The sequence below is a fragment of the Pseudoalteromonas galatheae genome (genome assembly GCF_005886105.2).
Classification (GTDB): Bacteria; Pseudomonadota; Gammaproteobacteria; order Enterobacterales; family Alteromonadaceae; genus Pseudoalteromonas; species Pseudoalteromonas galatheae.
The window spans coordinates 288358-403700 of sequence record NZ_PNCO02000001.1; the positions used below are offsets into that span (position 1 = coordinate 288358).

At 43.7% G+C, this 115343-nt stretch carries 102 protein-coding genes, 1 tRNA gene and 2 pseudogenes (2 of these 105 only partly in view); 66 read left to right on the plus strand and 39 right to left on the minus strand.

Annotated elements, in window-relative coordinates; genetic code table 11:
• The 4 genes from CWC29_RS01185 to CWC29_RS01200 form a co-directional block, all read left to right on the plus strand.
• Nucleotides 1-1745 carry the 3' portion of a YjbH domain-containing protein gene (locus CWC29_RS01185; RefSeq protein WP_209319003.1) on the plus strand. It extends 376 nt beyond the left edge of the window, so 1745 of the gene's 2121 nt are visible here — the last part of the coding sequence; its start codon lies beyond the left edge, outside the window; it ends in the stop codon at nucleotides 1743-1745.
• Between the two features lie 543 nt (nucleotides 1746-2288).
• Nucleotides 2289-3899 carry a hypothetical protein gene (locus tag CWC29_RS01190; protein WP_128728721.1) on the plus strand — a complete coding sequence of 537 codons (1611 nt, stop codon included), beginning with the start codon at nucleotides 2289-2291 and terminating at the stop codon, nucleotides 3897-3899.
• A 594-nt stretch (nucleotides 3900-4493) separates the two neighbouring features.
• Entirely contained in the window at nucleotides 4494-6107 is a 1614-nt protein-coding gene (locus tag CWC29_RS01195) for a hypothetical protein (protein ID WP_128728720.1), read from the plus strand.
• A gap of 241 nt (nucleotides 6108-6348) precedes the next feature.
• On the plus strand, nucleotides 6349-7026 hold the full coding sequence (locus CWC29_RS01200; protein ID WP_193554592.1) for a site-specific integrase: 678 nt from the start codon (nucleotides 6349-6351) through the stop codon (nucleotides 7024-7026).
• Between the two features lie 9 nt (nucleotides 7027-7035).
• Here CWC29_RS01200 and CWC29_RS01205 read toward each other — a convergent pair whose 3' ends face one another.
• Nucleotides 7036-7326: a ribbon-helix-helix domain-containing protein gene (locus CWC29_RS01205; protein ID WP_128728719.1), complete on the minus strand. Its 291-nt coding sequence runs from the start codon at nucleotides 7324-7326 to the stop codon at nucleotides 7036-7038.
• 21 nt (nucleotides 7327-7347) lie between these two features.
• Between CWC29_RS01205 and CWC29_RS01210 the strand changes: the two genes are divergently transcribed.
• Nucleotides 7348-7743 (plus strand): VOC family protein, encoded by a 396-nt coding sequence (locus CWC29_RS01210; protein ID WP_128728718.1) that lies wholly within the window; start codon nucleotides 7348-7350, stop codon nucleotides 7741-7743.
• 162 nt (nucleotides 7744-7905) lie between these two features.
• Here CWC29_RS01210 and galU read toward each other — a convergent pair whose 3' ends face one another.
• Both galU and CWC29_RS01220 read right to left on the minus strand, forming a co-directional pair.
• A complete protein-coding gene (gene galU, locus CWC29_RS01215; RefSeq protein ID WP_138522295.1) occupies nucleotides 7906-8787 on the minus strand; it encodes a UTP--glucose-1-phosphate uridylyltransferase GalU in 882 nt (293 codons plus the stop codon).
• 269 nt (nucleotides 8788-9056) lie between these two features.
• The gene (locus CWC29_RS01220; RefSeq protein WP_138522297.1) at nucleotides 9057-11555 is read right to left on the minus strand and encodes a S8 family serine peptidase; all 2499 of its coding nucleotides are present in this window, start codon (nucleotides 11553-11555) and stop codon (nucleotides 9057-9059) included.
• 624 nt (nucleotides 11556-12179) lie between these two features.
• On the opposite strand from CWC29_RS01220, the gene CWC29_RS24050 reads away from it, so the two are divergent.
• The 4 genes from CWC29_RS24050 to CWC29_RS01240 all read left to right on the plus strand — a co-directional run bounded on the left by CWC29_RS24050 (nucleotide 12180) and on the right by CWC29_RS01240 (nucleotide 15413).
• Nucleotides 12180-13703, plus strand: coding sequence for an autotransporter outer membrane beta-barrel domain-containing protein (locus tag CWC29_RS24050; RefSeq protein WP_128728715.1), 1524 nt, complete (start codon nucleotides 12180-12182; stop codon nucleotides 13701-13703).
• A 98-nt stretch (nucleotides 13704-13801) separates the two neighbouring features.
• Nucleotides 13802-14191, plus strand: a complete 390-nt coding sequence (locus CWC29_RS01230) for a CsgE family curli-type amyloid fiber assembly protein (protein ID WP_128728714.1) — start codon at nucleotides 13802-13804, stop codon at nucleotides 14189-14191.
• Between the two features lies 1 nt (nucleotide 14192).
• Complete coding sequence (locus CWC29_RS01235; protein ID WP_128728713.1) at nucleotides 14193-14639, plus strand: curli assembly protein CsgF; 447 nt, start codon at nucleotides 14193-14195, stop codon at nucleotides 14637-14639.
• Nucleotides 14640-15413, plus strand: coding sequence for a CsgG/HfaB family protein (locus CWC29_RS01240; RefSeq protein WP_138522299.1), 774 nt, complete (start codon nucleotides 14640-14642; stop codon nucleotides 15411-15413).
• Between the two features lie 8 nt (nucleotides 15414-15421).
• Here CWC29_RS01240 and CWC29_RS01245 read toward each other — a convergent pair whose 3' ends face one another.
• Nucleotides 15422-15658: a hypothetical protein gene (locus tag CWC29_RS01245; RefSeq protein ID WP_167815407.1), complete on the minus strand. Its 237-nt coding sequence runs from the start codon at nucleotides 15656-15658 to the stop codon at nucleotides 15422-15424.
• A gap of 127 nt (nucleotides 15659-15785) precedes the next feature.
• Here CWC29_RS01245 and mpl point away from each other — a divergent pair, with 127 nt between their 5' ends.
• From mpl to trmB, 5 genes are all read left to right on the plus strand, one after another.
• The gene (gene mpl, locus CWC29_RS01250; protein WP_138524351.1) at nucleotides 15786-17129 is read left to right on the plus strand and encodes a UDP-N-acetylmuramate:L-alanyl-gamma-D-glutamyl-meso-diaminopimelate ligase; all 1344 of its coding nucleotides are present in this window, start codon (nucleotides 15786-15788) and stop codon (nucleotides 17127-17129) included.
• Nucleotides 17130-17134: 5 nt separating this feature from the next.
• Nucleotides 17135-17758, plus strand: a complete 624-nt coding sequence (locus CWC29_RS01255) for a flavin prenyltransferase UbiX (protein ID WP_138524349.1) — start codon at nucleotides 17135-17137, stop codon at nucleotides 17756-17758.
• Nucleotides 17759-17764: 6 nt separating this feature from the next.
• Nucleotides 17765-18685, plus strand: a complete 921-nt coding sequence (locus tag CWC29_RS01260) for an ABC transporter ATP-binding protein (protein ID WP_138524347.1) — start codon at nucleotides 17765-17767, stop codon at nucleotides 18683-18685.
• Nucleotides 18686-18687: 2 nt separating this feature from the next.
• Nucleotides 18688-19455: an ABC transporter permease gene (locus CWC29_RS01265; RefSeq protein WP_138524345.1), complete on the plus strand. Its 768-nt coding sequence runs from the start codon at nucleotides 18688-18690 to the stop codon at nucleotides 19453-19455.
• Nucleotides 19456-19549: 94 nt separating this feature from the next.
• Nucleotides 19550-20215 carry a tRNA (guanine(46)-N(7))-methyltransferase TrmB gene (trmB, locus tag CWC29_RS01270; RefSeq protein WP_138524343.1) on the plus strand — a complete coding sequence of 222 codons (666 nt, stop codon included), beginning with the start codon at nucleotides 19550-19552 and terminating at the stop codon, nucleotides 20213-20215.
• A 32-nt stretch (nucleotides 20216-20247) separates the two neighbouring features.
• On the opposite strand, the gene CWC29_RS01275 is transcribed toward trmB, so the two are convergent.
• The gene (locus tag CWC29_RS01275) at nucleotides 20248-22170 is read right to left on the minus strand and encodes an EAL domain-containing protein (protein WP_128728706.1); all 1923 of its coding nucleotides are present in this window, start codon (nucleotides 22168-22170) and stop codon (nucleotides 20248-20250) included.
• 455 nt (nucleotides 22171-22625) lie between these two features.
• On the opposite strand from CWC29_RS01275, the gene panP reads away from it, so the two are divergent.
• Entirely contained in the window at nucleotides 22626-24254 is a 1629-nt protein-coding gene (gene panP, locus CWC29_RS01280) for a pyridoxal-dependent aspartate 1-decarboxylase PanP (RefSeq protein WP_138524341.1), read from the plus strand.
• A gap of 210 nt (nucleotides 24255-24464) precedes the next feature.
• Complete coding sequence (locus tag CWC29_RS01285) at nucleotides 24465-25508, plus strand: sensor domain-containing diguanylate cyclase (RefSeq protein WP_138524339.1); 1044 nt, start codon at nucleotides 24465-24467, stop codon at nucleotides 25506-25508.
• Nucleotides 25509-25560: 52 nt separating this feature from the next.
• On the opposite strand, the gene CWC29_RS01290 is transcribed toward CWC29_RS01285, so the two are convergent.
• The gene (locus tag CWC29_RS01290; protein WP_138524337.1) at nucleotides 25561-26262 is read right to left on the minus strand and encodes a transglutaminase-like domain-containing protein; all 702 of its coding nucleotides are present in this window, start codon (nucleotides 26260-26262) and stop codon (nucleotides 25561-25563) included.
• Nucleotides 26263-26498: 236 nt separating this feature from the next.
• Between CWC29_RS01290 and CWC29_RS01295 the strand changes: the two genes are divergently transcribed.
• Nucleotides 26499-26897: a hypothetical protein gene (locus CWC29_RS01295; RefSeq protein WP_138524335.1), complete on the plus strand. Its 399-nt coding sequence runs from the start codon at nucleotides 26499-26501 to the stop codon at nucleotides 26895-26897.
• Here the strand turns inward: CWC29_RS01295 and CWC29_RS01300 are convergent.
• Both CWC29_RS01300 and CWC29_RS01305 read right to left on the minus strand, forming a co-directional pair.
• The gene (locus tag CWC29_RS01300) at nucleotides 26894-27583 is read right to left on the minus strand and encodes a helix-turn-helix transcriptional regulator (protein WP_138524333.1); all 690 of its coding nucleotides are present in this window, start codon (nucleotides 27581-27583) and stop codon (nucleotides 26894-26896) included. The two genes, CWC29_RS01295 and CWC29_RS01300, sit on opposite strands and share 4 nt — an antisense overlap.
• 36 nt (nucleotides 27584-27619) lie before the next feature.
• Nucleotides 27620-28543, minus strand: coding sequence for a manganese-dependent inorganic pyrophosphatase (locus CWC29_RS01305; protein WP_128728700.1), 924 nt, complete (start codon nucleotides 28541-28543; stop codon nucleotides 27620-27622).
• Between the two features lie 207 nt (nucleotides 28544-28750).
• Here CWC29_RS01305 and CWC29_RS01310 point away from each other — a divergent pair, with 207 nt between their 5' ends.
• Nucleotides 28751-29236, plus strand: a complete 486-nt coding sequence (locus CWC29_RS01310; RefSeq protein ID WP_138524331.1) for a hypothetical protein — start codon at nucleotides 28751-28753, stop codon at nucleotides 29234-29236.
• 24 nt (nucleotides 29237-29260) lie between these two features.
• Nucleotides 29261-30070 carry a bifunctional DNA-formamidopyrimidine glycosylase/DNA-(apurinic or apyrimidinic site) lyase gene (gene mutM / locus CWC29_RS01315; protein WP_138524329.1) on the plus strand — a complete coding sequence of 270 codons (810 nt, stop codon included), beginning with the start codon at nucleotides 29261-29263 and terminating at the stop codon, nucleotides 30068-30070.
• A gap of 13 nt (nucleotides 30071-30083) precedes the next feature.
• Here the strand turns inward: mutM and CWC29_RS01320 are convergent, their stop codons facing one another.
• Nucleotides 30084-31703, minus strand: coding sequence for a DUF342 domain-containing protein (locus CWC29_RS01320; RefSeq protein ID WP_138524327.1), 1620 nt, complete (start codon nucleotides 31701-31703; stop codon nucleotides 30084-30086).
• 164 nt (nucleotides 31704-31867) lie between these two features.
• The gene (locus CWC29_RS01325; RefSeq protein WP_138524325.1) at nucleotides 31868-32761 is read right to left on the minus strand and encodes a LysR family transcriptional regulator; all 894 of its coding nucleotides are present in this window, start codon (nucleotides 32759-32761) and stop codon (nucleotides 31868-31870) included.
• Nucleotides 32762-32871: 110 nt separating this feature from the next.
• Here CWC29_RS01325 and CWC29_RS01330 point away from each other — a divergent pair, with 110 nt between their 5' ends.
• From CWC29_RS01330 to CWC29_RS01360, 7 genes and pseudogenes are all read left to right on the plus strand, one after another.
• Nucleotides 32872-34440 carry an NADH-quinone oxidoreductase subunit L gene (locus tag CWC29_RS01330; RefSeq protein ID WP_138524323.1) on the plus strand — a complete coding sequence of 523 codons (1569 nt, stop codon included), beginning with the start codon at nucleotides 32872-32874 and terminating at the stop codon, nucleotides 34438-34440.
• Complete coding sequence (locus CWC29_RS01335; RefSeq protein WP_138524321.1) at nucleotides 34440-36872, plus strand: YbcC family protein; 2433 nt, start codon at nucleotides 34440-34442, stop codon at nucleotides 36870-36872. The genes CWC29_RS01330 and CWC29_RS01335 overlap by 1 nt, the downstream gene beginning before the upstream one ends.
• A gap of 137 nt (nucleotides 36873-37009) precedes the next feature.
• Nucleotides 37010-38893, plus strand: coding sequence for a hypothetical protein (locus CWC29_RS01340; protein WP_138524319.1), 1884 nt, complete (start codon nucleotides 37010-37012; stop codon nucleotides 38891-38893).
• Between the two features lie 312 nt (nucleotides 38894-39205).
• Nucleotides 39206-39496, plus strand: a complete 291-nt coding sequence (locus CWC29_RS01345) for a helix-turn-helix domain-containing protein (RefSeq protein WP_128728917.1) — start codon at nucleotides 39206-39208, stop codon at nucleotides 39494-39496.
• Nucleotides 39486-40835 carry a type II toxin-antitoxin system HipA family toxin gene (locus CWC29_RS01350; protein WP_138524317.1) on the plus strand — a complete coding sequence of 450 codons (1350 nt, stop codon included), beginning with the start codon at nucleotides 39486-39488 and terminating at the stop codon, nucleotides 40833-40835. The genes CWC29_RS01345 and CWC29_RS01350 overlap by 11 nt, the downstream gene beginning before the upstream one ends.
• A 48-nt stretch (nucleotides 40836-40883) precedes the next feature.
• A pseudogene (locus CWC29_RS01355) lies at nucleotides 40884-42001 on the plus strand (hypothetical protein).
• A 1164-nt stretch (nucleotides 42002-43165) separates the two neighbouring features.
• Nucleotides 43166-43498, plus strand: a pseudogene (locus CWC29_RS01360) (DUF3427 domain-containing protein); the annotation flags it as partial.
• Nucleotides 43499-43516: 18 nt separating this feature from the next.
• Here the strand turns inward: CWC29_RS01360 and CWC29_RS01365 are convergent.
• On the minus strand, nucleotides 43517-44062 hold the full coding sequence (locus CWC29_RS01365) for a DUF6933 domain-containing protein (protein WP_235956505.1): 546 nt from the start codon (nucleotides 44060-44062) through the stop codon (nucleotides 43517-43519).
• 129 nt (nucleotides 44063-44191) lie between these two features.
• Nucleotides 44192-45052 carry a YicC/YloC family endoribonuclease gene (locus CWC29_RS01370; RefSeq protein ID WP_128728690.1) on the minus strand — a complete coding sequence of 287 codons (861 nt, stop codon included), beginning with the start codon at nucleotides 45050-45052 and terminating at the stop codon, nucleotides 44192-44194.
• 153 nt (nucleotides 45053-45205) lie between these two features.
• Between CWC29_RS01370 and rph the strand changes: the two genes are divergently transcribed.
• Together rph and pyrE are read left to right on the plus strand one after the other, a co-directional pair.
• On the plus strand, nucleotides 45206-45919 hold the full coding sequence (gene rph / locus CWC29_RS01375; protein WP_010377321.1) for a ribonuclease PH: 714 nt from the start codon (nucleotides 45206-45208) through the stop codon (nucleotides 45917-45919).
• 21 nt (nucleotides 45920-45940) lie between these two features.
• On the plus strand, nucleotides 45941-46585 hold the full coding sequence (gene pyrE, locus CWC29_RS01380) for an orotate phosphoribosyltransferase (RefSeq protein WP_128728689.1): 645 nt from the start codon (nucleotides 45941-45943) through the stop codon (nucleotides 46583-46585).
• Nucleotides 46586-46685: 100 nt separating this feature from the next.
• On the opposite strand, the gene CWC29_RS01385 is transcribed toward pyrE, so the two are convergent.
• Together CWC29_RS01385 and CWC29_RS01390 are read right to left on the minus strand one after the other, a co-directional pair.
• Entirely contained in the window at nucleotides 46686-47399 is a 714-nt protein-coding gene (locus CWC29_RS01385) for a response regulator transcription factor (protein WP_138524315.1), read from the minus strand.
• 125 nt (nucleotides 47400-47524) lie between these two features.
• Nucleotides 47525-48685 (minus strand): M23 family metallopeptidase, encoded by a 1161-nt coding sequence (locus CWC29_RS01390; RefSeq protein ID WP_138524313.1) that lies wholly within the window; start codon nucleotides 48683-48685, stop codon nucleotides 47525-47527.
• Between the two features lie 179 nt (nucleotides 48686-48864).
• On the opposite strand from CWC29_RS01390, the gene CWC29_RS01395 reads away from it, so the two are divergent.
• The gene (locus CWC29_RS01395; RefSeq protein WP_162847800.1) at nucleotides 48865-49026 is read left to right on the plus strand and encodes a hypothetical protein; all 162 of its coding nucleotides are present in this window, start codon (nucleotides 48865-48867) and stop codon (nucleotides 49024-49026) included.
• 16 nt (nucleotides 49027-49042) lie between these two features.
• Here the strand turns inward: CWC29_RS01395 and CWC29_RS01400 are convergent, their stop codons facing one another.
• From CWC29_RS01400 to trhP, 5 genes are all read right to left on the minus strand, one after another.
• On the minus strand, nucleotides 49043-49975 hold the full coding sequence (locus tag CWC29_RS01400) for a GGDEF domain-containing response regulator (protein WP_128728686.1): 933 nt from the start codon (nucleotides 49973-49975) through the stop codon (nucleotides 49043-49045).
• Between the two features lie 2 nt (nucleotides 49976-49977).
• The gene (locus CWC29_RS01405; RefSeq protein WP_128728685.1) at nucleotides 49978-50382 is read right to left on the minus strand and encodes a response regulator; all 405 of its coding nucleotides are present in this window, start codon (nucleotides 50380-50382) and stop codon (nucleotides 49978-49980) included.
• Nucleotides 50383-50384: 2 nt separating this feature from the next.
• Nucleotides 50385-53072 carry a PAS domain-containing sensor histidine kinase gene (locus CWC29_RS01410; RefSeq protein WP_138524311.1) on the minus strand — a complete coding sequence of 896 codons (2688 nt, stop codon included), beginning with the start codon at nucleotides 53070-53072 and terminating at the stop codon, nucleotides 50385-50387.
• A gap of 223 nt (nucleotides 53073-53295) precedes the next feature.
• A complete protein-coding gene (locus CWC29_RS01415; RefSeq protein WP_010377334.1) occupies nucleotides 53296-53541 on the minus strand; it encodes a YfhL family 4Fe-4S dicluster ferredoxin in 246 nt (81 codons plus the stop codon).
• A 2-nt stretch (nucleotides 53542-53543) separates the two neighbouring features.
• Nucleotides 53544-54902, minus strand: a complete 1359-nt coding sequence (gene trhP, locus CWC29_RS01420; RefSeq protein ID WP_128728683.1) for a prephenate-dependent tRNA uridine(34) hydroxylase TrhP — start codon at nucleotides 54900-54902, stop codon at nucleotides 53544-53546.
• A 320-nt stretch (nucleotides 54903-55222) separates the two neighbouring features.
• Here trhP and ndk point away from each other — a divergent pair, with 320 nt between their 5' ends.
• The 10 genes from ndk to CWC29_RS01470 all read left to right on the plus strand — a co-directional run bounded on the left by ndk (nucleotide 55223) and on the right by CWC29_RS01470 (nucleotide 66018).
• The gene (ndk, locus tag CWC29_RS01425; RefSeq protein WP_010377338.1) at nucleotides 55223-55654 is read left to right on the plus strand and encodes a nucleoside-diphosphate kinase; all 432 of its coding nucleotides are present in this window, start codon (nucleotides 55223-55225) and stop codon (nucleotides 55652-55654) included.
• 195 nt (nucleotides 55655-55849) lie between these two features.
• A complete protein-coding gene (locus tag CWC29_RS01430; RefSeq protein ID WP_128728682.1) occupies nucleotides 55850-56986 on the plus strand; it encodes a bifunctional tRNA (adenosine(37)-C2)-methyltransferase TrmG/ribosomal RNA large subunit methyltransferase RlmN in 1137 nt (378 codons plus the stop codon).
• Nucleotides 56987-57128: 142 nt separating this feature from the next.
• Nucleotides 57129-58622, plus strand: a complete 1494-nt coding sequence (gene pilW, locus CWC29_RS01435; RefSeq protein WP_138524309.1) for a type IV pilus biogenesis/stability protein PilW — start codon at nucleotides 57129-57131, stop codon at nucleotides 58620-58622.
• An 8-nt stretch (nucleotides 58623-58630) separates the two neighbouring features.
• Nucleotides 58631-59482, plus strand: a complete 852-nt coding sequence (locus CWC29_RS01440) for a RodZ domain-containing protein (protein ID WP_235956506.1) — start codon at nucleotides 58631-58633, stop codon at nucleotides 59480-59482.
• A gap of 5 nt (nucleotides 59483-59487) precedes the next feature.
• A complete protein-coding gene (gene ispG, locus CWC29_RS01445; RefSeq protein ID WP_138524305.1) occupies nucleotides 59488-60606 on the plus strand; it encodes a flavodoxin-dependent (E)-4-hydroxy-3-methylbut-2-enyl-diphosphate synthase in 1119 nt (372 codons plus the stop codon).
• Between the two features lie 179 nt (nucleotides 60607-60785).
• Nucleotides 60786-62063 (plus strand): histidine--tRNA ligase, encoded by a 1278-nt coding sequence (gene hisS, locus CWC29_RS01450; protein ID WP_128728679.1) that lies wholly within the window; start codon nucleotides 60786-60788, stop codon nucleotides 62061-62063.
• A gap of 9 nt (nucleotides 62064-62072) precedes the next feature.
• Nucleotides 62073-62690, plus strand: coding sequence for a YfgM family protein (locus CWC29_RS01455; protein WP_095728661.1), 618 nt, complete (start codon nucleotides 62073-62075; stop codon nucleotides 62688-62690).
• Nucleotides 62691-62699: 9 nt separating this feature from the next.
• A complete protein-coding gene (gene bamB / locus CWC29_RS01460; protein WP_138524303.1) occupies nucleotides 62700-63881 on the plus strand; it encodes an outer membrane protein assembly factor BamB in 1182 nt (393 codons plus the stop codon).
• A gap of 74 nt (nucleotides 63882-63955) precedes the next feature.
• The gene (gene der, locus CWC29_RS01465) at nucleotides 63956-65425 is read left to right on the plus strand and encodes a ribosome biogenesis GTPase Der (protein WP_128728677.1); all 1470 of its coding nucleotides are present in this window, start codon (nucleotides 63956-63958) and stop codon (nucleotides 65423-65425) included.
• A gap of 206 nt (nucleotides 65426-65631) precedes the next feature.
• Nucleotides 65632-66018, plus strand: a complete 387-nt coding sequence (locus CWC29_RS01470) for a VOC family protein (protein WP_128728676.1) — start codon at nucleotides 65632-65634, stop codon at nucleotides 66016-66018.
• A 43-nt stretch (nucleotides 66019-66061) separates the two neighbouring features.
• Here the strand turns inward: CWC29_RS01470 and CWC29_RS01475 are convergent, their stop codons facing one another.
• The 4 genes from CWC29_RS01475 to CWC29_RS01490 all read right to left on the minus strand — a co-directional run bounded on the left by CWC29_RS01475 (nucleotide 66062) and on the right by CWC29_RS01490 (nucleotide 68005).
• Nucleotides 66062-66418 carry a DUF2750 domain-containing protein gene (locus CWC29_RS01475; RefSeq protein ID WP_010605663.1) on the minus strand — a complete coding sequence of 119 codons (357 nt, stop codon included), beginning with the start codon at nucleotides 66416-66418 and terminating at the stop codon, nucleotides 66062-66064.
• An 11-nt stretch (nucleotides 66419-66429) separates the two neighbouring features.
• The gene (locus CWC29_RS01480; RefSeq protein ID WP_128728675.1) at nucleotides 66430-67008 is read right to left on the minus strand and encodes a glutathione S-transferase family protein; all 579 of its coding nucleotides are present in this window, start codon (nucleotides 67006-67008) and stop codon (nucleotides 66430-66432) included.
• Nucleotides 67009-67107: 99 nt separating this feature from the next.
• On the minus strand, nucleotides 67108-67389 hold the full coding sequence (locus tag CWC29_RS01485; protein ID WP_010377362.1) for a peptidylprolyl isomerase: 282 nt from the start codon (nucleotides 67387-67389) through the stop codon (nucleotides 67108-67110).
• A 64-nt stretch (nucleotides 67390-67453) separates the two neighbouring features.
• Nucleotides 67454-68005 (minus strand): glutathione peroxidase, encoded by a 552-nt coding sequence (locus CWC29_RS01490; protein WP_026000907.1) that lies wholly within the window; start codon nucleotides 68003-68005, stop codon nucleotides 67454-67456.
• A gap of 67 nt (nucleotides 68006-68072) precedes the next feature.
• Here CWC29_RS01490 and CWC29_RS01495 point away from each other — a divergent pair, with 67 nt between their 5' ends.
• The 3 genes from CWC29_RS01495 to CWC29_RS01505 all read left to right on the plus strand — a co-directional run bounded on the left by CWC29_RS01495 (nucleotide 68073) and on the right by CWC29_RS01505 (nucleotide 71963).
• A complete protein-coding gene (locus CWC29_RS01495) occupies nucleotides 68073-68561 on the plus strand; it encodes a GNAT family N-acetyltransferase (protein ID WP_128728674.1) in 489 nt (162 codons plus the stop codon).
• Nucleotides 68562-68699: 138 nt separating this feature from the next.
• Nucleotides 68700-70652 carry a hybrid sensor histidine kinase/response regulator gene (locus CWC29_RS01500; RefSeq protein WP_128728673.1) on the plus strand — a complete coding sequence of 651 codons (1953 nt, stop codon included), beginning with the start codon at nucleotides 68700-68702 and terminating at the stop codon, nucleotides 70650-70652.
• Between the two features lie 177 nt (nucleotides 70653-70829).
• Nucleotides 70830-71963 carry a response regulator gene (locus CWC29_RS01505; RefSeq protein WP_128728672.1) on the plus strand — a complete coding sequence of 378 codons (1134 nt, stop codon included), beginning with the start codon at nucleotides 70830-70832 and terminating at the stop codon, nucleotides 71961-71963.
• Between the two features lie 162 nt (nucleotides 71964-72125).
• Here the strand turns inward: CWC29_RS01505 and queG are convergent, their stop codons facing one another.
• Nucleotides 72126-73259: a tRNA epoxyqueuosine(34) reductase QueG gene (gene queG, locus CWC29_RS01510; protein WP_128728671.1), complete on the minus strand. Its 1134-nt coding sequence runs from the start codon at nucleotides 73257-73259 to the stop codon at nucleotides 72126-72128.
• An 11-nt stretch (nucleotides 73260-73270) separates the two neighbouring features.
• Here queG and CWC29_RS01515 point away from each other — a divergent pair, with 11 nt between their 5' ends.
• The 9 genes from CWC29_RS01515 (at nucleotide 73271) to hflC (ending at nucleotide 83233) form a co-directional block, all read left to right on the plus strand.
• Nucleotides 73271-74755: an NAD(P)H-hydrate dehydratase gene (locus CWC29_RS01515; RefSeq protein WP_128728670.1), complete on the plus strand. Its 1485-nt coding sequence runs from the start codon at nucleotides 73271-73273 to the stop codon at nucleotides 74753-74755.
• Nucleotides 74752-75225: a tRNA (adenosine(37)-N6)-threonylcarbamoyltransferase complex ATPase subunit type 1 TsaE gene (tsaE, locus tag CWC29_RS01520; protein ID WP_010605655.1), complete on the plus strand. Its 474-nt coding sequence runs from the start codon at nucleotides 74752-74754 to the stop codon at nucleotides 75223-75225. Before CWC29_RS01515 ends, tsaE begins: the two co-directional genes overlap by 4 nt.
• On the plus strand, nucleotides 75218-76561 hold the full coding sequence (locus tag CWC29_RS01525) for an N-acetylmuramoyl-L-alanine amidase (protein ID WP_138524507.1): 1344 nt from the start codon (nucleotides 75218-75220) through the stop codon (nucleotides 76559-76561). The genes tsaE and CWC29_RS01525 overlap by 8 nt, the downstream gene beginning before the upstream one ends.
• A gap of 3 nt (nucleotides 76562-76564) precedes the next feature.
• Nucleotides 76565-78430: a DNA mismatch repair endonuclease MutL gene (gene mutL, locus CWC29_RS01530; protein WP_235956614.1), complete on the plus strand. Its 1866-nt coding sequence runs from the start codon at nucleotides 76565-76567 to the stop codon at nucleotides 78428-78430.
• 106 nt (nucleotides 78431-78536) lie between these two features.
• Complete coding sequence (gene miaA / locus CWC29_RS01535) at nucleotides 78537-79427, plus strand: tRNA (adenosine(37)-N6)-dimethylallyltransferase MiaA (RefSeq protein WP_209319078.1); 891 nt, start codon at nucleotides 78537-78539, stop codon at nucleotides 79425-79427.
• A gap of 76 nt (nucleotides 79428-79503) precedes the next feature.
• Nucleotides 79504-79767, plus strand: a complete 264-nt coding sequence (gene hfq / locus CWC29_RS01540) for an RNA chaperone Hfq (protein ID WP_128728666.1) — start codon at nucleotides 79504-79506, stop codon at nucleotides 79765-79767.
• Between the two features lie 24 nt (nucleotides 79768-79791).
• Nucleotides 79792-81081, plus strand: a complete 1290-nt coding sequence (gene hflX, locus CWC29_RS01545; RefSeq protein ID WP_010605651.1) for a ribosome rescue GTPase HflX — start codon at nucleotides 79792-79794, stop codon at nucleotides 81079-81081.
• 92 nt (nucleotides 81082-81173) lie between these two features.
• On the plus strand, nucleotides 81174-82349 hold the full coding sequence (gene hflK, locus CWC29_RS01550; protein ID WP_128728665.1) for an FtsH protease activity modulator HflK: 1176 nt from the start codon (nucleotides 81174-81176) through the stop codon (nucleotides 82347-82349).
• 5 nt (nucleotides 82350-82354) lie between these two features.
• A complete protein-coding gene (gene hflC / locus CWC29_RS01555; RefSeq protein WP_026000905.1) occupies nucleotides 82355-83233 on the plus strand; it encodes a protease modulator HflC in 879 nt (292 codons plus the stop codon).
• A 241-nt stretch (nucleotides 83234-83474) separates the two neighbouring features.
• Here hflC and CWC29_RS01560 read toward each other — a convergent pair whose 3' ends face one another.
• Nucleotides 83475-84635, minus strand: a complete 1161-nt coding sequence (locus CWC29_RS01560; protein ID WP_138524503.1) for a DcaP family trimeric outer membrane transporter — start codon at nucleotides 84633-84635, stop codon at nucleotides 83475-83477.
• A 319-nt stretch (nucleotides 84636-84954) separates the two neighbouring features.
• Between CWC29_RS01560 and acs the strand changes: the two genes are divergently transcribed.
• A complete protein-coding gene (acs, locus tag CWC29_RS01565) occupies nucleotides 84955-86895 on the plus strand; it encodes an acetate--CoA ligase (protein ID WP_138524501.1) in 1941 nt (646 codons plus the stop codon).
• Nucleotides 86896-86981: 86 nt separating this feature from the next.
• The gene (locus CWC29_RS01570) at nucleotides 86982-87635 is read left to right on the plus strand and encodes a response regulator transcription factor (RefSeq protein WP_010377395.1); all 654 of its coding nucleotides are present in this window, start codon (nucleotides 86982-86984) and stop codon (nucleotides 87633-87635) included.
• Nucleotides 87636-87682: 47 nt separating this feature from the next.
• Here CWC29_RS01570 and CWC29_RS01575 read toward each other — a convergent pair whose 3' ends face one another.
• The 3 genes from CWC29_RS01575 to CWC29_RS01585 are packed head-to-tail and all read right to left on the minus strand — an operon-like array spanning nucleotide 87683 to nucleotide 89986.
• The gene (locus CWC29_RS01575) at nucleotides 87683-88867 is read right to left on the minus strand and encodes a vWA domain-containing protein (RefSeq protein ID WP_138524499.1); all 1185 of its coding nucleotides are present in this window, start codon (nucleotides 88865-88867) and stop codon (nucleotides 87683-87685) included.
• 2 nt (nucleotides 88868-88869) lie between these two features.
• On the minus strand, nucleotides 88870-89706 hold the full coding sequence (locus CWC29_RS01580) for an AAA family ATPase (RefSeq protein WP_138524497.1): 837 nt from the start codon (nucleotides 89704-89706) through the stop codon (nucleotides 88870-88872).
• A gap of 43 nt (nucleotides 89707-89749) precedes the next feature.
• Entirely contained in the window at nucleotides 89750-89986 is a 237-nt protein-coding gene (locus CWC29_RS01585; protein ID WP_128728915.1) for a DUF1653 domain-containing protein, read from the minus strand.
• 84 nt (nucleotides 89987-90070) lie between these two features.
• On the opposite strand from CWC29_RS01585, the gene CWC29_RS01590 reads away from it, so the two are divergent.
• The 10 genes from CWC29_RS01590 (at nucleotide 90071) to rpoS (ending at nucleotide 97195) form a co-directional block, all read left to right on the plus strand.
• Nucleotides 90071-90541, plus strand: a complete 471-nt coding sequence (locus tag CWC29_RS01590) for a DUF2947 domain-containing protein (protein ID WP_128728660.1) — start codon at nucleotides 90071-90073, stop codon at nucleotides 90539-90541.
• Nucleotides 90542-90625: 84 nt separating this feature from the next.
• Nucleotides 90626-91264: a hypothetical protein gene (locus CWC29_RS01595; RefSeq protein ID WP_193554591.1), complete on the plus strand. Its 639-nt coding sequence runs from the start codon at nucleotides 90626-90628 to the stop codon at nucleotides 91262-91264.
• 38 nt (nucleotides 91265-91302) lie between these two features.
• On the plus strand, nucleotides 91303-91596 hold the full coding sequence (gene ftsB, locus CWC29_RS01600; RefSeq protein ID WP_138524495.1) for a cell division protein FtsB: 294 nt from the start codon (nucleotides 91303-91305) through the stop codon (nucleotides 91594-91596).
• A complete protein-coding gene (gene ispD, locus CWC29_RS01605) occupies nucleotides 91580-92278 on the plus strand; it encodes a 2-C-methyl-D-erythritol 4-phosphate cytidylyltransferase (protein ID WP_138524493.1) in 699 nt (232 codons plus the stop codon). The genes ftsB and ispD overlap by 17 nt, the downstream gene beginning before the upstream one ends.
• Nucleotides 92271-92747, plus strand: a complete 477-nt coding sequence (gene ispF, locus CWC29_RS01610; protein ID WP_128728657.1) for a 2-C-methyl-D-erythritol 2,4-cyclodiphosphate synthase — start codon at nucleotides 92271-92273, stop codon at nucleotides 92745-92747. The genes ispD and ispF overlap by 8 nt, the downstream gene beginning before the upstream one ends.
• Entirely contained in the window at nucleotides 92744-93781 is a 1038-nt protein-coding gene (gene truD, locus CWC29_RS01615; RefSeq protein WP_138524491.1) for a tRNA pseudouridine(13) synthase TruD, read from the plus strand. Before ispF ends, truD begins: the two co-directional genes overlap by 4 nt.
• 35 nt (nucleotides 93782-93816) lie before the next feature.
• On the plus strand, nucleotides 93817-94557 hold the full coding sequence (gene surE / locus CWC29_RS01620; RefSeq protein WP_010377409.1) for a 5'/3'-nucleotidase SurE: 741 nt from the start codon (nucleotides 93817-93819) through the stop codon (nucleotides 94555-94557).
• A 9-nt stretch (nucleotides 94558-94566) separates the two neighbouring features.
• Entirely contained in the window at nucleotides 94567-95205 is a 639-nt protein-coding gene (locus CWC29_RS01625) for a protein-L-isoaspartate(D-aspartate) O-methyltransferase (RefSeq protein WP_138524489.1), read from the plus strand.
• Between the two features lie 124 nt (nucleotides 95206-95329).
• The gene (locus CWC29_RS01630) at nucleotides 95330-96151 is read left to right on the plus strand and encodes a peptidoglycan DD-metalloendopeptidase family protein (protein WP_128728654.1); all 822 of its coding nucleotides are present in this window, start codon (nucleotides 95330-95332) and stop codon (nucleotides 96149-96151) included.
• A 63-nt stretch (nucleotides 96152-96214) separates the two neighbouring features.
• Nucleotides 96215-97195, plus strand: a complete 981-nt coding sequence (rpoS, locus tag CWC29_RS01635; protein WP_128728653.1) for an RNA polymerase sigma factor RpoS — start codon at nucleotides 96215-96217, stop codon at nucleotides 97193-97195.
• Between the two features lie 93 nt (nucleotides 97196-97288).
• On the opposite strand, the gene CWC29_RS01640 is transcribed toward rpoS, so the two are convergent.
• From CWC29_RS01640 to pepA, 3 genes are all read right to left on the minus strand, one after another.
• Nucleotides 97289-100138, minus strand: a complete 2850-nt coding sequence (locus CWC29_RS01640; RefSeq protein WP_138524487.1) for a valine--tRNA ligase — start codon at nucleotides 100136-100138, stop codon at nucleotides 97289-97291.
• Between the two features lie 20 nt (nucleotides 100139-100158).
• Nucleotides 100159-100605 carry a DNA polymerase III subunit chi gene (locus CWC29_RS01645; RefSeq protein ID WP_128728651.1) on the minus strand — a complete coding sequence of 149 codons (447 nt, stop codon included), beginning with the start codon at nucleotides 100603-100605 and terminating at the stop codon, nucleotides 100159-100161.
• Nucleotides 100606-100995: 390 nt separating this feature from the next.
• Entirely contained in the window at nucleotides 100996-102507 is a 1512-nt protein-coding gene (pepA, locus tag CWC29_RS01650; RefSeq protein ID WP_099030590.1) for a leucyl aminopeptidase, read from the minus strand.
• Between the two features lie 196 nt (nucleotides 102508-102703).
• Here pepA and lptF point away from each other — a divergent pair, with 196 nt between their 5' ends.
• Entirely contained in the window at nucleotides 102704-103816 is a 1113-nt protein-coding gene (gene lptF / locus CWC29_RS01655; RefSeq protein WP_102056161.1) for an LPS export ABC transporter permease LptF, read from the plus strand.
• Nucleotides 103813-104880, plus strand: coding sequence for an LPS export ABC transporter permease LptG (lptG, locus tag CWC29_RS01660; protein ID WP_162847799.1), 1068 nt, complete (start codon nucleotides 103813-103815; stop codon nucleotides 104878-104880). The genes lptF and lptG overlap by 4 nt, the downstream gene beginning before the upstream one ends.
• Nucleotides 104881-104970: 90 nt before the next feature.
• Here the strand turns inward: lptG and CWC29_RS01665 are convergent, their stop codons facing one another.
• Nucleotides 104971-105468: an RDD family protein gene (locus CWC29_RS01665; protein ID WP_128728648.1), complete on the minus strand. Its 498-nt coding sequence runs from the start codon at nucleotides 105466-105468 to the stop codon at nucleotides 104971-104973.
• Between the two features lie 317 nt (nucleotides 105469-105785).
• On the opposite strand from CWC29_RS01665, the gene CWC29_RS01670 reads away from it, so the two are divergent.
• A tRNA-Leu gene (locus tag CWC29_RS01670) sits at nucleotides 105786-105870 on the plus strand.
• Between the two features lie 612 nt (nucleotides 105871-106482).
• Here the strand turns inward: CWC29_RS01670 and CWC29_RS01675 are convergent.
• From CWC29_RS01675 to CWC29_RS01705, 7 genes are all read right to left on the minus strand, one after another.
• Nucleotides 106483-107769: an O-antigen ligase family protein gene (locus CWC29_RS01675; protein WP_128728647.1), complete on the minus strand. Its 1287-nt coding sequence runs from the start codon at nucleotides 107767-107769 to the stop codon at nucleotides 106483-106485.
• Nucleotides 107770-107806: 37 nt separating this feature from the next.
• Complete coding sequence (locus CWC29_RS01680) at nucleotides 107807-109198, minus strand: GumC family protein (RefSeq protein ID WP_138522123.1); 1392 nt, start codon at nucleotides 109196-109198, stop codon at nucleotides 107807-107809.
• 11 nt (nucleotides 109199-109209) lie between these two features.
• Complete coding sequence (locus CWC29_RS01685) at nucleotides 109210-110484, minus strand: polysaccharide biosynthesis/export family protein (protein ID WP_209319005.1); 1275 nt, start codon at nucleotides 110482-110484, stop codon at nucleotides 109210-109212.
• Between the two features lie 319 nt (nucleotides 110485-110803).
• Entirely contained in the window at nucleotides 110804-111826 is a 1023-nt protein-coding gene (locus CWC29_RS01690; protein WP_138522120.1) for a glycosyltransferase family 2 protein, read from the minus strand.
• Between the two features lie 19 nt (nucleotides 111827-111845).
• The gene (locus CWC29_RS01695; protein ID WP_138522119.1) at nucleotides 111846-113078 is read right to left on the minus strand and encodes an oligosaccharide flippase family protein; all 1233 of its coding nucleotides are present in this window, start codon (nucleotides 113076-113078) and stop codon (nucleotides 111846-111848) included.
• A gap of 203 nt (nucleotides 113079-113281) precedes the next feature.
• The gene (locus CWC29_RS01700) at nucleotides 113282-114727 is read right to left on the minus strand and encodes a sigma-54-dependent transcriptional regulator (protein WP_235956508.1); all 1446 of its coding nucleotides are present in this window, start codon (nucleotides 114725-114727) and stop codon (nucleotides 113282-113284) included.
• 238 nt (nucleotides 114728-114965) lie between these two features.
• Nucleotides 114966-115343: the 3' portion of a hypothetical protein gene (locus CWC29_RS01705; protein WP_128728643.1), read on the minus strand. The gene runs 135 nt beyond the window's last position; only the last 378 of its 513 coding nucleotides appear in the window; its start codon lies off the right edge, out of view — the gene reads right to left on this strand; it ends in the stop codon at nucleotides 114966-114968.

Sequence of the window (115343 nt, forward strand, 5' to 3'; positions counted from 1 at the left end):
GGTTTAACTTAGCAGTAGGAGGTAAAGACCTCGGCGGTGCGGCTAACAATTATGAAACCTATTATTTGGCAGGGTCTCGTGAGTGGAACGACTTTAGATTCTCTGCAGGTTTTGCGGTAAGCGATCGCGCAACTGGGCAAATGGATGGTGCATTTGCTGGGATTGAGTGGCAGCCACTAGACTGGCTAGCTGTGCAAGTGGAACATGATGCTGATGCGGTTAATGCCGGTTTGCGCCTAACAGTACCAAAAGCATGGATTTATGATGTAGGTACTTTAACGCTTACCAGTAAGTTTTACAGTAATACCGATCACGCTGAAAAAGACACTTTTTGGGGTGTAAACTTCTCTATGCCTTTGTTTGAGCGGGCAACATTAAATGACCCCTTAGAAGCAGCTCCAGCGCCAACGCTTGATGCAGACGCCGAGCGAGAAGCGGCATTTAAAGCTCATTATGAGGAGCAGCGCCGTCTCGCCCGTAAACCTCTTCCTGAAGCGAAAAAAGAAGTCACAGAGCGTGATGAATATAAAAAGTCTCTAACAATGCAAACGCGCGCTTTAAAAGCGGCACTCTTGGAAGATGGCTTTGAGTCGGTGAGTGTTGGCTTTAATCGAGACCCTCATGTTGTCGTGAGTTTTGAAAACTATGTTTTTAATCGCAACGACATAGATGCAATTGGCTTAGTATTAGGTCGTATTGCTGAACATGTGAACGAGCCGAACGCGCAGTTTACTGTTCAATTGCTAAACCGTGGTATTCCAATGTTGGCACTTAGAGGCCACATTAATAACTATAGAGAGTTTGTAAATACTGGCACTACACCTGATATGGATATTCGTCGAGGCGAAATGGACCCAATTGGTAGTGTGTCTTGGGTTGGTATGCCAAAGGCAAATAGCGCGTACTTTAAACCAAGGTTAACCGTTGGTCCTGCACTGGACTCAAGGTTGGCAACGGAGCTGGGAGTTTATGATTTCTCACTCGCTTTAAAAGCTGATGTTGATGTACCAATGTGGTATGGCGGTGGTATTAATTTAAGTGCCGAAACTGAAGTTGCCAATACGAGTGACTACGATGATGGTAAGGCATTTGGCCGTTTGGCTAAACAAAGTGGCTTAACACAAGCGACTATCTATCAAACATTTGCACTGCCTTATGGTATTTATAACCAAACACATATCGGCTTTTTTAAAGAGTTTAATGATTACACAGGTATTAAGAACGAAACAACCTGGTTGAGTGGCAATGGTCGTCATCAATTTTCAGCAGAGCTTGGATACTTTGAGTACGATGATTATGACTTAGATAAGGATTATCAAACCTTGTCTTATCGTTATAACTGGGTTGAGCAAGATGTCAGTTTTCACGCAACTGCAGGTCGATTCTTTTATGAGGATAGTGGTGTTAAATTAGAAACGCGCTTCTGGTTTGGTGATAGCTACGTGTCGATATTTGCGCAAGATACCGATGTGCAAATCGCAGGTATATCTTTTAGCATTCCACTTACACCTAGAAAAGACATGGCACCAACACGTTATGGTCAAATTAAAGGAAATGAGGCGTGGCGTCATGCTGCAAGTACGCGAATTGGTGAATCAACAAATGCCATTGCAATTGGTCGAGGTCATTTAGTTAACACGCCGGTTAATATTGATAAAACATTCTTAAACCAAGGGCGTTTATCGAGCAGCTATGTATATAGTAACTTGGCTCGACTAAGAGAAGTGTATTTGACCTATAAATAAGAGATGGTCACAGGTAAGTCTACAATAACTAGGAATTACCTATTCGTAGCGGTGACTTTGTGTCGCGGGGCGCTTATCGCGGGATAAACCCGCCGCTACGAGAGTGGTGTTTTGGTGTGTTTTTACGGAGTAAACCGTGGTTACGGGTCGCGATTCTCTTTTTAATTTTATCTCGTGACGATAGCTACACATTTACAATTTATGCCTCGTTAATAAATAACCATTATGTTGCGATTATTTACGATAAATTTCACTTCATTCATTGTGTATTTAGTGTACCAACGGTATCCTACTTTTAAACTAAATCAAGCGGTTGGATCTAACGCTTTACTGTGATAGATTAGCAGGGTCATCGTGGGCTGTTTATATCTTGGTCATAGAGTTGACTGCAAAGCTCACGTTGAATCGGGTCAGGGAATGACTTAGTCCCTGTCTACCATACAAATTTTTAATTTAAAGCTTCCGTTCCTAGCAATGGAGCTTTTTTTGTGTGTTAACGCGCTAACGTGGCGTTGTTAATGAAAAAGAAAACAAGGACTAATCATGATTGCAAACAAAAAATCTCTTCTTGCGCTGTCAGTCGCTTCTGCGTTGACGCTTTCTGGCTGTTTCAGTGACGATGACAATAACGTAACTATCCCGCCACCAGAGCCTACAGATCCAGTAGTAGTAGCGCCAGAAGCACCTGATGCACTTTCTCTAGTTGTGAGTGGTAGCGTTGTTGATAAAGATAGCACTAACATTGTTCCAGCTAAAATCGCTTTCCTAGAAAACGGCGAAGCTTCTGAAAATATCGTAAATACCAAAGGCGAAGTAACGGCAACAGTTGAAACTGGTGCAGCAGGTAACTTTGTATTTACTGTTAAAGAAGGTGCAGAGCTTTCTCAAATTACAGCTGTTGTAACCGCTGATGGCTACTTCTCAAAGAGCTTTAATATTGATCTTACTACGGAAGAAGATGTTGCTGAAGTGGCGGTTCAATTAGCGCTTGTTTCTAAAAATACTGATTCAACAGTTGAAGAAGTTGTGGAAACTGAAGTTGAAGGCGGTGTTGTAGATGCTGCAATCACAGCAACTGCTGCAAAAGGTAAAGCTGGTGCTGACGTAGTAATTCCTGCAGGTGTTGTACTTCGTGACGCAAACGGTGAAGCTATCACTGGTACAAAAGTAACACTTAACGTTGGCTCTGCTGATCCTACATCTTCAGCTGCCGGTGCAGTGCTTCCTGAAGGACTGAATGCAGATAGCGCTGCGACTTTAGCAGCTCCAGTCGGTGTTGCTAACGTAACAATGACTGATGAGAATGGCGTTAAGATCAAAAAGTTCAGCAACCCAATCTCTATCTCAATCTCTATTCCAAAAGATACTGTACTAGCATCTGAAGGCCGCGCTGTTGAAACTGGCGATGTTTTAGGCCTTTCATCTCATAACGAAGATACAGGCGTTTGGACTAAAGAGACTAATAATGAAGTTACTGTTGGTGCTTTAAACGACGCTGGCACGGCTTACAAAGCTTCATTTATGACAGATCACCTTACATTCTTCACCGCAACTGATGAAGTTGCCGTATGTAACAATGATGTTTCTGTAAATATTACTGGTGACGTACCTGCAGGCGGCTTATTTGTTGACGTTCAGTCATCTGATATCAATGCAACTAAGTTTATCGCTTCAGGCGCAACGTCTAAAGTGATTTACACTGCAGAGAACGCGGGTAAAAACAATGTAAGCGCTGACGCTACTGCGCGTATTGTACTTCGTGACGCAGAAGGTACAGTGTGGTTTGATTCTGAAAATGAAGTAGCAGTATGTGGTGAAGCTGTTGCAGTAACGTTAGAAGCGCCAGCGGTTGAGTACACAACAGCATCTTTCGACTTGACGGGCGTTTGCTCTAATGACGAGTCGGTCTCTGTTCCAGTACAAAACTCAGTGGTTACTTACCGTCGTGCTGACAAGGCAACATACCTTGCTGCAAATGCTGAAGGTACATACTCATTAAATAACCTAGTTGTTGGTGAGACGTACACAGTGAGCATTGACGTATTGTCACTAGAAACTGCAGAAGATCAGGCGACATCATTCACTTTTGAAGCTGGTACTGAAGTTGCTAACCAAGAGCTAAAAATGGCTTGTGAAGAAGTTACAGGTTCTTAATAGCCTTAGCTTATAAGCTGACTACAAGTTAGATATAATAAGCCCTGCTTTGGTAAGCAGGGCTTATTTTTTTACAGTAGCTCTGCCACTGAGAATTATGCGGGTATTATTTACTCTATTGAAGTACCTCACAATCTACTCGAGCTGTTTAGTCACACTTAAACCCAATTTAATTTAGTGAATTACTGAACGTCTAAACGATCTTGCCACCCTCTATTTTAGTGTTGTTGAATCACAACCAAAGTCATTCATGCAAATACCAAAAAAGCACTAGCTTCAAATTCAACACACCGATATCGCTCTGCCTTATTTCGAGTTGGTAACACTTAAAAGCTTGTTGATGGGCTAGATTAGAAGCCGAATTTAGGCTGAGCTATAGTCATGAAAGCGCTGTGTTAAGGTCAGTCACTTGAGCGCGTATTTCGAATATCTAGAGTGTTATAAAGTCGTTCAAAATTTTAAGTCTTTAGTCAGTTAAAAAATTTTATTTCCAAACTGGACAATCCTTAAACCTTTTCTATATTTAAATTTCGATGTACTAAAACGCGCGTTAGCGCTGCTTGGCGCTTTCAAAAAAGGGAACAAGGACCAATCATGATTTCGAACAAAAAATCTTTACTCGCTTTATCTGTGGCTTCAGCTTTAGCTTTGTCAGGCTGTTTTAGCGATGACGATAATAATGTAGTAGTGACACCGCCCGACCCAACTGATCCGGTGATAGTGGCGCCAGAAACCCCTGCGGCCTTAGCATTTGCTGTAAGTGGCAATGTAGTTGACGTTGATACAGTTGATATAGTTGCACCAGCGACAATTGCCTTTTTTGAGGATGGAGAGCCAGCTTCGAGTTTGGTTAATGTCGACGGTGACGCAATAACTCAAATTACAACAGAAGACGGTAGCTACACATTTACCGTAAAAGAAGGAGCTGATGTCGGGGTTGTAACGGCTGTTGTAACTGCTGACGGTTACTTTTCAAAGAGCTTTGATATTGACTTAAGTAACGAAGACTCAGAGGCTACCCTTGAAGCTGAATTGGCGCTTGTGTCGAAAGGTGGTGATGAAGTTGTTGAAGTAAGTGTTTCTGAAAGTGTTACTAACGCAACAACAGCATCTCCTGTTACTGCTGTGGCTGCAAAAGGTAATGCAAGTTCTGATGTTTCTATTCCTGCGGGCGTGCAGCTAAGAGATGCAAATGGTAATGCTGTCACAGGTACTTCTGTATCATTAACGGTTGGCTCTGCGGATCCCACGTCTAGCAAGATTTCAGCTGTTTTACCAGCAGGCTTGAGTGCTGGTAGTACAACCAGCGTTAAAAAACCTGTTGGTGTAAGCAATGTTACTATGCAAGATAATAACGGAACTAAGATCAAGCAATTTAGTCAAGAGATCGACGTTTCTGTTTCACTTCCCGTCGCAACTTTAGCACCTTCTGGTGATAGAACAATTCAGACGGGAGATATGTTTGATGTCTCTTCAAATAATGAAGATACCGGAAAATGGCAATCAGAAACGAATAAAGCAACCGTTGGTGCGTTAAACGCTGAAGGTACGGCTTACAAAGCCTCTTTTAAAACCGACCACCTTACGTTTTTTACACTGTCTCGTTCAGTTCCAATCTGTACGCAAGGTATTACTGTTAATGTGACTGGCGATACTGTTCCGAGTTCAGGTCTATATGTGAGTATGACCTCTGCTGATGCGAGCGTATCAAGCTATTTACGCGGTGGTGCTACGTCAAAAACCGTTGTTTCAGCTAGTACTTCAGCGCGTTATGGTATTAGCTCAACCGCAACAGCACGTGTAGTTATCCGTGATGCTGCAGGTAACGTGTGGGGGAATGCGTCATCAACAAATGCTGAAGTTCAGGTATGTAATGGCCCAATTGCGATCACGCTAGCAAACCCAATTCAAACTACTGTGAACGAAAATGTAACTGTTAGAGCTGTTTGTTCTAACGATACAACGGTAACAGAAGTTATTCCAGGTGCGATTGTAAAATATAGATCAAGCACTACTAAGCCATTCCGCACAGCTGCGAATAACGGTGACGGTACATTTGCACTGTCAGCACTTAACGGTGATATCGCATCATACGCTGTCAGAGTAGATCCTCGAATTTCAGCACCATTTACAGCGTCTATCACACCCGATGGAACAGATGAAATCATCGATGTTTCAGTAGCTTGTGATACTGTAACAGGCAGTTAAGTAAAGTATGATTAGTCCAATCAGTTAAGCCGCGGAGACGCGGCTTTTTTCACGCTTAATAATTTACTTATCAAGTCATACTCCCAAAATTAACCATTTCTTTGATGGTAACGATTTTATGCTGTGTATCTTTTACTTGCTAAAGCTCACGGGGAAAAAGTACAAGAGCTATCAAACTTCCGAAAAAGACTAAAAACCGTTAAACTTAAATCTGTTTTAAACTCAAGATATTGACCACTGTATGAAAACTCATTTAGGCAGACGAGCATTTTCCTCTATGGAACTTCATACCTTGTTCAATGGCTATATTTACTCTGATGAAAAGCTAAAGCGTGAACAGCCTAAGCATTGGCACTTTTGGTTGCCTTTGCTGAGTTATTACACCGGTGCGTATAGTGATGAAATTGGCTCACTTACCCTGGATGATGTTTATTACGAAGGCCATGTTCATGTATTTCACTTTAACACCCACGGTAAAATTCAACCACGAGTGGTGCCCATTCATCCTGCACTATGGCAAGCTGGACTGGAACAATATCTAGCATTAGTAAAACAGCTAGGAGAGCGGCGTATTATGTTCGATTTACCTGCGAAAACTGGTCGTTATAGCGAGAAGGTCAGAATTTGGTTTTCTGGAGAAGGTGAAAGACAAGGATATCTACAAAAATGTGGTTTACCCAATGTTGATCAGCAAGGTATGAAAACTGCTATTAGTAGTATGAGGTTGAACTTTGAACAACAGATCCGCATCTCAGCTATTCAACTTGGTAGCAAAGCCAGTTTTCAGTATTTGCTTGGATTGAAAGAGGATGGTCATGAGGTTGAGCAGCCGCCTCTCACGATACTCAAACAAGTGATATCTCCCATACGCGTTATTAACCCAAATATAACGTGGCAACGATTTCTAGAGCGTCATTAATTGTAGTAATCAGTTACTACCACTTTGCAGATCGAGTGTATTACTATTTGCAAGGTAGGTTAAACATGTGACACGCAACATAGACGCCAAATTTTTGATCTCACCATGACGCTCAATTACTTCTTGATAAAGTGTCGAAATAAACTCGGAAAGTGTTAATTGTTCACTTTGCGCGATGGTTTCTAAAACTTGCCAAGTTTCATTTTCTAAGGCGAGGCTAGTCACTACACCTTGAATGCGAATTGAACGTTTGACCACCTTATAGCGGTGGGGGGCGGTTGATGCGTAGAGCTCACACATATTGATTCCAAAGGTAAAGTAATGGCAAAAATGATCCACACTATGGTCAGAGTAAAAGATGCAGAACAATCAGTTAAATTCTATCATGATGTATTTGCATTGGCAGTGAAGCGACGTATAGATTTCTCTAACTTTTCTCTTATCTACCTTGGTAATGATGAAACCTCGTTTGAATTGGAGCTCACTTGGAACCATGATGTCGCTGAAGAATATACGCTAGGTAATGGTTATGGGCACCTGGCGTTTGTTGTGGACGACTTAGCCGCGGTTTTTAATCAAGCCCAAGAGAAAGGTTACCAGCCAAAAGAAATAAAGGATTTTTATAATCAAAGTATATTAGTTGCTAGATTCTTTTTTATTAAAGATCCCGATGGTTATGATATTGAAGTTATCGAAAGAAGTGATGTGTATCGGTAGTAACGGATTTACTCCGCACCAAAGGTGGTCGATCTCGACATAAAATGGTTAAAGGAGTTGTGGCGTAAAGGCATGAAAACAATCGCGGTCCAAAGTTGCTGCTACGAATTTCCGTAAATTTGTAGCAGCGGGTTTAGCCCTCAGTAAATTAAGACGCGATACTTAATTGATTAGCGTGTTTAAAAATTGTGAAAACTCTTCACCTAATTGCTCATCGCGAATCGCATATTCAACAATGGCTTTAAGGTAACCAAGCTTATCGCCACAATCGTGCGAACGACCACTCATATGAAAAGCCTCAACGGTTTCCTGTTCCATCAGCATATCGATAGCATCGGTTAATTGGATCTCTCCACCAGCTCCAACTGGCGTTTTTCTTAGCAGTGGCCAAATGTTTTTAGAAAGCACATAGCGGCCAACAACTGCTAGGTTAGAAGGGGCTTCTTCTACAGCTGGCTTTTCTACCATATGCTTTATTGCACTACTTTCACCTGGGCGTAGCGACACACCATTGATATCAGCGATACCGTACTTGCAAACATCCTGCTGTGGCACTGGCTCTAGCATGATTTGGCTGGCTTTAGTATGGTCAAAGCGAGATAACATTGCAGCTAAATTTTCTTTTCCTTGATCGGCAGTGTATTCATCTAAAATCACATCGGGCAGTACAACAACAAAATCATTATCCCCAACGATAGGTTGTGCACATAAAACAGCATGACCGAGACCTTTGGCTTCACCCTGACGGACGTGCATAATCGTAACATCTTCAGGACAAATAGAACGGACCTCGTCTAAAAGCTTACGTTTTACACGTTTTTCGAGTGTTGCCTCTAGCTCAAAGCTAGTATCAAAGTGGTTCTCAATTGCATTTTTTGACGAGTGAGTCACTAACACAATTTCTTTTATGCCCGCAGCAACACACTCTTTCACTATATATTGAATCAGTGGTTTATCTACCAAAGGTAACATTTCTTTAGGAATGGCTTTGGTCATAGGAAGCATCCTTGTTCCTAACCCAGCGACTGGGATCACTGCTTTCATATCATCTCCGGTTTAAATCTTGCTGCCTTTTTTTAATTTAGCCCGCAATTCTAACCAGAATAAGTAAAGTTGCAAACGAATTTCTGTTGCAATATGTACAGTTGCTTATGAAAACCTGACTTTTAGCAGTCAAGAGTGTGGTGTTTGAGCTGGTTGTAGAGCTTACAAGCTTAAGTAAATCTTGTGCTTCAGGATTATATAGCTCGATATCTAAGTTTGCGCAAAAAAGCCCCTTTCGGGGCTTCAATTAACCTTTAGATATGGAATAATTAAAAGTTAACTGTGATTTCATTCGAGCAGATATCACCAGATTGGCACACTTTATAGGTGTAACTAGTCGCTTCTAAATTACGCGAGAAGTCTCTGAATTTACCCGAGTTTGTTACTGTATCAATAGCTTGCCCATCACGGTAAATTGTCACGGTGTCAGCACTGCTACCTTGCCATGCTAGCTCTACACGGATAAATCCTAAACGAGATTTATTGACGCGAGCAACGGATAATTCAATCTCATCAGCGCTCACCACAACAGACTGTGTAGTTGTGTTGCTGTTGCCTTCACTGTCAGTTACTGTTAATTCAACGCTGTACTCACCAGAGGCTGCAAATTCGTGAATTGGACTTGCGTCTGTGCTGATGCTGCCATCGCCAAAATCCCATACCCAGCTAACGATATCATCATTAGGATCACGGCTTTCATCCGTAAATGCTACCGAAAGACCAGATGCGACAAAACTAAAGCCCGCAACAGGAGGTTGAGGTGACGCTTCACCTAGGCCCGTTAGGTTTAGTGTCCAGCTGTTCAATGTACCTGTATCGATACCTGCATTATCTGAGACAGACAATGTCCAATCACCTGTTGCAACTTCACCATTAAATGCAGCAGAGTTAAAGGTTTGGTTAATATTATCTGTACCGCCACCTTGACGGTTATGCAGTGTTGCCACTGTACCCGCAGGAGAAGTAAGCGTAACAATTAAGTCGCCGATGTAGGTGTGTGTAATATCCACTAAGGTATTGCTATCAAATACAGTAACGGTGTCAGCCACAGTGATCACAGAAGTAATTCCTGAAGTATCGTTATCTGGAATGTCTACCGTGGTAGTATTTTCATAGCTGAAATCACTTAACCCTTGAGGTAATACATACAGTCCTACTTGCTCTTGATCCGCAAGCTCGCCAGATGTTGCGTTAAGTGTAAAGCTATACTCGCCCCACTGAGTTGAAGCCGTAGTAGGTACTGAAAGAGTTACTGTATCACCTGGCATTGCAGTAGTCGCAGACAGCGTTGCACCTGCAATTGGTGAAGTAACAGACAAGTCAATGGTGCCCTGCCAGTCAGCGACAGAAGCAAATGTAAATTCATATGTTGCTGTATCGCCAGCAGTGATTTCTTGATTTGCAGGGCGAGCTGATACTCTAAAGCCTGGCTCTGGATCTGCATCAATTACTGCTTGATTCACATTTAAGCGCTTACCAGATACAGTCTTGTCGGTAAGATCAGCATTGGCATCCCCACTTTGCATTAGCAAGTTTTTAAGCTCAACTGCGGTAAGTGTTGGGTTGATTGAAAGTACTAGAGCCGCTGCGCCTGCAACGTGAGGCGTCGCCATTGAGGTGCCTGAATAGCTTGAATAACCGCCACCAGGAACGGTAGATAAAATAGCACTACCCGGTGCGCCCATGTCTACAGACGTTAGACCCCATTGTGAAAATGAAGACATCGCGTCAGTGTGTGTTGTACTTGCGATAGAGAATACGCTGTCGTGCTCGTAACTTGAAGGATAGTGAGGGTTTACATCGTTATCTACTGCGCTGTTACCTGCTGCGGCAACAAATAAAATGTCCGCATTTTCACTTGCAGTGATCGCATCAGAAAGTGCTTGGCTAAAGCCACCGCCGCCCCAACTGTTATTAGTAACGCGAACGTTATGACCTGCATTTTTAAGTGCAACCATATAGTCAATACATTCAATCGCATCAGAAGTTGAGCCTGAGCCTGATGCATCTAAGAATTTACACCCCACGATAGACACTTCATGGTTTACACCAGCAACGCCCGTCGCATCATTACCAGACGCACCAATAGTACCAGATACGTGCGTGCCGTGACCTTGGTCATCCATTGGGTCACCACTGCCTGTGATAGCATTAATACCGAAAACATCATCAACATAGCCATTACCATCGTTGTCGATGCCATCACCTGCGACTTCACCTGGATTGCGCCATGCATTTGCTGCAAGGTCTGGGTGTGTATAATCAACACCTGTGTCAATAACACCGACGATCACGTCACGTGAGCCGATAGTGATATCCCATGCTTCAGGCGCATCGATGTCAGCATCTGCTGTACCACCTGTTTGACCTGTGTTATGCATACCCCAAAGCTCATCAAAACGGCTATCATCCGGAATACCTAACGCTTTTACTTGATAATCAGGTTCAACATAAGCGATTGCTGGGTGTGCTGCTAACTTTTCGATAGCCTGCTTCGCTGTAATACCGTCTAATTTAAAGTTTGCTAAACGACCCTGTAAAACGTGACGGTATTTGTCATCTACACCGTCGGCGTTCAGATCAGATATTTTCGCTTTAACTAGATTTCTTGCATTGGCACGAAGTGCTGCAGAAGTATTCTCTTTAAACACAACTAGGATGCTGTCATCAGCAGTTGCTGTTGTAGTTTCAATTTGAACTGCTGCTTGAGCAGTAAAAGCAAGTGCAGGTAGCAAAGCCAAAGACAATGCAGAAAGTTTTGATCTCATTATTAATAACCTTTTAATTTCAAGCGTATAAACAATACGCAATTTTTGAGTTGGTAATTTTCTGGTAGTGGCTGTGGTCTTTTTGGCAACGCATTAAAACCTAGACCTAGATATAGACCTGTGCAATGTAAAAAAAGCGTTAATCTAAAAATTCAGGATTTTTTATTGGTTGGGTGTCTTTTTCTCAAGCTAATTAATTCTTTTTTGTGAGGGAGTGTGACGGGCAGAAGTTTGAAGTTTGATCATACTTTTTTGGTAGATTCATTTTTCTACCGTAATTTTATGTGATTTTTAACGCTTAGGGATATGAAAAATATAAGGTATTTTTTTCGTAAAATGTTCTTATTTATCTTCAGTTGTTCCCAACTTAGAGTTGAAGGTGAAAAGACGTAATAAAATATATCATTTCATCATTTTGTTATGATGGACTTGATATAGATTATGTTTTCTCACGAAATGTAACACTCTGGTAACTGGCACAGGTGGGAGCGGCTCAGATAAATGAGTCATAACAGGACGTTAGTTAAGTGGAAAGTTGCGGTTGGCTGAGTCCGGCAACAACTCAAGGCCTGCACGGAACACTTAATTGAAAAAATAATATAATAAATCTCTAAGGAGAACAGTGTGAAGTTTTCTAAATCTATCGTGAGTTGCGCTATCGCGCTTGCGTTAACCCATTCAATTACAGCACATGCTGAGGCAAAATCAGATAATAAAGCGCTTTCTACTTCTGCACTTTCACAAGTGGAGCGTGCAAGTGGAACAAGTAACGAACTCAAACTCTCACAAACTTCAGGTAGCCAAGGTGGTAACGAGTTAGCTTCGGTGCAGCTGGGTACTTCTAACCTGACAGATGTGACTACGATTGGCGACAATAATATTACTGAGGCCGATCAGAATGGTACTGGTAACGTCGCTATTGTGACGACCACTGGTAACAACAATAACCAAGTATATAGTCAAGATGGTGAAGCAAACGGCGCATTAACGGAAGTTACTGGCGACGACAATGCGATTGACGTTCAGCAGTCAGGTAGTGGAGTCCTTGGGATCAACAACGAAGCCATCAATGTTATTAATGGCGATCAAAATACCATTACGGTATCTCAAGGCTCTGGTGGTCAATGGTTTTACAACCTTGATATGCAGGGCAGCCAAAACGAGATATCAGCAACACAAGCTGGTATGTGGAACGAGGCCACTCTTGAGTCAGTACAAGGTGATATGAACCAAATTACCTTGGACCAAAATGGTCTATATAACCAATATAAAGTGGTTAGCCTACAAGGGAATGAAAACGAAATTGAGTCGAGTCAGAACGGCAACTTCAACGTTATTGCTGTAGAGACCGTGATTGGTGATGACAACCAGGTTGAGATTGAGCAATCGGAAGGTGATAGCAATACGGTTAACGTATTTGAAATTACTGGAAACAATAATGAGTTTAGTATCGATCAGGAAGGCTCAACTAACACCTTTGCATCAGATCTATTAGTTGGTAACGACAACGAAGTGACGACTGAGCAGCGTGGTGACGAGAATAAAGTTCAAGCTGATGTTGTTGGTAATGATAACGAATTTACCGCAATGCAAATCGGTAATGGCAACGAGATGTACCTTGGGGTTGCTGGTGAAAACAATGAGTTCTCAGCGACTCAAGTGGGTGACGCGAACATTGCACATGTTGCGAACTTCAACGGTAATGATAACGATATTGATGTTACTCAGACTGGGGCTGAGAACGAGGTGATTGTACAGTCTTCTTACCCAGACGTTAGCCTTGCAAGTAATGATAATACCGTTGATATTTCACAAAGTGGCACTGGTAATGGTGTGGCCCTTACCATGAGCAGTGTGGTTGATAGTAGTTCAAACCAAGTAGATATTGCGCAATCAGGCGAATTTAACGCGATCGATTTAATGCTTGAAGGCAGCCGCAATATGTTAGACATCACACAAAATGGTAGTAACAACTTTGTGATGGGGATGGGCTCAGAGGCATTTATTATTAACGGTGATGATAATGCATTTACAGTAAGCCAAATTGGTGACGGCAACTTAGTCCAAGGTGGAATTACAGGTAGTGGTCAAAACATTACCGTAACTCAAGTTGGTGACAACAACGTTGCTACAATTACTCAGCAGTGATTGAGTAATAAATGAGAGGCCCTGTGCCTCTCATTTTTCTCTACTTAATTCAGATAAATATTGAGTTTCCATACCTCTCGAGTTGTGAGTAATCCACGATGATAAGAAAAATAATACTCTTGAGTGCTTTGCTTTGTTTGCCTGCTTCACTAAGTGCTCGAGAAGATGTAGAGATTGATGGTTTAGTCATAGATCAAAGTATAAGTCGATTTGGACACCAATTTTACTTTCAGTTTTCACAACTTTGGAGAGATGTTCCCAATACGTCTGGGATCAATATTACAGTGAAGGAAACGGTATTACCTCGAGCCGGCACTCGACTTGAGGTATTAATGAATAATCGAGCAGTCTACGCGACAGCAATGGGAAGAAGAGGCGGCTCCGTTGATGAGCGAGTCGAAACTGCTATTTTCACCATTATGGATGCAATGGCAAGAGAGCAATATCAGCAAAGTGGTTCAGAAGATTTGGCAGCAAGTGGGTGGTAACATGACAATAATAAAAACAACAATCGTGTGTGCTGGGTTAATGTTAATTGGTGCAAATGTGACAGCGACGGAACTCGTTTATAAACCAATTAATCCAGCATTTGGGGGTAACCCGCTAAACGCCAATATGTTACTGAGTAAAGCGCAATCTCAAAATAAGCACAGAGCGCCAATCATAGAAAAAACCTATGATGAAAAGTTTCAAGAGTCGCTTGAGCGTACCTATCTCAACCGTTTGGTGAGAGAGATCACGGATGTGGCGTTTGGTGAAGATATTCAAGACAGTATCTTTAATCAAGACGCGACATTTATGAGTGGCGACTATCAAATCCAAGTGATCACCAGCACACCCGACACAATCACAGTGAGAATAACGAATACAGCATCGGGTGAGGAAACCATTCTGGAAGTACCTAGGTTTGCCTCATCGGCTGGTGGAGGATATTAAATGCTCCGCGTAATTTTATTGGTTTTTTTGTTACTGCTTGGAGGTTGTTCCAGCATGTCGCGCGTGTTACCACCCTCGCAAAGCGTGGCAATTGAGTTGACCGACACCGAAACTTTTGCAGAATTGAAAAACTTACCCACTCCTAAAGGTAGAATTCCCGTTTCTGTTTATTCATTTCGTGACCAAACTGGGCAATATAAGCCTCAAGATAATGTAAGCTCATTTTCAACAGCGGTGACCCAAGGTGCTAATTCAATTTTAATGCAGGCACTACACGAAACTGATTGGTTTATTCCGGTAGAGCGTGAAGGACTGCAAAACCTGCTGACTGAGCGCAAGATCATCCGTGCGGCAAATGATGATAATGACACAAGCGCTTTACCACCATTAATGACTGCAAAGATCATTTTAGAAGGTGGGATCATCAGCTATGACTCTAATATCCGTACAGGTGGTTTGGGGATGGAGTATTTTGGTATAGGTGCATCTGAGCTTTATCGTGAGGATGTTATCTCCATTTATATGCGCGCAGTTGATGTTCGTACAGGACAAGTGTTGCTCTCCGTCGCCAGTAGCAAAAAAGTGCTATCCATGGAAGTTCGGGCTGGTTTTTTCCGCTATGTGAGTTACAAACGTTTAGCCGAAGCTGAAGCGGGGTTTAGCGATAATGAACCGATGCATATTTGTGTAACGCAAGCGATAGAAAAAGCGCTGACTTTGATGGTAAAACAGGGCATTGAAAAAGGCGTGTGGTCGGCCGCAACAGCATCGTAGGTCGCGCTTTAGCGCGACAAACCTTTCCCTTTTGCATGGCAAGCACCACCAACCGTAGGTCGTGCTTTAGCGCGACAAACCTTTGCCACAACGTTCCCTTTTGCATGGCACGCACCACCAACCGTAGGTCGCGCTTTAGCGCGACAAACCTTTGCCACAACGTTCCATTTTGCATGGTACGCACCACCAACCGTAGGTCGTGCTTTAGCGCGACACATCTTTAAGCGCGACAAAACCTTGAACACGTCCTCACATCACCCATCTAAAAATAAAGAATAATACTGGTGCATGAGATTCAACAATAAAGTCAGCCACCAATAAGCTGAGTATGTTAATCTAAACGGCAATGAAATAATAAAGAACGCTAACATCATGCACGTACATATTTTAGGGATTTGCGGTACCTTTATGGGCGGGATCGCAGCCATCGCTCAATCATTGGGGCACAAAGTCACAGGTTCAGATCTCAATGTTTACCCCCCGATGAGTACCCAACTCGAATCACTCGGTATTGAATTAACCCAAGGGTACGACCCTCAACAACTCATTGATGTTGAGCCTGATGTGGTGATCATCGGCAATGCCATGAGTCGTGGTAATCCGTGCGTTGAATATGTTTTAGAAAAGGGTATGTGTTATACCTCGGGCCCTGAATGGTTAAAAGACCATGTATTACGCCAGTCATGGGTGTTGGCGGTTGCCGGTACGCATGGCAAAACAACCACAGCAAGTATGTTAGCGTGGTTACTCGAATACGCAGGATTACGCCCGGGCTTTTTGATTGGTGGCATAGTGCAAAACTTTGGTGTGTCGGCGCGCACGTCAGATACGCCATTCTTTGTTATCGAAGCCGACGAATACGATACGGCGTTTTTCGATAAACGCAGCAAGTTTGTCCATTATTTACCTCGCACGTTAATACTCAATAATCTCGAATATGATCACGCTGATATTTTTCCAGATTTAAATGCCATTCAAACCCAGTTTCATCATTTAATTCGCACGCTACCCAGTCAGGGTAAGGCCATATATCCAGCAGATGATGCTGCGTTACAAAACGTTATTGAACGCGGTTTTTGGAGCGAGCAGGAATCGCTTGGCAAAGAATGGTCGTATAACCTGCTCAAGGCTGACGGGTCTCGCTTTGCGGTGCTATTTGAAGGCGAAGAAAAAGGCGAAGTAAATTGGCAGGCGATTGGTGTGCATAATGTGAAGAACGCCATGATGGCGATTGCGGCAGCAAGACATGTGGGCATTCCAATTGAGGTGAGTATCGAAGCGCTAGGGCAATTTATTTCTCCTAAACGCCGTATGGAAGTCAAAGGGGAAGTCAATGGCGTTACTGTCTATGATGACTTCGCGCATCACCCTACAGCAATAGCAACGACCCTAGCAGGGCTTAGAGCTAAAGTTGGAGGTGCACCTATCATTGCTATTTTAGAGCCGCGCTCAAATACGATGAAGCTTGGCATTCACCAAGAAACCTTATTGCAATCGCTTGATGCGGCAGATGAAGTGTATCTATTCGAACCAGAAGGCTTATCTTGGTCTCTTAAAGCACAAGCCGAAGCCGCGGGTCGTCAGTGTTTTGCAAGCGTAGATGAGATTGTCGCACAGGTTGTGACAAATCAAGCACCAAACCAGCATGTGTTGATCATGAGTAATGGTGGTTTTGGTGGCATCCACGACAAACTTTTAACTGCATTGAAAAAGTAATCATTATGTCAGAACAAACATTTAATGGGCCAATTACGCTGGCCTTTAGCGGTGCGTCGGGCGCCCCTTACGGACTGAGATTACTCGAGGTATTGGTGTCGTTAAACTATCAAGTTTACGTGCTAATCTCGAGCGCAGCCAGAGTAGTGCTGGATACTGAGTCCAATCTAAAACTCTCTGGTAATGAACAAAAAGCAACGGAGCAACTACAGGCGCTTTTCTGTGCTAAAGATAAGCAAATTCAGGTGTTTGGTAAAGATAACTGGTTTAGCCCTGTGGCATCCGGTTCGGCCGCTCCAAAGCAGATGGTGGTGTGCCCGTGTAGCGCAGGAAGCGTGTCAGCCATTGCGCTTGGGGCATCTGACAATTTGCTTGAGCGTGCAGCCGATGTGGTGATCAAAGAACGTGGCCAATTAATATTAGTGCCGCGCGAGACGCCCTTTAGTCCAATTCATCTTGAAAACATGCTCAAGCTTAGCCGCTTGGGCGTGACTATCATGCCTGCAGCGCCTGGTTTTTATCATCAGCCACAAAGTATCGACGACTTGGTCGACTTTATGGTGGCCCGTATTTTAGATCATCTAAACATCGAGCATACCCTAGTTAAACGCTGGGGTTATGGAGAATAATAAAATATGACAATAGCACTAAACATCAAAGGGTTAAAAAAAGTTTATAGTAACGGCGTTGAAGCCGTTAAAGGCATTGATCTCGAGGTTCAAGAAGGGGATTTCTTTGCGTTGCTTGGTCCAAATGGAGCGGGTAAATCTACCACAATAGGCGTTATTGCCTCATTGGTGAATAAAACCCAAGGCAGTGTAGAGGTTTTTGGTCATAGTATTGATACTCACCTGGAAGACGCTAAGTCGAACTTAGGTTTAGTACCACAGGAGTTCAACTTTAGCCAATTCGAGACGCTAAACCAAATTCTAGTGACTCAGGCGGGCTATTATGGTGTGCCAAGAGACGTTGCCCATCAGCGAGCCGAGAAGTATCTCAAGCAGCTAGGATTATTTGAGAAAAAAGATAAGCAAGCCCGCACGCTATCTGGCGGTATGAAGCGTCGCTTGATGATTGCAAGAGCATTGATGCATGAGCCTAAGCTTCTTATTTTGGATGAACCTACGGCTGGTGTGGACATTGAGCTACGCCGTTCTATGTGGGACTTTTTACGTGAAATTAATAGGCAAGGAGTAACGATTATACTCACAACGCATTACTTAGAAGAAGCTGAGCTGCTGTGCCGAAATATTGCGATTATTGATAAAGGCACGATTGTTGAGCATACGACCATCAAGGCATTACTTGCAAAGTTGGATAAAGAAACGTTTGTACTTGATCTTAAGTCGCCCATGCAGCCTGTGGCACTCGATGGTTACCAATTTACCACCGTTGATGACCATACTATTGAGGTAGAAGTAGCTAAGTCGCAAGGGCTCAATGGGGTGTTCACACAGCTCACAGAGCAAGGTAATCAAGTATTAAGTATGCGTAACAAAGCTAACCGTTTAGAAGAGTTGTTTGTTGGCTTACTGGAGCAGGGGAGAGGGGCATAATCGTGTTGAAATATGGCGTCGCGTTAAAAAGTATTTGGATAAAAGAGTGTATTCGGTTTTTACGTATTTGGGTGCAAACCTTAGTACCGCCAGCGATCACCATGACACTTTATTTTGTGATATTTGGCAGTTTAATTGGCTCGCGCATTGGTGAGATGGGGGGCTTTAGCTACATGGAGTTTATTGTACCTGGCTTAATCATGATGTCGGTGATCACCAACTCCTATTCTAATGTTGCCTCGAGTTTTTACTCCACCAAGTTTCAAAAGAGTATTGAAGAGCTGCTCGTGGCACCCGTGCCTAACTATATTATTGTGCTTGGCTATATGGGCGGTGGCATGGCGAGAGGTATGCTAGTCGGACTTATTGTTACTATCGTTAGTCTGTTTTTCGTGGATATTCAAATTCACAATCTTGCAGTTATCATCATTACGGTTATTTTAACGTCAGCCGTATTTGCATTAGGTGGTTTGATCAATGCGGTGTTTGCCAACAGTTTCGACGATATTAGTATTATTCCGACTTTTGTGCTGACACCTCTGACCTACCTTGGTGGCGTATTCTACTCAATCACATTACTGCCGGAGTTTTGGCAAGGTGTGTCGCAGATAAATCCGATCATTTATATGGTAAATGCCTTCCGTTTTGGCTTTTTAGGAGTCTCTGATGTTAATATTGGTGTTGCCTTTACGGTATTAGGTGTATTTATATGTGGTCTATTTTGGTTGTCACTGCACTTGATTAAACGCGGTGTTGGGCTAAGACACTAATCGCAGGATAAAGAATGAGCGCTGCCATCAATTGCAGCGCTCTTGTGTTATTTCAGGTAAAATCCTTACTAATCCCCCTTAATAATGACTGGTTATGACAGAAGCAAACTCTCGTAGTATCACCACTAATCAACAGGGCCTACACGATAAGCTCGATGAAATCGTTACTAAGCATCTAACCGCTGAGTTTAAAAAGCCGATTGCGGCACATACACAAAGTGCTTTCGATGAGGTTAATGCGCGAGTACAGGCCTTTAATGGACCGATTATTTTGGACTCATGTTGTGGTGTTGGTGAAAGTACAGCAAATTTGGCGAAGCGACACCCTGATGCATTGGTAATTGGCATAGACAAGTCTGCGCATCGACTAGATAAACACGACGTTGAATATAAACAAACGGAGCAAGGCCAATATATTTTGGTGCAAGCCGATCTCAATGACTTTTGGCGATTAGCGCTGGAAGCAGATTGGCAGCCAACTCACCATTATTTGCTGTATCCCAATCCGTGGCCGAAAGCTAAACACATTCAAAGACGTTGGCATGGTAGCGCGGTGTTTCCTTTTATCGTCAAGTTAGGTGGTAAGTTGGAGTTGCGCAGTAATTGGGATATTTATGTCAAAGAGTTTGCCAGAGCTTTGGCGCTTAGCGGCGTTGATGTTGAAGTGGAAGCCTATGAAAGTGATGAGGCCATTACGCCCTTTGAACGTAAGTATTGGGCAAGTGGTCAATCAAGTACCCGCCTAGTCGTAACACTTTAATTTAATCCGGCACTTCAGGTTGATAAAGCGGCTTAAAGGTGGCCGCTTGCTTTGCCTATCCAGCTCCCTTCCAATCTAGCAACGCCTGCAGCTTCCAATTGTTTTGCCTGTTTGCTGGTGGCAACACAGGGTACAATCAAGTCTATCCGCTTGGCATTGCAATGACTTGCTAGATATTCAATGGAGCTCAGCAGCATCTCATCTTCATCTAAGTTTTCACAAATACTAGCTTCTAAACAAATGGCATCCAGTGGGAGTTTTAAGATCCGGTTGATAGTAAGGAAACCGCAATTCACACCCGTTACCGCAACATTTGCACCTTTTGCTTTTAACGACTGCATCATTAAGCTCATATCGCTAAAGTTTTTGAGTACATCCGTTTCATTAAACTCAAATGTGATGAGCTGTGGTTGTGGGTAACGGCGTAGGATCTGGCTGATATATTCAAAATATTCCGCATCCGCGATTTCACTGTGGCTTAATTGCATGCTCCAAGCATGGTTTGATTTACGAAAACGGGTGACGCATAACTCAAGTAGTTTCATGCTAATTTGTGCGCGAAGTTTAGGCTGCTTCATTACCGGATAAAAATGTTCGGCGTCGATGATAGCGCCGCGCTCGTTAAGGACCCGTGCCGTGCAGTGGTACTGAATGTCAGCATGGTCGTGACAAGCTTTACGCGGCGTAAAAAAGGGAATGATGCGGTCTGATTCACACGCGCTTTGCAGTAAACGAGTGAGATGGAGGTTTTTTGATTGTTGCTGGGGGTTTATTTGCAGCTGAGAATCAAAATAACAGACTTGGGTATTTTGCTGTTGAGCCTGACGCAGCGCGAGAAAGGCATTCTCAAGCAACAGCGCGCAATTGCCTTTAGCAACACCCGCACACAAATTAACGTATAAGTGCGGCGCATCGTATATGGGTTTTGCACAAGGAAATGTCTCCGTTAAGTTCGCCAAATAATGCTCACCATTTTCGATACTGGTCACTAGCGCAATTTTAGAGGTGGTTAGGCGGTAAACCTCAAACGGATGAGTAAACTCGATAAAGTAGCTCATGACTTTTGCCATAACGTTATCGCCGACTTCTGTACCATAGAAGCTAATGATATCTTCAAGCTCTTTTACCCACACTACGCTCAAGCAAAGGTGTTGCGACTTAGAATACTTAAGTGCCTGCTCAAGGGCAATTCGGTTGCCAAACCCGGTGCGGCTATCCGTTGTTAAGGTTTTCTTGTAATACATAAAGTACAGGCTTACGACAATCAAAAACATCACAAAAAAGAAGCTAGCGTCAATCGCGGCATCCATCACACTTTCTTGTAACCGACTTTCTAAATCGTGTATTGTCAAGTCAGCGCCTGCTATATAAGTAGTGCCATCGGGCAGCACGAAGGGAATAAACACACTTTTAAAGTGACCCCATTTGTCCTTATCGATTTCAAATACTGGTTCGGTGGAATGAAAGGCGCTTTTTAGAGTAATGGATGCCTCAGTATAAACGTCTTGATAGCGTGTTAGTCGGTTGAGTTTGAGATCTTCTCGAGTGTAACTGGATGCAGTAAAATGCACATAAGGTGGCTTTAGCACCATGGTATAGACGTATTCAACGTTTAGAGCACGGGCAAGCTCGGTGAGTGCGTGGCTTTTTTGCTTAAACTCAGTTGCAGTTATCTGATTAGGCGATTGGTGATACTTTTTGCCAACAATGACGTTTGCGCTGGTGGCGGCATTGACAAGCTGTGCGTCAATTCTGGCCATGATATCGCGGCGTGTATCGTAATAGTTGGCGATTACATAAATCGATAAAGCAGCTAAAAAGATAAATGAGGCTAATAGAAGCCATGCAACAGGGAGTCGGGAAGTATAACCTGTAAACCCTAAAAGCGGAGTCGCTTTTGCTAAATGGTGTTTAGACTTGGCTTTGAGTGGTTGAGCTATGCTCCGCGTATTCATGATAATCCTTTATCCACAATATCGTTATTTCGCAACGATAAAATGCCTAACTGGCGCTGCTTTGTTACATAATATAAACAATACAACATAAATTGATATCTTGAGAAGAAATAAAGCAAAAAACTTCCTCAGCAATGATCAATAAAATGCATTGTTGCAGGCAAGTCGGTAATGTGCCGTTTTGCTGGGCTATGTTCCTATTTTATACCTCACTTTTGACGAGAATGTAAAATAGAAACGCTAGAACACCTGGGGATTTTTCACTGAACTTTCGTTGGGTTTTAATAAAATTGTCAATGTTTCATGAATTTTAACTAGACAATAGAAGACAATTCCCTTTCTTTACAGTAAAGTTAGCCATTTCATGTATCACAATCTCTTGTGCAATTTGTATCTACTCAATCTCTTGAATGGGTAGGTAAGCTACTGCACCGTTTGATGTTTAGGTAGTATTGATGGGTCCAAAGCGTTGCGCCGTTGCGTCTGAAGAAAGCTTAATGCGTATATTTACTGTGCCTGAGGCGCCTGATTCAACTTTAAGCAGAATCGAGCAAGAAATCTCGAGCAATTTGGCTGGCTTTTTAAATGAGAATATTGCGGCAATTGAAAAGCCTCTGCACGAAGTTGAAAAAGATTTTCAGTCGGCGGTGATCCCCGAAGTGCCGATGTTTGTCTCTGACTATGCGCAAGATATCATGGAGCAATTAGTTGCCCATTCAGTGCATACCGCAGCCCCAAGTTTTATTGGGCATATGACCTCAGCTTTACCGCATTTCGTGTTGCCTCTGTCGAAGTTGATGGTGGGACTCAATCAGAACCTAGTCAAAATCGAAACGTCAAAAGCTTTTACTCCGCTCGAGCGTCAAGTATTGGGAATGATGCATCACTTGGTTTATAGCAGTGATGATGCTTTCTACGATAAATGGATGCACAGCGCGAAAACGTCACTCGGTGCTTTTTGTTCGGGTGGTACCATCGCCAATATAACTGCGCTTTGGATAGCACGAAACCGTTTATTAAAAGCGGATGGTGAATTTAAAGGTATTGGCGCATCGGGTATTGTGGCCGCAATGCTACATTATGGCTATCGAGGCTTAGCGGTATTGGTTTCTGAAAGAGGACATTATTCGTTAGGCAAGGCCGCTGATGTTTTAGGTATTGGTCGAGATAACTTCATTTCAATCAAAACGGCTTGCAACAATAAGGTCGATGTTAATGCCATGCGAGCCAAAGCTCATGAACTTGAAGCACAAGGGATAAAAGTATTGGCCTTAGTTGGTGTCGCTGGGACGACCGAAACGGGCAATATTGATCCACTTGAAGAGATGGCCGATTTAGCCGAAGAACTCAATTGCCACTTTCATGTTGACGCAGCTTGGGGTGGGGCAACACTTTTATCAAATAACAATCGCCACCTTCTTAAAGGGGTGGAGCGAGCAGATTCAATTACCATAGATGCACATAAACAAATGTATGTGCCTATGGGAGCGGGGATGGTGTTGTTTAAAGACCCAGCGGCATCTGATGCAATCGAGCACCACGCTGAATACATCTTACGTAAAGGCTCTAAAGATCTGGGAAGTCATACATTAGAGGGGAGTCGCCCGGGTATGGCGATGTTAGTGCATGCATGTTTGCGTGTTATTGGCCGTCAAGGCTATGAGATGCTTATTGATAAAGGGATTGAAAAGGCGCAGTATTTTGCCGAACTAATTAAACAAACCCCCGATTTTGAGCTGATCTCTGAACCTGAGCTATGTTTGCTGACTTACCGCTATGTGCCTGAGCAAATAAAAGCGGCAATCGCACAGGCGGGTGAACAGGAAAAAATCGATATTTATGCCGCACTCAACCGTTTTACTGCGAGCATGCAAAAGCGTCAACGTGAAGCAGGCCGCTCTTTTGTTTCTCGAACACGATTAACACCAGAGCAATATGATCGCCAACCAACGGTAGTATTTCGTGTAGTCTTGGCTAACCCTCTGACATCAGAGTCTTTGCTTAAGGAAATCATGGATGAACAACGACAATTGGCAATGTCAGATCCGGTATTTAAAAAATACCTCGCAAAATATATTAAATAATCAACGAATAAAGTGGCCTCGTGCCACTCTATTAATCTCACCTTTACTACCTTTTAGTATTGCTCTATTTACGGTTTGCTCTACTTATATTCTTATTTATAACATAATCGTGTGAAAATATTCCTAAACATAGGTTAATTCTAGTATTTAAGACTATGCTTAAAAATTATGGCGCGTTATGCTAGTGGAAAAGAATAAAATCTTCGTATTATGTTGAAGAACTTTAGCAATGTTACGCAAAGGCTTAGACGGCTCAGCTCGCAAGAACTTGATGTATCGGGAACATTTCAAAGCTTCCTGATTGATTTACTTGATGAAGGTAAGCTTACCTTAGACGTCACTCGAGTTTCTGTCTGGTTATTTGATGATCTCGACAAACCTTCAGAGCTTATCAATGTTGCAAACACGGATTGGCAGGGTGATGAATTACCGATGCAACTACCGGCCTTAAAGTATGAGAACTTTCCAGCTTATTTTTCTGCAATTAACAGCGGACAATCAATAAATGCGAACGACGCGGCTGCGGATCCTAGAACATCTGAATTTCAAGAGTGTTATTTAACGCCAAATCACATAGTAACCATGTTAGATACTGTGATCTTTAAAAATGGTATCCCACACGGGGTGGTGTGCTGTGAAGGAAATAATGGTGTACGCACATGGCACAAAGATGAAATTGCTTTTGCGGAGATGATAGCAGATTGCTGCAGTCGCCGATTATTGGTTAAAGAGCTATGGCAGCTACAGCAGCAACTCACAGATATGGCATTTAAAGATCCGCTCACTGGATTAAGTAATCGGCGCTTTTTAATGGATAATGCAAAGCGTGAGATTAGTCGTCATGCACGCTTTGATCATCCATTTAGTATGATGATGCTAGACATAGATCAGTTTAAAAATATCAACGATAACCACGGCCATGAAACCGGTGATTTAGTGCTTAAAAGCTTTGCCGAAATCTGTGTGAATACCCTAAGGCTAGAAGATTGCATGTGTCGTTTAGGCGGCGAAGAATTTATCGTGCTGTTACCTAACACACCAGTAAACTCTGCAATGGTGATTGCCGAGCGCTTGCGACGGGAAATTGAGCTCGCGGTTATTTCCACACCGTCTGGGGAGATAGCCATTACATCAAGTTTTGGAGTTGCTGAAGTCAATACCAACTTACCGTTTGGTCATTCGTTAAAAGCAGTAGACCATGCGGTGTATCAAGCCAAAGCCGCAGGCCGTAACTGCGTGATACTTGCGCAGTAGCTGTGGTTTTAAATATGCCAGCAACAATTACGGCCAGGTTGCTATTTTTTATTCAGTTGAAGCGCCCGGCCCTTACGCGTTTTACTCGAAGATTTATCCAATATCTCAAGCAGTGAGCATACAACCACTGCTTGATGCCAGTTAGATTTTTGTGTTGCTGATAAAGCGTATCTGGATTTGTAAAAACCCCTAAATCGCGTGTGATACTTTGCTTTTGAATATATGCACCATTTAACGAAAAGCGATTATTGGGTTGCTGTAAACAGAGAGTGGAAATACCAAATCCAGTAAAGTTTTTTGCCATTGAAAACCGTTGCTGAATCTGTTTAAGGTAGCCGTCATCTATTATGTAACCTTCAAGCTCTACCCAGCGCTCCTCTAGATAAACCTCAACCCAACTATGGATAATACTTTTTGGGGCAAACCATGTCAGTTGGGTAGGAATTAACCCTTGCTTTAGATCGTTTGCTATCTCAAATCCATGAACTCGTGTTGGAATATCACAAGCCCTTAGTAGTGCAACCAATAATGTTCCTTTGGTATTACATTGTCCATAGCCTTGCTTAAGCACTTGGCTTGCAGTTAGTGTATCTGTCTCACTATAACCAAATTCGATGTCGTCTTTGACAAAGTTATAGATTTGCTCCGCTGCCGAGAGCGCATTAAGTTGCCGCCAATTTTTTGCTTCTATTAAACTTTGGATCTCTGAATGTTGATAATCAACTAAGGGGGTAGTTACTAAAAATTGCTTCATGGTTATGCTCCTATTTTGGTAGCAGTGTGATACAACTTAGGCAACTAAGCTTGAATAAACTGGCTAAATTCATGGTTAGTTAATGGGTGTACAATTAGATTTTTTATTCTGTATTTAGGGAAGGATCCTATGAGAAAAACAACAAAGATTGTTGATAAGGAATGTACTGAGAAAGCACGGAAGCAGCGACCAGATGACTGCGATGATATATATTACGGTTATGAAGGGTTGCTTGCATGAAATGGAAAGTCTTATTTTATTTCTTACTACTGACGTTTATTGCCTCAATCTATGATGCATTTACGCTGCCGGATCATTTAGAAATAGAATCAAGCATGTTTACTGGGATTGTGTTATTGGTCGCAGATCTCTTAAATGTATTTGGTGCCTTTTGCGTCGCTTATGGTAAGCGTCCTATCACGGATGTGTGGTTTTGGAGTGTGTCCTTAGCACTATTTGTTGCTGCTAATGTTTACATTCAGCTTCAGGCATTTATTCAGTTTCGTATTGGCTATACGGTCGATGAGATGATTGTTCATTCGATTATTTTTCTTGTCGTATTAACCATATCGTCGCTGCCTATGGTCAAGTTGATTGGTGAAGCTTATAAACGAGGTAATAAACCGACGGCTTAGTTTATAGTGCTTTGTGTTTTTAATGCCTCAGTCGGTGTGATGCCAAACTGCCGTTTAAATGTACGGCTCAAATGAGCGCTATCTGCAAACCCCGCGAGCATGGCAGCTTGTGTAAGGTTGTTGCCTTGCTGTATGGCAACAACTGAGCAGATCAGCCTGCGCCACAGCACATAAGGTCGCCACGCTATCCCCACTTGCTCGGTAAAAAGATGTAAAAAGCGACTTGGTGAGAGATAAAGTGACTCGGCAATCGTATTGGCGCTAAAGTGATTGGGTTTAAGGCAAGTTTGTGCGTTAAAGCATGTATCTAATTGCGTCAATACACTGCCAATTCGTGGATCTAGAGCCGTCGTCGGGAGCTCGGTAAGCCCTACTGTGCGTATTAACTCGGCAAGCTTGGCATTGCTCTTTGGTGCAGTACTTATCTTAATTGCTGCACAGCCGTTGCTCTGGAGTTGCTTACCATACAAGCTTTTTGGTTCGACTAATATTACCCATCCTGAGGTCATTTTTAAGCTATGCTCTACGCCGCCTGCAATTACGCTTGGGCCAAATAGCGTCTTGTCACCGACTTGTGCGATACAGTCGCTCAAGGGCAGGTTGATTTGAATAAGGTGATGTGAATGGCACGCGGCATTCAAGTCTTTGACAAAAGAAGCGAATATACCCGGAGTGAGGTGCAGCATAAAAAACAGCCGAGGCGTTCACCTCGGCGGACAGTATTAACCAGCAAATGCGTCTTGCAATGGTGGTACAACTTGCTTTTTACGGCTCAGTACACCGTCTAACCATACTTTGCTTGCTTCAGGCTCAACGTCGTATGCTTTTGCGATGATCGTTTCATCATCAGAAGCGATCAGCATTTGTGAGCCTTCTTTCATGATATCAGTAAGTAGCAGCATCACACTGTGGCGATTACCTTCTTCTTTTAATTTCGCGATATCGGCATGTAGCTCATCTTTGATCTTATCAAATACAGCAAGATCAACGACTTCAAGCTGGCCAATACCAACAAGGTTACCATTCATGTTAAAGTCTTTGAAATCACGCATGACCAAGTCACGAATTGGTGTGCCTTCAACTGCTGACTTCACTTTGAACATTTCCATGCCAAGCTCTTTTGCATCATCAACACCCGCGATTTTTGCAAGTGCTTCAACACATTTAATATCCGCAGTAGTACAAGTTGGTGATTTGAAGATGACTGTGTCGCTTAGGATTGCACACATCATGATCCCAGCAATATTTGCTGGGATTTCTACATCGTAGAAGTCGTACATCATTTTAATAATCGTGTTACTACAGCCAACAGGGCGGATCCAACACTCAAGTGGTGTTGAAGTCGTAAGGTCGCCTAGTTTGTGGTGATCAACTACGCCAACCACAGTTGCTTTATCGATGTCGTCTGGTGCTTGTGTTTTTTCAGTGTGATCAACGATATACACATCTTCACCAGCATAGCTCATCTTAAGCTCTGGTGCTTCAAAACCAAAGCGGTCAAGAATAAACTGAGTCTCTGGTGAGACTTCACCCAAGCGCGTAGGGATCGCTTCTTCACCAATTTGGTTTTTTAGATAAGCAAGTGCGATTGCACCGCAAATTGAATCTGAATCAGGGATCTTATGACCCACTACATACATTGCCATTGACGGAACTCCTTAAAATTTTGCCCACATTCTAGCAAAATAACTTGCCATTTAAATAGTGTAAATGCGCAATTTGGCGTAGATAGGGTGCGGTAATGACAGATTGTTAAATTAGGCGGAATCGCCTCGGCGAGCAAGGGCTAATTGAGCATGTATAAATGCAAATTAGTATTATACACTAACCGTTCAAACGCTTAGGAGATGGGTATGATTCAAATGAGCCGTAAGGCGTGGAATAACGTGGTGATCTTTTCCATGTTACTGATGATCTTTTTTCTCAACGGACTCCACTATAAATTGAATCCCAGCGACGACAAAGCAAAGATACAAGCTGTGCTACCAGAACAAAGTTTTGTCCTAACCGTGGCATTTCCTGGCTATAAAATTGAACGTATTGGTACAAGCTGGCGTATAGAGCTACCGCAAGGCTCAAACCAGACCTTTAGTGAAGATACCCTAGGTGCGCTTGTCGCCAAATGGCAGAGTTTACAGCTATTGGTTGTTGAGGCGCCAAAGCAGTTGGAGCCCGCGCTCACTGCTGCGCAGTTTTGGCTGGCAACTCAAGAGCTTCCGCTCAGCTATCAACTGTATCCAAGCGATAATGGCTTTGTATTATTTGATAAACAACAACAGCGTTGGTTTGAACTCGATACTGAGCAAGCCAAAGCATTATTTTTACCGATAGAATTGTAATACCACACAGTAATAGAGTGAATTATGCCTGAGTTACCAGAAGTCGAAGTGAGCCGTTTAGGCATTCAACCGTATTTAGAGCAACATATTATTCAATGCGTAAAAGTACACAATGGTAAGTTGAGGTGGCCTGTACCAGAGGAAGTGCAATTGCTTGAGGGTGAGAAGGTGCTTGCGGTTAAGCGTCGGGCAAAATATTTGCTTATAGAATCCAAGCATGGCACTGCGATTTTGCATTTGGGGATGTCAGGGAACTTACGTGTTGTTGATGGCGCGGAGCCACTAAAAAAGCATGATCATGTGGAGATCATTCTGGCCTCAGGTAAGTCGCTCAGATTGAACGACCCGCGTCGCTTTGGAGCCTTTTTATGGCAAGGTGTGGGTGAAGATCATAGCGTTTTTGAAAAGCTGGGTCCTGAGCCGTTGACTGAGCTTTTTACTGCAGAATATTTATTTGAAAAAAGCAGAGGCAAAAAGCAGCCGATTAAACAATTTGTTATGGATAATCATGTGGTGGTTGGTGTGGGTAATATTTATGCCAATGAATCTTTGTTTAAAGCAGGGATCCATCCCAAAAAAGAAGCAGGTAAAATTTCACTTAAACGCTACCAAGTACTGACACCGATCATCAAGGAAACCTTAAGTGCAGCTATCAAGCAAGGGGGAACTACACTTAAAGACTTTGCCCAAAGTGATGGCAAACCGGGTTATTTTGCCCAAGAGTTGCTGGTGTATGGTCGCAAAGGTGAGCCTTGCGTGAGCTGCGAAACACCATTAAAAGAGATACGCCTAGGACAGCGCAGCACAGTGTATTGTTCTAAATGTCAGCGCTAAGGCAAAGTGCTGGCTAGGAGCCGGCGGTTTTAAAGTCTATCTTAACTTGGTTTTCTTGTAGCGTTGCTGAGCACGGGGGATAACTGCGAGTTGTTTTATGCACCCGGTCAAAGATGTGGATTTCAACCCCTGAATGAAGCGCTTTATTTGCCGCAAGCTTAGTGTTGTCGAGTAAATCGTGTAAGTCGTGATCAAGTTGACTGAGCTTTTGCTCAAGGTGCTCGGCTTGCTGGCAGTAGTGCATTTGTGTTGCGCCAATTTTAGTTTTGAGTTGCTGCTTTTTAGCAGCATCTTTTACTAACTCCGCTTTTTCAATCGCTTGCTGTAATTGGTCTAAAGAATCATTGGTAGCGGCGACTTCTTTGAACAGAGTGTCAGTTTCTTGGGTGATTTTAAGACCTTTGCGTGCCAGATAAATCATCATTTTAGCGCCAGACTCACTGCCAATTTCACCTGCAACTACCATTTGCGCATCAATGATTGAGCCTCCTATCAACTTGCCACTCGGTTGTTCGCCTGTACCAACTTGTATCAGCTTTTGCGCTTTAATGTCGCAGTGGTTGCTTTGCTTGTTGATAATAATGTTATCGCCTTCAAGGTAAGTATATTGGCCGTGGGCAATCTCAACATTGCCTTTGGCGATAAGTTTGCAGGTTAAGCCTTGCTCATTATTTTGATGGTCAACGTGGCCGATCACGCCACCTCGTACCTCAATGTTACCACCAGCGGTAAGTTCTCCAGATTCCACCGTGCCGAGCACTGTGATATCGCCTTGGGCGGTTACGCGCATACCAGGTTCAATATTATGGGTGACTACTACACTACCATTAAAGTCGACGTGACCACTTTTTACTGTGACGTCGGCAATGGTAAATACGTCATCAACGCGCATACCGTTGGTGATATCAGAGGGGCAACCTGCGATAGTAGCAATAAGCTCTAGTGGATTACTAGGGTTGATCTCAGTACCTTCACCCGCTACAAGCTGGAACGAATCGCCGGGTTTTGCTTCAATGCTCTCACCGGTTACAGTAAAGCCTTCTTTACCCGGCGTAGCAGGCTTTTGAGTCACCAGTAAATCACCGGGCGAAACGCTTGCAAGCTTGCCAAAGTCACGCATATCAACGGTGCCATCTTCACGCATTCTAGGCTGCTTGAGTCGTTCTTTTAGCGTTTGTATATGTGGCAGTAATTTGGCTGACTGGCCGTCTTGCGGTGGTCTACCTTGGGCGATTAACCCAGATGCTTCTTCACCAGGTGGAATTTCAAATTGTTTACGTAGGATATTTTCAAGGTAGGCTTGCTTATAGCCACGGCTTACGCCTGCTTTAACTATGACCTTTTTCGCTTCTTCTAATGATATTGCTTTACCACCACGAGCAGTTTTAAGCTGCCCAAAGGCCTGCATTTTATCGTCGCTTAAGGTAACTTCAAATTTTGCATCATGCTGTTTAGCAACCACAATTTGACTTTCAGGAAAGTCGCTTTGGAAAAAAGCCTTAATCGAGTCGTGATCGATTTCGCAATCAGCAAATTGCGACTTTTCAAGGGCTTCGATCACAAACGCAGCACTTGGCGGTGAAGCAGACTTCACATCCATTAAGATATTGCCATTGTGCGCAAGCTTGAACACGATAACTGCCTCGTCGAATTTTTATCCTATAGTTTCAGCTTGCTAAAGAAACATCAATTGGTCAAGTGCTTAGGCCAATTTTCTTACGTTAATATGGGCTAAGTTAAAAAACAGAAATAAATCGTGATTTTCTAATACTTTCAGGTGAATAAAAATCAGTAAGCTTAAAAATGTGTGGGCTTGTCATGCGCTTCTTGCAGCAGAATTTTAATCGCTTCAGGAACAACCTTTTTCTGTGTTGAAATGGCATAAAAATACTCATAAATATTAGGCAGTTCCTGATACTGCTGTAGCACCCCTTGGGCTATTTCGTCTTTTACTACTACGGCAGGTAAAACGGCCACCGCGCCACTGTCTCGTGCCAGTAGTCGCATCATCGCCATATCGTCGACCTCTGCCAAAATGTTGGGAAAGTACTGATGCTGAGCGCATAGTGCATTAAATGCGGTGCGTAAATCTGAATTGGCGGGTGGCAAGATCCAGCGTGTTTTTTCAAAACCTTGTGGAAACTGTGTGCTGGGTTTAAGTGCAGGTGGGCCAACAATCGCAAGCGGTTGCTTTGCAACTAGTTGACACTGCCAGTAGGGGTCTGAAGTATCTAGGTTAATCGTTCTGTTGGTAAGTACTAAGTCCAGCTCATAATTGGTTAAGCCGTTGAGCAGCTCAGAAATACTGCCTGACTTTAACTTAAATTGCACATCGCTGCGTCGCATCAAAGGACTAATAAAAGCTTCTACAAAGTTACGTGACAGAGTGGTCAACACCCCGATAGTTACATGGGTGGTTGACTGCACGCCTTTGCTTAACAAGGCTTCGAGTTCTTGACCTGTGGTAAAAATATCATCGGCATAGCTCAGCACCTTTTTACCCTGATTGGTGAGCATTAGACTACGGCCTACGCGTTCAAATAGCGATACCCCGATATTATGCTCTAACTGTTTGATTTGCGAAGAGAGTGCAGACTGCGAAACATGTAACTCTTTAGCTGCTTGAGTCAAATTTCCAATCTTAGCAACCTGCCAAAAGTAGTAAAGGTGGTGATAATTAAGTCGGCTCATCTATATATAAGTAAAATAGAACGAATAGTTAAATTATATCTATTTTTATTAAATTAAAAAGGCTGGAATAATGATCTAATTAGAGATTTAGGTGAGAAGCATAGAAAGTAATGATTAATATCTTAGTGGTGCTGTTGCTATTACACTTTTTGATTGCTGCGTCTTTCATGAGCAAAGCGTCTTGTCGTAACACTGGGCTATTTCGTATCGCGAACGGTTTTGCTATCGGCGTGGTAATTTGTATCGCTTTTGGCTGGGGGAGTTGGGCAACGCAAGGTGATATTGCCAGTGGCTTGTTTGAAATAAACTTTTTACGGCTTAGTGTGGTGTCATTGATTGGCTTTATGAGCTTTATTTTACTGCGCTACTCCATTCATTATTTACATGGTGAAAAACACCGGGGCCGTTATTTTCGCTATCTACTCACCACCTTACTGAGTGTAACTATTGTGGTGCTCAGTAATCACCTCATTCTATTTTGGTTGGCTTGGGTCGGCATTAGTTTGAGCCTACACCGTTTACTGCTATTTTACCCTAACCGCCCGAGAGCGACATTGGCCGCCCACAAAAAGTTTATTTTGGCACGCTTGGCAGAAAGTGCATTGCTGGGGGCTTTTATTTGTATCTACCTCAGCACTGGCATGCTCCAGATTAATGACATCACTGACTATTACTTAACTCACTCAACGACACTCACTGTGTTAGATCAATCAGCAGCTGGCTTACTTGCAATTGTGGCACTGATAAAGTGCGCACAACTGCCTGTGCATGGCTGGTTGATGCAAGTAGTTGAATCACCCACACCGGTAAGTGCTCTGTTACATGCAGGGATCATTAATCTGGGTGGTTTTTTGGTGATGGTGTTTGGTCCTTTGATTTTACGCGTAGAAGCTGCGAAATGGCTGATCTTGATTGTGGCAGGAATAACGACATTATTGGCCGCACTTATCATGACAACGCGGATCAGTTTAAAAGTGCGCTTGGCTTGGTCAACCTGTGCACAAATGGGATTGATGCTAATGGAGTGTGCTTTGGGGCTATATGAATTAGCGCTACTACACTTATTGGCGCATTCAGCCTACAAAGCCCACGCATTCTTAAACTCAAGCCAGTGGATCCATGAAGATTTGACTCGTCGCTTGAGCGACCAACTTGAACCACCCTTGTGGCAATGGCTTATTGCACTTGCCGTAGCAACTGGCCTCACTACAGCGGCTGCAGTCATTATTGAATATCAAGGCCCTGTCAGTATTTGGGGATTAATGGTTGGCGCATTAACGGTGTGGTTAGCGCTGCGTTTTGAGGCGCAAGCCCCTAGTAGCTATTTTAGAATCATCACCGCAGCTGTTGTGTTGTTGACAGCCTATAGTGCGCAAAAGTGGCTATTGCACTTGGTGGTCGCGCTACCAAATGAGCTCAGGGCGCAAGCACTCGATGGTGCAGATATTTGGTTGCTCGGCCTTGTAGTGTTACTCATCGTAGTAAATTATCTGCTCTATTACCGGGCGCATTTGGTAACGGTGCAAAAACTCTCTCGGGTGTTGTATGCCGGGCTGTATTTAGACGAGTGGATGACGCGTTTAACCATATTGCTTTGGCCCGTCCATTTACCAAGTATTAAAAAGCAGAAACACCTAGCCATTCATCGCTATGCTGCAGGGCACGAGGAGCAGAAGTAATGATAGAGACACAAGAAAAAAAACAGACTCAGCTATCTAAGCCGCAACAGCAACAACTCCTGAGCGCTGAAACACGCATTGCGACAACTTGGCCGCTCGATCAATTAATCGCAGTGAATCCATTTTGGGGAATGCGCGATCTGCCTTTTGATGCTGTGGTCAATAAAGTGAGCGCGTTGGCACAGGTTAGAATGTTAATGCCCGTGGCGTTTTATCTCGAAAAATGGCAGCAAGAGGCGATTTCAGAGCAAGCATTGCAGCAATCTGCGGCGAATTATGCTGTGCAACGCAGTACCAGCGCACTGCTTAATTGGCTCAAAAAAAGTCACTGCGGCGAGTTGCCACATTGGCATACATTAGCGGACTTGCTTGATCGCTACCGCTCTGAACATAAGATGCCATGGCAAGAGGAGATCAGCCACCAAATCAGCCAATTTTGCGCCGCGCATTATCAGCAGGTGCAGCCTATTCTCAAACAAACCCAAGGTGAAGAGAGGCTCTGTTTGTATCGCCACTGGCATGAAACCGTGTCGCGAGACTTGGGGATAAGCATCGTCATGGGGGAGTCAGGCTTAGTTGATTACTTTAAGGCTCTGCCAACATCACCTGAGTCTTTAATTGCACTCGCTGTCGACACCTTAGGGATTGGGTTTAATGAGCTGAGTGATTATGCGCACATGCTACTGCTAGACATTAATGGTTGGGCATCTTGGGCGGCTTATGAACGCTGGCAAGCAGATCTTGCCCAGCATCCAGCTTCCGATATGCGTGCGCTATTGGCAATTCGAATGGCGTGGGAGCTGGTGATTTGGCGTTATGTGAGTGAGCACCATCCAACGACCTTTACCCGTATTCAATACCATTGGAACAAGCAAAAGCTGCAACTTGCTGAGATTGTGCTTGAACATAAAAAAGCATTGTTGCCACGGCTGGTATTTCAGCGGGCACTTGAGCTTAGTTATCAAGCCACTTTAGTGGGGCAGATAAAGGCTCAGCAGGTAAAACCTGAAGGCGCTCGTGAGCAAGCTACACCAACCTTACAAGCGGCTTTTTGTATTGATGTGCGTTCAGAGGTGATCCGCCGCGCGCTCGAAGCTCAAAACGCTGGTATTCAAACCATAGGTTATGCGGGTTTCTTTGGCCTACCTATTGATTATCATGCGACTAACTGCCGTTTTAGTCGGCCCCAGTTACCCGGATTATTAAAAGCACCAATCACCGCAATACAAACGCCTGCACCTCAGCACCTTGCCACAAAACGCCAGCAAGCTGGCCGTTGGCATAGCTGGTCTCACTCTGCTGCGGCTTCATTTTCGATGGTAGAGTCGATGGGGATGAGTTACTTTTATCAGCTATTTAGCAAAGTGTTTTCACTACAAAAAACTCAGCATCCCGTCGATAGTCATATTGATTCAAGAAAGTGGCAGTTAAAACAAGGCGAACACGAAGTTACTGTTTTGGAGCAAGCTAAACTCGCAGCTGGCATACTAAAAGGGATGGGACTGACTGAATTTGCTGATACAGTCCTATTGGTTGGCCACGGAGCGCATACCACCAATAATTTACATGAAGCCGGGCTGCAATGTGGTGCATGTGGCGGCCAGTCGGGGGAAGTAAATGTTAAAGTACTCGCGCAACTTCTTAATGACCAAGCTGTACGCGCAGAATTAATTGCGCGGGGCATTACTATTCCATCGCAAACGCGGTTTGTTGCAGCGCTACATAATACCACCACTGAAACAATAATCCTCTATGGTGATGTAGATATAGAGGTAACCGGCTGGTTAAAGCAGGCATCGCACCAGGCTCGAGTGGAGCGTGCTCATACGCTTGCGATAACTGGCAAAGAGTTATCTGTACAGCAATTAGAGCAGCAATTTATAGCCCGGACTAAAGATTGGTCTCAAGTCAGGCCGGAATGGGGCCTTGCCAACAATGCTGCATTTGTGGTCGCACCGAGACAAGTTACGCAGGGAGTTGACTTGCAAGGCCGAGTCTTTTTGCACGAATACAGCGCCGAGCAAGACCAAGACTTTAGTCAGTTAACTGCTATTTTAACCGCTCCTATGCTCGTCACTAACTGGATCAATATGCAATATAACGCTTCGGTAACCGATACCCACAAATACGGCAGTGGTAACAAGGTGCTGCATAATGTAGTAGGGGGAAGGATTGGAGTGTTTGAAGGTAATGGCGGAGATTTGCGAATTGGCCTGCCAATGCAATCCGTTCACAACGGTGAAAAATGGATGCATACCCCACAACGTTTAAGCGTCATTGTACAAGCACCAACCGAGGCGCTTGAGCAAATCATGACAGCACACTCAGTTGTAAAGCAATTGGTAGAAAACGAGTGGCTTTATCTTCTGTCTATTTCGCCTAATTGTAACGAAGTTAGACGATTTGATAATGGTAAGTGGGAACTTCTTTGAATTCAAACGAAACTCGTTGCAACTTAATAAGTTATTGTGCAGAGTATTGCAGGAATTGAAAGGTGTGGCAGGACGCTACGTAAGCTAAACGACCTCCTAGCCACCGACATTGGACTGTTTATACAAGGAGGCTGCTAGTGGCTTTTGATTATGGCTCTATTGATTTAGGGCTTAAAAACCCATTTAAAACGGAAGGTAAAATCACTGCTATTCGTGGTGCAATACAAACTATTGCGGGCATTGCATTACTGGTGATTGCCGCCAGCTCCGTTAAGAGCGATGCGGGTATGGGTTGGATCATCATGCTATTTGGCATGTTGATTTTAGGTCTTGGGATCACTTCTCTTGCAAAAGGAATATATGCAACGCTGCGCTTTTTTGTGGGTCGTAATCACCCCACCTCTTTAGCTTATAACTTCAGTAAGTCAGAAACTTCAACCGCCCAGCAAGAAAAGGCTGATGTGGCTTACCGTGCTAAAACGCTAGAAGAAATGTTGATTGGCCGAAAGAACAGCACGTTTGTAGAACCGAAAGGTTTCTTATCGCGTTTACTTCACAGCATTGCACCTAAATTACTTTTTCTCCCTTATCCTATCAGAAATATGAGCCAACGCTTATTTGGTGCATGGGTGAGTACATTAACCGCACTCGTGCTTTATGGTGTGGTGGCGTTTGTATCGCTATCGGGCTTTGCCGGTGATGCTGGGGAGCTGACTTTTCCAATCTATAGCACCTTACTGATGATATATATTTTGTCATGTTGGTACAGCGCGGCTAAACCGATTTCACGCAAAGCGGAACATGCTATTGAATCTTTGGGGAGCGCGACCCTTGCTAAAGTGATTTCGCTCTCTTTTGTGCTACCAATCTTGATAGGCCTAACTTTGTCTTACATCATGGATGAAGGGAAGTTAAGTAAAGCCGATATTGAGCTCTTTTTTGCGCCTTTGCCTAGTCTTCATACTTGGGCTTATCTCACGGGCGTTATCGTGCTTGCACTTGGCTGTAGCGCCATTATTGCTGTTATGCTTAAAGCGCGTTTAGATAAAGTAAACCCAGTGGTTGAAGTGTCTGAATTAAGAGAAAACTGGCAAGAGTCCGTACATCCAAACGAGATATTTATTAACTTAGACAACTTGGTGATGGCAAATCGCCGCTATAAAGAAGTACCAAACCGGGTTTATCGTGAGCTAGATCCCAGCTTGCAAGAACAAGTTGATGGTAAAGGTGGCTTTAAAGGCGAAATGATCCAAGAAGTACAACCTAAAGTTCTCCCCCTAGATTTAGGTAAATCATTTGAGCGCTTTAGGTTTTTATCTTTGCTTGGTGGTAACTTACTGCTACTAGTGACCCTTGGGCTAAGTGTCTTTTTTGCTTATGCCGTAGTAGATATTTACCACTATGTAACGAGCGCCAATATCAGTAATTTTTCTAGTGCCTTCAGCGAAGAAAACATCGCGTCGTTCAGCGCCGTTGTGATGGTAGCCGTACATATACTGCTTAGTGGCTTATTGATTAAATCGTTTGCATCAATGCTCAACAATGCTGCACACGTATTCTATGCCGAGATGCAGTTTGAATCTCTGCTGGTTTATTTTAAGTGTGAAGGGACATTTACTGAGTCTAAAATATCAACAGGTACTGGCATTCACGATTCCACACGCTCTGAAAATACGCTAGTACGCAGCAGTATTACCCCTTGGGTAGTGGTGTCGAGAATAGTATCAACGACCTTCGCTGCCACGGGTATGAAAAACCTAGAGCACCCAAGACATATTCTAGAAATGCATAAAGACGATGCACAGCTAAGCGACATCCGTAAAGATGTGATTAGTTTCTTAAAAGATCGGGAGTCCATTGCCGCAATTACCAGCGAGCGTGATTTAGGTAACGCCTCACAAGTATACCAACTCAACCAGCAAACGAGAGCTGTGGACCAAAACCACCAACTGCGTGCAAGTAGTGACGAAGCCGGTGCTTATCTGCGCCGAGAAGAAGCACTCGAAAATAAAGAAGAGTAAAATACAAATGCCACCCTCGGGTGGCAATCTAAACATATAAAAACTCAAAAACTTACCGAAAAGAAACCGCTCAAAAATGCCTGTTTTCCTACCAAACTGCCCACCACTTGTATATGGCTTTTACTAAATCCTAGTGGTTAGCAATGGAAAAACAGTGCCGTTTTTATACTGCTATTAGGACTTAAAAATAGAAGTTTTGAAGGGCTTTATCGAGTGGTTTTTCAACATATTATTTATTATGGATACAATAATGTCCATTTTCTGCTTTATTTCGCTATAATAGATATAACTGTATCCATTTGGTTTTTGCGGATGAATTTTACCTTACTTGATGATACCGATGTAAGCCAAGCTTATGCGGCTTATTTGCGTGAGTTACGAAAGCAGGCAAAACTGTCACGATCTGCATTGGCTGAGCGAAGCTGTGTACCTGCGGCCACCATTAAGAAGTTTGAGCTAACTGGGCAAATTTCATTTCGCCAATTGTTGTTGCTCTGGCAAACCCTCGACTCATTGGATAGGCTTTATCAGCTCACACAATCTAACAAAGAGCGCGCTACAATGCCCTCTAGTATTGATGAGGTGCTAAAAGATGAGTTTTAAACCCATTCAAAAACTCATGGTAACTCGTAGATTAAGCTCAGGTGAGCAGGTTGCTGTAGGGGTCTTGGCGCAGAATCGGCAAGGCGTTTTTTTTCAGTATGCAGACAGCTATTTGCAGCAGTTTGGCAATTTATCACCTTTTACTTTGCATTCGAGCACACAAGTTCAAGTCGCACCTAAAGCGCCGCATCAAGGTGTACATGGCGTATTTGGAGATTGTTTGCCCGATGGCTGGGGCATGCTGTTGCAAGATCGTATTTTCCGGCAAAAGGGCATCCTGCCTAATCTATTAACGGCGATGGATAGGTTAGCCTTTGTCGGTGATAAAGGCATGGGAGCGCTGTCTTTTTCTCCAGTGTCTGAGTTTTCAACCACGACGAACGCTAACATTGATTTAGCTACTTTAGGCTTAGAAGCGCAAACGCTGTTCGATTCTTCAATGTCAGATTATATGGATGATAATCACGATGAGTTAGATGGACATACTCAGCAGGTACTGGCTGCATTAGTCGCGGGTGGTAGTTCGGGTGGGGCAAGGCCAAAAGCGCAGATTTATATGCCTGCTGGGGAAACTCAGTATTGTCGAACCTTTGCTCAGCCTAGAGATGAGGCTTGGCTGATTAAATTTACCTCGAAGAATCTCGCGCTCGGCCATGAAGAAGGTTTGTGTGAGGCGGTTTATTTACAAATGGCAGAACTTGCTAAGTGTCAACCGCCGCAATGGCAACTCATTGAAGCACCACCTACAAGCGGTGCGTCTGCCTGGTTGGCGCTTAAGCGTTTTGATTATGTCACGGAGCAGACCAATTTAAGCGGCAATCGCAGTTCAGGTCGCCTGCATATGCACAGCGCTTGCGGGCTGCTGGATGCAGACTTTAGAACGCCAAGTTTAGATTACATTGATTTAATTAAAGCCAGCCGTCAGTTGTGTAAATCGCCTGCGGCTGGACAACTACAATTTCGCCGTGCCGTTTTTAACCTGCTGTCGTCTAATCAAGACGACCACAGTAAAAACTGGGCGTTTTTGCAAGTGGATGACGGTCAATGGGATCCTGCCCCTTTTTACGATGTTACCTACAGCCCACACCCATTTAACGAACACGCCACTGCGTTCGGAGGTTATGGCAAAGCGCCACCACTTAAAGTGATGCAAAAACTAGCGACCAGTGCTGGTTATGGGAGTTGGCATGATGCAAGGCAAGTCATTGAAGAAGTTGCAGAAGCCATCAGTCAATTTACTTATCTTGCACAGCAGCAAGGGATCAGTAAAACGACAGCATCTGCGATTACTAAAACACTGGAGCAGCGCAAACAAGAAAATGCAGCGCTTTTTCAATGACAGTAAAACAAACTTTTCAATTCACAAAAAATACATAGCAAGGTCATCGTGAGCGAATATCAATACTATAAATTTGAGCGTCTGGATGGGTATTTAGATGCTAAAGCACGTCAAGCACTCAGAGCCATTTCAAGCCGTGCCGAGATCAGCGCTACGTCCTTTCAGGTGTATTACACCTACAGTGATCTAAAGGCAGAGCCTTTTGAGCTGATGTTAAAATACTTTGATATCGGCTTTTACTATGCCGATTGGGGATCAATCGATGCCTACATCAAGCTACCAGCAGGAACGCTCCCTGAAGCTTTACTTGGCTTTTCAAGTGATGGTCTTCATGTTCACGAAAACGATGATTGGCAGTTGCTGATCTTTTCCCTTGAGGAGTATGACGAGTATTTTGACGATGAGCATGCTGACGACTTTTTCCAGCATTTAGCCGCTTTACGCAGCGGGTTAATGCAAGGGGATTGGCGCCTTGTGTACTTTATGTGGCTCAAAGCGTTTGATTTTAATGATGACGTTGAACGAGTGCCGTTAGTTCAATTCGATTTTGAGCACCTCAGTGAAGAGGTGCTGGCGTTTGCAGCGCTGTATGATATTCCTTTAGCATTGGTTAAGGCACTCGCCATGGTGCTGAACGCACAACCCAGTCACCAAGCCAAACAAATCCAGTTTCAGTTTGATACATGGCTCCATAGTCTCTCAGAAGCAGAGAAAGACATGCTATTACGCGCGCTGTTTGAGCAAGGCCAGTTAACCCGTCACCAAGCCTTAGCGCTGGCGCGAAAAGAACCTATCAACACAGACGAGATCTATCAATACTGGTTAACCACCGAGGTAGTTTCCCCTTTCATTGAGCAAGCGCAAAGTCAATTACAGCAAGAGCAAGCCGCAGCTCTCGCAAAAAATTAGCCATCGAAAAAGCAGAAAAAGAAAAAGTGTTGACGGATGTTTACAATCGGCGTGAGCACTACTGGCAGCAAGCACAAGAGCAAGCGGATCGAACTTGCGCCAGTGGTTACGATGCGGCATCACGCTATCTGCATCAGCTGTGTGAGGCCTATCAGTTCAAAGCGGATGAAGCGGCGCTTGAACAACGCTTTAAGCGCTTTGTTGTGGCGAATAATAGCCGTAAAGCACTTTTAAATCGTTTGAGTGATTTGCTTTAAACGATGAGGCTATAGGTCGGCCAAATGACGTGAGTAAAAAATATCATTCAGTTTTGATTGGTTGAAAGCTTGTATGTCCGCCTTTAGGTCTACAGATTGTTACCCATAAAGTCACTTTGTGTAGACCTCCAACCTCTGCATTCCCCCGTTCGGTAAAACGCATAGACGAGTACTCAACTTGCTTTGCACACTTTATCGTGCATAAAAGTGTAATATTTTGCATTTTTATGCGCTTAAATGTGTTGTTGCGTTCTAATTGAGCAAGACCTTCCCTTTTTTACAAGGCTTTTGGCACTCATCCCTGGGCTTTTGGGCTTTTGGGGCTTTTGGGGTTTTTGGGGCAGTTTGGGCAAGACCTTAATTCACGTCACTTAGCCACACCCTAACCCTGCCCACAGAGCATTTATTATTTGGGGCACTATCTACAAACTGGGGCAAACTCCTAAATGAACTCAACAGATCAGTGAGGCTTATTTGGAAAAAATAGAAACGATGAACCCAACTACACAATCACCCACAAACTCAGTACATTCAGCGCGTCAGCAGCGGATTTTGCGCTTGCCTAAGGTCGCAGTCCATTTATGTTCTTTACTTGTTTGCAGAGATACTTGCTGAGAATTTCCGCGATACATTCGGATTGGCGTGCGACGTAGCTGTAACTTTAGTTATGGTAACGCCATTATCCTTAGACGTAATTTTAAGCTTGTTTATAAATATTAAGAGCCAGATTGGAGAGCTAGCTATTAGCTTAATGCATGACTACGCTCGCTTAATTGGGTTGGTTTTAAACGTGCGGGTGGTAGAGGTGTTAATGGCTAAAAAGCGCTTAAAGAATCAAACCGCACTTTTCACTGAATGCGAGAGCGTGTAAATTTATCTTTCATAATTAAAGGAATAGCAGTACTTATGAATCAAACTGGCATTTATGAGCAAATAATCACTAACTTGATCACGGGTCGCCTCAATAAAGAGCAATTCTACATTGGGGAGCGTGTGCTTGAACAAGCCGAAGCTGCAATATGGCTATCTCGGTTTCTAAGCAGGATCATTGAGTATGCGGTTAATTGCTTGCCTGCCGGAGACGACCAATTACAGCGTCAAATTGAGTTATCAAATCAATTGATATTATGGCTTAAAGATAGGGTCCGAGAAGATGAATTCTTCGATGAAAACGAAAAGCAGTTTTCGCCCACTACTATGTATCACGACTACGCGATAAATGAACAGCTTTTCCATTGGCAAAGCCAAAACTCAGCAAGGCCTGATTATGGTAGAGGTCTAGACTATGTCACTCACAAAGCAAAGGGTAAGCGACTTTTTCTGTTTGTTAGAGAGCAAGCAAAAGACGAATTTGGCAAAACCATAGGATTTGTTAATTTTGGCGAAGTTGACTATGTATCGCACATTGGTAGGCAGCCCATGAACATCACTTGGCAGTTGCGAAATACCATGCCGGCATTTATGTGGAAACAGGCGGCTAAGTTAGCAATGGCTTAGCAGGTTGATATTGGAGCGTTAGCTTAATAAAGCGAGCATTTCCTTAATTGGCCAAATACAGTCTTTTTGTCCTTTAACCATGCAAGGGCGTTCAGCTAACCAGGCGGCAGTTCTATAAGGCGAACAATCCATGATGTTAATTTGGTCGAACCAAAGTTGATGTTCTATATCGCCTTTCATTTGATTCATCGTCCCTTGCACACTACGGTTATTGGCTTTGGCGATTGTTAGCGGGCCGAGTAATGAAGCTGCTTTTTGTAATTGCTGGTTAGTTGCACCTACTTTTAGCAAGGTATTCATAAAGCTATCAGCAAATAGAAAATCTAACTTTGCAAAATCTGGTTTGGTGAGACCAATAATAAATACCGGAAAGCGGGTTTGATTATGCATCAGGAGCACACAGTTTCTGCGTTGTATTGTGAGCAAATTAGCATGCCAATCTGACAAAGGGTGAGTGTTTGGCGGGCTTAAATCAGTCAGCTTTGTATCGGAACAAGTGGGTATAACTCCTTCATTGACAGGGAGCTTTGCAATGAGTTTTTGTGTACAGAACAGGTTAATCATGCAGTTGCCTTTTTATTCTAATGACAGTTGAAGTTTAGCGAAACTATGAAGGTTAATATACTTCATAAAATGAACCCAATAAAAAACCGCCGAGAGGCGGTTTTTCAAAGCTGATAGAATATCGGTGTGTTATTCAATATTTTGGATCTGCTCGCGCATTTGCTCAATTAGAACTTTAAGTTCAACGGCGGCGTTGGTGATGTCGCTGTTGATTGACTTTGAGGCTAGGGTGTTAGATTCGCGGTTGAATTCTTGCATCATAAAGTCTAAACGACGGCCACAAGCGCCTCCTTTTTTTAGGATTTTGTGGGTTTCTTTGACGTGTGACTTGAGGCGGTCGAGTTCTTCTGCAACATCTTGCTTTTGCGCAAGGTAAATCAGTTCTTGCTCTAGGCGGCCTTCGTCGATATCGGTTTTTAGTTCTTCTAATTTTTGTGAAAGTTTTTCACGTTGCCACTTAGTGACTTCAGGCATGTGGCCTTCAACGATGGCAACTTGCTCTAGAATACCGTCAAGACGAGTAGTGAGCATGGTTTCTAGGTTTTCGCCTTCACTTGCTCGTGCAGCTTTAAAGTCTTCTATTAGCTCATCAAAGCCACCTAACAGTTCGCTGTTTACGGTATCTAAGTCGACTTCTTCGGCTTCCATTACGCCTGGCCAGCGTAGAATATCTACAGGATTAATATCACCGCCGCTTTGTGATTGTAGCCACTTTGCGCTTTCAACAAGTTGCTTTGCAAGCGATTCGTTAACGGTTAGTTGGCCAACGTGCGCAGGATTTGCGGTGAACTTTAGGAATACTTCAACTTTGCCGCGTTGTAGGTGTTTACGCAGGCGTTCACGTATTACTGGCTCTAAGCCTCTAAATTGTTCTGGTGCGCGGATAAAGGTTTCGAGGTAGCGTTGATTAACTGAACGAATTTCCCAAACCCCAGTGCCCCAGTCACCTTTCACTTCTTTGCGGGCGTAGGCGGTCATACTATGGATCATATAAAGTCCCTAAATTAGCTTGGTTTAACTGAGGCATTATAGCCGAATTTCCACACAGCCCTAAAGTGAATTTTATTTTTAGTCGGATCGCGTGGCATAGTCTCTATGATCCCTTTATAATGTACGGCAAATTTTGATGATGGGGGAACGTGGATGCGTCCAAGCGAAAGAACTGCAAATCAGATCAGGCCGGTTACATTTACTCGTAACTATACAATGCACGCTGAAGGCTCAGTAATGGTAGAGTTTGGTAACACAAAAGTGTTATGTACGGCTTCTGTAGAAGCAGGTGTGCCTCGCTTTATGAAAGGTCAAGGCAAGGGCTGGATCACCGCAGAATACGGTATGCTTCCGCGCTCTACACATACGCGCAACAACCGTGAAGCGGCGCGTGGCAAACAAGGTGGCCGCACCATGGAGATTCAACGCTTAATCGCGCGTGCACTTCGTGCCGCAGTTGATTTAAAAGCGTTAGGTGAGAATACTATTACTATCGACTGTGATGTAATTCAAGCGGACGGTGGTACACGTACGGCGTCAATTAGCGGTGCTTGTGTGGCATTGGTAGATGCACTAACGCACATGCGTGCCAAAGGCATGATCAATGTAAACCCATTAAAGTTTATGATAGCGGCAATCTCGGTTGGGGTTTATAAAGGTCAGCCAATTACCGATCTAGAATATCTTGAAGATTCAGAAGCCGAAACAGACATGAACGTTATCATGACTGAAACTGGCAAACTGATTGAAGTACAAGGTACTGCCGAGGGTGAACCTTTCTCGTTCGATGAGCTAGACGAGTTACTTGGTCTGGCGAAGCACTCAATTCGTGAGATCATCGATCTACAAAAACAAGCGTTAGCGTAATCAACACTCAGTAGGAAAGACATGAAACAGTATCAAAAAGAGTTTATTGAATTTGCCTTAGAAAAGCAGGTGCTTAAGTTTGGCGAGTTTACGTTAAAGTCTGGCCGTACTAGCCCTTATTTTTTCAATGCAGGCTTGTTTAACACGGGTCGTGATCTGGCCCGTTTAGGTCGCTTCTATGCTTCGGCATTGGAAGATGCTGGTATTGAGTTTGATGTGTTGTTTGGCCCAGCGTACAAAGGTATTCCTATCGCGACAACGACTGCGGTCGCGCTTGCCGATCATCACAATAAAGACGTGCCTTACTGCTTTAATCGTAAAGAAAAGAAAGAGCACGGTGAAGGCGGCAACTTAGTGGGTTCAGCGCTTGAGGGCCGTATCATGTTAGTTGATGATGTGATCACCGCAGGTACTGCGATTCGGGAGTCAATGGAAATCATTGCCGCTAACGGTGCAGATCTTGCCGGTGTATTAATCGCCTTGGATCGCCAAGAAAAAGGTAAAGCTGAACTTTCTGCTATTCAGGAAGTTGAGCGCGACTTTAGTACTCAAGTGGTGTCCATCGTGAAATTGGCTGATCTGATCACTTACCTTGAGCAACAAGGTGGTATGGATGCGCATTTAGACGCTGTTAAAGCATACCGTGATAGTTACGGTGTAGCGTAAGACCTATGGTTTTCTGCTAATGGCTAGCACTATGCTAGCCATTTATTTACTTCTCTTTTATCTTGGTTTGATTGTGCACCTGAACTCATCGGTGTTAAATTTAATTCAAACTCACTATCGGTATATGGCGTAGCGCCCAATTAGCAAGTTCAACACGGTTGCGTGAATTGGTTTTTTTAAACGCGCTATAAATATGCGTTTTAACAGTGTGACTGCTGATGTTTAGTCTATCCGCAATATCTTCGTTTTTCGCGCCAGCAGCAATAAGTTTGATCACAGATTTTTCTCTGCCGGTAAGCATATGTAACTCTTCACTACTTAAGATTATGTCGCTGTTAGGCAATGCTTGTGGCATGGCGGCAATCAGTTCACTAAATGCCTCTGAAATAGCACTACGACAAAACCAAAGCTCTCCTTTGAGCACGCTACTTAACCCTTGAAATAACGTCTCTGGTGGGGCGTTGCGATAAAGTATACCTTTCACATTGCCGAGTAATGCGGTTTTCTCATTTACACTTTCTTGAACCGCATTGAAAAGTACAACCTTGTGCTTCGCTGCTAACAGTTTTACTTCAGCACTGATAAGCTCATTGCAATCTCGGTGCTCTGTATCTACCAAAAATAACGCGGTTTGTTCACGCAGCTCAAGATCTGGTAGTCGAGTATCAACTTTGACTGTATGCCCGAGCGTCTCGAGTACTTTAATAAGTACGGTGTAGTTTGCAGAGCCTGTGTTGGCTCGAGCATGCGTCAGAATAAAAAATGCTCTGTCTTGCCATGCTAGTGGATTGTTAGAATATTCCTTTACAAACATTGGAGTAGTACATCCTTTTTTATTCTTAATTAAAGTTAATATACATAAAGTTTACAAAAAATTAAGCTTTTTATTAGGCTCGAACTAAAAAGTTGAGCCTAATAAAGTGGTTGTGCATGCTCTAATTACTTATATAACGCGCGCCATGCACAGGTGCGATAACCATTTTTTTCAAAGAAGAAACGGCTACAGTTATCATCGTAATTGTAGTTACCCACATCGATACGGTAACCACTGATATACCAGTTATGTAGTGAAATATGTCCACCGTTGTACAGCAGAGAAAAGTGAACGTGAGGACCGCTGGATTGACCGCCCTGGCATAATGCTGTTGCTTTATCGTCCGCGTAACGGCCAAGCCAAGCACCTGCAGAAATGACATCACCAGTGTTATATTGCAGGTTTTCCATATGGTAATACTGAGTCGAATAGCCGCTTGAGTGAGTCACGCGAATATTACAAGCTGAGTAGCGGGTAACCGTACCGCCATGTGCTGCTTGAACCCAAGGTGTATTACTTCCCCAGCCACCCGAACCGTTATTAAAATCAAGCGATGAGTAAGGGTAACCAGAGCCCGTATTTGAGTGTGCGCCACCGCTATACCAAGCGTAACCGGATGGCCATGGGAAGCTCATGCTAAAGCTAGCAGCGGATACCGCTTGTGTTGAAGCTTGTTCATTAAAAGCGATGCTGTTGTCTGCTTTTAATGCCAACGACTCACCGTTAAATAAAGTTTGGTAAGTATTGAGTAGGGCATCTACCGATGTGTGTGTTAGATCTGCAAGTGCGACTGTTGCTTCGTTTACTGCTGGTAACTTTTTAGCTTTGCCCTCATCGCGAAGTTTTTGAAATGCGTAGTATCTTGCACTCAAATTAAGTGCTACATCTTTTACTTGCGCATCAAACCCATGTTCATCAGAGAGTGTACCAAACGGTGCAAAGAGAGCTTGATTATTTGGGTTGCTTATCACGCCTGACTCGAGCTCCATTAGTGCCAGCAATAACTTAGGGTTAATACTGGCGTATCCAGCATAGTGTAAGATCACTTCGAGCTTGTCTTTTAAATGCGGTGCAGTGCTATCAAGTACTTGCTGCCAATCTACTTGCTGTAAAGCATTACTGAAAAGGAACAGTTCAGGGTCTACGGCCATCACACTAGAAATAGGTAAGGTATTGATGTGTTCAGCAGTAAATTCAGGCATAGCTACAGAGTCATGCTGACCTGCAGCTGTTGCTTGATGTGAGAGGAGCGCGATTAAACACGCTGATAGATAGTGGCGTTTCATGTTGTATCCTTTCTGTTTGTTTTTTGTTCAATTAAGTTATACCTAAATGTGATTATTTTGTAAAATAAAAGTTTAAAATGTGATTTCTTTGAGTGAGGTGCTTAGATTTTTGCTTGGTAGATTGGGGTTTTTTGTAAAAGCGACTATAAAAAAGAAAGTAGTGTGATGTGGAGGTTGCTATGAAAAGGCTAATTACCCTGTCTCAACTAGAGGAATTACTCGAGGAAAGACAAGGAGGGGAGCGCCGAAAGCAGCAAAGTAATGTTCTGCCTTTCGTTGAAAGGCGCAACCATGTTAGGCGAAAAGCTGACAAACAATACGTTCAAAATAGAATAGATTAGTATCCTTATTCATCTCTTATTTTGATGTGAGCCCTGCATCCGAGTATAACGCGTAAGGTAAGTGATTAGTCTTAGCGTGATACATAGCTTTATCTGCTTTAGCAACTAACTCTTCAGCCGATGTGGCGTCAGTTGGGTAAATCACCGCACCAATACTTAAGTCCAGCTTTACTTCGCGGATATTTGCACTTTCATCTTGGAGGCAGTAATTATCGCTGAGCAAGTCATATTTATGCTGAGCAAGTTTTTGTAATTGATTTTTTTCTGTTAGGTGAGTGGCTATAACAACAAATTCATCACCACCGTAGCGTGCTACAAAGTCTGAAGCGCGTTTATACATTTTAAGTTTAGCCGACAGTATTTTTAGCAGTTGATCGCCCGCTTGATGACCTAGCTGATCGTTGACAGGTTTAAAGTTATCGAGATCAATAAACAGCACACCAAATCCATGGCCATATCGCTCTGATTCAGAAATCGCGCGTTCTAGTTCGCTATCAAATGCGCCGCGGTTATGTAGCATAGTGAGCCTATCCATCACCACCAGGTTCTCCAAGTTCCGCTGCATTTCATAACGTTCTTTTGAGAAGGATATTGTACGCGCCAACAGTGGGCCGCTCACTTCGTGTTTTGGTATGTAATCTTGAGCACCAAGCTGAATTGCTTTTTCGCCAAACAGCGTTTCAGACACCCCTGTTAACACGATGATAGGAGCGCTGATAGGCAGTTGTTTTACTTTAATCAGCGTAGCAAGGCCTTGGCTCTCATCAATGTTCAAATCGATAAGAATGGCTTCTGGTTTGACTGTGTTTAATGCGGTTTTAAGTTGCTCTAAATTTTTGAAATGCTTAACATTAAACTTCTGTCTACCGTCAGTATTTGCAAGCGTGCGCTTCACTAAGTAAGCATCTTCATCGTTGTCTTCAAGAAGATAAATCAGCCATGTATTCATAGTTACCCTCGCACGACACAGTTATTGTCAAACCAATACTGCTTGATTAATTTGATCAATGACTCTAAATCACTTAAGCGTCCGGGCTTGGTAATATATGACTTAGCACCTAATTGATATGCTTTTCGAATGTCACTGTGGTGAGTGGAGGTGGTATAGCATACAGTTATTAATTTATCGGCAACTTGTTCTTTTTTTAACACTTCCATGACCTCAAAGCCACTCATTTTTGGCATGTTTAAATCCAATAAAATAACCTGATCATAGGTTGCGATAGAATTGAGATAGTGCAACAGTTCATGACCGTCAGAAAAAATCTTAAGCTCCGGCGCATTGGCAAGGCTGCTGTATGCCCTTTTAAAAAAGTAGACATCATCAGGATCATCCTCAACTAATAACAGTTCCATTATTACCCCTTTGCCTCTTTTGGCAGTATGATTTCAAATAAAGCGCCATCATCACTTTGCAGGCATTTTATTGAGCCGCTATGTAATTTTACGATTTGTTTGCACAGCGCAAGCCCAATACCACTGCCATACTCTTGCGTGGTGCCAAAGCGTCTAAACGGTTCAAAGATTTGCTGGCGTCGAGATTTTGGGATCCCAAGTCCATTGTCTTTATAATGGATCACCGTTTCATGACTGGTTTGGCTAGTGTAAATTTGGATCACTGGCGTAAGCTTTGGTGACTTAAATTTAATGCTGTTACTGATTAAGTTTTGCAGTACTTGAAGAAAAAGCGAGGGATCAAGTTTGATAGGTAAGTCACCATTCTCGAGTTTAATTTCTGCACCGCTTTCCTCGATACTAAAGCTCATCACTTCAGAGATATCTTCTAATAACAAAGTTAGATTGGTTGTTTGTAGCTTCAGCTCATGAGAATGCAAGCGTGATAATTTGAGTAAGTCTTGGATCATGATCCGCATCCGTTGACTGGCATCAACCAAGCGATCTATTTCAAATTTTGCATCGTCATAACCTGTTAACTCTGGCGTAATTCTTTGCGCCAAACTGTCTGAAAAAGCAGTGATCTTTCTGAGCGGCTCTTGCAAATCATGAGATGCAATGTAGGCAAAGTGCTCAAGGTGAGCGTTTGATTCTTGCAATTGCAATAGCAATTCGGTGTGCTCGGTCATATCGACAAAAGTACCGAGCATTAATTCTGGCTCGCCATTATGATCTCGAGTGATCACGGTATCGACTGAGTAACACCAAACCCAATGTCCTTCTTTGTGCTTAAACCGATATTTGATTGGAATAAGTTCACCGTCTTGGCTTGCTCTCACTTCATCTATATGCTCGTAAACGAGTGCGCGTTCACTTTCATGAAAACACAGCTCTAGATTTGCACTGGTAAGCTCTTCAAAAGTATAACCCAATAGCTGAGTGTAACGTTTATTTATACGAGTGTTTTTGTGAAGCTTAAAGTCGTAGAGATAAAGACCACACACAGCTGAATCTATCATTCGTTGCAAAAAGTGTTGATTGTCTTTCAGCTCTTTTTCTGCGAACTTTCGCGCCGTAATATCTACAGCAATACCGACGATACGCTCAACTTGGTTTTTACTATCTTTGAGTGGATAAAGAGTCGTTTGGTACCAATACTCTTTATTTTTGAATGGTACCATTTCGGTGTAATCTACGGGTTTTGCGACCTTAACGCAAAGTTGGTAGTTTTTTTCGACTCTATCTACTAACGTCGCTTCTAACACTGTCCCTCTGAGTTCACTGAGGGTTTTCCCCAATATTTCATCAAGTTTTACGCCAGTGCGCTGACAAGCAAATTTATTGTACTCAAGGACTCGAAATGTTTGCTTTTCTTCTACCTTTAATAACCAAATAGCCTGACTTGCGCCTTCATATATGGCATTGAGTATTTTGTTTTTTTCTGCAATCTGTAGCTCAAGGGATTTTTTCTGATGGATGTTTCTAAGTGCCCCAGACATCACCAAAGCTCTGCCGTGGTCGTCAAATTGGCTGTTTCCTACGGCGGAAAACCAAGCGTATTCCCCCTTGTTATCACATCCTAAGTACTCGACTAGATATTGCTCCTTGGTGGTAAAGTGATGGTCTATGGCATCTTGCACTTTATCTTGGTGGTCTGGATGGATATGTGCAAACCAATCATCAAAAGTAACTTTTTCATCTTCCCTTTTACCGATCATGGTTTTCAAGCGAGCAGAATAACTTACACTATTGTCAACAACATTCCACTCCCAAATACCATCCTCAGTTGCACCAATGGCGCGCTTCATTTGCTCTGTAGAGTCGGCTAGTGCCCGCTCGGTGCGTTTAAGAGAAGAGAGATTGTTAAATACTGCAAGAATTAGGTTGGTGCCATCATGAGGCTCTTGTACGAGGCGCATTTCCATTGGAATTTGATTTCCAAATTTGTCTTTAACGTGACATAGCGCTTCTTTACTAAAATCATTTTGGTCAAGTAGTGATTGACTAATTGACTCAAGACTATCAAAAGGATCATCCAAGCTGACGATGTCATGGAGTCTCAGTCCCAGCAGCTCGTTAGGAGAGTCATAGCCAAGTTCACGATAGAAGTAAGGATTGCACTTACTGATAGACAGCAATTGGTCAAGTAATAAGGTACTGGTTGGTAAGGCATTGAGCATAAACTCGGTCACTCTGTGTTGGTCGAGTTGTGAATGAAGTGCCTGCTTTTCATCGGTAATGCGTTTGAGTCTTGCGGTTACGCCATGGAATTGATTGGGGGTTGGGATTGCAACTGCGCTTGGGATCAGTCTAAAAAGATAAACCGCTGTTACCATTGAGATAAACGCTGTGACTGCTTTTGAGATGCCATGGATACCGTAAGCGCCATGCCAAACGGTGTAAACACCTATTAAATGTGTCAGCCCACATAAGGTGATGAAACTACAAAACAGCACAAAGACCCAATTTTTACCAACGTCAGGACGCTGTTTCGCATAAATCATAATCGCCATGGGGATAGAGAAATAGGCGGCGGCTATCAAAATATCGGAGATAACATTGGTCCATAGCAGGTGAGGTTGCCATAAATAGCAATGGCCATGAGGCATATACGCGCTATTAAAAAATGACTCAAATGAGTTCAAATCCATGCTATTTCCTTACTTTAACGTGAAGTCAATTCATATAACAATGCCCGTATTTAACACGGTAAAAGTGCACTCAAGCTACGAAAGTAAAAAGTCCCAATGCTCTGCTTTAACTGTAGTATATCTATTTGAAATTTCGACAAGAGGCGTAAGAAATCTTTATCGTGAGGTAGGGAAGAGGGGGGAGTTGAGAGGTTAACAAGGTGAAGCGCGTGGCTTCACCTTGTTACTCAGTGAGTCTAAGGTACTTTTCGGCTAACTGATCAAGGCTTTCTTTGTGGTTTGGATCTGGTTTGATGCAATCAATGGGGCAGACACTCACACAAGTTGGTGTGTCGTAATGGCCGACGCATTCAGTGCATTTGTCAGGGTCAATTTGATAAATTTTATCGCCCATGTAAATGGCTTGATTAGGACACTCAGGGTCGCACATATCACAGTTGATACATTTATCATTAATCAGTAATGCCATCGTTATGCCTTTTTAAAAGGATTACGAGTGTCCTCACTTTGGCCTAAATTGCGCATTAAAATGGCGTGATTTAAGTCTATGTCTTCTGGCAGTGGAATTTTGACGATATGACCAGAGCCCTTGGCGTCATCTATCGCTTCGCCTTTTTTATTTTCCATGTGTTCAAGATTAAAGTGAATATTGCCCTTAGGCGTCATCAATTCCAAGCTGTGACCAGTACAGAACTTGTTTTTAACCTCAATCTCAACGAGGCCATTATTAGTGCGACCTAGCACTTCACCAACAAACTGCTGTTGGTCAGACACCGAATGACCGTAGTCGTAATTTTGATAGTCTTGATGTGCATGACGTTTCAAGAAGCCCTCGGTATATCCTCGGTGGGCTAGGTTTTCTAGGGTCTTCATTAAGCTTGGGTCAAATGGTTTACCCGCAACAGCATCATCAATGGCTTTACGATAGACTTGTGCGGTGCGAGCAACATAATAAAATGACTTGGTACGGCCTTCGATTTTAAGGCTATGCACGCCCATGCGAGTCAGTTGATCAACATACTGGACAGCACGTAAATCTTTGGAATTCATGATGTAAGTACCATGCTCATCCTCAAATGCAGGCATGTATTCACCTGGACGACCTTGCTCTTCGAGCATAAATACTTCGTCGCTTGGTTGACCTTCCCCTAAGGTTGGAATAATCGCTTTTGGATCGACCTTATGGACAACATCCCCGGTTTCGTTTTCTTGACCAGGTTTGACATCGTAGCTCCAGCGGCAGGCATTGGTACACGTACCTTGGTTTGGATCGCGCTTGTTGATATAACCCGATAATAAACAGCGACCAGAATAAGCCATGCATAAGGCACCATGAACGAACACTTCAAGCTCAGTGTCTGGACACAATGTACGAATTTCTTCTATTTCTTGTAGCGACAACTCGCGAGAAAGAATAACCCGCTCAACCCCTTGTTTGGCCCAAAATTGTACCGCTGCATAGTTAACAGCATTCGCTTGTACGGATAGGTGAATTGGCATGTCTGGCCACTTATCGCGCACCAACATAATTAGCCCGGGATCGGACATGATAAGCGCGTCTGGCTTCATCGCGATAACAGGCTCAATATCACGTAAGTAAGTTTTCACTTTGCCGTTGTGCGGTGCAATATTTGATACGACATAAAGCTTTTTGTTTTGCTGATGGGCTTCGTTGATTCCGATTTCGAGGTTGCTTAAGTCAAATTCGTTATTACGTACGCGCAGACTGTATCTTGGTTGTCCGGCGTAAACAGCATCGGCACCGTACGCAAAAGCGTAACGCATATTCTTTAAACTGCCGGCAGGAGAGAGAAGTTCTGGTACAAACATGGTTTACCTCATACATTGAACTGATTACGGGTCAGCTGTTGAGTGATTTCGCGTGCTGATTCTAAAAAGCGGCGCAGTATAGAAGAAAGCTAAGTAAGTAATTTTGATGTAGATCAGGTTTTTTGACATTGTGCAAGGAAGGGCAAGTTACCTTACTGTTTAAGGCTTCTGCTGGCAATTCTGCGTATTTAATCGACAAATAATTCACCAAACTTTCGTTTCTTCGCAAAGAAAGCGGCGTGAGATAGTAGGTTTTTTCTACCAAAACACGTATAATTCGCGCCCGTTAATATTCACAATAATATTTTGGAGCAAAAAAGATGGCTTTAGAGCGCACTTTTTCAATCATCAAGCCTGATGCTGTAGCTAAAAACCACATCGGTGCTATCTACAACCGTTTTGAGTCTGCTGGTCTTAAAATCGTTGCATCAAAAATGGTTCACCTTTCTCAAGAGAAAGCTGAAGGTTTCTACGCAGAGCACAAAGAGCGTCCTTTCTTTGGTGCACTAGTTTCTTTCATGACTTCTGGTCCAGTAATGGTTCAGGTGCTTGAAGGTGAAGACGCAGTTCGTAAAAACCGCGAAATCATGGGTGCTACTAACCCTGCTGAAGCGCTAGCTGGTACACTACGTGCTGACTACGCAGACAGCATCGACGAGAACGCAGTACATGGTTCTGACGCGCCTGAGTCTGCTGCTCGCGAAATCGCTTACTTCTTCGCTGAAGAAGAAATCTGCCCACGTACTCGTTAATTCGAGACTTGGTGCCAAAGAAGGGCTTTCGAGCCCTTTTTTTGTCCCGCAGCTAAGTTGCGGAATAAGCGTGCTTTGTAAAGTAATCACACTACTTCACAAAACACGTTACATTATTTGTGATGATTGCTGCTTTTTTGTACAATGTGTTGTTGGCAATTTAGCTGTTCTTACCGTCTTTAACCGAGGTTGTTCATGACCACTATTGAGAAAAAAATTAACTTACTTGATTTAAATCGCGAGGGGATGCGCGAGTTATTTGCATCATATGGCGAAAAGCCGTTTCGCGCGGATCAGGTGATGAAATGGATTTATCATTTTGGTATCGATAACTTCGATGAGATGAGTAACTTAAATAAAAAGCTTCGTGCACGTTTGCAGGCTGAGTGTGAGATTAAAGCACCTGAAATTTCAGTAAAGCAAGAGGCTTCAGATGGCACCATCAAATATGCACTGTTACTCGAAGGCGGCCAAGAAGTTGAAACCGTGTGGATCCCAGAAAAAGATCGAGCAACATTGTGTGTGTCTTCCCAAGTTGGTTGTGCGCTAGAATGTACTTTTTGCTCAACGGCGCAGCAGGGCTTTAACCGTAACTTAAAAGTGTCTGAGATCATAGGCCAGGTTTGGCGCGTGGCAACCGACATTGGTCTACATAAAGGCGATAGCACTAAACGTCCAATTACTAACATCGTGATGATGGGTATGGGTGAGCCTCTGTTAAACCTAAATAACGTTGTACCAGCGATGGAGCTGATGATGGACGATTGGGCATTTGGTTTATCCAAGCGCCGCGTCACGCTAAGTACATCAGGCGTGGTACCTGCACTTGATATCTTGAAAGAAAAAATTGATGTGGCACTGGCGATTTCACTGCATGCGCCAAACAATCCACTACGTGATGTGCTTGTACCAATCAACAAAAAGTATCCGATTGAAGAGTTCTTAGCTGCATGCCGTCGTTATATTGATGGCTCAAAAGCAAATAAAGACGTCACTATTGAGTACGTGATGCTACAAGATGTGAATGACAGTACAGATCATGCCCATGAGTTGGTGCAAGTTCTCAAAGGCACGCCGTCAAAAATTAACTTGATCCCATTTAACCCGTTCCCGGGTAATGAATATGGCCGCTCTAGTAATAGCCGTATCGATAGATTCTCGAAAGTGTTACAAGCGGCTGGGCTGACCTGTATTGTGCGTCGTACTCGTGGCGATGATATTGATGCTGCGTGCGGTCAGTTGGTTGGTGATGTTGTGGATAGAACCAAGCGTCTAGCCAAGAAAAAGCAACGTGATGACAACGCCATTGCTGTCAATGTGAGTGCACAATAACAAATAATGAGCTGGCTTGGGTCAGCTCATTTCATCTGAGCCTCAGATAAGTTCTGGTTATCTTACAAAAAATAGATGAATCTCGTAGCCTTTTGGGTAATATAGTGCAGATATAAAACCCAGTGGCATTCAAAGGTGAGTGATGCAATCGCGAAATTATCGCAAAACAGGATTGGCTGCATCCATTCTCGCAGGTGCGAGTTTAGTTTTGTCAGGTTGTGTGACGGAGAGTAGTTATCGCTCCGACGGGCGTCCTGTGGCCGAACAACAAGTCAATAACACCAATGCCGCAAGAACTCGCATTGCACTGGCACTTCAATATCTCAACTCTGGTAACACCACTTCAGCCAAATTTAATTTAGAGCGAGCATTACAGTTAGCGCCGAAACTGGCCGAAGCCCATTATACATTGGCGTATTACTATGAACAGGTAGGTGAGCAGCAACGCGCTGATAACGCCTATCAGGCGGCTTTGGATATTGAGCCAGATAACCCTGACACGCTAAACAACTACGGTACTTTTCTTTGTCGAGTTGGTCAGTATGACAAGGCGAGCCAATATTTTTTCAAAGCGATAGAGATACCAAGTTATTTGCGGGTATCGGCAAGCTATGAAAACTTGGCGTTGTGTGCGCTGAAACAAAATGAGTATTCTCTGGCCGAGGAATATCTGCAAAGCGCGATTAAGCATAACGCGCAGCAGATGTCGTCGCAGCTTGCACTCGCGGGCCTATATTATGCTCGCAGTGATTTCTTAAGAGCTGAAGATGTGCTTGATAATGTTGCCAAGCGTGGCTTTATTTCACCAAGAAGCTTAATGCTTGGACACTTAGTACATGTGCAAATGGGCCACCTACAGAAGGCGCAAGACATCGCCACGACCTTGGTGCAAAGTTACCCCAAATCTGCCCAAGCAGGGCTTATCTTAACTGATAACATTGCTGCAAGTGAATTTGAACGGTTGCGCAATCGCTATCGAGAAGCACAGTTAAATAAGCTTGCCGAGGCGTCGCCCAGTCATATTGTTGCGAACCCAAAAATTAAAATTAAGCGTAAGAAAACGCAATCTAATTCAACCCAATCATTCATCGTTGATTCACCCGCCGAGGCCAATAATTTCGCGCCTTCGGCAAAACCTGAAGTGGCAAAAAGCACGTCTTTAGTGAATGTTAGTCAGGACTCTGAAGCTCGGGTTGAGTTTTATCAACCGGATTCATCGGAAGTCACATTTAGTCCTCGCTCACGTGAGCCTCAAGTGCTAGCGAGTATATCGTCAAACAGTTCAAGTGTACCGTTATTAAATCGTGACGTTACGCTGCCTCAGGTGCCTTTTCATACTGTTATTGCAGGTGAAAACCTATTTAGTATTTCAGTCAAATACGACATTAAAATGGTTGAATTGATGGAATACAATCAAGTGCGGGAATCTGTAAGGTTATACGCAGGTCAAAAGGTGTATCTTAACAATCCCAATGTCGTGCATGAAATTGCGGCGGGAGATACTTTGCTCAGTATTGCCGATCGATATGGTGTGTTGATCGATGAAATTATGCGATGGAATAAACTCACTCCTGACGTGGCGCTGCAAGCAGGCCACGGATTATTAATTGTAGACCCAACAAATTACGTTTTATGAACCAAACAATGAAAGAGCAGGAAGCACCTGAACAAGAGCAGCCTTCACTCGGGCAAACTTTAGCAACGGCAAGACAAAATGCCGGGATCAGCTTTGCTGAAATTGAATCGCGTTTAAAGATGACTCATGCCCAACTTACCAAGCTCGAGCAGGATGACTATCAAGGCCTAGGGCCTGAAACTTTTGTGCGTGGCTATATCAAAAATTACGCTGCGCTATTGGGGTTAAACCCTGCAGAAGTGCTGGCTAAATATCAATCTCCAGAGTTGCCGCCACAGAAAAAGCGGATGCAAAGCTTTTCTCGCCGCACTCACAAAGAAGCCCATGATAACCGCTTAATGATGGTGAGCTACATCGTGCTGGCTATCGTATTGGGGTCATCGGCATTTTGGTTTTGGCAGACCAATAGTTCAGAGCAAGAAGTGGTGTCCGAAACGCCGGTCACTCAGCTTGAGACGCCAGCTGAAAATGTCACAACACCTGCGATGGATGAGGTGGCATTACCTGCCGAGCAAATTAATGAGGTAGCCCCGCAAAGCGAGCCACAGGCGAGCGAAGCTGAGGTTTCAGTGCCTGTTGAAGCGAAACCGCAAGCGGTAAAACGAGACCCCGCACTGAGCACGGTAGTCATGCATTTCAACGAAGAAAGCTGGGTTGAAATGTTTGATGCAACACAAGAGCGTGTTGCGTTTGGTGTTAAAAAAGCGGGATATACCATGACAGTTGAAGGTAAGGCCCCTTTTTCTGTTATACTCGGCAAGCATCAGGCCGTGGAGGTCACGCTTGACGGCAAACCAGTGCCATTGCCTGCGTTTACTAAAAACCGTCTAGCTAAATTCAATTTACCGTTAACAGAGTAGTCAGCATGTTTTCAGAACCACCTATAAAGCGTAGAAAATCAACAAGGATCTATGTCGGTAATGTGCCTATTGGTGATGGCGCACCGATAGCAGTACAGTCTATGACAAACACCAATACTTTAGATGTTGATGCGACGGTGGCACAAATTAGAGCTATCCAAGACGCCGGGGCGGATATTGTCCGTGTTTCTGTGCCGACAATGGATGCAGCTGAAGCATTCAAAAGCATTAAAGAGCAAGTGGATATTCCACTCGTCACAGATATTCACTTCGATTACCGTATTGCATTACAAGTGGCTAAGTATGGTGCCGACTGCTTACGGATAAACCCAGGTAATATTGGCAGTGAAGACCGTATTCGTGCAGTGATTGATGCGGCGGGTGAGCACAGTATTCCAATTCGCATTGGCGTAAATGGCGGTTCACTAGAGCGCGATTTGCAAGAAAAGTATGGTGAACCAACACCTGAAGCCTTGCTTGAGTCTGCGATGCGACATGTCGAAATTCTCCAGCGCCATAATTTTGATCAGTTTAAAGTCTCGGTAAAAGCTTCCGACGTGTTCTTAGCCGTTGGCGCTTATCGGTTACTGGCAAAAGAGATTGACCAACCTCTGCACCTTGGGATCACCGAAGCTGGTGGTTTTAGAGCCGGCTCGGTTAAATCGGCAGTTGGTCTAGGTATGCTACTTGCTGAAGGGATTGGTGATACATTACGTGTTTCACTGGCGGCTGATCCGGTGCAAGAAATCAAAGTGGGTTTTGATATTCTAAAGTCGCTGCGAATTCGTTCGCGCGGCATTAATTTTATTGCTTGCCCAAGTTGTTCCCGTCAAGAATTTGATGTAGTGAATACTATGAATCAGCTTGAGGAGCGATTAGAAGATATCGTCACACCAATTTCGGTTTCTGTGATTGGTTGCGTGGTAAATGGCCCTGGCGAAGCACTCGTCAGTGACTTGGGTCTTGCTGGCGCAAATCGCCGTTCAGGCCTTTATATCAATGGCGAGCGCCAAAAGACACGGATTGATAATGATGATATTGTCGCTCAATTAGAGTCTCAGATCCGAGAATATGTAGAGAAAAAAGAAAGCGAAGAAAAAATCGATGTAAAAATCATCGACTGATACCAGCGTAATCGTTAAGATAAGCGAATTTTCGCGCTTTCTCACGGCGTGCTAGACTGCACGACGATAAATGGCATTAAAGAAATAAAACCAATGCGATGAGACTGTTTTAGCGTATTTAGTTAAAGGGCTAAAGCAGCAGGAAATCGGTTGGTGACAAATTTAAGTTAGGGTTTTCAGTGACTAAACAACTTCAGGCAATCCGTGGAATGAATGATTGTCTGCCAGGTGACACGCAGGTCTGGCAGAAAGTAGAATCGGTGTTAAGAGACACAGTAGCGGCATTTGGTTATCAAGAGATCCGTTTTCCAGTCGTTGAGTCGACCGATCTATTTAAGCGCTCTATCGGTGAAGTAACCGATATCGTCGAAAAAGAAATGTATACCTTTGATGACCGTAATGGCGATAGCTTAACGCTACGTCCGGAAGGCACAGCAGTGTGCGTCCGTGCGGGTAATCAAAATGGTTTGCTATACAACCAAGAACAGCGCCTTTGGTATATGGGACCGATGTTCCGCCATGAAAGACCGCAAAAAGGCCGTTACCGTCAATTCCATCAATTTGGCGTTGAAACCTTTGGTATGGCAACGCCAGATATTGATGCCGAAGTGATCTTATTGACGGCGCGTCTATGGCAGCAATTTGGCATTCAAGACCATGTTACGCTTGAGCTCAACTCTTTGGGGTCAAATGAAGCGCGTGCTGAATATCGTGATGCTTTGATTGCATATCTGGAGCAACACAAAGAAGCGCTTGATGAAGATAGTCTGCGCCGTATGTATAGCAATCCACTGCGTGTGTTGGATAGCAAAAATCCAGAGGTACAAGCTGTACTTGTTGATGCGCCTAAGCTTTCTGAACACTTAGATGATGAATCACGCGAACATTTTGCTAATTTGTGTGAACGTTTAGACGCAGCTGGCGTCGAATACCAAGTTAATGAAAAGCTGGTACGTGGCCTAGATTACTACAACCGCACCGTATTTGAGTGGGTGACGACAAGCTTAGGTTCTCAAGGCACAGTATGTGCTGGCGGCCGCTACGACGGCTTAGTAGAGCAGCTTGGCGGTAAAGCAACACCAGCTGTTGGCTTTGCGATGGGTATCGAGCGTTTAGTCTTGATGCTACAGACGTTGGAGTGTGTGGGCGATATTCGTCGTAATGCAGACGTATACGTTGTTGCGATGGGTGACAAAGCGGCTATTCAAGCTCCAGTGGTTGCACAGCAATTACGAGATGATATTGCTGGCCTTCGCGTGATGGTTCATTGTGGCGGTGGCAACTTCAAGAAACAATTTAAACGTGCAGATAAAAGCGATGCTGTTATTGCGCTAGTGCTAGGCGAAGATGAACTCGCTGAAGGCAAAGTGACAGTGAAGTATCTGCGTGAACAGAAAGAACAAATCACCTTACCACTTGCAGAAGTAAAAACGCTGTTAGCAGAGCTGGTAAGCTAAGAGGTTAGAATGGAAATTTATTCAACAGAAGAACAACAAGCAGAAGCAATAAAACGATTTTTCCGTGAAAATGGCACAACGATTGTAGTCGGTGCTGTGCTTGGTTTAGGTGGTTTATATGGCTGGAAAGCGTATAACCAAAGCCAGATCGAGAGCGCAGAAGCAGCATCCGAAGCATACACTCAGGTTGTTGAAAGTGACGATGTACTAGCAAAAAGCGACGCTTTTGTTGCTGCAAATGCAGATTCTAACTACGCCGTGTTAGCAGCTTTCGTTGCTGCTAAAGAGGCAATCGACAAAGACGATCTTAAGCTAGCTGCTGAGAAGCTAACTTGGGCGGCTGATAATGTAGCCAACGCTGAGCTAAAAGCAACGGCGTTGTTAAGACTTGCACGTGTACAAGCGTCTCAGTCTCAATACGAACAAGCACTTGCAACACTGGCTAAGCCAATGCCTGAAGCGTTTAAGGCGCAGCTTGCTGAGATCCAAGGTGATATTTACCTTGCTCAAGGCGACAAAGATAAAGCACGAAGCGCTTATCAATCGGCATTAGAAGCAGCGGAAGGCAATAGCAATCCTATGCTGCAAATTAAACTGGATGATCTTGCACAAAAGACAACGGTTTAAGGAGCTGCCATGAAGAAGTTAACGATGGCCTCATTGGCTTTATGTGTTGCAGCACTCACCGCGGGTTGCTCTTCAAGTGATGATGAAGAAGAGTTAACGCTCCCTGAGATCAACAATCAATTCGACGCCGCTGTTGTATGGCAAGAGGGGATTGGTGACGGGGTTGAGCACTACTTTTCACGCTTATCTCCAGTAAGCTATCAAAGCACTGTTTTTGCAGCTGCCCGTGAAGGTTTAGTGACAGCATTTGACGCACAAACAGGTGAAGAAAAGTGGCGAGTTGATGTTCGTGAGAATAAGAGCTTTTGGCCATGGGAAGACAGTGACAGTGCGAAGCTGTCAGGTGGGATCACACAAGCTTATGGCAAACTGTATGTTGGTTCTGAGCACGGACAGGTTTTTGCGCTGGACCGTGAAACTGGCGAAATCGTTTGGCGTAAGTCAGTACCAGGTGAAGCGCTGTCTGCGCCAGCTGCAGGTGACGGTCTTCTTTACGTTAACTTAGGTTCAGGCAAGCTGGTTGCGCTGCACCCAGATACAGGTGAAGAGCGTTGGCACTATGAGCAAGAAGTTCCTGCGCTGACATTACGTGGTTTAAGCTCACCAACGAGCGCGAATGGTGGTGTATTGGTTGGCGAAGAAAGTGGCAAGTTAACCGCACTGATCGCTGAAAACGGTTTTACTGCTTGGAGCTCGGATGTTGCAATTGCAAAAGGGGCTTCTGAGTTTGAACGTTTGGTCGATGTTGATACTAAACCCGTTGTAAGCGGCGCATATGTGTATTCTATCGCCTATAATGGTAAACTAGTCGCTATTGATGTGCGCAGCGGCAATGTAGTGTGGGATCGTGAGTACAGTAGTTACCGAGACCTCACACTCGATCTTGACGTAATTTATTTGGTTGATAGCGACGGCGTACTGTACGCACTAGACAAAAACTCTGGTATTGAACGTTGGACACAACCTGCTCTGCGCGGTTGGTATCTAACCGCTCCTACGGTTGCTGGCAACTACGTAGTGGTTGGCGATCAGGAAGGTAACTTACACTGGCTGGATAAGAGCTCTGGTGAGTTGGTATCGCGTACCGAGTTTGATAGTTCAGGCTTTTTTGTCGAACCGATTGTGGTTGATGGCAAAGTATTTGTTTACACGCGTGATGGTGAACTTAGCGCAGTTCAAATTCCGCAGTAACTTTCTGAATTTTTAGATATTTTATGGGGCTTCGCTTTTGCGAAGCCTTTTGTTGTTTTTAAAAGAGGTAGTCTATGCTTCCTGTGATCGCTCTGGTTGGGCGACCTAATGTGGGTAAGTCCACACTGTTTAATCGTTTAACACGTACTCGTGACGCGTTAGTTGCTGACTTTCCGGGTCTGACTCGCGACCGTAAATACGGCCAAGCAAACTATGAAGGCTACGAGTTTATTGTGGTAGACACGGGTGGTATCGATGGCTCTGAAGAAGGCATTGAAACTGAAATGGCCGAGCAGTCGCTGCTTGCAATTGAAGAAGCGGATATTGTGCTATTTTTGGTGGATGCGCGCGCAGGTATGACGGTTGCTGATCAAGCTATCGCGCAGCACCTTCGTAAACAACAGAAAAACTGCTTTGTTGTCGCCAATAAAACGGATGGCATTGATGCTGACTCCAACTGTGCTGAGTTTTACCAGTTAGCGCTCGGTGACGTTCAACAGATCGCCGCCGCGCACGGTCGAGGTGTTACTCAATTATTAGAGCTGACGCTACAACCGATTATCGCTGAGCTTACGGCTCAAGATGAAGAGCTTGAGCATGACGATGAAGATATCGCCGAGCTTTACCTTGAAGGTGAAGAAGTCGAAGACGGTAAAACGGGTTTTGAAGACAAGCCTGTTAAACTCGCGATTATCGGTCGTCCAAATGTCGGTAAGTCAACACTAACTAACCGTATTTTAGGTGAAGACCGCGTTATCGTTTACGATATGCCGGGCACAACGCGCGACTCAATTTACATTCCGATGACGCGCAATGATAAAGAATACGTGTTAATCGACACTGCCGGCGTGCGTAAACGTAAGAAAGTCAGCGATGTCGTAGAGAAATTTTCGGTTATCAAAACACTGCAAGCGATTGAAGATGCCAATGTGGTATTGCTCGTTGTAGACGCGCGAGAGGGGATCTCAGATCAAGACTTGAGTCTACTTGGTTTTGCACTAAATGCGGGTCGCTCGTTGGTTATTGCGGTAAACAAATGGGATGGCCTTGATGATTATGTCAAAGAGCGCATCAAAACTGAGCTAGACAGACGACTGGGCTTTGTGGATTTTGCTCGTTTGCACTTTATCAGCGCATTACATGGTACAGGTGTTGGTCACTTGTTTGAGTCGATTGACGAAGCTTATGAATCAGCGACTAAGCGAGTAAGTACGGCAATGTTACGCCGTATTATGGATATGGCTCAGGCGGATCACCAGCCTCCACTGGTTCGTGGACGTCGGGTAAAACTTAAGTATGCACACGCAGGTGGTTATAACCCGCCGCGTATCGTTATCCACGGCAATATGGTGCATGAACTGCCAGATAGCTATAAGCGCTATTTAATGAACTACTATCGTAAAGCGCTTAACGTAATGGGTACGCCGATTAAGATTGAATTCCGCGAAGGGGATAACCCTTACGCTGGCCGTTCAAACAAAATGACGCTATCGCAAAAGCGTAAGCTTCGTGCATTTGCAAAAGAAAACCGCAATAAGCCGTAAGGCTCTTTGCGTGAAGTTTAGCTCGACGCCATCTGGTTAGTGCGTCGAGCTAAACATAAGTTCCATATCTATCCAACCGATTCCTGTTTCCACATCTGACTATAATTAACGTTAACCCAGAACTCTCTCACTTTGTTTTACCTTGCCCAACATTTGTGCTTAAGTTATATATAGTTACATTAGGTTTTATTGATAGTGAGGATTAGGTGTTTGCCAAAACGGTGATTTATGTAGAATGTGTTGAGGAAGTGCTGGATTTTTACTATCAAGCATTTGGTTTGAGCACTTTTGATATGACCGATGAAGGGGATTATGGTGAGCTAGACACCGGAGAAGTGAAACTCGCCTTTGCCAGTCATCCATTGGCCCAATCACAGTTTAGGCAAGACTATATTCGTTGCCATCCCAAACAGCCTGCACTTGGTTTTGAAATTAGCATCAGCTGTGAAAATGTCCCTGAATGCTATGATAAGGCAGTAGCCGCTGGGGCTGAGCCATTAAGCCCACCAAACCAAAAGGGCAGAGTAACACAAGCTTATGTAAGAGCCATTGAAGGGACTTTAGTTGCTTTGGTATCAAAGCCCGGTGAATAGCGGCACTCACAAGGGGTGAGCGCCATGTTGATGCGGTGTGCTTTTATTCGATATCGACAAGTAGTCTAGCAAGACCAACGGGCTCGATTTCAACACAAACGTTGTCATCGTTCCAGTTTAGACCAACGAGTGCATCATCTTCTTTTAGGTCGAGCACCCATTCGTCAAGAAAACTTTCAACATCAATACTCATCGGCGAGAACTCACTCCACTCGTCGCGACATTGAGCTTGCGCTTTTTCTTCACTATCCCACAGCAATAACACATCAGTCTCGTCAAACTGGTTAGAGTCAACCACAACCATGCCACCGTCATCAGAGCTAAGTGCCCAAACGCTTTCAGTATTTTTTACTTGCTCAATAAACTCACTGACTTCTGAGCCAATTTCTTCTTCATTCATCATAGGTGTTCTCAATTTCGTGGATCAGTTTGCTGGGCGATTGCTTGGCTTTGCCAACGGCTATGAAATGCCATTAGGTTGGTGTAATCGCTCAGGTCGACGAGCTCTCTAAATAGAACCCAATCAATAAGGCAGTATAAACTGATTTGGAGATAATCACAGTGTAAAAACTCTTCTGTCACACACTCTTCATTGAGATAGTGCAGGGTATGGCCAATTCGCTCCCGCTGTAGATTAAAAAATAGTTTATCTTGTTCAATGTCAAAACCAGAGCGCTTACTAAGTAACAGCTCCACCAAAGAATCATTGCAGGCATTGATAAGGACCAACCAGTTTTCTTGATCCCAACTGGGAAATGGAAGTTGATGCTTTTCGCGGAGGTAGCGAACAATCAAATTGGAATCACAAATAAGTTGTGCATCGTCTATTAAAAATGGGATCTTACGAGCAGGATTATGGCGAATAAGTTCGTCATGGCCTGCTTCAGAAAATATGTCTATATGCTGGTAGCTCATTGGGAGCTGTTTAGCCGCGGCCCACATTCTAATTCGACGGGCGTATGGACTGGTGTTCGAACCGATAAGTTTCATGCCATCATTCCTTCAACTAAGTATCTTTCGCTCATTCAGAAAATGTAGCGAGTTGGTATTACGGAATGATGGCGAAGTGATTCAATTTTCGCAAGCGAATTAATCGCTACGACTGGTTACCTCAAGCAAGTGAAAACCAAATTGCGTTTGCACTGGCCCTTGTACTTGATTGATTGGGGCTGAAAAAACCACTTTATCGAATTCAGGCACCATCATGCCCGGTCCGAACTCACCTAGCGCACCACCATCTTGGCCCGACGGGCAATTGGAGTACTGCTTTGCGATTTCTGCGAAATCTTCCCCTGCTGCAATGCGTTCTTTGAGCTCCATGCATTGCGCTTCACTATCTACTAGGATGTGTCTTGCACTAGCGATTGCCATAATTTCTCCGATGATTATTTATTATTCATACTTTATTCTAATCTAGGTACGTTAAAAAATCAGCTTATCTAGGCAAGAGTTTTTCAATTTCGCTAGTGAGCTCGTCAGACATAGGTTTAGTGCGGCTGTTAAAACGCTTAATTGTTTTACGATCAGCTGACACTAAGTATTTGTAAAAATTCCAGTTTGGAGAGCTTGTTACTTCATTCAAATGTTGGAAAATGGGGTTGGCATCAGAGCCTCTGACTTCCGAGGTAGCAAACATATTGAAGGTTACGCCGTAGTTGATAAAACAGACTTTTGCAGTTTCTTTCTCGTCGTCTTCTTCTTGGAAAAAGTCATCAGAGGGAAACCCAAGTACAACAAGGCCTTTATCTTGATATTTTTGATGTAGTTGCTCTAGGCCTTCAAACTGACCAGTAAATCCACAGTTACTGGCTGTGTTTACGATGAGGAGTGGTTTGTCTTTAAATTCACACAGGTTGAGTGAGTCGTCAGAACGCAGTTTTCGCAGCTCAACATTGGTAAAATCATCACAGCTGGATGTCTTTGCATACGCGTTACTCGAGATTAGGAAACCAAGCGCTAAGCTCAGAATCGAAAGACTTTTTATCATCAGTGCTTTCCTTTTATTTATGTTATCTCTTATGATACGAAAATATTCGTTACCTTGATCAGCCTTCATGAATATTAGACTCGCCAAACAGCATGACCTTTGTGCCATTGTAGCCATCTACAACGAAACGATACCGAGCCGCAAAGTCACGGCGGATACGGAGCCCGTAAGCGTAGCACAAAAGCAAAGTTGGTTCGCCGGACATACGCAAAATCGCCCAATTTATGTGGTAGAGCAGGCAGATGAGGTGGTTGCGTGGATAAGCTTTAGCAGCTTTTATGGACGCCCTGCCTACGATGGTACGGCTGAGGTGAGTATTTATCTTGCAAAAGCCGCACAAGGCCAAGGGTTAGGTAGTAAACTCATGGATTTTGCGGAGCAGCAAGCGCCAACCCTGTTTATAACAACGTTACTTGGCTTTATTTTTTCTCATAATCTCCCCAGTATCCGCTTGTTTGAAAAGCACGGTTATAAAAAGTGGGGAGAATTACCCAATGTCGCGGTTATGGATGGTAATCGCTATAGCTTGACGATTTTGGGTAAGTCTCTCGCTTAGTTTGATATGCCGTTGGACTATTGTTTCAAAAAGTAAGTGTAGTCGCCGCGTAGAACATATCAAAATAGTGCTATTTTTTAGCGTCTTGTGATTCTTCTACTAAACTGGATCTCAGAATTATCGGTAAAGGATCTGGTTATGACGAATCGCGTGCTGATTATTGACAGCAGCAGTGTGCAAGCGATGCGAGTAAAGGTATTATTTGAGTTACTCGGTGGTGAGGTAGAGCATGTGCATTACCGGAGTCTAGAAGCAAATCTCGATTTCGATAAATTTGATGTCATCGTTATCGCTCATGGTGTGCCCGCCAATAAGCTCCAAGCGTTATACCAATTAAGAGAACATGATAAGTTAGTTTTATTGGCTCCAAAACCCGACAATGCGGAGCACTTGAAGTCGTTTAGCGAAATTAACCGTGCCCTACCAAATGGTATTGTTATCTATCCCTTCTTTGCCAATAAAGATATTACTGGCTTGCTTGAGCGCCTACTGGAAATCGGTTCTACTAACACCTTAGTACTGCCTAAAGTATTGCTGGTCGACCATCATACTCCTCGTCTTGAAGCCTTGGCAAACGGCCTGCGTGGTGCACAATTAGCTGTCACAACCGCCACAACGCTCAATGAAGCGATGCAAGTCGTTGAACGACAGTCGGTCGACCTTTTGATCTGTGATTTTAATCTAGAGAAAGATACCGGTTTAGATGTATTTAATAAAGTTCGTCAAGTGCATCACAATTGCCGCTGCTTATTGATGACTTCTCGGGTTAATCAAGTGGATATGTTAGAAGCCGTGCGTCAAGGGGTTGAAGACATTCTGATCAAGCCGTTTGATGAGAGCGATTTATTACAAAGCTTACATAAACTATGGCAAACGGAGTTATTGAGGCGCCATAACCAAGAGCTAGTTGAGCGTTTACAGGATACGGTAGACGCATTGATAGAGCGCGATAGTCTGTTGCGAGTGATTTACAAGCATACCCCAGATCCGATTATGTTGTTCAATCGTCAAGGTCATATCATTGAAGCAAATGATGCGTGTTGCGAGTTGTTTGAACTTACACAAGAAGAATTGCAGCCGTTATCGATTTTTGAGCTATTTGATGAAATATCAGTATCGCAATTGCGCGACTTAATGAAGCATGTTGGTATGTTAAAGCACTTCAACTGTGAACTGAGTTTGCCAAAAGCTGGCGAACGCAGCATTCCTTTAATGGGAACGTTTAATGAAATTGATCATCATGGAGATATGGCATTTGCCGTCATTTTTAAAAATGTCTCAAAGCTTAAAGAGCAGCAAGAAGTGTTAGAAGAAACCAAAGAGTTGCTAGAGTTTGAAGTGCAAGCTCGAACAGCACAGTTACAAAAAGCTAAAGAGGCGGCGGAAGCGGCTAATCTATCAAAATCTGAATTTTTGGCCAATATGTCCCATGAATTACGCACGCCAATGCACTCCATTTTAAGTTTCGCTCGATTTGGTTTAGATAAACTCACGGCTCCTGAAGTACCTACAGATAAACTCAAAAAATATTTATCTCGTATCGAAACCAGCGGTGAGCGCCTATTGGTGCTTCTTAATAACTTGCTTGATTTATCAAAACTAGATGCGGGACGTTTTCCATTTAATCCAAGTTTCCATAATTTGATTAATGTGATCCAAAGCGGCATTGAAGATGTGTCCGGCACTGCGCTTGAGAAAAAGATAAAAATTCGCTTTGAAAAGCCAGAGCAAGGCGTGATGACCTTTTGCGATCCGGAGCAAATGAACCAAGTGATCAGAAACTTATTAGGTAATGCGCTCAAGTTTAGTCCTGAAGGTAGTGAGGTGAGAGTACTGCTAAGCTGTAAAGATCAAGATATTCATATCAAGATCACCGACCAAGGAGTTGGTATTCCTGATGATGAATTGGAGCAAATTTTTGCCAAGTTTGTACAAAGTAGTAAAACAGACAGCGGTGCTGGCGGCACGGGATTAGGCCTTGCTATTTGTAAGGAGTTTATTTTATTGCACAAAGGGCAGATATACGCAGAAAACAATCCTGAGGGCGGTGCGTGTATTAATGTGAGCTTGCCTTTAATAGAGCACCTTTAAAGTAATGCGATGTAATTGGTGTGATTGGAAAGGCGTTGAGTAAGCGTCTATAAATAATAATAGAGCTTGTAAAAATACAATGTGGTTGGGAGCTGTTGAAGCATAGATCTGAAGTTACCGTATTTTCCCCGCAGTACCTTTTCCCATTGTGAACCAACGAAGGAAGGACATCTATTTATGGCTTTACGAAGAATCTTAGCTGTTGACGACGAACCATTTAATTTAGAAATCATTGAAGAGATTTTAGAAGACTTAGACTTTGAGTTAAAAACCGTTGAAAGCGGTCATGAATGTCTAGCTGTAGTTGAAGACTTCGATCCTCAAGTGATTTTGCTTGATGTAAGCATGCCAAAGATGAGTGGTTATGAGGTGTGTAAGGCGATTAAAGCCAACCCAAATACACAGCATATTATTGTTATGTTTGTGTCGGCAAGAGGTTCTGTTGAAGAGCGGATGGAAGGCTATTCGGTTGGTGCTGAAGATTATATTGTTAAGCCGTTTGGCCAAGGTGAGTTAAAAGCTAAGCTCACGCACTTGAACCAAATGCTATTAGAAAAAGATATTCTGGCTCAGCAAATTGAGGATGCAACTTCCACGGCATTTAGCGCCATGGCTAATAGCAGTGAAATGGGGCAGATTGTTAACTACATTGAGCAAATTGGTGACATAGAAACGATCCCGAGACTGGCAGAAGCGCTATGTCAATGTTTAAAGGGACTGGGACTTAATTGTAATGTTGAGGTCCGGCTTGAGGGACAAAAACATCACTTCGCAACTGCGGGTATTTGTTCGCCTATCGTGATTGAATTATTTGAGATCTTACACACCAAAGGGCGATTACATGAATTTACCAATCGCATATTGGTTAACTACCCGTTTTTGAGTATTTTGATCCTCAATATGCCGGGAGACGACCCTGATAAACACGGAAGGTTACGGGATCATATTTGTTTTATTGCCAGTGTAACTGAGCAACAGTTGATTGCCATTTCTACTAAACGCAAGCTGGTACAGCAACATGAAGATTTGGAAGAAGCGATAAAAATGGTGCAGGGTAAGTTTAACAGCATGGTGTCGCTGCTTGATAAAAATCGTCAAGAAAATGAAGAAGTATTCCGCTCACTACAGGAGCTATTCGAAGAGCGCATTCCGACGATGGGCTTAGATGAAGATCAGGAGATGTTTATCTATCAAAACGTCGATAAAGCGATTCAAAGTTCAGTGGCACGAGAAGAAAGTGTGCGAGAAGTGAAAAGTGGTTTCTATGATATCGAGGAAGATTTAAAACTACTTTCCCGACGTTCAGAATAGTCTCTTTCACTTCCAATACCGCCGTAGGTCGCGCTTTAGCGCGACTTTTTTAACGCAATACTGTTCACCTATTTAGCCGTAGGTCGCGCTTTAGCGCGACTTTTTTAACGCAATTCTGTTCACCTATTTGGCCGTAGGTCGTGCTTTAGCGCGACAATCCAGCTAAGCGTCTCGTGGTAAGCCCTTTTCAATAATGCGGATCAGCCTTGCTTTTTTGCGCTCATGTTGATCTGACTTTTGCCTTTGTTGCTCCAGCGCCCAGTCGATATGTTCGATAACAAGGGGAGTGGTATTTTGACGCTTTGCTTCCAGCGCTATAACGATAGCTTCATCGTATTGTGCATTGCCAAGGCCAACGGCTAAATTTCGTAGCCAACGTTCATGTCCAATCCGACGAATGGGGCTACCTTCGGTGTTCTTCAAAAATGTTGCTTCATCCCAAGCAAATAAACTCAATAACTGCTGATCTTTCAGTTGAGTTCGCGGCAAAAAGTCGGTTTCTTCCGTTATTTGGCCATAGCGATTCCACGGGCAAACTAACTGGCAATCATCACAACCGTATATCCGGTTGCCCATTTTTGCCCTAAACTCTTCTGGAATAGCGCCTTGAAGCTCTATGGTGAGATACGAAATACAGCGTCTTGCATCGACGACATAAGGTTCGACTATAGCGCCGGTGGGGCATAAAGTTAGACAGGCAGTACAACGGCCGCAACCCTCTTCTTGGTTTGGTTTATCAATAGGAAGAGGAATATCAACAAACAGTTCACCCAAGAAAAACCAAGAGCCCGCCTGCTTATTAATCACTAGACTGTTTTTTCCACGCCAGCCAAGCCCAGCTTTTTCTGCAATTTGTCGCTCCAGCACTGGGGCAGAGTCAACAAAAGGACGAAACCCTAACGCCCCGACTTCTTGCTCAATTTTTTGTCCGAGCTGCTTGAGTCTGTTGCGCATCACTTTATGATAGTCTCGGCCTAATGCATAACGAGAGATGTAGGCGGTGGTTTTATTACCAAGCGCTCTGGCAAAGCTAGCATCAGGTGGCAGGTAGTTCATTTTTACCGAAATAATACGCTGAGTGCCAGGAACCAATTCAGCGGGGCGAGCACGTTTCATTCCATGCGCCGCCATATACGCCATCTCACCATGATAGCCAGCGTCTAACCAGCGCTGAAGTTGCGCTTCATGCTCACGTAAATCAATGTCGGTTATACCGACTTCTGCAAAGCCAAGTTCTTGGCCCCATTGCTTAATTTGTGCTGCAAGTTCACTATAATTGATATTATCGGTCGTCACGGGAAGAAATAATGGCTAATGAATACACGGACAATTTACCACAATTTGCTTATTCAGCCCAACAAGTGCAGCAATATGAAGCAAAAGCCGCTAAGCTATCAGGCACTGATCTAAGTACCTTAATGCAACGAGCTGGGGCCGCTGCATTTCGCTTTATTGAAAACAGCCAGCCCAAATCCAGCCATATCTTAATTATCACCGGTAAAGGCAATAATGCAGGAGACGGTTTTGTCGTCGCTCAATTATGTCAACAGGCTGGGTTTTCCGTCACCGTCTTTGCGTTATTTGCACCCGAAAGCTTAACGGGTGATGCGCAGCAGGCATTCTCTCAATACCAAGGCGCATTGGTTTTTTCTTTAAACGATGCAGAGTTAAGTCAGTTTTCGGTTGTGGTTGATGGCGTGTTCGGCACTGGTTTTAGAGGTGAGTTGCCTGAGCATGTTTGCCTTTGTTATGACAGAATAAATAAACTGCCGGTTACTAGGTTGGCACTTGATGTACCGAGCGGTATAAATGCCACAACAGGAGAAGTTGCATCTAGTGCATTTTTAGCTACCGAAACCATTACCTTTATCGCGTTAAAACAGGGCTTACTTAGCGGCTCAGCTAAGTGTTTTGTGGGAACGTTATTGTTAGCCGACTTGGATGTTGGTGAAGCATTCAAAACTCTAGTAACGCCAACTTCTAATTATTTAAATCATGAAACATTAATGGCAGCAAGGCCACTGCGAGCACTAGATAGCTATAAAAATGCACATGGCCATGTGTTACTTATTGGCGGTAATCGTGGTATGGCTGGGGCAATTCGATTGGCAGCAGAAGCCGCTCTGCGAGCAGGGGCTGGCCTTGTATCGGTCGCTACTCATCCTGATAATATCGCGAGCGTCTTGCAGGGGCGCTTTGAATTAATGGTACACGGTGTTGAGAGTACGAATGAGTTATCGCCATTGATGAAAAAAGCCAGTGTGATAGTGCTTGGTCCCGGGCTTGGTCAAGACGCTTGGGCCAAAGCTCTCTTTAACTGTGCGATGGCAACTGAATTGCCGATGGTTGTGGATGCTGATGGGCTCAATTGTTTAGCGCATGCACCGAGGCAAAAATCAAACTGGGTGTTAACGCCTCACCTAGGTGAAGCTAGACGATTATTGAACCACTTAGAGACACCACTAAATGAACACGACCGCTTCGCGGTGGCTAAAAAAATTAGCCATGAATATGGCGCTGTTACGGTACTAAAAGGGCCGGGCAGTTTGATATCTGAAGGTGAGCGGATAAATATTAATCGTTCAGGCTGTGCAGGAATGGCGAGTGCTGGGATGGGCGATGTTTTATCTGGTATCATAGGCGGTTTAATTGCCCAAGGGATGGAAGCATTTGCTGCAACAAACCTAGCCGTGTATATTCATGGTTTGGCTGCCGAGCAGGCTGCTCATGATGGCGAAAAAGGTATGTTGGCCGGGGATTTATTCGAACATATTCGAGGTATTTTAGGGTGACGACAGGTCATATGAAATTCGATTTGGCTGATGAGCCAGCAACAGTTGCCATGGGTAATAAAATTGCCAATGTTATTCGTCAAGGTGCGGTACTATTTTTACACGGTGATTTAGGCGCAGGTAAAACTACGCTCACTCGCGGGATCGTGCAAAGCCTTGGTCATTCAGGTAAGGTAAAAAGTCCAACTTATACCTTAGTTGAACCTTATGAACTGGATGATGTCTCAATATATCATTTTGATTTATATCGATTAGGTTCGCCTGAAGAGCTCGAATACATGGGGATCCGGGATTACTTTGCAAGTAATGCTATCTGTGTTGTTGAGTGGCCTGAAAAAGGTGAAGGCTTTATTCCAAACCCAGATATAGACGTCACAATGCAGTATGCTGGTGATGGCCGTCAAATTACACTTGAGGCCAAGTCTAGCCGCGGCGAGGCACTATTAAAACAATTACAAGATTATGCGTAATCAGCCGACTATTAGTTATATTTTCATTTTAATCTGCATGCTCTTAACGAGTATGCACAGCATCGCCCAAAACGCCATCGAAAGTGTGCGTGTTTGGCCCTCCCCAGAAAGCACTCGTATTGTTTTTGATATGAGTAATAAGCCAGATTACAGCTATTTTGTGCTGAAAAATCCGCTGCGCTTGGTTATCGACCTTGAAAACACCAAGCAAAAAAAAGACTTTCCGAGTGTTCCTGACGAACATCGAGTTGTCAATAAGGTGCGCCACAGCAAGCCGAAAAACAACAATTCTGCACGTATTGTTGTGGAGCTTAGCCGCAGCGCTACGCCAAAAATCTTTGCGCTAGCACCAACTGGCCCGTATAAAAACCGCTTAGTCGTTGATTTGTATGGTAAGCAGATGAGTGCTTATGACGATACAAAAACTGCCACACCACGAAAAACACTCGCGCAAGATAGAGATATAGTCATCGCCATCGATGCTGGTCATGGTGGTGAAGATCCAGGTTCTATTGGACCTTCTGGTACTTATGAAAAGCTCGTAACCATTCAAATTGCGAAGCGTTTAGCACGCTTAGTCGATAGCCAGCCGGGAATGAGCGCAAAGCTTATTCGTACTGGCGATTATTACCTTAAGTTGAATACGAGAACCGCAAGAGCACGCGAAAGAAAAGCGGATTTCTTTGTGTCTATTCACGCAGATGCCTTCACCAGCCCTCAACCACGCGGTGCGTCGGTTTGGGTGTTATCATTGCGCAGAGCAAATTCAGAAATAGGTAAATGGCTAGAAGACAAAGAAAAACACTCACAATTATTGGGAGGGGCTGCCGATTTAATTAAAGATACGGCCAACGAAAAGTATTTGGCCAAAGCGCTACTTGATATGTCGATGGAACACTCGATGAAAACTGGGTTTCAGGTCGCAGAAGAAGTCGTCAAAGAACTGAAAAAAGTGGCAAAAATGCACAAGAGCAGACCGCAAGCCGCAAACTTTGGGGTATTAAAATCACCAGATATACCTTCGATCCTGGTGGAAACTGGCTTTATTTCAAATCCCAAAGAAGAAAAGCTATTAATGTCTCCACATTATCAAGAGCGTTTAGCTCGAGCGATTTTTAGTTCGATAAAGGGCTATTATGAGAAGAACCCACCGGATAATTCGCTCTTTGCGCGAATGCAATCCAACAAGCCGGTTACGCATAAAGTAAAAAGTGGCGAGTCATTGAGTGTGCTGGCTAGCCGTTATGGTATTACGGTCAGTGAACTGAAAAAAGCAAATAACCTGAAAAGCAATACCTTGTTTATTGGGCAAGTCTTAACTATTCCAAAAGCGTAAATGATGACGATAGAAATACTTCCAGCTCGGTTGGCCAACCAAATCGCTGCCGGTGAGGTGGTGGAGCGGCCAGCGTCCGTTGTGAAAGAGCTGGTGGAAAACAGTATTGATGCTGGTGCGACGCGCATTCAAATAGATATTGAGCGTGGAGGGCACAAGCTCATTCGGATCCGTGATAACGGTATTGGTATTGTTAAAGACGAGCTGATGTTGGCGTTGTCTCGCCACGCGACAAGTAAACTGAAAAGTTTGGACGATCTGGAATGTATTGCTTCGCTTGGCTTTCGAGGTGAGGCGCTGGCATCCATCAGTTCAGTATCGCGGCTGACTCTGAGCTCTAAGCCGCAAGCGCAAGAAACTGCTTGGCAAGCTTTCGCTGAAGGGCGAGATATGGCTGTGCAGGTTCAACCTACCGCGCATCCAGATGGCACCACCATTGAAGTCAAAGATCTGTTTTTCAACACGCCTGCGCGCAGGAAGTTTTTACGCACCGAAAAAACCGAGTTTAGCCATATTGATGAATTGGTTAAGCGCATTGCATTGAGTCGTTTTGATGTTGCCATCACGCTCACTCATAACCAAAAGGTGGTTCGTCAATATCGCCCACGCACTATTGAAAAAGGGGTTGAGCGAGTTGCGCAAGTTGGCGGTAAAGCATTCTTACAGCAAGCAAGCTTTATTGACTCAGGGCATGAGGGACTGAGGTTATTTGGTTGGGTGTTACCTGCGGGGGTGAACAACGGCACACAATATACCTACGTAAATGGTCGTATGATGCGAGATAAGCTCATCTTGCATGCGATTCGTCAAGCATTTGATGAATCAATCGGGCATGAAGATCTCCCCGGTTTTGTCATATATCTTGAATTAGACCCGAGACAAGTTGACGTTAACGTCCACCCAGCGAAACACGAAGTTCGTTTTCATCAAGCGCGCTTGGTTCACGATTTTATTGTACAAGCAATAAAGCAGGTCGCGACGGAACAAATTGATCTACCTTGTACAATCGAGACTGAGACTCAAGGACCTGATACCACCTCGCCATTATTTACGCCTCAAGAACAGGTAGATGAAACCTATCATCAAAGTTATCGTTCAACCCTACAGCCCGAAACACAAGCGCAGGCCTATTCGGCTCCAAGTGCCTTTGGCGAGCGTTCTGAAGCATCAAGAGCAGCCTCAAGTAGTGGTCGAAGTAATTATGGCGGTGCAACAGGCTGTGGCAAAAAGCAGGTCAATGTGAACCAGCTCTATCAAGGGCTATCACACCAACAAATGCAGCACTTCGATAAAGTTGAAGAAGGTGCATTACCGCCAAGTGAAGTAAGTAGCGTCCCGATATCCGCCAGTAAATCTAGCTGGATGTTGTTGCCACAAGGCAAAGTTATGCTTGAGCAAGACAATCAGTTGTTGTTTGGTGATTGTAGGCAGGGACTATTGCCATATTGGCAGATGCAAATTGAACAAGATGGCACACTGCAAGGCAAAGCGCTGTTGTTACCTGTGCGCATCAAGTTAGATAAAGCCGTACTGGAAGCATTACAGCAGCGTGAAACTTGGTTGGCAATTTTAGGGTTTGCGATTGAAATTTTTGATGGCCATATTTTAGTTAAAAAATTGCCTGTGTCGCTCTATAGCATAGATGTTGGTGAAATTTCTAAGCAAATGATGGAACCAAGCTCAGATGCTGAACTCCAAGATTGGTTACAGTGGTTAGAAGTCTCAACACCAAGTAGCTATTTCGATAGCCAGCATTTTGATTTAGTTAAAGAAAAATTACTTTCGAAAGCCTCATGTTTGGCTCGTATTCATAAAAGTGCAGTTACAATTGATACCCAGAAGTTGGTCAGTTTTTTAAGTTCGCAGTAATTCGTGCCTAAGTAGGTATTAATTACCATGTACTATCAGCTATAATACGAGATTAGTGCAGTTTATTAGTAGGTTAGATGTGAACAAGTTACCTGTCATTACCCTTATGGGGCCGACAGCAGCGGGTAAAACCGCATTGGCCATAGAGTTATGCCAAGCGTTAAATACCGAAATCATCAGTGTAGACTCGGCGTTAGTGTACAAAGGGATGGATATCGGTACGGCAAAGCCGAGCGCACAAGAGCAAGCAAAGGCACCACATCACCTAATTGATATTATTGACCCTGCACAAAGCTATTCGGTTGCTGAGTTTCGTGCTGATGCTATTAAACTAATTGATGATTTTCATCAGCGTGGCAAGGTGCCAATTTTAGTGGGTGGCACGATGATGTACTTTAAAGGCTTGATTGAAGGCCTGTCGCCATTACCAGAGGCTGATGTCGAAATCAGGGCGATATTGGAGCGCGAGGCTGAACAAAAGGGTTGGCCTGCATTGCATCAACAGTTAAAAGAAATTGACCCAGAAGCCGCGGCTAAAATCAGCGAAAACGACTCGCAGCGCATAAACCGCGCTTTGGAAGTTTATCGTATTAGTGGTAAAACGATGACTCAATTGCAGCAAAGCAAACAGGATGCATTGCCGTATCAATTTCATCAATTTGCGATTGCACCAAGTGACCGAAAAGTCTTGCATGAACGTATAGAGAAAAGATTTGAAATAATGTTGGATGAAGGCTTTAAAAATGAAGTTTTGGCCTTATATCAACGTAAAGATTTACACCCTGATTTGCCTTCTATTCGCTGTGTCGGATATCGGCAAATGTGGGAGTATTTAGCTGGCGAGTGCGATTATAACGAAATGGTTTTCAAAGGCGTCGCAGCGACCAGACAACTGGCGAAGCGGCAATTAACTTGGCTGAGGGGGTGGCAAGATGTGACTTGGCTTGACACCGATAGTCAAGAAAACTTGCAACGTGTTCTAACTTCGCTAAGCTAATAGTAGTTGTTAAATCAGCGTGTTCTGATTAAATCAACGACCTGACATAATAACACCTAAAACGAAGGATAAGAAAATGGCAAAAGGCCAATCTTTACAAGACCCATTTTTGAATGTCTTGCGTCGTGAGCGCATTCCTGTCTCAATTTTTTTAGTGAATGGCATTAAATTACAGGGCAAGATCCAGTCATTTGACCAATTTGTGATTTTGCTTGAAAACACAGTAAACCAAATGGTTTACAAACACGCCATCTCCACTGTGGTTCCAGCTCGTGCGGTTAACTTCCAAAATGCAACAGGAAGTGAAGCGGGCGACCAAAGTGAAGAAGGTAATTATTAATTCTTATTAGTAGGAGCTTAATGCTTGTTTGACCGTTATGAAGCCGGCGAACAGGCAGTCTTGGTTCATATAGAATTTCCACACGAAGGAGATCGCGAAGATCTACGTGAATTGGAAATGCTAGTTTCTTCTGCTGGTGTTAGTAGTGTGGCGGTTGTGCAAGGCAGCCGTCAAGCACCACATGCAAAGTTGTTTGTCGGAACGGGTAAAGCTGAAGAAATTGCCGAGATTGTCAACATCCACAACGCAGATGTCATCATATTTAACCACCAACTCAGTCCCTCACAAGAGCGCAATTTAGAACGCGTTTGTAAGTGCCGAGTGTTAGATAGGACAACGCTGATCTTAGATATTTTCGCGCAAAGAGCCCGTACCCACGAAGGTAAATTGCAGGTTGAGCTTGCTCAGCTAAGGCATATCTCTACGCGCTTAATTCGAGGATGGACGCACTTAGAAAGGCAAAAAGGGGGGATCGGCTTACGTGGTCCGGGTGAAACCCAATTAGAAACCGATAGACGGTTACTAAGAGAGCGAATTAAGAGTATTCGTAAACGATTAGACAAGGTAGCCGTTGTGCGTGAGCAAGGGCGTCGAGCGCGTAGTCGCAATGAGATCCCAACTGTTTCTCTGGTAGGTTACACTAATGCGGGGAAATCGACGCTGTTTAACAAAATTACGGATGCCGATGTTTATGCTGCGGACCAACTATTCGCAACGCTGGACCCTACGCTAAGAAAGATAGAAATTGATGATGTTGGCCCCGTTATCTTAGCAGATACAGTAGGTTTTATTCGCCATTTACCTCATGACTTGGTAGCAGCATTTAAGGCGACTTTAACAGAGACTCGTGAAGCGGATTTACAGCTTCATGTCATTGATGTTGCAGATCCGAGAAGAAAAGAAAATATAGAACAGGTACAATTGGTTCTAGAGGAAATTGAAGCCAATGACATTCCTCAACTTTTAGTCTACAACAAAATTGATCTAATGGACGAAGTTGCGCCTAGAATAGATAGGGACGATGAAGGAAAACCGATCAGAGTGTGGTTAAGTGCCCACTCTGGAGAAGGGATTTCGTTGTTATTCGACGCCGTTAAAGAGTTGTTGGCAAAAACCGTTTTCACGGCTGAGCTTGCCGTACCTCCCGCGCTTGGGCGCTTACGAGGTGCACTATTTGAGCTCAATGCCGTGGATGAAAAAGGCTACGACGAGCAAGGCAATTGGCTTGTTTCGGTAAGAATGCCAAAAATCGAATGGGAAAAGCTCAATAAGGAATTCGGGCGAAATCTCAATGATTTGGTCGTTGGTAGTTAAAAATCGTCAATTTCGAGCGTATTTTTATATGAGAGTCGCTCGAATTTTGTTAGATTTAACCTAATTCATTTAAATAACAATGGAGTATAGCTATGGCCTGGAACGAACCGGGTAATAATGGCAATGATAACGATCCGTGGAAAAACCGCGGGGGGCGGGATCAAGGCCCACCTGATCTAGATGAAGTATTCCGTAAATTTGGTAATAAATTCGGTGGTATTTTCGGCGGTAAGCCGGGGAAAGGTGGTAATGGCGGATTAGGCGGTGCTGGTTTCGTCTTTATACTTATTATCGCAGCCATCGTATGGGCGCTAAGTGGTATTTACACGGTAAAAGAGGCTGAACGCGGCATCGTGTTGCAATTTGGTAAGTTTGACCGTATTGCTGAGCCGGGTCTGCGTTGGAAAGCCACGTTCATCGAACGTGTTATTCCTGTAGATATTGAAGCGGTGCGTTCATTGTCGGCTTCAGGCTTTATGCTTACGGAAGACGAAAACGTCGTGAGCGTTGAGTTTGAAGTGCAATATCGTGTTGTAGATCCAACGCTTTATCGTTTCAGTGTGACCGATGCTGATCACAGCTTACAACAAGCGCTAGACAGTGCTCTGCGTTACGTTGTAGGTCATTCTCGCATGGACCAAGTGTTAACTACGGGTCGTGAAGTGGTTCGTCAGCGCACTTGGGAAGAGCTAAACAGTATTATTGAACCATATAACCTTGGTTTAATTGTTACTGACGTTAACTTTAAAGATTCTCGTCCGCCAGCAGAAGTAAAAGACGCATTTGATGATGCGATTGCTGCACAAGAAGATGAAGAGCGTTTCATTCGTGAAGCAGAAGCTTATGCAAGGGAAATTGAACCGCGTGCGCGTGGTCAAGTGACTCGTATGACGCAAGAAGCAGAAGCTTATCGCGAGCGTATTATCCTTGAATCTCGAGGTGAAGTAGAGCGTTTTGAGAAGTTACTGCCAGAGTATCAAGCGGCAAAAGAAGTAACGCGTAAACGTTTATATATTGATGCAATGGAGCAGATCTTGGGCCGTAGCTCAAAGGTATTGGTTGATGTTGAAGGTGGTAATAACATGCTATATCTACCACTTGATAAGATTATGCAATCCCATAGTAACACTTCGTCACCAGTACGTTTGCCAAATCAGAGCGACATTGAGCAGCTTCGTAGAACGATTGAAGGTACTCAACAGCAAAATAGTTCTGTCAATTCAGGCGGCGATAGATTTAATCGCGACAGATTTGGTAACGGGAGATAATCAAGATGAAGAATTTTAGTCTACTTCTATTAGTCACTGCCGTGATCATGTCTTTCTCTGGTATCTTTGTAGTAAACGAAGGTCAAAGAGCGATTGTATTGCTATTTAGCAAGGTACAAAAAGATGAGAATGGCGATGCGTTGGTATATGAACCAGGCCTTCATCTGAAAGTTCCTTTCTTTAGCCAAGTACGTAAATTAGACGCACGTATCCAAACCTTAGATGGTCAACCTGATCGTTTCGTAACGAGCGAGAAGAAAGATCTAATCGTGGATTCTTACGTGAAGTGGCGCGTGAATGACTTTAGCGCTTATTACCTACGTGCGCGTGGTGATAAGCAGTATGCGGAAACGCTACTTAAGCAAAAGGTTAACAACGGTCTAAGAACAAACTTCGGTTCTCGTACTATCAAAGAGATAGTATCGGGTGAACGTAGCGAGCTAATGGAAGAAGCACTAGTTCAAGCGTCGGAAAGTGCGAGTGAGCTTGGGATTGAAGTGCTGGATGTCCGTGTTAAGCAGATTAACTTGCCTAACGAAGTAAGCAGCTCAATCTACCAGCGTATGCGTGCGGAGCGTCAGGCTGTGGCGAAAGAGCACCGTTCAGAAGGTCAAGAGAAGGCAGAGACTATCCGTGCTGATGTTGATCGTCGAGTGACAGTTATGCTTGCAGATGCTGAGCGTAACGCTCGTGCGGTTCGCGGTCAAGGTGATGCAACGGCGGCAAACATTTACGCTAAAGCATATAATAAAGACCCTGAGTTTTTCGGGTTTGTTCGTTCGCTTGAAGCATATAAAAATACCTTTAAAGACAAGAATGACGTTATGGTGTTATCACCGGACAGCAAGTTCTTTGATTATATGAAGGATGCAAAAGCTCAATAAGATGATGCTTTTTATATGATTGTAAAACCCCGCCAGCCAGCGGGGTTTTTTTTGGCGCAATATGGTCACAACGCTAGACGATGAAATCCCATGAGTAGCCGCGATCTTTCATACCGCAAAAAACACACCGTAGCAGCGACTTTATGCCTCGAAAAAGCACATCGCGACCAACAATAAAAAAGCGGCCAATAGGCCGCAGTTAGGAAGTGAATTGGTAGTAGCCTATTAAAATAACAAACCCTTAAAACACGTACTTCACTGAAAGTTGTAGTCTGTCTAAATCACCTTCAAGGCCACTTTCTGTTTCCCGAGTACCCATCTTATATTCAGCACCAAAAGTAAGTTTTTTCACGGGTGAATAAAGTAAATTTGCGCTGTAACTCATACTTGATTTTGTCGGGTCGCCAGTTATCGCCAACAAATCGCTTTCGTTATCAGCATTAAAGAATGAGTATAAGAATGTTGAGCGGAACTGGTCGTTCCAGCTATGTTGATAAGCGATGAAGCCCGATGTCGAATCAATTGCATGTAACGAGTTACCATCATATACCGCGCCATTAGCGACGTTTAGGCCTACGTAACGACCAAGCCCTTGACCTTGTGTCAGCATAAACTTCAAGTTATTGTCACCGAAATTAACACGGCCGGATGCACTGACCCCAAATGAACTTTCAGACTCATCGGCTCCACCGACTTTATAGGTAATTTGGCGTGCAAGTGCTGCTACCGCAATATGACCCCAATCTGCTTTGTGTGTGTACCGTGCTGTGAAATCAGGCATGCTAGCGTCATCTGTGACGACGCGGCCACTATCTGCAGTGGTAACCGTGCTTTCTGGATTTTCAATAGAAAAAGACCAGTTTCCCTTGGTGTACTTTGCCATGGCTTGACGTACGAAAACGGTACCTTCAGCTGGGCCGACGAAGTCTAAAGTCTCTGGTAGTGCACTAACATTTTGAAAGTTTGACCAAGCTTGACCAAACAAGAAGCCTTTATAGGTCACAAAAGCTTGGCGTACACGTGGCGAGTAAGAGTTACTGACGCGCTCATTGCCACCGACCGAAGCGATAAAGTCCAGTTCAATCTTAGTTTTGATACTACTGCCATCATCCAGCTTAGTATCAGTGGCTAAATTAAAGCGAGATTGACGAGCATGCATATCAAATACAGCATCGCTATCGGAATTAACCCCGACAGGCGTAGTGCCTGGGACGTAAAAATCTCGGCCGATATTTTGTGCACCCAATGCGCCGTCAGAAAAGTCACTCCAAATGCCATCAAGCTTGATATAGCCACCATAATTGACTTTGGTATCGCCAATTTCAGCTGCGGTGGCAGGGAGAGCGCAGAGACTACTGATAGCAACCGCGAGCAGTTTTTTATTAATATTATTCGTTGTCATAATTCAGTTCCTCAATAGCTGTGCTTTGAAGTTGGCAGCAGCCGATATTCATTTTAATCATCACTAACTGTTGTTTAAGGTTGGTTTTTACTCAATTACCTATTGGTCTATTAGACTAAGGTGGCATACGGTAAATGAGTGGAGGATAAGGCGATCATAACGTTTGTATTAAATTAGGTACAATCGGTAAGTTGTATGAAACTTTTACGTTTGCAGGTGTTCTACAACTAAGGTCTAATACTTAAACACCCAAGGCTGAGTGATCCTTAGGAAAAGCGTGTCTAGCAGACCTAGACCTCTAAATATAATGGAGATGACTATGTCACAGAGCATTTATCCAGTTCCTGAAAAAATCAAGAACGCAGCATTAATCAACGACGAGCAATATCAAGAACTATATCAAAAGTCGATTGATGACCCCGCAGAATTTTGGAAAGAGCACGGTCAACGTTTAGATTGGTTCAAACCCTACAGTAAAGTTAAAAATACCTCATTCGACAAAGGCCATATCAATATTAAATGGTATGAAGACGGCGTACTAAATGCCTCTTATAACTGTATCGATAGACACCTCGAAAAGCGCGCCGATAAAATCGCCTTGATTTGGGAAGGTGATAACCCAGAACAAACAGAAAATATTACCTACCAACAGCTACATGATGAAGTCGCAAAGCTTGCTAATGGCCTTAAGAGCCTAGGAGTTGCAAAGGGTGATCGCGTCGCTATTTACATGCCGATGACTCCACAAGCAATTTATGCCATGCAGGCCTGTGCAAGAATTGGTGCTATCCATTCCGTTGTGTTTGGTGGCTTTTCACCTTCAGCGATTGCAGATCGTATTAAAGATTCTGGTGCTAAAGTGGTGATCACTTCAGATGAAGGCCGTCGCGGTGGTAATTGTGTGCCGCTTAAGGCAAATGTTGATGAGGCGGTAGCGCAAGCTGGCGTCACTACTATCGACCATGTGGTTGTGCATCAGTTAACTGGTGGCGATGTTGAATGGAATACTCACGACGTATGGTGGCATGAATTAGTTGCTGATAAACCTGCTGAATGTGAACCTGAAATGATGAATGCGGAAGATCCGCTCTTTATTCTTTATACCTCGGGCTCTACCGGTCAGCCTAAAGGGGTAGTTCATACTACAGGTGGATACCTAGTGTATGCATCAATGACCCATGAGTATGTATTCGATCTGCAAGAAGATGATATTTACTGGTGTAGCGCGGATGTGGGTTGGATCACAGGTCATAGTTATATTGCCTATGGTCCACTTGTGAATGGTTGTACTCAAGTTGTATTCGAAGGCGTGCCAACCTATCCAACGTCTGGGCGTATGGGTGAAATTGTTGATAAACATGGTGTGACTATCCTTTATACTGCTCCTACCGCGATCCGTGCTTTGATGGCGAAAGGTGACGAGCCGACTGCAAGTTCTAAGCGCGATAGTTTACGTATCTTGGGCTCGGTCGGTGAGCCAATTAATCCAGAGGCTTGGTCTTGGTATTACGAACAAATTGGTAATAGCGATTGTCCTATCGTCGATACTTGGTGGCAAACCGAAACTGGTGGCATCATGATCACGCCACTGCCTGGCGCTACTGCACTTAAGCCGGGTTCTGCGACCCGTCCATTCTTTGGTATTGCTCCTGCACTATTTGATGCGGAAGGTAATACGCTCACAGGCGCAACCGAAGGTAATCTGGTGATTTTGGATAGCTGGCCTTCACAAGCTCGTACGGTTTATGGCGACCATGAGCGCTTTGAACAAACGTACTTCTCGGCTTATCCGGGCGTTTATTTTACGGGCGATGGTTGTCGCCGTGATGAAGACGGTTACTACTGGATCACCGGTCGTGTGGATGATGTACTTAACGTTTCAGGCCACCGCCTCGGTACTGCTGAAATTGAAAGTGCGTTAGTCGCTCACGAAGCGGTTGCTGAAGCGGCTGTGGTGGGCTATCCACACGATATTAAAGGGCAAGGGATCTATGTCTATATCACGCCAAATGAAGGAGTAGCGGTATCTGACGAGTTAACTAAAGAGGTGAGAAATTGGGTGCGTAAAGAGCTAAGCCCAATTGCAACCCCTGACATGATCCAATGGTCTCCAGGCTTACCTAAAACCCGTTCTGGTAAAATCATGCGCCGTATTTTGCGTAAGATTGCAGCCAACGAGTATCAACAGTTAGGGGATACTTCTACACTTGCCGATCCAAGTGTGGTTGATGAATTAATCGAGAATAGATTGAATCGTTAACTGAATAACTTGAATTGCGACCTAATATAAACATACTATAACGGCTGTTATCTTTACGATAACAGCCGATTTTTTAGGAGCATAGCATGTATCAGTTTTTAATCGCGGATGATCATCCTCTATTTCGAGAGGCGCTTAAGGGGGCTCTAAAAGCGCAGTTTGAAGGACTAGAGGTATTCGAATCTGAAAACTTTGACACTACGCTCTCGGTCTTACAACAACAAGAAGAACTAGACCTACTCCTGCTCGATTTACATATGCCGGGCAATGGTGATTTATATGGACTAATTCGGATCCGTGAGGATCATCCAAGTCTTCCAGTTGTTGTGGTTTCGGGAAGCGAAGATCTTTCTATCATCTCTAAAGTGATGGGATACGGCGCGATGGGTTTTATCCCAAAAGCGGCGTCAGTAGAACAAATTACCGAAGCCATAGAGCAAGTGCTCGAAGGTGACACGTGGTTGCCAGAAGGCATGAAAGACAAAGTGGCTGAACTTGAAGGTGAAGACAAAGAACTTGCTCAGCAAGTGGCCTCGCTCACACCGCAACAATATAAAGTGCTGCAATATTTACACGAAGGCTTGCTGAATAAGCAAATTGCCTACGAGCTAAATATTTCAGAGGCAACGGTGAAAGCACATATCACCGCTATCTTCAGAAAGTTGGGTGTCTATAATCGTACTCAAGCCGTATTGATTGCTTCAAAACTACAACTAGAACCTATCGAAGCGAATGACTAACTTCGCATCATTGCTTGCAAGGTGCTTACCTTGCAAGCAGCACTGCTTTAGCTTAACTCTTTAAACGCCTGACTTAGTCCCTCTATTGTTAGCGGATACATTCGGTCTTGCATTAGTTGATTTATTAGCTCTATCGAATGGTAATAAGACCAATAGCTTTGCGGCTGAGGGTTAAGCCAAGCCACCTTACTAAAGTGATTGGTTAAACGATTCAGCCAAGTAGCACCTGCTTCTTGATTCCAATGCTCTACGCTACCGCCGGGATAGGTGATTTCATAGGGACCCATTGTCGCGTCACCAACAAATATTAGTCGATAGTCTGAGCCGTATCGGTTAATTAGCTGATAAGTATCAAGCAATTCGCTGTCACGACGGTTATTATCGTGCCAAACATGCTCGTACACACAATTATGAAAGTAAAAAAACTCAAGGTGCTTAAATTCACTGTGTGCGGCACTGAATAGTTGTTCGCAAAGCTGGATATGGTCATCCATAGAGCCGCCAATATCAAACAGCATCAATACCTTCACTGAGTTATGTCGCTCAGGAGCCATTTTCACATCTAACATGCCGCCTTGTCTTGCGGTAGCGCGAATGGTTTCATTAAGGTCGAGCTGATCACTTGCTCCGCTGCGTGCAAATTTACGCAACTGCTTGAGTGCGAGCTTAATATTACGGCTGCTGATGTCGGTATTACTGTCAAGATTACGATACTGACGTTTATCCCAGACTTTTACTGCTCTGCGATGGCGGTTTCCATCTTGGCCAATACGTATTCCTTCAGGATTATAGCCGTAAGCGCCAAAAGGCGAAGTGCCACCTGTACCAACCCACTTATTGCCGCCTGCGTGACGTTTTTGTTGTTCTGCCAAGCGTTCTTTTAGCGTTTCAAGGAGCTTATCGAGTCCTCCCATGGCGTTCAATTTGGCTTTTTCTTCTTCAGACAGCGATTTCTCAAACTCTTTACGCAACCAATCCTCTGGTAATTGCTGCTGTTGAAGTTGTGAGAAGAGGTCTATTGATTCTATTCCCTCAAAGTAATCAGCAAACGCACGGTCGAATTTATCAAACAAGGTTTCATCTTTGACGAAGATGGTTTTTGCCAAAAAGTAAAAACCGTCTAGATCGGCAAAGCAAACTTCTTTATCCAGCGCCTCTAGACAGTCTAGTAATTCGCGCAGGCTCGCTTTGATACCGTAACGCCTAAGGGTGAGCACAAAATCTATGAGCATGATCAGCGGCGGCTCATAAAGGCGAGTTTCTCAACCAAAGAAACATCTTGCTCGTTTTTAAGTAGCGCACCAAATAACGGCATTAGGCCACCTTGGTTAGATTTGTCATGCAACTTGTCAGGGGAAATATCTTCCGCTAATAATAGTTTTAACCAGTCGAGTAGCTCACTCGTACTTGGCTTTTTCTTTAGGTTTGGTGTGTCGCGTAATTGGAAAAAGCTTTCGAGTGCTCGTTGTACTAAATTCGCTTTAATATGTGGAAAATGTACGTCTACAATTTGCTGCATCTCTTCTTTGTTTGGAAAATCGATGTAGTGGAAAAAGCAGCGGCGTAAAAAGGCATCTGGTAGCTCTTTTTCATTATTTGAAGTAATAATAACGATAGGGCGCACCTTTGCCTTTACTTGCTCGTTAGTTTCGTAGACATGAAACTCCATTTTATCGAGTTCTAACAGTAGATCATTGGGAAATTCAATATCAGCTTTGTCGATTTCATCAATGAGCAAAACGGGACGTTTTGTGGCGGTAAACGCCTGCCATAATTTTCCTTTGATGATGTAATTGCCAACGTCGTTAACGCGAGGATCGCCAAGCTGGCTGTCGCGCAAACGCGAGACCGCATCGTATTCGTACAGGCCTTGCTGGGCTTTGGTGGTTGACTTTATATGCCATTGGATTAGCTCTGTATCTAAACTTTTTGCCAGTTCTTCGGCGAGTAAGGTCTTGCCTGTGCCAGGTTCACCTTTAATTAGGAGTGGTTTTTCTAAAACGATGGCCGCATTCACGGCCTGTTGTAGTGCAGAGGTAGCAATATATTGATCAGTACCTTTAAACATAATTCAACTTCTTGTGGTCAGATGAGATAGGCTCATCTTGCCACAATCAGCTTTTCGCTGCCAACCCTGCTTCGGTTTCGATTAAGGTGAAGCGAGGCACCGCTTCGCCTTCGACCGTAACGTCTTCTAAAAACATTTCAAGTGGTCGAACCCAAAAGCTCATATCTCCATATAAGGTTTGATAAACCACTTGCTTCTCTTGCGTTTCACTGTGCGTTGCCAAAGCATGCACACGATAAAGTTTTCCTTTGTAGTGGCGGTAAATTCCAGGTGTGATATCCACTAATTCAAGCTCCAAAAAATAAAAGCCGTACGTGACGGGCTGAAATGTTATAATCCGTGCCATTAAGACTGAAGGTGTTTAAAGATGAATTATATTGCGCTGGACGATTATAAGAAAGCTTGGGTTTTCAAACATAAAGATCTTCCAATCGAAGAATCTGACCTGGCATTGATAAAACCAATGTCAGCGGCGCGTGCTGCGGTGCTTTGGAGCACTATGATAAGCAACGAAAAAGATCACCCTGATTTCTTTGATAAAACAGACTGGGTTGGTAAAGCGGACTCATGGCAAGAGACCCTCAATTGGGAGCAGCCGTGGGAAGCAGGAGAAGCGTTTCCTGAAATTATCGAGCAATTTCTTGATTGGCAAGCTAATACCACCGTGTATTTTTGTCTCTCTCGAGATGATGTGATCGAGACCCGCTTTGATGTATTTAAGCGATGTTGGCAGAACTTTATGTTTTTGACTGACGGTAGTTTCTTAATAGGAAAAAAACGCAGTTCAGTAGTACAATTTATGGCTGAGGGGCAAGCAAAATTAGGAACCAAGCCGTAAGCAAGTACAACAGAGCAGTTTGCTTTGATTTGAAACATGGCTAGTGTATAAAGGATGTACACCAGTCTACTAAAGTAGATTGCATTGACGGGAGGCGTTTTGGAGCAACAGCAAAATACAATCTGGTATGACGAAGCATCTCGCCTTGTATTTGCCGAGCTTGTAAACGTATTTTATGCCAGAGAGTTGCCGAAACTTGCTGAACTCTCCGATCATACTCGCCTTCAGCGTTTGTTAAACAGCCTGCCGTATTATGTTGAGCGCGCGGCCACACATATTATTCATGGTGATGTCCCGCTTGAGCTAGATAGTTTTAATGGATGTTGGTTAGCTAAGCAAAAATCACAGCCTAAATGTGATGAGGCTGCCAACGCAGCATTTTTTACTACTAAGGTGAAAGTAGGGCTGGTGGTTCCTGTGCTATACGCAGAACCGACAGGGACAACGGTTAGGCTCGACAGTGTCGACCAAGTGGGTGAGGCTGACAAATTGCACTGCAACCAATTTGGCTGGTTTAGTGTTAATGGCAATAGCTTACAAGCAAGTGATGAAGCGCGTGTACAATTGCTCAAGCCGACTAAAGCGTTAATGGTCGCAGCCTGTTGTGGCCACTCTTGGCATTTTGGCAAAGCGGTAGTACCACGAAGGCTGACACTAAGAGAAATGCTACTTGCCAGTTCAATTAATTGGCCACAAGTACAAAAAACAAAAATGAGTCAGTGATCCTAATCGACTCAAAAAACAGAAGTTTGGATTAAGCAATGCGATTTTTTCAGTTTGCGCTGTTGGGTTTAGCGCTATTTATTCAGTACAGACTTTGGTTCGGCCACAACGGCGTGGAGGACTACACTCGGATAAAATCCGTGGTTAAATCGCACCAAGAAACCAATGCTAATCTCAGTAAACGAAATAAATTATTAAAAGCGGATATCGAAGATTTAAAGCTCGGCCTTGAAGGAGTTGAGGAGCGTGCCCGTCATGAACTTGGCATGATTAAACCTGGCGAAACTTTTATCCGTGTATTACCGAAAGTACCTCATGAAAAGAAACGATAAACTTGCAGTCGTCATCCCAGCTGCTGGGGTTGGCAGCCGTATGCAGGCGCAGATGCCTAAACAATATATTCCACTATTAGGCAAACCGATTTTAGTACACACACTGGAAAAACTAGCTGGACTTGAGTGCGTCGATCAATTTATGGTCGCCGTTTCCAAAGAAGATGGATATTTTTCATCGGCGTTACTGCCTGATAGCCGTTTTAGCCACTGTGAAGGTGGACAAGAACGTGCCGACTCGGTTTTACTGGCGCTAAAAGCGTTGGCACCAAGTCGCCCTGATTGGGTGTTAGTTCATGATGCGGCTCGACCTTTAGTAGCGCTTGAAGATATTCATCACTTGATAGCAAAGTGTGTTAATGAAGGACAAGGTGGCATACTGGCTGCCAAAGTTAAAGATACGATTAAATGTGGTACTGAATTGGTGCAAAAAACGGTGCCAAGAGAGTCTCTATGGCAGGCTTTCACACCGCAAATGTTTAAGTATGAAGAGTTATTGGCGGCATTGGAGCTTGGGTTAGCGCAAGGCGCCAATGTTACAGATGAAGCATCAGCGATGGAATTACAAAAAAAACCAGTTCAGTTGATAGCCGCACGCACAGATAATATTAAGATCACCACTCCGGAGGATTTACCTCTGGCGGAGTTTATAATTCAACAACAAGGTAAACAGCATGATTAGAATTGGCCACGGATTTGATGTTCATAAATTTGGTGGAGCCGGCCCATTGACGATTTGTGGGGAAAAAATTCCTTACGAACAGGGCTTTATTGCTCATTCCGATGGTGATGTGGCAATTCATGCTTTGTGTGACGCCTTGTTGGGTGCGCTTGCGCTGGGAGATATTGGTAAGCACTTTCCTGATACCGCGAGTGAATTTGAAAATATCGACAGTCGTATTTTATTACGCCGCGTGATGGAACAAGTGAAAGCGCTTGGCTATCAAATAGGCAATATCGACGTCACGATTGTCGCACAAGCACCAAAAATGCGACCGCATATTGATGCGATGCGCGGTAATCTTGCTGCGGATTGTGAAGCGCAGCTAGACCAAGTTAATGTTAAAGCAACCACCACCGAAAAACTGGGCTTTGAAGGACGTAAAGAAGGGATCTCAAGCCATGCCGTGGTGCTATTGGTAAAAGCATGAAGACACTCAATTATCTTTATGGCAAACCGTTATCTGACGGCGATTATAAGTCACAACCAGAAGACTTTAGAGTAGAAGAAATTTTAGATATTCCTTTTACTGGTGAAGGTGAGCACGTTTGTTTGCAGATCATTAAAAAGGGAGAAAACACCGCATTTGTCGCTAAAAAGCTTGCAGAATTTGCCCAAATTTCACCGCGAGATGTCAGCTATGCTGGGATTAAAGACAGACACGGTGTTTGTACGCAGTGGTTTAGTGTGCCGGTGCCAATTAAAAAGTCGACAGATTTTAGTGCATTAAATAGTGACTCTATTTTTGTGGTGCAACAAATACGGCACAATCGAAAGTTAAAAACAGGTTGTCATAAGGGTAATCGTTTTGCCATTACCCTCAGAAACGTGACTGCTCCACTTGATATTCTGTCGCGTATTAATGCTGTACGCCAAGGGGTTCCTAATTATTTTGGAGAACAACGTTTTGGTCATGATGGCCACAACTTAGCCATGGCAGATAGGTTATTTGACGGTGAAAAGATCCGCGATAAAAAGCTCCGAGGGCTGGTGCTTTCAGCCGCTCGCTCTCATCTGTTCAACGAAGTCGTCAGTCGCCGCGTGGCAGAGCATGGTTTGGCAACGACTTGGCACCGTGAAATCTTTTTACTGAGCGGTAGTAACGCCTTTTTTGACTCAGAGATTGATTGCGAACTCATCGAGCGGTTACTGAATGGCGATATTTTGCTTTCGGCGCCATTGGTTGGTAAAGGTGAAAGGGGCTTATTGCCGCAAGAGCGTGAATGGTTGGCACCTTTTGCTAAATGGCACGAAGGATTGGCAGAATTTGGGATGAAAAATGAGCGTAGAGCGCTTAGATTAATACCCGAAGCGCTAAAGGTGAGTATGGCTGACGACAGTACGCTAACCCTTGAATTCAGTTTACCAAAAGGAACTTTTGCCACGGCGCTGCTCAGAGAGCTTGTTAATCATAAAGATGCCAGTAAAAAGTTTAATAAACATGAAGAGTCGATACAGCAGTGAGATACTCATTGTCTAACAAGAAAAAGAGGTGAAATATGAAGATCCTATTGAGTAATGACGATGGTGTTCACGCCAAGGGCATTGCTATCTTGTATCAAGCGTTATCACAAATCGCGGACGTAACCGTCATTGGTCCAGATAGAAATTGTAGCGGTGCGAGTAACTCATTAACCTTATTAAACCCACTCAGAGCGACTACGCTAGATAATGGTTTTATCTCCGTGAATGGCACGCCAACCGACTGTGTTCACCTTGGAGTGAACAAACTGATGGATGAATTGCCGGATTTAGTCGTTGCAGGGATCAACAATGGCGCTAACCTTGGCGATGATACGCTGTATTCAGGTACTGTTGCGGCGGCCACTGAAGGTCGACATGTGGGCTTACCTGCGATTGCCGTTTCTCTTTGCTCTAAAAATGAAGCCCACTACGAAACGGCAGCACATGTCACGGTAGAGATCATTAAAAAGCTTGCAAACCACCCGCTACCAAAAGACCAAATCATTAATATCAACGTCCCTGATATTCCATTAAGTGACTTAAAAGGGATCAAAGTCACTCGATTAGGCTCACGCCATAAAGCGGATACCATGACCGAACAAATAGACCCGTGGGGTCGAAGTGTTTACTGGTATGGCACGTTAGGTCATGAAAGTGACGCTGGTGAAGGCACGGATTTTCATGCTGTAAACAACGGTTATGCCGCTATCACACCGCTCAAGGTAGATATGACGGCTTATGAGAGCTTAGATGCCGTGGCGAGCTGGTTATCTTAAGAGGCGTATGTGCTGAATAATTATCAGGGCAGTGCCAACGCGCTGGTGGAACTGCTAAAACAGCAAGGCGTAGAAGATAAAATGGTACTCAATGCCATCGCAAACACGCCTAGGCATATGTTTGTCGATGAAGTGCTTAAACATAAGTCATATGAAAATACAGCACTCCCTATCGGCCAAGGGCAAACGATATCTCAACCTTTTATCGTCGCAAAAATGACTGAAGTGTTAAAGCAAGTGGGTGTTAAGGGGCGCATATTGGAAGTGGGTACGGGCTCTGGTTATCAGACCGCCGTGCTTGCGCAAGTGTTTGAGCAGGTCTTTAGCATTGAACGGATCAAGTCGCTGCAGTGGCAAGCGCGCAGAAGGCTGCATTTGCTGGACTTATACAATGTGACGATGAAACATGGAGACGGTTGGAAAGGCTGGGCTTCAAAAGCGCCCTTTGCTGGGATCATTGTTACAGCCGCTGCACAATCAGTTCCAGATGAGTTGTTGGCGCAACTAGAAGAAGGCGGTGCCATGGTCATTCCCATCGGGGTTGAAGCACAAACACTCACCTTGTTTGTTAAACAGGGCGAGCAGTTTATTCGCCACGCCCTAGCACCGGTACGCTTTGTGCCTTTAGTTGCTGGCGAAGTCGGTTAATTTACAGGCTTTAAAAACAACTCCATAAAATATAACTATTTTTTCCAGTAAAATGTGAAAACCAAGCAAAATTAAGTTAGATTGATATGATAGTCGTTGATAGTAGCACTGGAAAATATAAGTAATGCACAAGTCTCAGGTCATCATATCGATTTGTTTAAGCGGCCTGCTTGTTGCCTGCTCATCAAATCATACGCCTGCACCTGTAACAACTTTACACTCTGGTAAGACCAGTTCGACACATAAAATTAATATTAACGGGAGCAGTTACAAAGTAAAAAAAGGCGATACTTTATTTGCAATTGCTTTTAGCGCTAATAAAGATGTAAGAACACTCGCGAAAATCAATAAAATTAAGCCTCCGTACACTATTTACCCGGATCAGGTTATACGCTTAGAGTATCCCAGAAATAAAAACAAAAAGAACACAAAATACACGAAAGTAAACCACAAGTCTCAGTCTTTAAAACAAAAAAGTAACAAAACATCCAAAAAAGAGCTTGATAAGCCAAATCAACGAGAGTATGTTCAAAGGCAAGCCACACAAAAATCTAGTAGTACCAAGGCTTTGTATAATAATAAGGTACTATGGAAATGGCCTGCTGAAGGCAAGGTGACTCGTCAGTTTTCCATTAAAGAAAATGGTTATAAGGGATTGGAGATCTCTAATAAGCCGGGTACTTCAGTTAAGGCTGCTGCTGGCGGTGTAGTGGTATATGCAGGGAGTGCGTTGCGTGGGTATGGTAATTTAATCATTTTGAAACATACAGATGATTATCTAAGTGCGTATGCCCACAACGCTAAGTTACTCGTCAGAGAACAGCAAAAAGTTAAAGTTGGGGATAAAATTGCCGAAATGGGTAGTACAGATGCTTCTAAAACGGCACTTAGGTTTGAGATCCGTTTTAAAGGTCAAGCTGTAAACCCGGCAAAATACTTGCCATAAAGTAATGCGAGTACATCGATTGGTTCGAGTACCCTTACTTTTATTCGCTTGGGGAGAATACTTATGGCTCACACTGCAAAATTACCTACGAAATCAACTCCAGAGTTAGACACGCTCGACGACGAAAATATTGACGAGCCGAAAGACGAACTACTTGAAGATCTTGAAGAAAATGAAGAAGTTTTTGCCAAAGATGAGGTGGTTAAAAACTTAGACGCCACTCAACTCTATTTAGGTGAAATTGGATTTTCCCCACTGCTTAGTGCAGAAGAAGAAGTTTACTTCGCGCGCAAAGCATTAAAAGGTTGTGAAGCCTCTCGTAAACGGATGATAGAGAGTAACTTGAGATTAGTGGTTAAAATCGCTCGACGTTATAACAACCGCGGCTTGGCATTACTTGACCTTATTGAAGAAGGTAATTTAGGTCTTATCCGAGCGGTGGAAAAGTTTGATCCGGAACGTGGATTTAGATTTTCTACTTATGCAACTTGGTGGATCCGCCAAACCATCGAACGCGCGATCATGAACCAAACTCGTACCATTCGTTTGCCTATTCATGTTGTCAAAGAGCTTAACGTTTACCTGCGTACCGCACGTGAATTGACACAAAAGCTAGATCATGAACCTACCGCAGAAGAAATCGCTGAATGTCTCGACAGACCCGTCGAAGAAGTCAGTAAGATGCTCCGTCTAAATGAAAAGATCACTTCGGTTGATACGCCTATTGGTGGTGAAAATGACAAAGCACTGCTGGATATTATCGCGGATGAAAAAGGCGGTGGTCCAGAAACCGAAGTGCAGAGCAACGATATTAACAAACACATTGTTGATTGGTTGGGAGAGTTAAATCCAAAACAGCGAGAAGTGCTAGCGCGACGCTTTGGCTTGCTTGGTTATGAACCGTCTACGCTTGAGGATGTTGGTCGCGAAATCGGGCTAACGAGAGAGCGTGTAAGACAAATTCAAGTTGAGGCGTTGAGACGCTTAAAAGACATTTTACAACACGAAGGGTTAAGTACCGATAGCCTATTTGAGCAACAGTAAATCTCATACCAATTTACTCATTAAAAAAAAGCCGCAATATGCGGCTTTTTTTAATTTTCGAAATGGTATAAAACCAGCCAAGATAGAAAGCGATTATAAGCTTTCTATCTTGGCTTTTTGTTCAAGTAGCTTCGTTTTTGCATCGCTAAACTCAGCTAATTTTGCTTTCTCTTTAGCAAGTACTGCTTCAGGTGCATTGCTTACAAACTTTTCGTTCGCAAGTTTTTTCTCAACCTGCTCAAGACCTTTTTCTGCTTTTTCAAGCTGCTTAGCAATACGCGCAAGTTCTGCTTCAACATCAATCAGGCCTGCCATTGGGATCATAATCTCAAGGTCGCCAATAAATGCAGTTGCACAAGCTGGTGCTTCGTCTTTGCTTGCGAGTAAGTCTACCGTTTCCAGTTTCGCTAATGCGCTTAAGAAAGCTTGGTTTTCTTCTAGACGACGTTTGTCATCTTCGCTTGCACCAGTAAGTAGCACGTTTAACGGCTTACTTGGGCTGATATCCATTTCACCACGAATGTTACGGATAGCGATAATAAATTGCTTCACCCACTCAAGGTCAGCCATCGCTTGCGCATCAACTTTGCTTTCGTCGAATACAGGGAACGCTTCAAGCATAATTGTCTTCGCTTCGACCCCTGCGATTGGTGCTACACGTTGCCAAATTGTCTCTGTTATATAAGGCATTAGTGGGTGCATCAAACGAAGTAAGCCTTCCAACACGGTGATAAGCGTATGGCGTGTACCACGCTGCTGCGCTTCATTGCCTTTAAATAGAATTGGTTTAGTTAGCTCTAGATACCAGTCACAGAATTGGTTCCATGTGAACTCATAAATGGTGTTTGCCGCAAGGTCAAAACGATAGTTGTCCAAGTGCTCAGAGAACACCTTAACTGTATTTTGGAATTGGCCTAAAATCCAACGATCCGCTAGAGAATACACTTTTTCGTTATCGTTGAAGCCGCAGTCTTGTTCTTCTGTGTTCATCAATACATAACGGCTAGCATTCCAAAGCTTGTTGCAGAAGTTACGGTAACCTTCAAGACGGTTCATATCCCAGTTGATATCACGTCCCGTTGACGCCATTGCTGCAAGAGTGAAACGCAACGCGTCAGTACCGTGTGCTTCAATACCATCGACAAATGTTTTGCGCGTGTTTTTCTCAATTTTTGCAGCAAGTTGTGGCTGCATCATGTTGCCCGTACGTTTAGTCACTAGACTCTCAAGATCGATACCGTCAATCATGTCTAGTGGGTCTAACACGTTACCCTTGGACTTAGACATCTTATCGCCATTTTCATCGCGAATAAGGCCAGTCACATAAACGGTCTTAAATGGAACTTGAGGTTTACCATCTTCATCTTTGATGAAGTGCATGGTCATCATGATCATGCGAGCTACCCAGAAGAAAATAATGTCGAAACCAGTAACCAAGGTATCTGAAGGGTGGAATACCTTTAGATCTTCTGTGTTTTCAGGCCAACCTAATGTTGAGAAAGTCCACAGTGCTGAAGAGAACCAAGTGTCTAGTACGTCTTCATCTTGTGTAAGTACTACGCTTGCATCAAGGTTATGGTTTTGACGAACTTCTGCTTCGTCACGGCCAACATATACATTACCTTCATTATCATACCAAGCTGGGATCCTGTGGCCCCACCAAAGCTGACGGGAAATACACCAGTCTTGAACATCACGCATCCAAGAGAAGTACATGTTCTCGTATTGCTTAGGTACGAATTGAATATCACCATCTTCTACCGCTTTTACCGCAGGCTCTGCAAGAGGAGCTACGCGAACATACCACTGATCGGTAAGTAGTGGCTCGATAACTACGCCAGAGCGGTCACCGTAAGGAACGGTTAGACTGTGATCGTCGATTTTCTCAAGTAGACCAAGCTGCTCAAACTCGTCAACGATTTGCTTACGCGCATCGAAACGGTCAAGGCCGTGGAAACGCTCTGGAATTGGGGCATCCATCGCTTCAAGTGGCTTACCATCAAAAGTAAAGCACTCACCCGTATTCAGAACTGCTGCGTCTTTGTTGAACACGTTGATCATTGGCAGCTCATGGCGCTTACCAACTTCGTTATCGTTAAAGTCGTGTGCTGGCGTGATTTTTACGCAGCCCGTGCCTTTTTCCATATCTGCATGTTCATCAGCAACGATAGGAATGCGACGATTGACGATAGGAAGTAGAATTTCTTTACCAATTAAGTCTTGGTAACGTTCATCATCCGGGTTTACCGCAACACCAGTGTCACCTAGCATGGTTTCTGGGCGAGTGGTTGCTACGATAATGTAGTCTTTACCATCTTTGGTGGTTACGCCATCCGCAAGTGGATAGCGCAAATTCCACATGTGGCCCTGCTTGTCTTTATTCTCAACTTCTAAATCAGAAATCGCAGTGTGTAATTTAGGATCCCAGTTAACTAGGCGCTTACCACGGTAGATTAAGTCATCTTGATATAGGCGAACGAATACTTCTTTTACCGCTTCAGACAGGCCGTCATCCATCGTAAAACGTTCTCTATCCCAATCTACAGATGCACCTAAGCGGCGTAACTGTTTAGTAATTGTGCCACCTGATTGGTCTTTCCATTCCCAGATTTTATTGATGAATTCGTCACGGCCTAAATCATGGCGTGATTTACCTTCTTCGGCTGCAAGCTTACGCTCAACCACCATCTGAGTTGCAATACCTGCGTGGTCGGTGCCCACTTGCCATAGCGTGTTCTTACCTTTCATACGCTGGTAGCGGATCAAAGTGTCCATGATAGTGTCTTGGAACGCGTGGCCCATGTGTAGACTACCTGTGACATTCGGCGGTGGGATCATAATCGAGTATGCGTCACCATTGCCTGATGGCTTAAAGTAGCCATTTGACTCCCAGTCTTGATACAAAGACTGTTCAATATCTTGTGGATTGTAGGTTTTATCCATTACACAGAACCCTAAAAATGCTATTTCTCAATGTCTTCAGTGGAAATTGTTGCGCCAAGTGCACGAAGTTGCTTAAAGCGTTCTCGCGCGGCTTGCTTAGCGCTGGCTTCAACAGGCACAAAATCTATCACCTGTTCAAAGCGACGAATAAAGTCAGGGACGACCCGAGCCAGATTAATGAGCACGGGGCGACGAGCAGCAGGAGGCATAGTGCCAATTTCCACTGGTGCGCCGCCTTTGGGGCCTTCGCCTTGTAAGTTGTGGGGCACAAATCTGTCTGCGTCAAAACACCAAAGGTGCTCATCGAATAAATGAGCGTCGTCAGTATTATCGACGTTAACAAAGATACGGTGTCCAGCTTGATATAAGCTCGCCGCAGTTTGTGCTGCCAGATCAAAATGAGCCGGAACGCTAATCTCCGGCTCATCGTTTTGTTTTAACACGTAAAAGCGCGCTTTGATAGTCATGATAATAATACCAATTGCGAGGAGTACCGAGGTTTGCCACAGGCTCCACAGCTGCTCAATATCTGTAATCTTATTTACCGTGATAGCGTAAACGAAGAAAATCAGTATGCGCGGCTTAGTTTAAAACTAAATATAGCGCCACTTAAATGCACATAAATAAGCCTGTATTCTGCCATATAAAGGCAATACCATCAATCAAGAAGCAAGAGAAGAAGAATAAAATATGGCAAGTGCTAGGAAGCGCTTGCTGAGGTAGTTTAGTTGTTTTGTCGTCTTAATTTGGCGCTGAATATAGTCGTGTGAAAAACCCGCTGCTACGGTTTGGTTGAACCTTGTGTAGCAGCGACTTTATGTCACGACCTATACTTATTATGAGTCGCGACTGGACTATTAATCTTGCTGTGCGTCCGTGATATTGGCGCGGTTAAGTAAATATTGCATCAGCATAGGAACAGGACGACCTGTAGCGCCTTTGTTCTTACCGCTGCGCCATGCAGTACCTGCAATGTCTAAATGCGCCCAGTTGTACTTTTTCGTAAACTTGGACAAGAAACATGCGGCTGTAATTGTGCCAGCTGCGCGACCACCTAAGTTCGTAAAGTCAGCAAATGGGCTCTCAAGTTGTTCTTGATAATCATCCCAAAGTGGCAGTTGCCACGCTCTGTCGCCACTTTGTTCTGACGCTTTTAGCAAATCATGGGCAAGCGGGTTATGGTTAGATAATAAACCTGTCGCATGGCTACCAAGCGCAACAATACATGCCCCAGTCAGTGTCGCAACATCGACAACAGTTTCTGGCTCGAATGCTTCAACGTAAGTGAGTGCATCACACAGTACTAAGCGTCCTTCGGCATCCGTATTGAGTACTTCAACGGTTTGACCTGACATAGTGGTTAAAATATCGCCCGGACGGTAAGCATCGCCCCCAGGCATATTTTCGCAGCCTGCTAAAACACCAATCACATTAAGTGGTAGTTGCATTTGTACGATGGCTCGCATTAAGCCAAGTACACCCGCGGCTCCGCCCATGTCGTATTTCATTTCATCCATCGCTTCGCCAGGCTTGATAGAAATACCACCCGAGTCAAATGTTAAGCCTTTACCTACGAATACGATTGGTGCTTGGCCTTCATCACCACCGTTATAGTGGATAACCGACATCACTGACTCGTTGCGACTACCACGACCAACCGCTAGGTATGAGTGCATACCTAACTCTTCCATTTCTTGTTCACCAACAAGATTAACCGTAACGTTATCAAAGTCTTCAGCCAGCTGTTGTGCTTGCTCGCCCAGATAACGAGGGTTGCAGATATTTGGTGGCATATTCGCAACGTCTTTACACAGTTTACTGCCTGCTGCGATAGCAAGACCGTGCTCAATCGCGCTCTCACCTATTGTTAATTCACGACGTGTTGGTACGTTAAAGACGATTTTACGTAGCGGGCGTCTAGCCTCGCTCTTTTTGCTTTTTAGCTGATTAAAAGTATATAGGCAATCTTGTGTGGTCTCGACCGCTTGGCGAACTTTCCAGTAAGTATCACGACCTTTAACATGTTGCTCAGTCAGGAAACATACCGCTTCCATTGAGCCAGTTTCATTTAGCGTATTGATGGTCTTGGAGATAATTTGTTTGTATTGTTTATCGTCGAGCTCTCTTTCCTTACCACAACCCACTAACAAAACGCGTTCGCTTAATACATTTGGTACATGGTGAAGAAGTAGAACTTGTCCTGGTTTGCCTTCAAGATCACCACGTCTAAGTAAATTTGAGATATAGCCTTCGCTTATTTTATCCAGCTGTTCACCAATTGGTGAGAGACGGCGTGGCTCGTATACACCTACAACAATACATGCGCTACGCTGTTTCTCTGGACTACCACTTTTAACGCTGAATTCCATTGCGACTCCTGAGTCTTTGTCATGTCATTTTGAACTTTTTATGCCAACACACTTTCCTACATTAAAGTCATGAATATGCTTTAACCTTAGGTAGGATATTCCGGCGCATTGACATATAATAAAGTGACTAAAATAATCAGTTTACTCAATTTTTCCCACTATTCCAGTGAAACAAGACGTTTTATAGGGACGAACATTGCTTATTTTCCGCTATTTAACGGGTGAAGTACTAAAATCTCAGGTTGCGGTTTTTCTCACCTTAATGACAATATTTTTGTCACAAAAGTTTGTACTCATTCTGAGCTCTGCGTCTGAAGGGAGTATACCGGGTAAGTTAGTACTTGCTATGCTTGCGTTGAAACTGCCACAGTTGGCCGGATATATTTTACCGCTTAGTCTCTTTCTTGGGATCATCTTAGCCTATAGTCGCATCTACGCCGACAGTGAAATGACGGTGCTGCGCGCTTGCGGGGTCAGCGAGTGGTATGTCGTTAGGGTAACTTTAGTCTCCAGTGTCTTTTTTGCATTACTGGCCGCTTGTGTGAGCATGTATATTGCGCCTTGGGCGAGCGAAAAAGAGTACCAATTAAGAGAGCAAGCTGATGCGGAATCGGGGCTTTCTACTCTCAGAGCCGGTAGATTTCAGCAAACGGGCAATGAAAAAGCGGTGGTATTTGTTCACGGTATTAGCGAACAAGGCCGCGAATTAGACAAAGTGTTTGTCGCGCAATTGCCCGAGAAGGACTCAAATCAAGCCGCTCGTTTAGTATATGCGCAAAAAGGTGAAGTGATTGAGCTTGATAGTGGTGAGCAGCAATTACTCCTTCATGAAGGTAAGCGGTACGAGACCGATGGTTTCAGCCAAGCACTTAATCGCACTGAATTCGGTACTTATCAAGTGCAAATTAAAGAACAAGAAATTGAACACCAACGCCGTAAATTAGAGGCTATTCCAAGCTTACAGTTACTTGAAATGGATACGCCAGAAGCAAAAGCACAATTTCAGTTGCGATTATCGGTGCCCATTTCCATTTTGCTACTCACTTTACTGGCGGTTCCTTTGAGTGTGGTAAACCCAAGACAAGGCAAGTTCGCTAAGCTCGTGCCAGCAATTACGCTATATTTGGGTTATTTCATTTTACTCAATGCAGGCAAGTTTTTGTTAGCTGAAGAAAAAGTGCCAGCTTCAGTTGGTCTCTGGTGGATCCACTTAAGTGTGCTCTTTATCGGCGTTTATTTAATTGCGAAAGGAAGACCTTTTGGAGTATGGGTTCGCTCGGTATTTATGAAACGGGAGACGACGGTATGATGAAGACGCTAGATTGGTACTTAGGGCGTAGCATCTTACAAACCACAGGTTTCGCGCTATTAGTTTTTGTTGGGATCAATACGCTTATTAAATTTATTGAGCAGCTGCGTTCGGTTGGTCGTGGCAGCTATGATTTACTCGGTGCTATGCTCTATACCATATACAGCATGCCAAGCGATATTGTCGTGTTTTTCCCTATGGCTGCGCTGATAGGCGGCTTGATTGGCCTTGGTGCACTTGCTTCAAGCAGTGAGCTTATTGTGATGCAAGCGGCAGGGTGGTCACGTCTTCAAATCATTATGTCGGTGATGAAAACGGCAGTGGTACTGGCGCTACTGATGATGGCGCTTGGAGAGTGGGGCGCACCAAAAGCGGAGCAAACCGCAAAACGGTTAAAAAACGAAGCAATTTATGGTGGTGAAGTCTACAGCGCTCAGCGTGGTGTTTGGGCGAAAGATGGCGGCAATTTTATTAACATTGGTAATGTTGAAAAAAACGGTAAGCTTAAAGATATCGCAATTTATTATTTTGATGACTCACTAACTCTAGCAAAAATCGTACGCGCTCAGTCGGCGCAAAGCATATCTAACGGTTGGCAATTACAAGACGTGGAAGAAGTGCATATCGATCAACAGCAAATTACAACGCATTATTCAAAATCAATGCTCTACGAGTCTGAATTAAGTGAAGACAGGCTAGGTGTTGTATCGATAGAGCCCGATGCTTTGTCTTTTACAGGGTTATGGTCATTTCTCGCTTATCTAAAGCAAAATGAGCAAGATTCAAGTAGCTATGAACTCGCGCTGTGGCGTAAGGTGATGCAGCCGCTGACGATTGGGGTAATGCTGCTGGTGGCTTTGTCATTTATCTTCGGGCCACTGAGGACGGTGAGCATGGGCGCGCGGATTATTATGGGCGTGGTAACAGGCTTAGCTTTCCATCTGAGTAATGAAATTTTTGGCCCTATCGTGATGGTATATCAAGTGCCACCGGTGGTTGGCGCGTTAATGCCAAGCTTGTTATTTATTGGGCTGGCTATCCATCTGTTGAAGAAGCAAAATTAACGTTATGAACTAAGTAAAAATGGGCCTCGTATTGAGGCCTATATTTTTTATGAATATGGGTAGTCAATAAGCTGCTATTTGAAGCTTAGATTAGTCTAAGCTGTTATACACCTTTTTATTTTCCTCTTTGCTTAGTACTACCACTTCAGTGCCACACAGCATGTCTTGGAGCGCTCTTTTCTTTTTAAAGTCTAACAACACAATTAGGTTACCCAGTCCTAGTAGCGCGCATAGGCTACGAGCGATTGCTTTTGGCCAGGTTAACAATGCTCCATCGGGGGTTTGCACTTTTAAACGCCACGCGCGCATACCGATAGTTTGGCCGCTCTTAGTCCAAAAATAAGCAAAAAATAACACCGAAACCAACACCAATAACGTGGCTCGGAGTGTATATAAGATAGGATCCGCTTGGATAAGCGCCGATACGTCTTCATGATTGCCGAGCGCGAGCACGTTAACTGAAATTAAGGCATTGATGGTTAGTAAAAATAACACGGTAGTCAGCATTGCGAACGCGATGACCACTAAGCTGTCGTAGATAAGTGAAGCCAAGCGACGGCTGAAATTCGCTGGAGCAAAATGTGACATAACAACTCTCATAATTACAAGGTTGCGGAGTATTTTACACATAAACCGATAAAACGTTTACTGAATTACGTTAACTAATGGATTAGCAACATCTTATCGTCGTCGTTTTAGCAGGAATAAAGTTGACTTTAGGGCAATATTTAACAACGTGTGCGCAAATAACAAGCAGTTAACGCCTTATTGCAAAAAAATTACTTGCCGTTCTTAATCGCCTTTGTATAATGCAAAGCATAGAGACGAAGGCAAATAAAAAAAGCCTGAGCTCAAAGTGGTTTTTCTTTATTTTCTCTTGTTTTAGAAGATGAAAGAAAAATTATGCCAGTGTGATGGAATTGGTAGACATGACGGATTCAAAATCCGTTGCCTTCGGGCGTGGCGGTTCAAGTCCGCCCACTGGTACCACTTTTTATAACCCTAACCGATTGGTTGGGGTTTTTTTATGCCTCGAATTGTAGGTCGAGATTTATCTCGACGAATGAATTGGCCTTATCTCAATGGACTGGTTTATCTCGACGAATGAATTGGCCTTATCTCAATGGATTGGTTTATCTCGATAGACCGTCTTTGCGGTACTGGACTTGGCCGCCACGCGGGTGGCGCTAATACAAGTTAAGAGTCCGCCCACTGGTACCACTTTTTATAACCCTTGCTTTTTAGCAAGGGTTTTTTTATACCTCAAATTTATGCTTTGAAATTATGGCATCGGACTTGGGTGCCACGCGGGTGGCGCTAATACAGGTTAAGAGTCCACCCACTGGTACCACTTTTTATAACCCTTGCTTTTTAGCAAGGGTTTTTTTATGCCTCGAATTGTAGGTCGAGATTTATCTCGACGAACGAATTGGTCTTATCTCAAAGGGTTGTTTTCTCTCTACAGACCAGCCTTTTGGAGCTGGACTTGGTCGCCACGCGGGTGGCGCTAATACAGGTTAAGAGTCCGCCCACTGGTACCACTTTTTATAACTCTAACCGATTGGTTGGGGTTTTTTTATACCTCGAATTGTAGGTCGAGATTTATCTCGACGAATTGGATTTATCTTTCTCAGAAAACGCAAAGCCAAACCATAGTAGGGCTGGCCAAAACAAATAAGAAAGAATTTCTAAATTTTCGAAAAAACTGTAGCAGATGAATACGGTTAGCAGGCAAAAAGCGATTTGAGAAGTCTTTGACGTTTGTGCATGCCATAAAAAATAAAGTGCGGAAATGATCATTGGAATCGCAAGCGCAAGCGCCCCGACAATCCCTTTAACAAATAGTAAGCCATACCAGCTATGGTGAGATCCTATAGGCATAAACTCAACCATTTTGGGCCCTCGTTCGACAATCCCATGTCCCCAGATAGGAGCTTCCATCTGCCAGCGTTGAACGGCAATATTAGCGAGAGCTTGCCTAACGCGCGTAGAACCTGGTCTTTGTTGTTTTACGGCTTCATAAGAGTCCATGACTGCATTATAAATTGGTTCTCCCAACAATAACGCAGTCGGAACAATTACTCCGAGGCAAATCAGAAGCCAAGGCTCCTTTAATTTATCACTAAAAATAACAAGTGGAAAAAGCATTATGAAAATCGCCATACCAGCTCTAGATTGTGAAAGCAGTAACATTGCCCAACATCCAGCAATCGCCCATCGGCGTATTTTGGTGTTTTTTTCCTGTAAGCAAAAAACCAAATAAATACATGCCATAAAGCCAGCAGCAGGAGCCCACGGGGTGAAAAAACGCCACCGTCCAGCTCCTGTTTCCGGGTTAATACCATAAAAGCTCACCATAAAAAAACTTTCACCAGGGCCACCAATCACTTTCAATGGAGAGAGAAAAATATCTCCCGGTAGCTTCACTACATAGAAAGCGATAGAAACGATGGCGAAAATAAATGTGTGAATAGCAACAATACAAACACCGCGAATGACAACTTCTTTACGGATCTTCGCTAAGTTGGCGATTAAAGGAAAAATAGCGAGAAGAGCCCAGCCTTTCATCCACCCTATGGAGGATTTTATTGTTTGTGGCAAACCTAATGACCACTCACTGTGAGCGATAAGCAAAGCGATTAGCATTACTGCCATCGCGCATACCCAAATCCATACTAGGGGGGCTACAGGAGGATATTTTCGATTAGTTTGTACGTACATACGCAAGATAATAACTAAAATAATTATCCACCCGATAACAGATCCCATAACGTATAACATGCCTAGCAAGAACATTGGATAAGTAAGTACCAGTCCTGCCCAAACAAGCATTTCTTCTGTGCTGATGAAATGTTTGTCCTTACCCGGTAGAGCCGTTTTCAATAACATCGGAAGCTCCTTTTGTTGTTATTGGGGAAAGCGTGAACTATTCCGGTTTTTGTAGAATAGCCGACACTATCTCTCTGCGCTTGTTGACCATTAGCATACCCATCGTTAAGAAGATCATCGCGGCTAAAGCTGCAGCTATCGCTAAGCTTTTTTTGGGACTGCTGGCATTGATGGAAACTGATGGTGGCGTCATTAACTGGATGACAGGATAAGAAGCAAATACATCGGCTTTACTTGCTTCTAAACGCGCAGCTGCTGACGTAAATACCGCTTCCGCTAAGTCAAATTCTCGTTCTAGACGATCAAGTTCCGCAGCTTCTCTGGCATAAACTTTTATTTTCTCACTAAGTATCTGTACTGAATTTTTTAAATCCGCTTGCTTTGCTTCAATGCCTTTTTTTGCAGCAAATGCGCCAATCAGATCTGCGAATAGCTGCGCGCGGTTAGGATTACTTTCTAAGTCCATTGTCTGAAAAGCATGAGCTGCATGAGGTCCAACTAAACCTTCAGAGCGGATCCGCAAGGCTTGCTTTGATTGCTCGAATCTTGCGAGCTCAGCTTTTACTTTAGGATGTCCTTCGTCCCACCGAGAGCGATACTCACTCAGTTGCGCTGAGGATTCAGTTAGCTCGGATAAGTAGGCCCGAAACTCGCCATCAGATTGCAGCGCAAATGCTTGTCCTGCCATTGAGGGTGAAACACCTAGGTCTACACTAAGTTGAGATACATAGTATTCTGAGCGGCCAATTTCGGCGTTCATCATTACAATTTGCTCTTTTAAATTAGCAAGTGTAGCTATGTGTTGAGTTAGTTGATCTGTGGATACCAACAAAGAGCGTTGCTGGAAATCGGTGATATTGTTTCTGGCGATGTTTAGGCGCTCGCGATACTGGTCGAGCACTGCTTTTATGCTGTCATCTCTACGTGCGACTTCATCCGCCCTTAAAAACTCGAGTTGGTTTTGGAGCGCATTAAATAGTGCCCAAGCTTTTTGTTCTGCGAGTTTAGCTGAGCTGGCGCTGATCTCGACATTGAGAATAGAAGTTTGCTCGGTCAGTCTTACTTTTGGACGACCAAAAGTTTTAATATCCAGTTCCACAGCAGTAGCTGCACTTTCAAGTAAATTTCTGCTCATTAACATTTCTTTGTAGTTTACTCTTGGGTTATAACCTTTCCCAAATGGCGCGCTAGTTGATGATACGACTTGACCAACGTCATCCAATGAAACATTGCTGTTGGCGCCAGTTCCAGGCAACACCATATCAAAATCGCTGCTGTACTTTGGAGGCAGTTGCAAATAGAAAACCACCATTAATGCGATCACACAGTAGCTTATTAAACAAGTTGCTAGGTAAGGTCTATGAAGAGTTCGATAAACCAAAGCTCTAAAGCGACTATACGAGGTTGTTGTTTGTACATAATTACCCATCACAAACCCTCCTAATTTAGCGCCGAAAATGGAGCGACTAAGTCCAGTAAGGTGCCTGCGATGTCTCTCAGGTTTGTGATGTCAGAGTCATAACAGGCAATAGCATCGTTAGGCATGACGTAGGGATTGATCAGATCCCGATAGGGCATTCTCATTAACTGTTCAACGGAGCGCTCTATAACTTGCGTCTGGCCAGTAATTGGATTGTTACTTACCAAAGCAACGCGTCTAGGTGCATTGGTGTACGCCTTGCCACCTACGCAGTTAGCAGAAATAGCGGCTTGTAGAAGACGTGTACCATAAGGTAAGTTGCTAGAAAATCGCCCGATCGCAGCATTTGAGTTACTCATAGCTGAGTCGATTAGATTAGACATAAAAACCCTAAAGCCCTTTGGCGTTATTTGCGAAGGTCTTACTAAATGAGGTTGGAAACAGCCTGTACTAGGCACTATCACTTGGTCGCCTGCCATTAATGCGTAATCCGTAACAGGCTGTCCGGTGAGAATTCCGCTGAGATCAGCTTCGATTTGCCAACCTTGTCTGATCAGAATAACTTGATCCAGTTTTGCATCGGGTCGTATGCCTGCAGCGGCTCTTATAGCTTCCGATAATAGACGCTGATTTGAGTAGTCGCCTGACGCATCTATCCGCTCTTCCATTACTTGCTCGGGTAGCGCTGAATTGATGGTGACTCGTCCTGGTTGAAAAACAGCGCCAGAAACAGGTACCTCTATCGCAGCCCAATTGAGCACTTTGACACTTACATCAATAGTGTAGGCTTTGAATATTTTGGCCTTAGTCAATGCTAGCTCTAACTTTTGCGCAAGTTGGTTGCTAGTTAAACCCGAAGCTTTTATCGCCCCTGCAACGGGTAGAAAAATAGAGCCTGTGGTGTCAAGAATATAGCGGCCATTGAAGCCCTCACCGTACTCCATATGTAATTCAATTAAATCTCCAGGGCTTAGTGGCAAAGAGTGTAATGAGAATGAAGTTGTTACTGCGCCTACCGTTTGTTGTGGTCCCTGCAAAGTCAATGGTTTATCTACTCGGAAGTTTGCTGGGGCTGCGAATTGTTGTAGAGCTGTACAGTCGATGTTGGTCGCAAACACTGAGCTGGCCTTTTGGTGCTTGATTGCCTTGCCAGAAGCATTGGGATAGCCATAAAATTGCATGTCCTCATCTTCTAGCTCTATCAATGCTGCGTTATTTGCACATCCTAACAATGCCCCACCCATGACGGATGTAATTAAAACTCTAAGCCAAGCTGGTTTATATACATGTTTCATAGTGGGCTCCTTGTGGATTCGGTCACTTACTAGACTGCATTAGTCAGGCCAAGTTGTTTTTTACACACCATAAGAAAGAGTATAGGTAATGAAAACTATATTAAGCTATGCAAGCACGTGATTTTAAATCAATATAAATCAGTAGGTTGTATATCAATCTGTATTTAACTAGTGCTCTAATCATGCTGCTTGAAGTTCAAGTTGATATTCACACTATTATGCTTAACATGAGATCTATATTAGTAACTATATGCGGAATTTAGAGATTTGCATTGCAAAATGAAAAAGGCCAGCGACGCTGGCCATAGAGTCGTGGAGGTTAAGCTGTCGTGCGTTTTTGAAGTAGACCTATAGCGCGCATAGTTAGTCGTTCGATAGCAGAGTACAACGTGTTTGGTAAAATACATAACAGTGAGCAACACCAAGTTAATACTGTTCTGCTCGGTTCTTCAGAAAGTATTCTCCAGTTGGTCCATAGGGCTTGGTGGATTAACTTCAATGCCTGAACCTTGTTTCTTGATTGTAATGCTCTTCGACTCAAATATCTCAACTGATAGGCTTGGGCTAATGAACCAAATTTTTTAAAGAATGAAGGGTGCTTTTGACTATTTTTTTCAATCGCATATTGCCAACTAGCAAATTGCTTAGTTAGATTGGCTGATAAACCAGACGCATTTACTCGATAGAAAGTCAGCGGCTCTTTAATTCCCTCAAATTTCCACTGTGTGTTGAGTGCAATTCGTAGCCATGTCTCGATATCTTCCGACTGCTTTAAGCTCTCATCGAAATACTGACGCCAACTTTTAGTGCCGTCATTGAATGCGATTTGCTCTAATACATCCTTACGAATGACTGGTGCAGAGCCATTTCCAATGGGGTTTCTGCACAATATCGTTTTGGCGCTAATATTTTTGAGTGAGGGAAACTGACCAATGCCTAAAAGGGCACTTTGCTCGTCAACGAATAAAGAAGAAGAGTAACTGACACCAAGGTCGAAGTCTCGATCTAAATGACGTACGTGCTTTTCAAGCTTTCTGTGATCCCAAAAATCGTCAGCATCAAGAAAGGCGATGTATTTTCCCTTTGCAACCCTTATACCTGTATTTCTAGCGCCTGATAAGCCTCTGTTTTGTTGGCGCACTATATGAATACGCGAGTCTTTGTAGTCTTTTAAGTAGTTTAACGTATTGTCAGTACAGCCATCATCGACGCAAATAACCTCAAAGTTCTTGAATGTCTGATTTAAAACAGAGCAAATACACTCGTCAATGTACTTTTCAACATTGAACATAGGAATGATAACGCTTACTTTTGGGCATGCTTTCTTTTTTGAACTTTTCATAGAAATCTCCGGTAAGGTTTTAAGCTGGGTTAGGCTGTAGATATCTTGATGTGATATCAGCTAAAGGAAATAGTAACCAAACTACGCTGCCAGTTAACAAGGTTGCAGCAAGTTGAGTGGGTGAATTGGGCATGACAATCGCAATACTAAGTAGTGACACGAATAGTGCGTATCCACAAAAGTGGCAATCTCGTTTGTATTGTGCTTCGCTTCTTAAAAATGTGGTGTAGGTATCGACCCATACTGAGCTTACAGCAACAAGACACAGTAACGATGTGGTATCAAAACTATTTTGCCATTGTGATGAAAATAAAATTGGTACATATACAGGTACGGCCAATGCTTGAAGCATGAATATGGACGACACTGCAAACGTTGTAATAAAAATAACCTTGTGGCCATTACTATTTTTTAGTGTGCGGCGACATATTATTGGATACAGTGCACTGGTGTATGCTTGACTTATAGACATAGCCAGTCCGATCCCTGCGCTCTTTGCAAAGCTGTAGATCCCAAATAGCTCTGGTGTTAATAGCCGTGCAGCGATAAAGGTGTCCATATTTATTCTCAATGACCGTAAAATCTCACTGATAGCGAGTTGTGATGAAGACTTAAGTAACAAACAAAACGTATCTTTGTGATAACTCAATTTGTGCGAGACGCTTGGGACCAGAGAAAAACAAATAAACCACAGTAGGGCAAAACACCATTTGGCTATAACAATAGCCATCATATGCGCATCAAAATACAGTGCGATCGCGATAGTGATGTTTTCAACGATAATGCAAATGCTACTTATCAAGCTGAATAAGCCCATTCTGTTACTACGTTGCAAAAGAAAAACACGTGTACTTACTGCTGGAAAAGCAAGATAGGTGAGTGCCATTAGGGCAACCAAAGCAAAAATGTCGTGCTCCGGAAAGGCCCATTGCGCACTCCATCCTATTACGATTTGAATAAGGCACAGTAAGCTGCAAAGTAGCCACTGTATTAACAAGCCATTTCCTAGGAATAAAGGTAGTGCTTCATCGGAAGCGCGAATGATCTGAACGCCAGCGCCAGACCTAAGAAGTAAACGAAGTACCTCATGAATGGTTAGCGCTAACATCACTGCACCATACTCGGTGGGGGTGAAATAAACCGCCATTGCCATAATACTGAAAAGCCGAGAACCTTTAGCAACGATTTCAGCACCAACCAAATATGAGGTGTTGGATACGAGTATGGTTGATGTGCTTGTTTGGTTGCTCATAACTGTCAGCCTTTAGAAATGATATTTATACAGTTCCAAGAAGCATGCCAAACAGAGTCTAAATAATATTTTTATTTATAGTTATGATTTTTATGGCTTTTTATTTTTTCCTAAGCGTGATAAAGCCTGCTAGAGAGCAAATTGCACTTTGCAAATTCGATATTTTGCAAAGTGCAATTCATTTTACATATACTGAATTAGCGCTATGAAGTCGCTTCTGACCATTGTTGGATCTTTCTATATAAGGTGGACGGGCTGACTTCCAGTAGACTCGCTGCTTTTACTACATTGTCATCACATACGAGCAATGCCTGTTCTATGGCAACACGCTCTACCTCAGCCAGTGGTGCAACTTTTTTATCATCTCGTTGCTTTATGTGAGTCAGTTGGTCTTGGGGAGCTTTTGTGACCTGTTTAGGCTGCTCTTCACCTTTAGGTTGTACTGGAATTGATAAATCAGAGGGTAGGTGGGCCTGAATAACATCATAATCAATCAATGGACCGTCAGACATCACGACAATACTATGTATAAAGTTTTCGAGTTGGCGCACATTGCCTGGCCAATCAAATTGTAGAATAAGCTGTTCTGCGCTATCGGAAAATCCGACAAAAATTTTATTTTCTAGCTCACTAAACTGTTGTAAAAAATGCTTAGCCAACAACAGTACATCTCTACCTCTATCATGTAAGGGGGGCATATCAATAGAGATAACATTTAACCGATAGAATAAATCCTCACGCAGGTAATTATCAGCAATCGCTTGATGCGGATCTCGGTTGGTCGCGCACACAAACCTAACGTCCACTTTTTCCGTTTTTGCACTTCCGACTTTTTGAAAAGTACCAGTTTGAACAAACCTTAAAATTTTGGCTTGTAGGGCAATATCCATCTCGCCTAGCTCGTCTAGAAATAAAGTGCCACCATCGGCTTCGGACGCTGCGCCTTCTCGATTTGCTATCGCCCCTGAAAAAGCTCCCTTGATATGACCAAAGATTTCTGACTCCATCAGATCTTTTGGTATAGCGGCACAATTCAAACAAATAAAAGGTTTACTGCTCCGCTCGCTGGAATTATGGATTGCCTCTGCTGCCAACTCTTTGCCAGTACCACTTGAGCCTGTGATAAATACATTTGCTCTGCTAGGGCCAGCTTTTTCTATCGCTCTATAGACAGTTTGCATTGCGACTGAATCCCCGACAAAGCGATAAAACTTAGCTCGGTACTCATTTTTATAGCGCGCTAAACTTGAGCGCAACATATTCCTCTCGGCGATTAGCATCTTAGTTTGCAGCGCCTGTTCTATGGTTAATTTGATGCTGTCTATTTCAAATGGCTTTTGCAAATAACCCCAAACTTTTCCCTGATTAATTGCATGAATTAAGCCCTCTAAGTCCGTGAAGGCAGTAAGCATGATCCGCAGTGTATCGGGATACTGCTCGGCGACTTCTCCGAGAAACTCGATCCCTGACATATTGGGCATCATTTTATCTGAGATTACCACATCTATAGGATGCTCTTTTAGCAGCTCAAGACCTTCCTCACCGCTATTCGCAGTGAGAACGTGATAGGGTTCATTTTTCAGTGCTCGAACTAAAGAGCGGAGAATGAGAGGTTCATCATCGACAAATAGCAGAGTCACATTATGCATTGATTCCATTTTTCCTTTACGACCTTAAATTTCCCATAACTTATATATAGCAGCTCTAAGCCCAGCAAATCAAAAGTAAGTGCTGTTTATTTGTACTTTATTTTGATTTGCTAAGCTGAAATTGAAAAAAGCTACCTATAGGATTATAGATAGCTGTGGGGGAAACCAATAAGAGTAGAGTTGCAAAGTGCTATTGGACCTGAGCTTCCAATAATTAATTCCTTATCCAAACCTCAGGTTAGTTAAACTGATGGGTTACATTGACCCCGGTTTCAATCGGCACTATTAAATGGTTTTCTTCTAACATCCCGTCAACACTGATCAGTAGGGTTTTAAAGTGTGATGGGATATCTAAGTCTAGCCCTAATTGCCCTGAAGTATCGAACCGAGTCGACGCGAGTAGTGACTTTTGCGTGTTGGCTTGTTCGTTGTACTGGCTTATTTGGTCTTTTAGCGCATAGACCTTCACGGCTTTCGATGCTAACGAAGCTCCAAACACATCATTTCCGCTTAGGTCAAGCTTAACAATACTACTCGTCTTAAAGGTAAACTCAGGTTTGACATGTAACTGCTTAGATGTCGCGGCCGTTGAACTAAGTAGTACTGGATCAGGTTC

Excerpts from the sequence above, each read along its gene's own strand:
- truD (WP_138524491.1), top strand. The coding sequence starts at position 92,744 with ATGAAGACACTCAATTATCTTTATGGCAAACCGTTATCTGACGGCGAT.
- CWC29_RS01475 (WP_010605663.1), bottom strand. The coding sequence starts at position 66,418 with ATGAATGAAGAAGAAATTGGCTCAGAAGTCAGTGAGTTTATTGAGCAA.
- CWC29_RS01485 (WP_010377362.1), bottom strand. The coding sequence starts at position 67,389 with ATGGCAATCGCTAGTGCAAGACACATCCTAGTAGATAGTGAAGCGCAA.
- CWC29_RS01525 (WP_138524507.1), top strand. The coding sequence starts at position 75,218 with ATGCGTAATCAGCCGACTATTAGTTATATTTTCATTTTAATCTGCATG.
- CWC29_RS01560 (WP_138524503.1), bottom strand. The coding sequence starts at position 84,635 with ATGACAACGAATAATATTAATAAAAAACTGCTCGCGGTTGCTATCAGT.
- CWC29_RS01645 (WP_128728651.1), bottom strand. The coding sequence starts at position 100,605 with ATGACTATCAAAGCGCGCTTTTACGTGTTAAAACAAAACGATGAGCCG.
- CWC29_RS01440 (WP_235956506.1), top strand. The coding sequence starts at position 58,631 with ATGAAAGAGCAGGAAGCACCTGAACAAGAGCAGCCTTCACTCGGGCAA.
- CWC29_RS01300 (WP_138524333.1), bottom strand. The coding sequence starts at position 27,583 with ATGCTGCACCTCACTCCGGGTATATTCGCTTCTTTTGTCAAAGACTTG.
- CWC29_RS01480 (WP_128728675.1), bottom strand. The coding sequence starts at position 67,008 with ATGAAACTTATCGGTTCGAACACCAGTCCATACGCCCGTCGAATTAGA.
- rph (WP_010377321.1), top strand. The coding sequence starts at position 45,206 with ATGCGTCCAAGCGAAAGAACTGCAAATCAGATCAGGCCGGTTACATTT.
- miaA (WP_209319078.1), top strand. The coding sequence starts at position 78,537 with ATGGGGCCGACAGCAGCGGGTAAAACCGCATTGGCCATAGAGTTATGC.
- CWC29_RS01500 (WP_128728673.1), top strand. The coding sequence starts at position 68,700 with ATGACGAATCGCGTGCTGATTATTGACAGCAGCAGTGTGCAAGCGATG.
- CWC29_RS01325 (WP_138524325.1), bottom strand. The coding sequence starts at position 32,761 with ATGAGCCGACTTAATTATCACCACCTTTACTACTTTTGGCAGGTTGCT.
- CWC29_RS01395 (WP_162847800.1), top strand. The coding sequence starts at position 48,865 with ATGAAAAGGCTAATTACCCTGTCTCAACTAGAGGAATTACTCGAGGAA.
- CWC29_RS01665 (WP_128728648.1), bottom strand. The coding sequence starts at position 105,468 with ATGTCACATTTTGCTCCAGCGAATTTCAGCCGTCGCTTGGCTTCACTT.
- CWC29_RS01495 (WP_128728674.1), top strand. The coding sequence starts at position 68,073 with ATGAATATTAGACTCGCCAAACAGCATGACCTTTGTGCCATTGTAGCC.
- CWC29_RS01405 (WP_128728685.1), bottom strand. The coding sequence starts at position 50,382 with ATGGAACTGTTATTAGTTGAGGATGATCCTGATGATGTCTACTTTTTT.
- ftsB (WP_138524495.1), top strand. The coding sequence starts at position 91,303 with ATGCGATTTTTTCAGTTTGCGCTGTTGGGTTTAGCGCTATTTATTCAG.
- CWC29_RS01400 (WP_128728686.1), bottom strand. The coding sequence starts at position 49,975 with ATGAATACATGGCTGATTTATCTTCTTGAAGACAACGATGAAGATGCT.
- trmB (WP_138524343.1), top strand. The coding sequence starts at position 19,550 with ATGACAGAAGCAAACTCTCGTAGTATCACCACTAATCAACAGGGCCTA.
- hfq (WP_128728666.1), top strand. The coding sequence starts at position 79,504 with ATGGCAAAAGGCCAATCTTTACAAGACCCATTTTTGAATGTCTTGCGT.
- CWC29_RS01290 (WP_138524337.1), bottom strand. The coding sequence starts at position 26,262 with ATGAAGCAATTTTTAGTAACTACCCCCTTAGTTGATTATCAACATTCA.
- CWC29_RS01350 (WP_138524317.1), top strand. The coding sequence starts at position 39,486 with ATGAGTTTTAAACCCATTCAAAAACTCATGGTAACTCGTAGATTAAGC.
- CWC29_RS01260 (WP_138524347.1), top strand. The coding sequence starts at position 17,765 with ATGACAATAGCACTAAACATCAAAGGGTTAAAAAAAGTTTATAGTAAC.
- CWC29_RS01370 (WP_128728690.1), bottom strand. The coding sequence starts at position 45,052 with ATGATCCATAGTATGACCGCCTACGCCCGCAAAGAAGTGAAAGGTGAC.
- CWC29_RS01630 (WP_128728654.1), top strand. The coding sequence starts at position 95,330 with ATGCACAAGTCTCAGGTCATCATATCGATTTGTTTAAGCGGCCTGCTT.
- CWC29_RS01695 (WP_138522119.1), bottom strand. The coding sequence starts at position 113,078 with ATGAGCAACCAAACAAGCACATCAACCATACTCGTATCCAACACCTCA.
- CWC29_RS01390 (WP_138524313.1), bottom strand. The coding sequence starts at position 48,685 with ATGAAACGCCACTATCTATCAGCGTGTTTAATCGCGCTCCTCTCACAT.
- CWC29_RS01690 (WP_138522120.1), bottom strand. The coding sequence starts at position 111,826 with ATGAAAAGTTCAAAAAAGAAAGCATGCCCAAAAGTAAGCGTTATCATT.
- CWC29_RS01220 (WP_138522297.1), bottom strand. The coding sequence starts at position 11,555 with ATGAGATCAAAACTTTCTGCATTGTCTTTGGCTTTGCTACCTGCACTT.
- CWC29_RS01570 (WP_010377395.1), top strand. The coding sequence starts at position 86,982 with ATGTATCAGTTTTTAATCGCGGATGATCATCCTCTATTTCGAGAGGCG.
- CWC29_RS01680 (WP_138522123.1), bottom strand. The coding sequence starts at position 109,198 with ATGGGTAATTATGTACAAACAACAACCTCGTATAGTCGCTTTAGAGCT.
- CWC29_RS01190 (WP_128728721.1), top strand. The coding sequence starts at position 2,289 with ATGATTGCAAACAAAAAATCTCTTCTTGCGCTGTCAGTCGCTTCTGCG.
- pyrE (WP_128728689.1), top strand. The coding sequence starts at position 45,941 with ATGAAACAGTATCAAAAAGAGTTTATTGAATTTGCCTTAGAAAAGCAG.
- ispD (WP_138524493.1), top strand. The coding sequence starts at position 91,580 with ATGAAAAGAAACGATAAACTTGCAGTCGTCATCCCAGCTGCTGGGGTT.
- ispG (WP_138524305.1), top strand. The coding sequence starts at position 59,488 with ATGTTTTCAGAACCACCTATAAAGCGTAGAAAATCAACAAGGATCTAT.
- CWC29_RS01575 (WP_138524499.1), bottom strand. The coding sequence starts at position 88,867 with ATGCTCATAGATTTTGTGCTCACCCTTAGGCGTTACGGTATCAAAGCG.
- CWC29_RS01345 (WP_128728917.1), top strand. The coding sequence starts at position 39,206 with ATGAATTTTACCTTACTTGATGATACCGATGTAAGCCAAGCTTATGCG.
- mpl (WP_138524351.1), top strand. The coding sequence starts at position 15,786 with ATGCACGTACATATTTTAGGGATTTGCGGTACCTTTATGGGCGGGATC.
- galU (WP_138522295.1), bottom strand. The coding sequence starts at position 8,787 with ATGAAAGCAGTGATCCCAGTCGCTGGGTTAGGAACAAGGATGCTTCCT.
- ndk (WP_010377338.1), top strand. The coding sequence starts at position 55,223 with ATGGCTTTAGAGCGCACTTTTTCAATCATCAAGCCTGATGCTGTAGCT.
- CWC29_RS01430 (WP_128728682.1), top strand. The coding sequence starts at position 55,850 with ATGACCACTATTGAGAAAAAAATTAACTTACTTGATTTAAATCGCGAG.
- panP (WP_138524341.1), top strand. The coding sequence starts at position 22,626 with ATGGGTCCAAAGCGTTGCGCCGTTGCGTCTGAAGAAAGCTTAATGCGT.
- CWC29_RS01415 (WP_010377334.1), bottom strand. The coding sequence starts at position 53,541 with ATGGCATTACTGATTAATGATAAATGTATCAACTGTGATATGTGCGAC.
- hflC (WP_026000905.1), top strand. The coding sequence starts at position 82,355 with ATGAAGAATTTTAGTCTACTTCTATTAGTCACTGCCGTGATCATGTCT.
- hflK (WP_128728665.1), top strand. The coding sequence starts at position 81,174 with ATGGCCTGGAACGAACCGGGTAATAATGGCAATGATAACGATCCGTGG.
- lptG (WP_162847799.1), top strand. The coding sequence starts at position 103,813 with ATGATGAAGACGCTAGATTGGTACTTAGGGCGTAGCATCTTACAAACC.
- CWC29_RS01205 (WP_128728719.1), bottom strand. The coding sequence starts at position 7,326 with ATGTGTGAGCTCTACGCATCAACCGCCCCCCACCGCTATAAGGTGGTC.
- CWC29_RS01255 (WP_138524349.1), top strand. The coding sequence starts at position 17,135 with ATGTCAGAACAAACATTTAATGGGCCAATTACGCTGGCCTTTAGCGGT.
- acs (WP_138524501.1), top strand. The coding sequence starts at position 84,955 with ATGTCACAGAGCATTTATCCAGTTCCTGAAAAAATCAAGAACGCAGCA.
- mutM (WP_138524329.1), top strand. The coding sequence starts at position 29,261 with ATGCCTGAGTTACCAGAAGTCGAAGTGAGCCGTTTAGGCATTCAACCG.
- CWC29_RS01230 (WP_128728714.1), top strand. The coding sequence starts at position 13,802 with ATGATAAGAAAAATAATACTCTTGAGTGCTTTGCTTTGTTTGCCTGCT.
- CWC29_RS01385 (WP_138524315.1), bottom strand. The coding sequence starts at position 47,399 with ATGTTTGTAAAGGAATATTCTAACAATCCACTAGCATGGCAAGACAGA.
- CWC29_RS01515 (WP_128728670.1), top strand. The coding sequence starts at position 73,271 with ATGGCTAATGAATACACGGACAATTTACCACAATTTGCTTATTCAGCC.
- CWC29_RS01195 (WP_128728720.1), top strand. The coding sequence starts at position 4,494 with ATGATTTCGAACAAAAAATCTTTACTCGCTTTATCTGTGGCTTCAGCT.
- rpoS (WP_128728653.1), top strand. The coding sequence starts at position 96,215 with ATGGCTCACACTGCAAAATTACCTACGAAATCAACTCCAGAGTTAGAC.
- CWC29_RS01310 (WP_138524331.1), top strand. The coding sequence starts at position 28,751 with ATGATTCAAATGAGCCGTAAGGCGTGGAATAACGTGGTGATCTTTTCC.
- pilW (WP_138524309.1), top strand. The coding sequence starts at position 57,129 with ATGCAATCGCGAAATTATCGCAAAACAGGATTGGCTGCATCCATTCTC.
- CWC29_RS01490 (WP_026000907.1), bottom strand. The coding sequence starts at position 68,005 with ATGATAAAAAGTCTTTCGATTCTGAGCTTAGCGCTTGGTTTCCTAATC.
- ispF (WP_128728657.1), top strand. The coding sequence starts at position 92,271 with ATGATTAGAATTGGCCACGGATTTGATGTTCATAAATTTGGTGGAGCC.
- CWC29_RS01410 (WP_138524311.1), bottom strand. The coding sequence starts at position 53,072 with ATGGATTTGAACTCATTTGAGTCATTTTTTAATAGCGCGTATATGCCT.
- CWC29_RS01240 (WP_138522299.1), top strand. The coding sequence starts at position 14,640 with ATGCTCCGCGTAATTTTATTGGTTTTTTTGTTACTGCTTGGAGGTTGT.
- mutL (WP_235956614.1), top strand. The coding sequence starts at position 76,565 with ATGACGATAGAAATACTTCCAGCTCGGTTGGCCAACCAAATCGCTGCC.
- CWC29_RS01235 (WP_128728713.1), top strand. The coding sequence starts at position 14,193 with ATGACAATAATAAAAACAACAATCGTGTGTGCTGGGTTAATGTTAATT.
- CWC29_RS01330 (WP_138524323.1), top strand. The coding sequence starts at position 32,872 with ATGATTAATATCTTAGTGGTGCTGTTGCTATTACACTTTTTGATTGCT.
- CWC29_RS01590 (WP_128728660.1), top strand. The coding sequence starts at position 90,071 with ATGAATTATATTGCGCTGGACGATTATAAGAAAGCTTGGGTTTTCAAA.
- CWC29_RS01640 (WP_138524487.1), bottom strand. The coding sequence starts at position 100,138 with ATGGATAAAACCTACAATCCACAAGATATTGAACAGTCTTTGTATCAA.
- CWC29_RS01200 (WP_193554592.1), top strand. The coding sequence starts at position 6,349 with ATGAAAACTCATTTAGGCAGACGAGCATTTTCCTCTATGGAACTTCAT.
- CWC29_RS01285 (WP_138524339.1), top strand. The coding sequence starts at position 24,465 with ATGTTGAAGAACTTTAGCAATGTTACGCAAAGGCTTAGACGGCTCAGC.
- pepA (WP_099030590.1), bottom strand. The coding sequence starts at position 102,507 with ATGGAATTCAGCGTTAAAAGTGGTAGTCCAGAGAAACAGCGTAGCGCA.
- CWC29_RS01305 (WP_128728700.1), bottom strand. The coding sequence starts at position 28,543 with ATGGCAATGTATGTAGTGGGTCATAAGATCCCTGATTCAGATTCAATT.
- der (WP_128728677.1), top strand. The coding sequence starts at position 63,956 with ATGCTTCCTGTGATCGCTCTGGTTGGGCGACCTAATGTGGGTAAGTCC.
- CWC29_RS01455 (WP_095728661.1), top strand. The coding sequence starts at position 62,073 with ATGGAAATTTATTCAACAGAAGAACAACAAGCAGAAGCAATAAAACGA.
- CWC29_RS01700 (WP_235956508.1), bottom strand. The coding sequence starts at position 114,727 with ATGCATAATGTGACTCTGCTATTTGTCGATGATGAACCTCTCATTCTC.
- CWC29_RS01365 (WP_235956505.1), bottom strand. The coding sequence starts at position 44,062 with ATGATTAACCTGTTCTGTACACAAAAACTCATTGCAAAGCTCCCTGTC.
- CWC29_RS01685 (WP_209319005.1), bottom strand. The coding sequence starts at position 110,484 with ATGAAACATGTATATAAACCAGCTTGGCTTAGAGTTTTAATTACATCC.
- CWC29_RS01275 (WP_128728706.1), bottom strand. The coding sequence starts at position 22,170 with ATGAATACGCGGAGCATAGCTCAACCACTCAAAGCCAAGTCTAAACAC.
- CWC29_RS01295 (WP_138524335.1), top strand. The coding sequence starts at position 26,499 with ATGAAATGGAAAGTCTTATTTTATTTCTTACTACTGACGTTTATTGCC.
- CWC29_RS01505 (WP_128728672.1), top strand. The coding sequence starts at position 70,830 with ATGGCTTTACGAAGAATCTTAGCTGTTGACGACGAACCATTTAATTTA.
- bamB (WP_138524303.1), top strand. The coding sequence starts at position 62,700 with ATGAAGAAGTTAACGATGGCCTCATTGGCTTTATGTGTTGCAGCACTC.
- CWC29_RS01675 (WP_128728647.1), bottom strand. The coding sequence starts at position 107,769 with ATGTTATTGAAAACGGCTCTACCGGGTAAGGACAAACATTTCATCAGC.
- CWC29_RS01335 (WP_138524321.1), top strand. The coding sequence starts at position 34,440 with ATGATAGAGACACAAGAAAAAAAACAGACTCAGCTATCTAAGCCGCAA.
- surE (WP_010377409.1), top strand. The coding sequence starts at position 93,817 with ATGAAGATCCTATTGAGTAATGACGATGGTGTTCACGCCAAGGGCATT.
- trhP (WP_128728683.1), bottom strand. The coding sequence starts at position 54,902 with ATGTTTGTACCAGAACTTCTCTCTCCTGCCGGCAGTTTAAAGAATATG.
- CWC29_RS01210 (WP_128728718.1), top strand. The coding sequence starts at position 7,348 with ATGGCAAAAATGATCCACACTATGGTCAGAGTAAAAGATGCAGAACAA.